Annotated in this window: 101 protein-coding genes and 1 tRNA gene (1 of these 102 cut by a window edge); 54 read left to right on the top strand and 48 right to left on the bottom strand. The window is 57.4% G+C overall.

What is annotated here, in order from left to right; all coding sequences use genetic code 11:
• The 8 genes from QOL67_RS01550 to QOL67_RS01515 form a co-directional block, all read left to right on the top strand.
• Positions 1-696, top strand: partial view of an FAD-linked oxidase C-terminal domain-containing protein gene (locus QOL67_RS01550; RefSeq protein WP_283424179.1) — the end only. Its footprint begins 744 nt before the window's first position; 696 of the gene's 1,440 nt are visible here — the last part of the coding sequence; its start codon lies beyond the left edge, outside the window; its stop codon occupies positions 694-696.
• Between the two features lie 11 nt (positions 697-707).
• Complete coding sequence (locus tag QOL67_RS01545) at positions 708-1,844, top strand: FAD-binding protein (RefSeq protein ID WP_283424756.1); 1,137 nt, start codon at positions 708-710, stop codon at positions 1,842-1,844.
• Positions 1,845-1,848: 4 nt separating this feature from the next.
• Positions 1,849-3,171 carry a glycolate oxidase subunit GlcF gene (glcF, locus tag QOL67_RS01540; RefSeq protein ID WP_283424178.1) on the top strand — a complete coding sequence of 441 codons (1,323 nt, stop codon included), beginning with the start codon at positions 1,849-1,851 and terminating at the stop codon, positions 3,169-3,171.
• A 105-nt stretch (positions 3,172-3,276) separates the two neighbouring features.
• Complete coding sequence (locus QOL67_RS01535) at positions 3,277-4,068, top strand: trypsin-like serine peptidase (protein ID WP_283424177.1); 792 nt, start codon at positions 3,277-3,279, stop codon at positions 4,066-4,068.
• Positions 4,069-4,088: 20 nt separating this feature from the next.
• Positions 4,089-4,907, top strand: a complete 819-nt coding sequence (locus QOL67_RS01530) for a trypsin-like serine peptidase (protein ID WP_283424176.1) — start codon at positions 4,089-4,091, stop codon at positions 4,905-4,907.
• 134 nt (positions 4,908-5,041) lie between these two features.
• The gene (locus QOL67_RS01525; protein WP_283424175.1) at positions 5,042-5,515 is read left to right on the top strand and encodes an Hsp20 family protein; all 474 of its coding nucleotides are present in this window, start codon (positions 5,042-5,044) and stop codon (positions 5,513-5,515) included.
• Positions 5,516-5,655: 140 nt separating this feature from the next.
• On the top strand, positions 5,656-6,858 hold the full coding sequence (locus QOL67_RS01520) for an MFS transporter (RefSeq protein WP_283424174.1): 1,203 nt from the start codon (positions 5,656-5,658) through the stop codon (positions 6,856-6,858).
• A gap of 80 nt (positions 6,859-6,938) precedes the next feature.
• Positions 6,939-7,718, top strand: a complete 780-nt coding sequence (locus QOL67_RS01515; protein WP_283424173.1) for an alpha/beta hydrolase — start codon at positions 6,939-6,941, stop codon at positions 7,716-7,718.
• Here the strand turns inward: QOL67_RS01515 and QOL67_RS01510 are convergent.
• Complete coding sequence (locus QOL67_RS01510) at positions 7,715-8,686, bottom strand: P1 family peptidase (protein ID WP_283424172.1); 972 nt, start codon at positions 8,684-8,686, stop codon at positions 7,715-7,717. The two genes, QOL67_RS01515 and QOL67_RS01510, sit on opposite strands and share 4 nt — an antisense overlap.
• Positions 8,687-8,896: 210 nt before the next feature.
• Here QOL67_RS01510 and QOL67_RS01505 point away from each other — a divergent pair, with 210 nt between their 5' ends.
• The 10 genes from QOL67_RS01505 to QOL67_RS01460 all read left to right on the top strand — a co-directional run bounded on the left by QOL67_RS01505 (position 8,897) and on the right by QOL67_RS01460 (position 19,075).
• Positions 8,897-10,105, top strand: coding sequence for an aminopeptidase P family protein (locus QOL67_RS01505; protein WP_283424171.1), 1,209 nt, complete (start codon positions 8,897-8,899; stop codon positions 10,103-10,105).
• Positions 10,106-10,302: 197 nt separating this feature from the next.
• Positions 10,303-11,379 carry a coiled-coil domain-containing protein gene (locus tag QOL67_RS01500; protein ID WP_283424170.1) on the top strand — a complete coding sequence of 359 codons (1,077 nt, stop codon included), beginning with the start codon at positions 10,303-10,305 and terminating at the stop codon, positions 11,377-11,379.
• Positions 11,380-11,877: 498 nt separating this feature from the next.
• A complete protein-coding gene (locus QOL67_RS01495; protein ID WP_283424169.1) occupies positions 11,878-12,999 on the top strand; it encodes a hypothetical protein in 1,122 nt (373 codons plus the stop codon).
• Entirely contained in the window at positions 12,996-13,475 is a 480-nt protein-coding gene (locus tag QOL67_RS01490) for a hypothetical protein (protein WP_283424168.1), read from the top strand. Before QOL67_RS01495 ends, QOL67_RS01490 begins: the two co-directional genes overlap by 4 nt.
• A 69-nt stretch (positions 13,476-13,544) precedes the next feature.
• Positions 13,545-15,482, top strand: a complete 1,938-nt coding sequence (locus QOL67_RS01485) for an AAA family ATPase (RefSeq protein WP_283424167.1) — start codon at positions 13,545-13,547, stop codon at positions 15,480-15,482.
• On the top strand, positions 15,482-15,862 hold the full coding sequence (locus QOL67_RS01480) for a hypothetical protein (protein WP_283424166.1): 381 nt from the start codon (positions 15,482-15,484) through the stop codon (positions 15,860-15,862). Before QOL67_RS01485 ends, QOL67_RS01480 begins: the two co-directional genes overlap by 1 nt.
• Entirely contained in the window at positions 15,862-16,785 is a 924-nt protein-coding gene (locus tag QOL67_RS01475; RefSeq protein WP_283424165.1) for a putative phage abortive infection protein, read from the top strand. The genes QOL67_RS01480 and QOL67_RS01475 overlap by 1 nt, the downstream gene beginning before the upstream one ends.
• Positions 16,778-18,133 carry a DUF6638 family protein gene (locus QOL67_RS01470; RefSeq protein ID WP_283424164.1) on the top strand — a complete coding sequence of 452 codons (1,356 nt, stop codon included), beginning with the start codon at positions 16,778-16,780 and terminating at the stop codon, positions 18,131-18,133. The genes QOL67_RS01475 and QOL67_RS01470 overlap by 8 nt, the downstream gene beginning before the upstream one ends.
• 11 nt (positions 18,134-18,144) lie before the next feature.
• Positions 18,145-18,411, top strand: coding sequence for a hypothetical protein (locus tag QOL67_RS01465; protein ID WP_283424163.1), 267 nt, complete (start codon positions 18,145-18,147; stop codon positions 18,409-18,411).
• 13 nt (positions 18,412-18,424) lie between these two features.
• Positions 18,425-19,075, top strand: a complete 651-nt coding sequence (locus QOL67_RS01460) for a DUF1523 family protein (RefSeq protein WP_283424162.1) — start codon at positions 18,425-18,427, stop codon at positions 19,073-19,075.
• Here the strand turns inward: QOL67_RS01460 and QOL67_RS01455 are convergent, their stop codons facing one another.
• From QOL67_RS01455 to QOL67_RS01435, 5 genes are all read right to left on the bottom strand, one after another.
• Positions 19,076-19,948: a dimethyl sulfoxide reductase anchor subunit family protein gene (locus QOL67_RS01455; RefSeq protein ID WP_283424161.1), complete on the bottom strand. Its 873-nt coding sequence runs from the start codon at positions 19,946-19,948 to the stop codon at positions 19,076-19,078.
• On the bottom strand, positions 19,948-20,709 hold the full coding sequence (locus QOL67_RS01450) for a 4Fe-4S dicluster domain-containing protein (protein WP_283424160.1): 762 nt from the start codon (positions 20,707-20,709) through the stop codon (positions 19,948-19,950). Before QOL67_RS01450 ends, QOL67_RS01455 begins: the two co-directional genes overlap by 1 nt.
• Before the next feature lie 70 nt (positions 20,710-20,779).
• The gene (locus QOL67_RS01445; protein WP_283424159.1) at positions 20,780-23,590 is read right to left on the bottom strand and encodes a molybdopterin oxidoreductase family protein; all 2,811 of its coding nucleotides are present in this window, start codon (positions 23,588-23,590) and stop codon (positions 20,780-20,782) included.
• 144 nt (positions 23,591-23,734) lie between these two features.
• Positions 23,735-24,490 (bottom strand): sulfite exporter TauE/SafE family protein, encoded by a 756-nt coding sequence (locus tag QOL67_RS01440; protein WP_283424158.1) that lies wholly within the window; start codon positions 24,488-24,490, stop codon positions 23,735-23,737.
• Positions 24,487-25,623: a citrate/2-methylcitrate synthase gene (locus QOL67_RS01435; protein ID WP_283424157.1), complete on the bottom strand. Its 1,137-nt coding sequence runs from the start codon at positions 25,621-25,623 to the stop codon at positions 24,487-24,489. Before QOL67_RS01435 ends, QOL67_RS01440 begins: the two co-directional genes overlap by 4 nt.
• Positions 25,624-25,655: 32 nt before the next feature.
• Between QOL67_RS01435 and QOL67_RS01430 the strand changes: the two genes are divergently transcribed.
• Positions 25,656-26,507, top strand: a complete 852-nt coding sequence (locus tag QOL67_RS01430; RefSeq protein WP_283424156.1) for a phosphate acyltransferase — start codon at positions 25,656-25,658, stop codon at positions 26,505-26,507.
• A 14-nt stretch (positions 26,508-26,521) separates the two neighbouring features.
• Here the strand turns inward: QOL67_RS01430 and pta are convergent, their stop codons facing one another.
• The 5 genes from pta to QOL67_RS01405 form a co-directional block, all read right to left on the bottom strand.
• The gene (pta, locus tag QOL67_RS01425) at positions 26,522-27,565 is read right to left on the bottom strand and encodes a phosphate acetyltransferase (protein WP_283424155.1); all 1,044 of its coding nucleotides are present in this window, start codon (positions 27,563-27,565) and stop codon (positions 26,522-26,524) included.
• A gap of 4 nt (positions 27,566-27,569) precedes the next feature.
• Positions 27,570-29,351 (bottom strand): sulfoacetaldehyde acetyltransferase, encoded by a 1,782-nt coding sequence (gene xsc, locus QOL67_RS01420; RefSeq protein WP_283424154.1) that lies wholly within the window; start codon positions 29,349-29,351, stop codon positions 27,570-27,572.
• A gap of 114 nt (positions 29,352-29,465) precedes the next feature.
• Positions 29,466-30,926 carry a MocR-like pyridoxine biosynthesis transcription factor PdxR gene (pdxR, locus tag QOL67_RS01415; RefSeq protein ID WP_283424153.1) on the bottom strand — a complete coding sequence of 487 codons (1,461 nt, stop codon included), beginning with the start codon at positions 30,924-30,926 and terminating at the stop codon, positions 29,466-29,468.
• Positions 30,927-30,970: 44 nt separating this feature from the next.
• Positions 30,971-31,555 (bottom strand): GNAT family N-acetyltransferase, encoded by a 585-nt coding sequence (locus QOL67_RS01410; protein ID WP_283424152.1) that lies wholly within the window; start codon positions 31,553-31,555, stop codon positions 30,971-30,973.
• A 72-nt stretch (positions 31,556-31,627) separates the two neighbouring features.
• Positions 31,628-33,028: an aminotransferase family protein gene (locus tag QOL67_RS01405; protein ID WP_283424151.1), complete on the bottom strand. Its 1,401-nt coding sequence runs from the start codon at positions 33,026-33,028 to the stop codon at positions 31,628-31,630.
• A 404-nt stretch (positions 33,029-33,432) separates the two neighbouring features.
• Between QOL67_RS01405 and QOL67_RS01400 the strand changes: the two genes are divergently transcribed.
• The 4 genes from QOL67_RS01400 to QOL67_RS01385 all read left to right on the top strand — a co-directional run bounded on the left by QOL67_RS01400 (position 33,433) and on the right by QOL67_RS01385 (position 38,372).
• Positions 33,433-34,428, top strand: a complete 996-nt coding sequence (locus QOL67_RS01400; protein ID WP_283424150.1) for a taurine ABC transporter substrate-binding protein — start codon at positions 33,433-33,435, stop codon at positions 34,426-34,428.
• A 122-nt stretch (positions 34,429-34,550) separates the two neighbouring features.
• Positions 34,551-35,357, top strand: coding sequence for an ABC transporter ATP-binding protein (locus QOL67_RS01395; RefSeq protein ID WP_283424149.1), 807 nt, complete (start codon positions 34,551-34,553; stop codon positions 35,355-35,357).
• A gap of 1 nt (position 35,358) precedes the next feature.
• Positions 35,359-36,696 carry an ABC transporter permease gene (locus tag QOL67_RS01390; protein ID WP_283424148.1) on the top strand — a complete coding sequence of 446 codons (1,338 nt, stop codon included), beginning with the start codon at positions 35,359-35,361 and terminating at the stop codon, positions 36,694-36,696.
• A 356-nt stretch (positions 36,697-37,052) separates the two neighbouring features.
• Entirely contained in the window at positions 37,053-38,372 is a 1,320-nt protein-coding gene (locus tag QOL67_RS01385; protein WP_283424755.1) for a DEAD/DEAH box helicase, read from the top strand.
• Positions 38,373-38,434: 62 nt separating this feature from the next.
• On the opposite strand, the gene QOL67_RS01380 is transcribed toward QOL67_RS01385, so the two are convergent.
• Positions 38,435-39,862, bottom strand: coding sequence for an aldehyde dehydrogenase family protein (locus QOL67_RS01380; protein WP_283424147.1), 1,428 nt, complete (start codon positions 39,860-39,862; stop codon positions 38,435-38,437).
• A 259-nt stretch (positions 39,863-40,121) separates the two neighbouring features.
• On the opposite strand from QOL67_RS01380, the gene QOL67_RS01375 reads away from it, so the two are divergent.
• The 3 genes from QOL67_RS01375 (at position 40,122) to QOL67_RS01365 (ending at position 42,846) form a co-directional block, all read left to right on the top strand.
• Positions 40,122-40,775 (top strand): peroxiredoxin, encoded by a 654-nt coding sequence (locus tag QOL67_RS01375; protein WP_283424146.1) that lies wholly within the window; start codon positions 40,122-40,124, stop codon positions 40,773-40,775.
• 173 nt (positions 40,776-40,948) lie between these two features.
• Positions 40,949-41,260: a hypothetical protein gene (locus QOL67_RS01370; protein WP_283424145.1), complete on the top strand. Its 312-nt coding sequence runs from the start codon at positions 40,949-40,951 to the stop codon at positions 41,258-41,260.
• A complete protein-coding gene (locus QOL67_RS01365) occupies positions 41,257-42,846 on the top strand; it encodes a methyl-accepting chemotaxis protein (protein ID WP_283424144.1) in 1,590 nt (529 codons plus the stop codon). The genes QOL67_RS01370 and QOL67_RS01365 overlap by 4 nt, the downstream gene beginning before the upstream one ends.
• A gap of 75 nt (positions 42,847-42,921) precedes the next feature.
• Here the strand turns inward: QOL67_RS01365 and QOL67_RS01360 are convergent, their stop codons facing one another.
• Genes QOL67_RS01360 through deoC form a run of 3 tightly spaced genes read right to left on the bottom strand, consistent with a single transcriptional unit; the run spans position 42,922 to position 46,575 of the window.
• Entirely contained in the window at positions 42,922-45,267 is a 2,346-nt protein-coding gene (locus tag QOL67_RS01360; protein ID WP_283424143.1) for an aldehyde dehydrogenase family protein, read from the bottom strand.
• Positions 45,268-45,278: 11 nt separating this feature from the next.
• Positions 45,279-45,572 (bottom strand): hypothetical protein, encoded by a 294-nt coding sequence (locus QOL67_RS01355; protein ID WP_283424142.1) that lies wholly within the window; start codon positions 45,570-45,572, stop codon positions 45,279-45,281.
• Positions 45,573-45,582: 10 nt separating this feature from the next.
• Complete coding sequence (deoC, locus tag QOL67_RS01350; protein WP_283424141.1) at positions 45,583-46,575, bottom strand: deoxyribose-phosphate aldolase; 993 nt, start codon at positions 46,573-46,575, stop codon at positions 45,583-45,585.
• A gap of 189 nt (positions 46,576-46,764) precedes the next feature.
• Between deoC and QOL67_RS01345 the strand changes: the two genes are divergently transcribed.
• Genes QOL67_RS01345 through QOL67_RS01330 form a run of 4 tightly spaced genes read left to right on the top strand, consistent with a single transcriptional unit; the run spans position 46,765 to position 50,674 of the window.
• On the top strand, positions 46,765-47,727 hold the full coding sequence (locus QOL67_RS01345) for a metal ABC transporter solute-binding protein, Zn/Mn family (protein WP_283424140.1): 963 nt from the start codon (positions 46,765-46,767) through the stop codon (positions 47,725-47,727).
• An 11-nt stretch (positions 47,728-47,738) separates the two neighbouring features.
• Positions 47,739-48,542: a metal ABC transporter ATP-binding protein gene (locus QOL67_RS01340; RefSeq protein ID WP_283424139.1), complete on the top strand. Its 804-nt coding sequence runs from the start codon at positions 47,739-47,741 to the stop codon at positions 48,540-48,542.
• A 3-nt stretch (positions 48,543-48,545) separates the two neighbouring features.
• Positions 48,546-49,751: a metal ABC transporter permease gene (locus QOL67_RS01335; protein ID WP_283424138.1), complete on the top strand. Its 1,206-nt coding sequence runs from the start codon at positions 48,546-48,548 to the stop codon at positions 49,749-49,751.
• Positions 49,748-50,674 carry a metal ABC transporter permease gene (locus QOL67_RS01330; protein ID WP_283424137.1) on the top strand — a complete coding sequence of 309 codons (927 nt, stop codon included), beginning with the start codon at positions 49,748-49,750 and terminating at the stop codon, positions 50,672-50,674. The genes QOL67_RS01335 and QOL67_RS01330 overlap by 4 nt, the downstream gene beginning before the upstream one ends.
• Here the strand turns inward: QOL67_RS01330 and QOL67_RS01325 are convergent.
• Positions 50,671-52,404: a SulP family inorganic anion transporter gene (locus QOL67_RS01325; protein ID WP_283424136.1), complete on the bottom strand. Its 1,734-nt coding sequence runs from the start codon at positions 52,402-52,404 to the stop codon at positions 50,671-50,673. The two genes, QOL67_RS01330 and QOL67_RS01325, sit on opposite strands and share 4 nt — an antisense overlap.
• A gap of 252 nt (positions 52,405-52,656) precedes the next feature.
• Positions 52,657-54,009 carry an aminotransferase class III-fold pyridoxal phosphate-dependent enzyme gene (locus QOL67_RS01320; protein WP_283424135.1) on the bottom strand — a complete coding sequence of 451 codons (1,353 nt, stop codon included), beginning with the start codon at positions 54,007-54,009 and terminating at the stop codon, positions 52,657-52,659.
• Between the two features lie 176 nt (positions 54,010-54,185).
• Here QOL67_RS01320 and mutL point away from each other — a divergent pair, with 176 nt between their 5' ends.
• From mutL to QOL67_RS01300, 4 genes are all read left to right on the top strand, one after another.
• Positions 54,186-56,078: a DNA mismatch repair endonuclease MutL gene (mutL, locus tag QOL67_RS01315; protein WP_283424134.1), complete on the top strand. Its 1,893-nt coding sequence runs from the start codon at positions 54,186-54,188 to the stop codon at positions 56,076-56,078.
• Complete coding sequence (locus tag QOL67_RS01310) at positions 56,078-57,397, top strand: DNA recombination protein RmuC (RefSeq protein ID WP_283424133.1); 1,320 nt, start codon at positions 56,078-56,080, stop codon at positions 57,395-57,397. Before mutL ends, QOL67_RS01310 begins: the two co-directional genes overlap by 1 nt.
• Positions 57,398-57,530: 133 nt before the next feature.
• A complete protein-coding gene (locus QOL67_RS01305; protein ID WP_283424132.1) occupies positions 57,531-57,857 on the top strand; it encodes a DUF3775 domain-containing protein in 327 nt (108 codons plus the stop codon).
• A 296-nt stretch (positions 57,858-58,153) separates the two neighbouring features.
• Entirely contained in the window at positions 58,154-59,197 is a 1,044-nt protein-coding gene (locus QOL67_RS01300; RefSeq protein WP_283424131.1) for a Hint domain-containing protein, read from the top strand.
• 2 nt (positions 59,198-59,199) lie between these two features.
• Here the strand turns inward: QOL67_RS01300 and QOL67_RS01295 are convergent, their stop codons facing one another.
• Positions 59,200-59,778 (bottom strand): TetR/AcrR family transcriptional regulator, encoded by a 579-nt coding sequence (locus QOL67_RS01295; RefSeq protein WP_283424130.1) that lies wholly within the window; start codon positions 59,776-59,778, stop codon positions 59,200-59,202.
• 103 nt (positions 59,779-59,881) lie between these two features.
• Between QOL67_RS01295 and QOL67_RS01290 the strand changes: the two genes are divergently transcribed.
• On the top strand, positions 59,882-60,475 hold the full coding sequence (locus tag QOL67_RS01290) for an NAD(P)H-dependent oxidoreductase (protein WP_283424129.1): 594 nt from the start codon (positions 59,882-59,884) through the stop codon (positions 60,473-60,475).
• A gap of 6 nt (positions 60,476-60,481) precedes the next feature.
• Here QOL67_RS01290 and QOL67_RS01285 read toward each other — a convergent pair whose 3' ends face one another.
• The 3 genes from QOL67_RS01285 to QOL67_RS01275 all read right to left on the bottom strand — a co-directional run bounded on the left by QOL67_RS01285 (position 60,482) and on the right by QOL67_RS01275 (position 63,428).
• Positions 60,482-61,105 carry a LysE family translocator gene (locus QOL67_RS01285; protein ID WP_283424128.1) on the bottom strand — a complete coding sequence of 208 codons (624 nt, stop codon included), beginning with the start codon at positions 61,103-61,105 and terminating at the stop codon, positions 60,482-60,484.
• Positions 61,106-61,216: 111 nt separating this feature from the next.
• The gene (locus QOL67_RS01280) at positions 61,217-62,359 is read right to left on the bottom strand and encodes a saccharopine dehydrogenase family protein (RefSeq protein WP_283424127.1); all 1,143 of its coding nucleotides are present in this window, start codon (positions 62,357-62,359) and stop codon (positions 61,217-61,219) included.
• Between the two features lie 13 nt (positions 62,360-62,372).
• Positions 62,373-63,428, bottom strand: a complete 1,056-nt coding sequence (locus QOL67_RS01275) for a saccharopine dehydrogenase (RefSeq protein ID WP_283424126.1) — start codon at positions 63,426-63,428, stop codon at positions 62,373-62,375.
• A gap of 206 nt (positions 63,429-63,634) precedes the next feature.
• On the opposite strand from QOL67_RS01275, the gene polA reads away from it, so the two are divergent.
• Positions 63,635-66,433, top strand: coding sequence for a DNA polymerase I (gene polA / locus QOL67_RS01270; RefSeq protein WP_283424125.1), 2,799 nt, complete (start codon positions 63,635-63,637; stop codon positions 66,431-66,433).
• 108 nt (positions 66,434-66,541) lie between these two features.
• Here polA and QOL67_RS01265 read toward each other — a convergent pair whose 3' ends face one another.
• Positions 66,542-67,294, bottom strand: coding sequence for a hydroxypyruvate isomerase family protein (locus QOL67_RS01265; RefSeq protein ID WP_283424124.1), 753 nt, complete (start codon positions 67,292-67,294; stop codon positions 66,542-66,544).
• A gap of 92 nt (positions 67,295-67,386) precedes the next feature.
• The gene (locus QOL67_RS01260; RefSeq protein WP_488153898.1) at positions 67,387-67,977 is read right to left on the bottom strand and encodes a DUF1285 domain-containing protein; all 591 of its coding nucleotides are present in this window, start codon (positions 67,975-67,977) and stop codon (positions 67,387-67,389) included.
• A 67-nt stretch (positions 67,978-68,044) separates the two neighbouring features.
• On the opposite strand from QOL67_RS01260, the gene QOL67_RS01255 reads away from it, so the two are divergent.
• The 9 genes from QOL67_RS01255 to QOL67_RS01215 all read left to right on the top strand — a co-directional run bounded on the left by QOL67_RS01255 (position 68,045) and on the right by QOL67_RS01215 (position 79,643).
• Positions 68,045-69,052, top strand: coding sequence for an AAA family ATPase (locus QOL67_RS01255; protein WP_283424122.1), 1,008 nt, complete (start codon positions 68,045-68,047; stop codon positions 69,050-69,052).
• Positions 69,049-69,933 carry a DUF58 domain-containing protein gene (locus QOL67_RS01250; protein ID WP_283424121.1) on the top strand — a complete coding sequence of 295 codons (885 nt, stop codon included), beginning with the start codon at positions 69,049-69,051 and terminating at the stop codon, positions 69,931-69,933. The genes QOL67_RS01255 and QOL67_RS01250 overlap by 4 nt, the downstream gene beginning before the upstream one ends.
• On the top strand, positions 69,930-72,680 hold the full coding sequence (locus tag QOL67_RS01245; RefSeq protein WP_283424120.1) for a DUF4159 domain-containing protein: 2,751 nt from the start codon (positions 69,930-69,932) through the stop codon (positions 72,678-72,680). The genes QOL67_RS01250 and QOL67_RS01245 overlap by 4 nt, the downstream gene beginning before the upstream one ends.
• Positions 72,677-74,716, top strand: coding sequence for a DUF7408 domain-containing protein (locus tag QOL67_RS01240; protein ID WP_283424119.1), 2,040 nt, complete (start codon positions 72,677-72,679; stop codon positions 74,714-74,716). Before QOL67_RS01245 ends, QOL67_RS01240 begins: the two co-directional genes overlap by 4 nt.
• Positions 74,717-74,825: 109 nt before the next feature.
• On the top strand, positions 74,826-76,346 hold the full coding sequence (gene gpmI, locus QOL67_RS01235) for a 2,3-bisphosphoglycerate-independent phosphoglycerate mutase (protein WP_283424754.1): 1,521 nt from the start codon (positions 74,826-74,828) through the stop codon (positions 76,344-76,346).
• A complete protein-coding gene (locus QOL67_RS01230) occupies positions 76,343-77,494 on the top strand; it encodes a murein hydrolase activator EnvC family protein (RefSeq protein ID WP_283424118.1) in 1,152 nt (383 codons plus the stop codon). Before gpmI ends, QOL67_RS01230 begins: the two co-directional genes overlap by 4 nt.
• 4 nt (positions 77,495-77,498) lie before the next feature.
• The gene (locus QOL67_RS01225; protein WP_283424117.1) at positions 77,499-78,836 is read left to right on the top strand and encodes a S41 family peptidase; all 1,338 of its coding nucleotides are present in this window, start codon (positions 77,499-77,501) and stop codon (positions 78,834-78,836) included.
• A gap of 171 nt (positions 78,837-79,007) precedes the next feature.
• A complete protein-coding gene (locus QOL67_RS01220) occupies positions 79,008-79,490 on the top strand; it encodes an RNA pyrophosphohydrolase (protein WP_283424116.1) in 483 nt (160 codons plus the stop codon).
• Positions 79,491-79,566: 76 nt separating this feature from the next.
• Positions 79,567-79,643: transfer RNA gene (locus tag QOL67_RS01215), tRNA-Arg, on the top strand.
• A 212-nt stretch (positions 79,644-79,855) separates the two neighbouring features.
• Here QOL67_RS01215 and QOL67_RS01210 read toward each other — a convergent pair.
• From QOL67_RS01210 to QOL67_RS01150, 13 genes are all read right to left on the bottom strand, one after another.
• Complete coding sequence (locus tag QOL67_RS01210) at positions 79,856-80,884, bottom strand: SIS domain-containing protein (RefSeq protein WP_283424115.1); 1,029 nt, start codon at positions 80,882-80,884, stop codon at positions 79,856-79,858.
• 2 nt (positions 80,885-80,886) lie between these two features.
• Positions 80,887-81,624, bottom strand: a complete 738-nt coding sequence (locus QOL67_RS01205) for an ATP-binding cassette domain-containing protein (RefSeq protein ID WP_283424114.1) — start codon at positions 81,622-81,624, stop codon at positions 80,887-80,889.
• On the bottom strand, positions 81,621-82,832 hold the full coding sequence (locus tag QOL67_RS01200; protein ID WP_283424113.1) for an alanine racemase: 1,212 nt from the start codon (positions 82,830-82,832) through the stop codon (positions 81,621-81,623). The genes QOL67_RS01205 and QOL67_RS01200 overlap by 4 nt, the downstream gene beginning before the upstream one ends.
• A gap of 14 nt (positions 82,833-82,846) precedes the next feature.
• Positions 82,847-83,800 carry an ABC transporter permease gene (locus tag QOL67_RS01195; protein WP_283424112.1) on the bottom strand — a complete coding sequence of 318 codons (954 nt, stop codon included), beginning with the start codon at positions 83,798-83,800 and terminating at the stop codon, positions 82,847-82,849.
• 67 nt (positions 83,801-83,867) lie between these two features.
• Positions 83,868-84,917, bottom strand: coding sequence for a substrate-binding domain-containing protein (locus QOL67_RS01190; RefSeq protein ID WP_283424111.1), 1,050 nt, complete (start codon positions 84,915-84,917; stop codon positions 83,868-83,870).
• 173 nt (positions 84,918-85,090) lie between these two features.
• The gene (locus QOL67_RS01185) at positions 85,091-86,140 is read right to left on the bottom strand and encodes a substrate-binding domain-containing protein (protein ID WP_283424110.1); all 1,050 of its coding nucleotides are present in this window, start codon (positions 86,138-86,140) and stop codon (positions 85,091-85,093) included.
• A gap of 21 nt (positions 86,141-86,161) precedes the next feature.
• Complete coding sequence (locus tag QOL67_RS01180; RefSeq protein ID WP_283424109.1) at positions 86,162-87,430, bottom strand: M20 family metallopeptidase; 1,269 nt, start codon at positions 87,428-87,430, stop codon at positions 86,162-86,164.
• Positions 87,427-88,638, bottom strand: a complete 1,212-nt coding sequence (locus QOL67_RS01175; RefSeq protein ID WP_283424108.1) for an ROK family transcriptional regulator — start codon at positions 88,636-88,638, stop codon at positions 87,427-87,429. Before QOL67_RS01175 ends, QOL67_RS01180 begins: the two co-directional genes overlap by 4 nt.
• A gap of 314 nt (positions 88,639-88,952) precedes the next feature.
• Complete coding sequence (locus QOL67_RS01170; RefSeq protein WP_283424107.1) at positions 88,953-90,104, bottom strand: Gfo/Idh/MocA family protein; 1,152 nt, start codon at positions 90,102-90,104, stop codon at positions 88,953-88,955.
• Positions 90,104-91,159 (bottom strand): sugar phosphate isomerase/epimerase family protein, encoded by a 1,056-nt coding sequence (locus QOL67_RS01165; protein WP_283424106.1) that lies wholly within the window; start codon positions 91,157-91,159, stop codon positions 90,104-90,106. The genes QOL67_RS01170 and QOL67_RS01165 overlap by 1 nt, the downstream gene beginning before the upstream one ends.
• 71 nt (positions 91,160-91,230) lie before the next feature.
• Entirely contained in the window at positions 91,231-92,184 is a 954-nt protein-coding gene (locus QOL67_RS01160; RefSeq protein ID WP_283424105.1) for a substrate-binding domain-containing protein, read from the bottom strand.
• 120 nt (positions 92,185-92,304) lie between these two features.
• On the bottom strand, positions 92,305-93,321 hold the full coding sequence (locus QOL67_RS01155) for an ABC transporter permease (RefSeq protein ID WP_430458928.1): 1,017 nt from the start codon (positions 93,319-93,321) through the stop codon (positions 92,305-92,307).
• Positions 93,318-94,823 (bottom strand): sugar ABC transporter ATP-binding protein, encoded by a 1,506-nt coding sequence (locus tag QOL67_RS01150; protein ID WP_283424752.1) that lies wholly within the window; start codon positions 94,821-94,823, stop codon positions 93,318-93,320. The genes QOL67_RS01155 and QOL67_RS01150 overlap by 4 nt, the downstream gene beginning before the upstream one ends.
• A gap of 206 nt (positions 94,824-95,029) precedes the next feature.
• Between QOL67_RS01150 and QOL67_RS01145 the strand changes: the two genes are divergently transcribed.
• Both QOL67_RS01145 and QOL67_RS01140 read left to right on the top strand, forming a co-directional pair.
• Positions 95,030-96,058, top strand: a complete 1,029-nt coding sequence (locus tag QOL67_RS01145) for a LacI family DNA-binding transcriptional regulator (RefSeq protein ID WP_283424104.1) — start codon at positions 95,030-95,032, stop codon at positions 96,056-96,058.
• A gap of 360 nt (positions 96,059-96,418) precedes the next feature.
• On the top strand, positions 96,419-96,907 hold the full coding sequence (locus QOL67_RS01140) for a hypothetical protein (RefSeq protein WP_283424103.1): 489 nt from the start codon (positions 96,419-96,421) through the stop codon (positions 96,905-96,907).
• 81 nt (positions 96,908-96,988) lie between these two features.
• Here the strand turns inward: QOL67_RS01140 and pnp are convergent, their stop codons facing one another.
• Positions 96,989-99,121 (bottom strand): polyribonucleotide nucleotidyltransferase, encoded by a 2,133-nt coding sequence (pnp, locus tag QOL67_RS01135; protein WP_283424102.1) that lies wholly within the window; start codon positions 99,119-99,121, stop codon positions 96,989-96,991.
• A gap of 370 nt (positions 99,122-99,491) precedes the next feature.
• Between pnp and QOL67_RS01130 the strand changes: the two genes are divergently transcribed.
• From QOL67_RS01130 to QOL67_RS01120, 3 genes are all read left to right on the top strand, one after another.
• The gene (locus QOL67_RS01130; protein WP_283424101.1) at positions 99,492-100,271 is read left to right on the top strand and encodes an SGNH/GDSL hydrolase family protein; all 780 of its coding nucleotides are present in this window, start codon (positions 99,492-99,494) and stop codon (positions 100,269-100,271) included.
• A 247-nt stretch (positions 100,272-100,518) separates the two neighbouring features.
• Positions 100,519-101,025 (top strand): hypothetical protein, encoded by a 507-nt coding sequence (locus QOL67_RS01125; RefSeq protein ID WP_283424100.1) that lies wholly within the window; start codon positions 100,519-100,521, stop codon positions 101,023-101,025.
• A gap of 111 nt (positions 101,026-101,136) precedes the next feature.
• On the top strand, positions 101,137-101,892 hold the full coding sequence (locus QOL67_RS01120) for an SDR family oxidoreductase (RefSeq protein WP_283424099.1): 756 nt from the start codon (positions 101,137-101,139) through the stop codon (positions 101,890-101,892).
• A gap of 37 nt (positions 101,893-101,929) precedes the next feature.
• Here QOL67_RS01120 and QOL67_RS01115 read toward each other — a convergent pair whose 3' ends face one another.
• From QOL67_RS01115 to QOL67_RS01100, 4 genes are all read right to left on the bottom strand, one after another.
• Positions 101,930-102,661, bottom strand: coding sequence for a sterol desaturase family protein (locus QOL67_RS01115; RefSeq protein ID WP_283424098.1), 732 nt, complete (start codon positions 102,659-102,661; stop codon positions 101,930-101,932).
• A 117-nt stretch (positions 102,662-102,778) separates the two neighbouring features.
• Positions 102,779-103,996 carry a GTP-binding protein gene (locus QOL67_RS01110; RefSeq protein ID WP_283424097.1) on the bottom strand — a complete coding sequence of 406 codons (1,218 nt, stop codon included), beginning with the start codon at positions 103,994-103,996 and terminating at the stop codon, positions 102,779-102,781.
• A 134-nt stretch (positions 103,997-104,130) separates the two neighbouring features.
• A complete protein-coding gene (gene rpsO / locus QOL67_RS01105) occupies positions 104,131-104,400 on the bottom strand; it encodes a 30S ribosomal protein S15 (protein ID WP_164644262.1) in 270 nt (89 codons plus the stop codon).
• Positions 104,401-104,559: 159 nt separating this feature from the next.
• Positions 104,560-105,069, bottom strand: coding sequence for a DUF1643 domain-containing protein (locus QOL67_RS01100; RefSeq protein ID WP_283424096.1), 510 nt, complete (start codon positions 105,067-105,069; stop codon positions 104,560-104,562).
• 124 nt (positions 105,070-105,193) lie between these two features.
• On the opposite strand from QOL67_RS01100, the gene QOL67_RS01095 reads away from it, so the two are divergent.
• Positions 105,194-106,597: a calcium-binding protein gene (locus tag QOL67_RS01095; RefSeq protein WP_283424095.1), complete on the top strand. Its 1,404-nt coding sequence runs from the start codon at positions 105,194-105,196 to the stop codon at positions 106,595-106,597.
• Here the strand turns inward: QOL67_RS01095 and truB are convergent, their stop codons facing one another.
• The 5 genes from truB to QOL67_RS01070 all read right to left on the bottom strand — a co-directional run bounded on the left by truB (position 106,598) and on the right by QOL67_RS01070 (position 110,974).
• Positions 106,598-107,512, bottom strand: a complete 915-nt coding sequence (gene truB, locus QOL67_RS01090; RefSeq protein WP_283424094.1) for a tRNA pseudouridine(55) synthase TruB — start codon at positions 107,510-107,512, stop codon at positions 106,598-106,600.
• A 175-nt stretch (positions 107,513-107,687) separates the two neighbouring features.
• Positions 107,688-109,202: a tripartite tricarboxylate transporter permease gene (locus tag QOL67_RS01085; protein ID WP_283424093.1), complete on the bottom strand. Its 1,515-nt coding sequence runs from the start codon at positions 109,200-109,202 to the stop codon at positions 107,688-107,690.
• Between the two features lies 1 nt (position 109,203).
• Positions 109,204-109,437, bottom strand: coding sequence for a hypothetical protein (locus tag QOL67_RS01080; protein WP_283424092.1), 234 nt, complete (start codon positions 109,435-109,437; stop codon positions 109,204-109,206).
• 1 nt (position 109,438) lies between these two features.
• Positions 109,439-109,921, bottom strand: a complete 483-nt coding sequence (locus QOL67_RS01075; protein ID WP_283424091.1) for a tripartite tricarboxylate transporter TctB family protein — start codon at positions 109,919-109,921, stop codon at positions 109,439-109,441.
• A 69-nt stretch (positions 109,922-109,990) separates the two neighbouring features.
• On the bottom strand, positions 109,991-110,974 hold the full coding sequence (locus QOL67_RS01070) for a tripartite tricarboxylate transporter substrate binding protein (protein WP_283424751.1): 984 nt from the start codon (positions 110,972-110,974) through the stop codon (positions 109,991-109,993).
• A 111-nt stretch (positions 110,975-111,085) separates the two neighbouring features.
• Between QOL67_RS01070 and QOL67_RS01065 the strand changes: the two genes are divergently transcribed.
• The 3 genes from QOL67_RS01065 to QOL67_RS01055 are packed head-to-tail and all read left to right on the top strand — an operon-like array spanning position 111,086 to position 114,097.
• Positions 111,086-111,751: a response regulator transcription factor gene (locus QOL67_RS01065; protein WP_283424090.1), complete on the top strand. Its 666-nt coding sequence runs from the start codon at positions 111,086-111,088 to the stop codon at positions 111,749-111,751.
• On the top strand, positions 111,744-113,111 hold the full coding sequence (locus QOL67_RS01060) for a sensor histidine kinase (protein WP_283424089.1): 1,368 nt from the start codon (positions 111,744-111,746) through the stop codon (positions 113,109-113,111). The genes QOL67_RS01065 and QOL67_RS01060 overlap by 8 nt, the downstream gene beginning before the upstream one ends.
• The gene (locus tag QOL67_RS01055) at positions 113,090-114,097 is read left to right on the top strand and encodes an ABC transporter substrate-binding protein (RefSeq protein ID WP_283424088.1); all 1,008 of its coding nucleotides are present in this window, start codon (positions 113,090-113,092) and stop codon (positions 114,095-114,097) included. The genes QOL67_RS01060 and QOL67_RS01055 overlap by 22 nt, the downstream gene beginning before the upstream one ends.
• Here the strand turns inward: QOL67_RS01055 and QOL67_RS01050 are convergent.
• Positions 114,087-114,830, bottom strand: a complete 744-nt coding sequence (locus tag QOL67_RS01050) for a phosphodiester glycosidase family protein (protein ID WP_430458933.1) — start codon at positions 114,828-114,830, stop codon at positions 114,087-114,089. The genes QOL67_RS01055 and QOL67_RS01050 overlap by 11 nt on opposite strands.
• Positions 114,830-115,252, bottom strand: coding sequence for a 30S ribosome-binding factor RbfA (gene rbfA / locus QOL67_RS01045; protein WP_164644274.1), 423 nt, complete (start codon positions 115,250-115,252; stop codon positions 114,830-114,832). The genes QOL67_RS01050 and rbfA overlap by 1 nt, the downstream gene beginning before the upstream one ends.
• Between the last annotated feature and the right edge of the window lie 91 nt (positions 115,253-115,343).

The raw sequence follows: 115,343 nt of genomic DNA, 5'->3' as shown, positions 1-115,343 counted from the left end.
GACATCATCAAATCTGGGATTATACCAGTAGCGATTGAGTTTATGGACCGACCCTGCATTCGCGCCACCGAAGCTTTTGCAGGCGCGGGCTATCCTGACTGTGAGGCGCTGTTGATTGTCGAGGTAGAAGGATCGGACGCAGAAATTGACGCGCAATTGGAGCGAATTTTGGCGATCGCGCGGACGCACAATCCGGTGGAATTGCGCGAAAGCACCAGTGCAGATGAGAGCGCGCGGATTTGGTTAGGGCGTAAATCTGCCTTTGGCGCGATGGGGCAGATCAATGACTACATGTGTCTGGATGGGACGATCCCGGTGAGCCAACTGCCGTACGTGCTGCGCCGTATTGGTGAGCTGAGCACAGACTATGGGCTAGATGTCGGCAATGTATTCCATGCGGGGGATGGCAATATGCATCCGTTGATCCTGTTTGACGCCAACAAGCCAGGTGACTTGGAGAAGTGTGAGGCTTTTGGGGCGGATATTCTGCGGCTCTGTGTGGAGGTGGGCGGCTGTTTGACCGGCGAGCATGGCGTTGGCATCGAAAAGCGTGATTTGATGGTGGATCAGTACCTGCCGGAGGATCTCGATATCCAGATGGCCGTGAAAGATGTGTTTGATCCCAAGTGGTTGCTGAATCCCGCCAAAGTATTTCCTTTGGCGGCGAGCGACGTGCGACGCATGGCGGCAGAGTGAGACAGCAAATGATGAGACCTTCCAACGAAGCTGAACTGGCAGAGTTTGTCGCGAGCGCCGATGGACCGCTGCGCATTGAAGGGGGCGGTACACGAGATATCGGGCGGCCGGTGGCGGGCACCAAACTGTCGACCGCAAACCTGTCAGGGATTTCTCTGTATGAGCCCGGCGCGCTCACGGTGGTTGCCGCAGCTGGCACACCTTTGGCGGAGATTGAGGGTAAGCTGGCAGCAGAAGGTCAAAGGCTTGCTTTTGAACCGATGGACCACCGAGAACTATTGGGCACCGCAGGGACGTCCACCATTGGCGGTGTGGTGGCTGCCAATGTCAGTGGCCCGCGCCGTATTCAGGTTGGCGCCTGTCGAGACAGTCTGTTGGGTGTGCGGTTTGTCGATGGCATGGGGCGTGTTCTGAAGAACGGCGGGCGAGTGATGAAAAATGTCACCGGCTACGATTTGGTGAAGCTGATGGCAGGGAGCTGGGGCACGCTTGGGGTGCTGACTGAGGTTAGTCTCAAGGTACAAGCGATTCCGGAGGCTGTTGGTTGCGTGCTTGTAAATGGGCTTTCGGATGTGGATGCAGTGGCAGCGATGAGCGCGGCGCTTGGGTCTCCTTATGATGTGACTGGTGCTGCCCATGCGCCGTCTGGTGTGGATGGTCATCCGGTGACCATGATCCGGATCGAAGGGCTGGAGGCGTCTGTGGCCTATCGGGCTGCGAAGATAACAGAATTATTGGAAAAACTTGGGGGTGAGGTGCTTGTCGAGCGTGATCCGACAAAAGTTGGGGCTGGATGGGCTTGGGTACGGGATGTGGCTTTGATGCAAGGGCAAGCTGGAGATGTGTGGCGGGTGTCTGTGAAGCCAAGTGATGGGCCAGAATTTGTTGCAAAGCTGAGAGCCAAGCACGCAGATGTAAGTGTGCTCTATGATTGGGGTGGCGGACTTGTTTGGATACAAGTGGCCGAGGGTACGGACGTACGGGCCGAGTTATTTGCGGGACATGCGACATTGATCCGTGGTTCAGAGCTAACTCGATCCACCATCCCGGTGTTTCAGCCGGAGCCTGCGCCGTTGGCAGCGTTATCAACTGGTCTGCGCGCAAAGTTTGATCCGCGCGGGATCCTGAACGCGGGATTGATGGGGTAATCCGATGCAGACAACTTTCACCGAGGACCAGCTCAAAGACCCCGGCATTCAACGGGCCAATGAGATTTTGCGTGCCTGTGTGCACTGCGGTTTTTGCACCGCCACTTGCCCCACCTATCAGGTCTTGGGCGATGAACTCGACAGCCCGCGCGGGCGGATTTATCAGATCAAGGACATGCTGGAAAACGAGCGCGTGCCAGATGCCAAAACGGTCAAACATATTGATCGGTGTCTGAGCTGTCTGGCGTGCATGACCACGTGCCCCAGTGGGGTTCATTACATGCATCTGGTGGATCATGCGCGGGAGTATATTGAAGACACCTACAAGCGGCCCTTCACTGATCGCTTGCTACGCTGGATTCTGGCGCAGATTTTGCCCTATCCGATGCGGTTTCGTTGGGCCCTGATTGGCGCTAAGCTGGGCAGGCCATTTCGCTTCTTGATGCCGGATGCGCGCCTGCGGGCCATGTTGGACATGGCGCCTAAGTCGATCCCGCCAGTGAGCCGTAATGACGATCCGCAGAGTTTTGCGCCTCAAGCAAAGCAGAAAATGCGCGTGGCCCTGATGACAGGCTGTGCGCAAAAGGCTCTCAATACCGATATCAATGACGCAACTATCCGTTTGCTCACACGCTTGGGATGCGAAGTTGTGGTGGCCGAGGGCGCTGGCTGTTGTGGGGCACTGACGCATCACATGGGCAAAACCGATGCCAGCCACGCGACAGCGGCCAAAAACATCACCGCTTGGTGTGCGGAGATGGACGACGCAGGACTGGACGCCATTGTGATCAACACATCGGGCTGCGGCACCACGGTGAAGGATTATGGCCATATGTTTCGCAATGAGGCCTTGGCTGAAGATGCGGCTCGGGTCAGCGGCATTGCGATGGATGTGTCTGAAGTGTTGATGAAACTTGATCTGCCAAACGGCGCGGATCGGGGCGCCGTCGTAGCCTATCATGCTGCCTGTTCCTTGCAGCATGGACAGCAGATCAAGACCTATCCCAAGGACCTGCTTAAGAAGGCCGGGTTTACTGTGGTGGAACCAGCGGACAGCCATTTGTGTTGCGGCTCTGCGGGGACGTATAATTTGATGCAGCCGGAGATATCCGCGCAGCTTAAGGCGCGAAAAGTGCGTACGCTGGAGGCCAAAAAGCCGGACATCATTGCGGCAGGAAACATTGGCTGCATGATGCAGATCGGCAGTGCCACCGACGTGCCTATCGTGCACACAGTTGAACTGTTGGATTGGGTCACCGGCGGGCCTCAGCCACGTGCGCTCACGGAACCAGGCAAGCGGGTTCCGGAAATTCCTATTTTGCGGTGACGCGCCCCTCACTTGTTCCTTTGATCAAAGCTGTGCCAAGGTCGCGCCCTATTTCCGCCGCAGGGGGGCGGTAGAGCAGAGGAAATCAGAGCGTGGAGGCCTGACGTGGTTCGGTTACTGACAATTCTAAGCGTGATCTTTTGGGGTGGGATGGCCACCGCACAAGACAGCGCACTTCAGCGACTGGACACCGGTGAGGACAGCCGCGATTGGGGGGCTGTCGGGCGACTTGAAATTGACGGCAGGGGGTTTTGCACTGGTGCGCTGATCGCGCCGGACTTGGTGCTGACCGCTGCGCATTGTCTCTACGAAAAGTCCAGTGGCGCGGCTTACGATGTGCGGCAAGTTGAATTCCGTGCGGGCTGGCGCAATGGCCGTGCGGAGGCCTACCGATCCGTGCGGCGGGCCGTTGTGCATCCCAAGTATGCCTATAGTTCCGAGGTTAAGATTGAGAATGTGCAAAATGACCTTGCGCTTCTGGAACTGCATCATCCCATTAAAAATACAACCGTTGCGCCGTTTGAAACCGCGGCTGGGCTGCGAAAAGGGTCCCAGATTGGGGTGGTGTCTTATGCTGTTGGCCGTGAAGAAGCGCCCTCCTTCCAAGAGGTGTGTCAGGTGATGGGGCGACAGCGCGGTGTCTACGTGTTGTCTTGCAACATTGATTTTGGCAGCAGTGGCGCGCCGGTTTTTGTTTTTGAAGATGGTAAGGTACGGATCGCTTCTGTGGTTGCCGCAAAAGCGGAAGTGAAAGGCACCAAAGTGGCATTGGGCGCGGCATTGGATCACGCACTGCTCGAGTTGTTTGCGGAAAGAGGCAAGTCATCCGTCAAATCTGGTGGCTTGATGTCGTTACAGAAGCGCAACAGCACAGGTGCCAAATTTGTACGTCCTTAGTTGACTTAGGAGTGGTGAGTATGCGGGTTTCGAAATTCTTAGGTGCGTTGATAGCATGTTTGTCTGCGTTGCCGGTGACCGCGGGCGAACGGCTTCAGCCGCTGACAAGTCGCGGTGATCTTCTGGGCTGGGAGGCTTTGGGAAGGTTGGATATGCGCGGCACCGGGTTTTGTTCGGCCGCGTTGATTGCACCGGACCAAGTGCTGACCGCGGCGCATTGTGTTTTTGACAACAACGGCACGCCAATTGCACCTGAACACATCACATTTCGAGCCGGATATGTCTCTGGTGATGCCTTGGCCGAACGAAAGGTCAACCGAGTGGTGGTTGATGCCAATTATAAAGATAACGCGGACGGAAAAATTAGTGGCAAGATGATCCCGCACGATGTGGCCCTGCTGCGCTTGAACTCTCCGATTTCCACTGGTGAAGCAGATCCGTTTTCCATTCACGTTGATCCTCAGGAAGGGGAGAAAGTGTCCGTTCTAAGCTATGGGCGTGGACGTAGCGAGCACCTGTCCTGGCAGCGAGATTGTTCGATATTGCAGCGTGGCTGGGGTGTGTTGACCTTCGACTGTAACGTAACGTTTGGCTCGTCCGGTGCACCGGTGTTTGTGCGGTATGGTAACCGGGTGCGAATCCTGTCGGTGGTTTCGGCGACGGGCGAAACCGGACAAGGACAACAAGTGTCCTACGGCATGGAGTTGCCGGACGTTGTCGCCGAGTTGAAAAGGCGCATGCGTGTTGGGGATCGACCGGCAGTTCAGGCGGCGACAGGGGTGACCCGCATACAGGTTGGCACCCGCAGCGGTGGTGGTGCTAAATTTGTGCGTCCCTAAATCGCGGGGTTGAAACTCCATTTCGATACCATACCTGAGTTTGAGTGAGGCGCCGATGATCGGGTCTTACACATTCATCGCCTGTCCAAATGGAAGGCACCTACATATCGTTGTCGCTCAATGGAGGATAAACCATGCGCACTTTTGATCTCGCTCCGCTGTACCGGTCGACCGTTGGTTTTGACCAATTGGCAAACATGATGGACCGCGTTTTGTCCAATGACGTCGCCCAGCCGAGCTACCCACCGTATAACATCGAAAAAACCGCTGATGACGCCTATCGCATCTCGCTGGCTGTGGCCGGTTTTTCGGCGGATGATCTGAACATCGAAGTCAAGCAAAACGCTTTGGTGGTGACCGCCAAAAAAGGCGACGAAGCCTCGGATAAAACCTATTTGCATCGTGGGATTGCCACCCGCGCGTTTGAACGCCGCTTCCATTTGGCGGACCATGTGCGTGTGACTGGCGCAAGCCATGAAGACGGCATGCTGCACATCAACTTGGAACGTGAAATCCCTGAGGCGCTAAAGCCACGCCGGATTGAGATTTCCAGTGGTTCATCCAAAGCTGTGGAGCAAGATGTGGTTGACGCTAAAGCAGTCAACTGACCTCCATCCCAAACTGACATAACAATTCTTCTCTTGTTGTCAGGCGCGCGTTCCCAACGGAGCGCGCGTTTTTGTTTTGTTGTGTTCTTAACCTGTGAAGGGCATGGTGTTGGCGTGTTTTCCAACATCGGGAGTGGCGCGTGAATCTGGGCGCTTTGAAGTCGGGTAATTTCCGCACCTATGTCTTTGGCTCTGCCTTTGGCCTGTTGGGGATCTGGATGCAGCGCATCACGATTGGCTGGTTGGCCTGGGACATGACCGACTCCGCTAGTTTTGTAGGTGCGGTGGCGTTCTTGTTGTTTGCGCCGTCTATTGTGTTGTCGCCATTGTTTGGCGTCTGGGTGGATCGGTGGCGTGTGAAGCAGACTATGCTGGTTCTGCAAAGCATCAATGCGACGCTGAGTGCTGTGCTTTGGGCGGTGGTCGCGTTGGGTTGGGCGACTCCGTTGGTTATTGCCCTGATCACCCTTTTGATTGGCATGGTGATTGCCGCCAATCATCCGGTGCGCATGGCACTGACACCCCGGCTTGTGCGGCGCCATCAAGTGGGCTCAGTGGTCACAATTGTGGCAATCAACTTCAACATCGCTCGGATGGTTGGACCGGCGTTGGGCGGGGTACTGATTGCGACAATTGGGGTGGCTGAAACTCTGTTTGTGCAGACAATGTTGTTTGCGCCCTATCTGTTTGTCATCACTCGGCTGTCGTTGCGACCCCGGCGCGATAGCGGGAGTGCGCAAGAGCCGTTTTTTCGCGCACTGGGGGCCGGCGTCAGATATGTTTGGCACTCTCAAACCGTGCGAGAGGCTATGCTTATAGCGGGCGTGTTGGCGTTGGTGGCGCGTGGGGCGCTTGAGGTGTTGCCGCCTTTGGCCGACGGGGTTTTTGAACGCGGCGCGGAGGGGCTTGGTGTTCTGATGAGTGTGACCGGGTTTGGGGCGATCCTGGGCGGGTTTTCACAAGCGATAATGCCGCCCCAAGAGCCGGGACGCCTGCCATTGACCACTCGGATGGCGATTGTTTTTGGGTTGATATTGGTCGCAATGCTGGGGCTATCACCAACGTGGGAGGTAGCGCTTGCTGTGGCTGCAGGCATGTCTTTTGTCACCACGATAACGGCCATTTCTACGCAAACAGCCATTCAGCTTGATCTTGAGGATGATATGCGTGGGCGAGTGATGAGTTTGTGGGCGGTGATTGCCGCTGGCGGTTCGGCGCTGGGCGCAGGCGCCATGGGGCTATTGGCGGATTGGCTGGGCTATCAGACCGCATTGATTTGGACCGGAAGTTTGGCGGCGTTGAGCGTCGCAGCCTACCTCTTGGCGGTGCGATTCAAAGCTTAAGCCCTGATATTGGTCACAAAAGATGTTTGAGGTTTGAAATAGTTTCGCCCAGAGTGCCTTAAAACGCCGGGGAGAGAGTTATGGATTGGGACGACGCATATTCCAACGGAGCCTATATTGAGGGCGCGGAGGCCTATCCGCCGCGCTGGGCAAGCGAAGCGGCGGCCTATCGAGCTTCGTCTAACGCCGAAGAAGATATTGCTTATGGGGATGGTGAGCGGCACAAATTTGACCTGATCCAGCCAAACGGCGACGCCAAGGGGCTGTTGGTGTTTGTGCACGGCGGTTATTGGATGGCGTTTGACAAATCATACTGGAGCCATTTTGCACGGGCAGCGATTTCACGAGGCTGGGCCGTTGTTTTGCCGTCGTATGATCTTGCGCCTTCGGCGCGGATTTCTGAGATCACAGAGCAGGTCGCGGCGGCAGTCACTAAGGCTGCTGAACATGTGGAGGGCCCGATAATGTTGGCCGGCCATTCCGCTGGTGGGCATCTGGTGGCGCGTATGGCGTGCGACGGGGTTTTGCCAGAGGATGTGGCGGCACGGATCTCACGTGTGGTGCCAATCTCACCAGTGGCAGACTTGCGCCCACTTATGAACACGTCGATGAACAACGACCTCAAACTTGATGAGACGGAGTGCGCAGCTGAAAGCCCGGTGTTGCAGACCCCGCGTGCGGGTGTGGATGTGACCGTGTTGGTCGGAGCCAAAGAACGACCCGTATTCTTGGATCAGGCGCGCTGGCTGTCAGAAGCTTGGAGCTGCGACATGGTTGTGGCAGGCGGCAAGCACCATTTTGATGTGATCGATGCGTTCTCTGATCCGGACAGCGACATGGCGCAGATGTTGTTCCCCTAAGGCCGGAAGCACGGCAACGTGTCCCCTTCTCTTGGGGTGGCGTGCCAGACACCTCGGGCAATGGCGCGGGCAAGGCAGGTGGCGGCGGCGTGACCAAGCCAGAGCGCGTCCGCGATTTCATCGGCAAGCGGCTTGGCACTTGTGCTGACACCAAAGATGAGATCGCCATCCATGGGGGTGTGTGACGGCACCAATGCGCGGGCCATACCGTCATGCGCAGCCGTCGCCATACGCGTACATTGAGCTTGCGTGAGATCTGCATCGGTGGCGACAATGGCAATGGTGGTGTTGTGGGTAGACAGTTTGGTTTTGGGCAATTCAGATGGGGCGGATGGCAGGAGGCCATTGCCGCCAAACTCATTGTCTACTTCCCATGGTGCAGCCCAGAAGTGTTCGCCATCCGGCGAGGCGTCACCAAGAGCATTTACGGCGACCAATGCACCAACGGTGTGGCCGGATGGGAGCACCATCGAGGCGGAGCCAAGCCCACCTTTGTGGGTGGCGAGTGTTCCGCCGGTGCCTGCGCCAATCGAGCCCAATTCAAAATCCGCACTGGCGTCAGCCAGCGCCATTGCACCAAGGGCCTTGTAGGGGTTTTCGGTCCAATTCTTGTCGCCACCATTCAAAAGATCGAACAGGATTGCGCCTGGCACAATTGGTACTGTTTGATCCCCGACGGGAAACCCCCGGCCTTGGGTGCGAAGGGTATCTGCGACGCCGGACGGGGCGTCTAAACCAAAGGCAGAACCGCCGGACAAGGTGAGGGCGTCCACTTGCTGCACGGTTTTGTCAGGCGCCAAAAGATCGGTTTCACGGGTGCCAGGGGCACCTCCCATCACAGAAACCCCACAGATGAACGGCGCATCGCCGATCAGCACAGTGGCGCCGGTTTTGATGCTGTCATCCTGTGCGTTGCCGACGCGCAGGCCAGCGACATCAGTGATCAGGTTTTTGGGTCCGGTCTGCATGGTCTGTCTCCTATTGCGGTCACAGTAGGCGCGGAAATCTGATGCGCAAGGTCGCGGTTGAAACATCTGTGTCGGATTCTGCTTGTCGCCGTGATGCTTGTTTTGGCAAAATGCCCGCAGCACTGGCGATGGCGTCGCCACATTCCTTTTGGGAATGCGCACAAATCTTTACAGTCCTGAACGCCGGGACCTCTTTTATCGGAGGTCAAAATGACTGCACGTCCAGAATTCTATCGTTTCCACAATGGCGAGAAAGCGCCGTTGCAATTTGCCGAGGCTGAATATGCCAGCCGCGTGGCCGGTCTGCGGGCCATTATGGTTGAGCAGGGTGTCGACGCGGCTGTGTTCACGTCCATGCATAATGTGTCCTACTATTCGGGCTTCACATACTGCGCCTTTGGGCGGCCCTATGCGGTGGTGGTGACGCCAACCGAATGCGTTACCATTTCAGCTGGCATCGACGCGGGACAGCCTTGGCGGCGGTGCTATGGCGACAACATCACCTACACCGATTGGCAGCGCGACAATTACTGGCGGGCGATCAAATCTATCACCGGTGGTGGCGCGGTGATCGGCATTGAAGGCGATCACCTAACTCTGATGCAGCAGGGCAAATTGGTGAGCTTCTTGTCTCCGTCCAAAGTTGTCGATCTGTATGAGGCCACGATGCGCCAGCGCATGCACAAGAGTGCGGCGGAGATCGAGATGATCCGCGCAGGGGCCGCTGTGGCAGATGTGGGCGGCTATGCCATTCGGGATGCCATCAAAGAAGGCGTGCGTGAAATCGATGTGGCCATGGCCGGTCGGGATGCGATGGAGTTGGAGATCGCAAAGCGGTTTCCAGATGCCGAATATCGTGACACCTGGGTGTGGTTCCAATCGGGCATCAACACAGATGGGGCCCACAATCCGGTGACATCCCGAAAATTGCAGCGCGGGGATATCCTGTCACTCAACACGTTCCCGATGATTTCCGGGTATTACACCGCGCTGGAGCGAACCCTGTTTGTAGGCGAGGTGGATGACGCCAGCCTGAAAATTTGGGAAGCGAATGTAGGCGCGCATGAGCTGGGGATTTCTCTGCTAAAACCCGGTGCGAGCTGTGCCGAGGTGACCGAGCAGATCAATGACTTCTTTGCGGAGCGGGATTTGCTGCAATATCGCACCTTTGGTTATGGCCACAGCTTTGGCGTGTTGAGCCACTATTATGGTCGCGAAGCAGGGTTGGAATTGCGTGAAGACATTCCGACAGTGTTAGAGCCCGGCATGGTGATTTCCATGGAGCCGATGTTGACCATTGCGAACGGTCAGCCCGGTGCGGGCGGCTATCGCGAACATGACATCCTGGTGATCAACGAGGATGGCAATGAGAATATCACCGGCTACCCCTATGGGCCGGACTTCAACGTCGTTGGTTAAGCCGGCATAAGACCAAACTTGGTTTTGGCCGCGTGAAAGAGCGGCCAAAACCTCGCGAAATGCGGGTGCGTGTCTACGACCCCTTTCTTTTGCCATGCACATTTGCAACACTCTGACCAAATTGAATTCGAGTCCGATGTAAATGGAAGTAACATTCCCCATATCAGGCTCAAGGTATTGGAAAGAGGGAGTGTTTTATGGCGAATTTTGAAACCCAAGTGCGTGAGTCTCAAGCGCAGGTGGCCGAAGCACAAAACAAGATTGCTGAGTTGACCGGTCGTATTGATGCGGCGCGGGCGAAGATGAAAACCGGCGACGACATTGCGATCGATATTGAAAACGCAACGCTGGACGATGTGCATGCACATACGGATGTGATGAACTCCAACATTGCTGAGCTGATCATGGGGCTGGACGATGTGACATCAGCTTTCTCCAAAGACTTTGACCAGATGCGGGACAAGACCGGCTGGGAGAGTTTTGTAGGTGTGTTCAGCCGCGGGAAGTCCGACTCCATGCGCGCGGAACGCATCAAGACTGCCAATATTGATGACAAACTGCAGGACCTGATTGCCAAATCCGATGTGATCACCAAGCTTTTGGAAAGCCAACTGGCTGTGCTCGAAGAGCAGAAGGTAAAGGTGGAGCAAAATCTGACCGAGACGCTGGATGAGCGTGAGTTCACCGTCGGCGAGCTGGAAAGCCTACGGGCGGAGATCATGGGCATGGACCCCAAGATCATCGAGGTTGAGAACAAGATTGCGGTGGAACAAGACGCGGCGGCGCGGACCAAACTGGAAACCGAATTGGCCGACTTGAACAAGTCTTACAACGATTTGGTGCAGCAGGAGCAGGTGAAGCTCGCGCAGAGCCAGACGCTTGAGCGTTATATCGAGAAAGGCAAGACCTGGGTTGACTCGCTGCAAAATCAGGCCGCAACGCAGATGGTGCTGATCAACAAGTTGCAGACAGACACCAAGCAGCGTGTTGTGCTGTATGATGCGCTGACCAAATCGTTGAAGACCGCGCAGCAGCAGGATGTGGCCCACCGGATCAACGAGATTGGTGTAGAGACCGACAAAGAAGCACAGGCCTCAATGGCGGCGATTGGAACGGCGACCAACCAGAAGATGGCCGACATGATGGAAGCGCATGAAGAGCACATGGTGTTTGCACGCGATGTGTTGGAGGCGAAGGCCAAGGCGGATGAACGCTTTGCGCGGCGGTTCCAGAAGATTGTCGAGAAGCACGATAAGAATCTGTATGGGGCGTGATGGCTCTTTGAAGTGATGAAACGGTCGCAGAGCTACATAGACAATTTTTTTCGTGCAGTGGGTTTGTCAATGCTGTGCGCAATGGATTCCTTTTTGGCGCTTTTTTTGGGGCGTGCGGACAGATTCTGGACAGCGAGTGCCACTGTTCTGTTTCTTGCCGGATTTCTGACTTGGCGGTTGGCCAAGCAAACACAGAACTTTCCGGCGCATGAGCATGATCTGCTCGGTTGGGGAGTTTTTGCGGCCGTAGCCGTTGCGATGATTTTTGCAAGCAGCCTTATGAGACGCAGGATCTTAAACCGAGGGAAACATTCTGGTGAAAACTAAGCTTCAGAATACCGCAGGATTGCGCCCGAACCCGAGGGCGGCTGTCGGTTTGGCGCAGCCTTTCCAGCAGTCTTCAACAGCACTGATTGTTACCAACGTTGCAAAATCGCGCCCGCCCTGGGGGGCGGGGTCGGGCGCGATCCGTGACACTGCGTGTCCCAGAGGAGTAAAATGAACGACACAACCAAAGACCACACAGCTCTGATGGAGACCCGCGCGTCGCGGCGGTATTTTCAGAAGTTTGAGCGCATCACCGAGCATCTGACTCAGGTTGCGGCGGCGCGGGCGGCTGAGGGGGCGATTGGGCAGAATGAGGTGGAAATCCTTACGCGTTATCTGGCCTCGATTGGCTACACTTTCAAAGCGCTGAGCATGAAATACCTGCTGGTGGGGCGCCAGACGGGTCAGTTCTTTGGCAGTCTCTCTATGGACGCTGTGGAGAGTGGATTTCCGGTGTTCAATGAGTTGTTGGTCATGGCCAATGACGCGCAGCAGGCCGAAAGCCATTTGCGCAATATGCCCAGTGCAGAGCAGCTCAAAGACGACATGCTGCGCGGCATTATTGGCGATCAGGAGATCCCGACCAAGCTGCAATTCGCGCTGAGCCAGCGGCTCTACTATGAAGAATTGCTTAAAGGCGAGCTGTTCTGGGCGCAGAACCATCCGGAGGTACGCTGGCAAGGCAATCTGTCGGAGCGGCGGCGCAAGTATTTGCTGCATTGGGCGGTTTACGACAGTCAGGTGAACCTGCCGACGATCTACCTCATGGGCCTTGAGGACACCGGGCGGCGGGCGTTGCCCAAGGATGAGCGGCGCTGGCCGGAGGTGCAAGCGCATCTTATGGGGCAAGCCGTGGGTGGCTTGAAACTGGTAACCATCGCCAAAGGCTTTGATGAAAGCTTTGACGATCTGCACCCGAAACGGCTGCGGCGCATTCATGTGGGGCCGATGTATTCAAGCGCGTTTACCAAGCAGAGCGGGCCAATCCGGGAGGTTTTAGACGCCGCGCGAGCGCCTGAGGGCGACGATTGGACGTTGGCCTGGACCACTGAAGATTTGGTCAGTGAGCGGGTGCAAGATGAGCGCTCTGGCTGGTTTGGCACGGTGGAGCGGGAGGTGTTTGCATTGGACCCGTTTTCCGGGCGCGGCGTGGACACCGGCGCGACCAGCTTGGAGCGTGCTGTCATTCTGCCGCAGAGGCCGTTTCAGGCGCTTGAAGAGCTTAACCCGCCGGGGTTTGGCAACGTAACGAAATATGTGGTGAGCCCGCAAGGGCGGGTGCTGCGGTATTGAGACGGTTCACTTGGATAATTGGTCTGTCTGTATTGGCAGTTGCTGTCGGTGGTATGGCTTTTTGGTCTGGTAAAAAAGTTCAAAGGCTGCGGCTGGATGTGGTTTTCGCTTTCGCCAACACATTCTCACTGACGGAGTTTGAGAGCTGGGCGGTGGAGAACGAATTTGAACCCGCAAATGAACTCTATGACCAAGCGCAAGCAGGTTGGCGTCTGCCCTGTTCGATGGAACCCATTGACTGGATGCTCGAAAAGCCTGACCGAGTTGATTGTTTCGAACGCGCTGTTGGTACTGGATCGCGCAACATGGGCGAGGTGCTTTTGGTCTGCCTGTCCCGTTCTGAGCAGCGATATGACAACCTCGCAATTGCGCATGTAGACAAAGACTGGCCCGCCGGAACGTGGGAAGGCGCTTTGTTGCCTGAAGACTATAATGAACAGAAGTGGTGCGTTTTTGATACCGCGAAGCAGAGTTAAATGAACGTGACGCGGCCACACCCGCGGCGCGAGTAATTTGGCAAGAAAGAAGTTTGGGTGGAGATTTAGATGAGCCTGACAAGTGATCAGATGGAGCTGCGCGAAGAGGATATTCGCAAGCATTATGATGCGGCTGTGGCGATGCTGGATGGCTTTGATCACACACCGCGGATTGCCAAAGGCAAAGACCCAGTGGCCACGCCGGAACGGTCCAGCGGGATTGGTGCAAGGCGGCGGTTTCGCAGCACCACGCCGGGGTTGGTGACCCGCTCAACCGCTCGGCCTGAAGGCGTGCATCTGGTGGAACGGATTGAGGGCGCAGGCGGGGAAGATCCGCTGGTGTCGCCCGTGCAAGCCAATGTGCTGCACGGGATGCGCCGAGCTTTGGCGATTGCTTTGGCCGTGGGCGAGAATTTTGCCGAAGGCTCCGGTCTGGCGGATTTGAAGCGGGACAATCTCGCAGGTGCGCTGGGCGCGGACAAGAAGACGGCGTTTTCGGAGCTTTTGGCGGCGGAGGCGCTGGCAGTCGGCTATGTCTTTGCCAATGCAACCTCGTTCCTTCTGGCGCCATTGTTGGGTGAGGCGCAGGTTGAAGTCGGCGAGGTTGAAGAAGTTCTGACTGACAATGCGCAGCTGGCGTTGCATGGCGCGTTGTGGGAGCTGGATCAGGATATTGCGGCGTTGGTCTCTGATGAGGATCGGTTGGTCGCCTGTATCTGTGCCTTTGCCGAGCAGTTGATGGAGAAGGTCGCGTTGCGGGCGCAGAATGCGCCACAGTTGGGGGCGTTTGTCGGGGCAAGTTGGAAGGTTGAGGCCGATGCGCTGACCATCAACGGGTTTACGCCAGCGCGGGCGGCGAAGGGCTCCACGCTGACCATGAGTTTCAAGAAGCCGAATGAAGTGGTCGGCAACCACATCGCCAAATATCAGGCGATGAAACTGGCCAAAATGCTGATGGCCTATGACTTTGATCGACGGCTCAACCCCTTTGCAGAGCTGGGCGGCTTTATCTTTACCTTTATGGGCGATGGCGCGCCGGGCACCGGGAAAACCACGCTGATCCAGATGATGGCGGGGTTGATCAACGACTACTGTCAGGTGGCGGGCTATGCCTTCCGGTATCAGAACTTTGGCATCGACAATATCGACAGCTATCAGGGTAAATCGGGGCAGAACGCCAAGGCGTTTGTGCAGAATGTGCTTGATCCGCAGGTGATTGGCTTTGGCACAATTGACGACATCGACCAGATTGCAGGCAAGCGTGGCGATCGACAATCATCGGCTGGCCAACAGGAAGTCACAGCGGTGTTTATGGAGGCCTTTGCGGGCGCCAATACCGTGGTGCGCGGTAACTGTACCTTTGGCATGTTCTCCAACTATCCGGAGAACGTGGACGACGCGCTGCGCCAACGGGCCGGGGCGCGGTTCCTGGTGGATGGGCCGCAAACGCAAGAAGACTACATCGATATTTTGGCGCTGCTGATGGGCAAGAACCACGACATCGCGCTGGGTGACCATACGTTGTTTGAAGCGCAGGCCATTCAGAAGGCCGTGGCCGCAAGCTTTGAGAGTCATTCCCGACCACATGAACCGGGACTTCTGAATGTGTTTGATAACGTGCACGGGCAGGTTGGCGAGTTGGATACCATTGCTAAGATGGGCACGTACCTGAAGGCCATTCAGGAGGCCGATCCGCGCTTCACCGGACGTGCGATCAAAAACATCACCGATGCGGTAAAAGTGCGCGCGATGGACTTTGAATTGCCGGATGTGTGGATGGAGCAGCCGGAGCTGTTTTTGCAGAAAGATTATGACACCAAGTCTGCGATGATCAGCGAGCTGCGGGTACCGATCACCACCGAGATGGTGGTGCAAGAAATCAACCGCTACGCCGATAGCGAGTTCCGCTATGCCGACAAATCCGACGAGGTTGCGATCTCCAATATGGTGCGCGACATGCAACGGTCCGAGGCGGCGAAGCGGCGGTATTTGGAGGGCAAAGCCTAGTGTTTGTGATCGACAGCGTTGGGTTTTGGAATACGGGTGCGCCGCTGGTGGTTCTGGCCATTTTGGCGATGCTGTTGCCGCGTATGCTGGTCGAACGGGAGACACGGTCGCATGGCAAGGTTGCAACGGGCATTTTGCTGTCCGCCTTGATTCTGTTTGCGGTTGCCTGCGGTCTGTCGCTTCTGCTTGTGTATTTGCGCGGGGCGCATGCCTTGGCGTTTGGCAGCGACGGGCGGACCGGTCCGCCGCTTCAGATGCACCTGAGATTGGCTGCGATGACAGCAATTGTCTGGGTGCCGATCTTGGGGTTGGTGTGGTTTGGTCATGCGCAGGGCGTGGAAGCGCGGCGCGGGCAGGACATTGCGGCGAGGGAGCGGTGATGGCTCAAGGCATTTTTCAGAAATCGTTTCTTTTATGCATGCAAGTGTTTGAATGGGTGAAGCGCCAAATTCGATTAGTGCGAGTTGGAGCAAGGCGTGGAAATCCCTTGTTTATTGGCATTGGGAGTACAAAGCTTTTCTTTGCTGGGATCGCGGTCTTTGCTCTTTTGCCCCAGAGAACGGATGCTGACTGGTCGTGGCGCATTTGGTCTTTTCTAACCGCGCCGCCAAATGAGATCGGCGATACCTTGGCAGGAGTCGCTGGGGCTCTAGCATTTCTTTGGATTATCGTGACGGTGATGTTGCAGAGCAAGGAACTTGCTGCGCAAAGGGAAGAACTTCGCCTTACTCGGATTGAGATGAGTGAGCAAAAAGAAGCTACACAGGAGTTGGCGAACACGGCTAATCGCCAGAATTTCGACAATTTCGTTTTTGAAATGATTGCAAGTTTGAATTCGATTGTGGGCAACCTAGACATTCAGGAAAGAGGTGAAAACAAACCGATACTTTATAAGGGGCGGGATTGCTTCGGTTTCTTTTATCGTCAAGTCAGAGAAAGGCCGACGGGTGATAGATTGTTCTCGCGCGCCGAAACGGTAGATGAGACGTTGGTGCGCTATGACTCGATGTTCAACAAGCATAGTTCCGGTCTAAGTCAATATTTTAGGTATGTATATAATATGTTGCGCGTTTTGGATGAAGCACCGGAAGTTCAACCTAAGCATCGAAAATTGGTGCGCTCTCTGTTTTCAGATGATGAGCTTTTGGTTCTTTTTTACAACGCGCTCACTGAACGTGGAAAAAACTTTGTCCCATATATTGAGAGCTTTGAGCTGTTTGACAACTTGCCGCTCAACAGATTGGCAAGTTCTGCGCATAGGGATTCGTTTACTTTGAAATGTTTTGGGGCTTCTGATGCATAGACTGATCCAACGCGGCCTGATGTTTGGCAACCTGATCGAAGTGGCCTCGCCGGTGTTGGTGGAGCGCTATAATCGGGCGCTGAAACATTTGACGGGTAAGACCACCAATCTCACCGATTTTCACATCGATATCTCGGGCTATTCGCCGGAAATTGGCGATGAGTTGGACGATCATCTCTACCTCAACCACGGGGGCTGCAACCGTCAGTTCATCCTGCTGACCACGGATCAGAAATCCGCGCCGCTTTTGAACATCAAGTTCTCCACCAGCCGAGATATTCTGCGACATTTCATTGAGGAAAACGAGCCGCAGCTCTTCGCCCTGACCGCGCGGGATGCGGTGGCGGGCGAGTTGGTGAATTCGGTGTTCTCAGTCAGCCAGCCCAGCAATCTGATGGACATTCGAAAGGTCACGATTGAGGCGGACACGACCGAAGGTACGCTGCGCGATGCAGAGAAGCTCGGCGCGCTGGCGGATCGGTTCAAACAGGAGGAAGATGGCTGGTTTGACGATGTGCTGATTGCCGACATGATCACGCTGGCCAAACGCACCGGCGATGTGACGCGCAATCCAGTGACACTCAAACATATGGCGTTTGATCAGCAGGATTATTGGACCGCGCATTTTGGCGGCGTCTACCTGTTCCGCGGCTTGGCGCATCCAGCCGTGATCACGGCGGGCGACAAGGCTGAGTTGGGCAAGCTTCCGATCAAATATACATTTGATTTCAAAGACCGAAATCAGATTGCGAAGTTTCTGGACTACAACGATCTGGCCGAGCCAATTGTGAAAGCGCGGGGTGTGGATGGCGCGGCCATTCTGCGTCAGAAGATGGATTTCATTGTTGTGGATGCGGCGCAGGAGGCGGGTGTGGACCTGACCGGGGCGACGCGCAGTGATATCCGTCGTCTGGCCCGCAATCATGCAGAGCAATTGCCCCCCGAATACCATGAGCTTCGCAAGATGGTGGATTGGGCGGAGAGTGATGGCAAGTGGCCCAAGATTACCAGCGATCATCCCGCCTATTTCTACACGCTGCGCGCAACCGCCACGGATCAGCGGGATTTGGTGAATATGCTTTTGGCCGAGCTGGCGCCCAAAGATATCCGGCAGCTGTTTATCTGCCACAAAGAGGTGTTTTACCGCCTGTATCAAGGCTGGTCAGACACCAAGAAAAGCTTTGTGGCAGATTTTCTGGAGCGAGAGTATCAGGTCGACAAGGCGGGGGCGCGTGAGGCGCTATTTGGCTTTGACGCGCCGTTGGAAATGCCCCGTGTGATGCGGCGGGCATCTGAGGATATGATATCGCGGGTTGGCCCGTGGGGCGCAGTCAAATCGGGACGGTGAGGAGGTAGGTCATGTTTGCATTGGCGAGATTGTCGGTTGTGGGCTTTGTTGTGCTCACCATTGTCTACATTTGTCTGTCGCTGTATTCGCGCTCTAAACGGCGCGACAAGCTGGAGGCGGAGTGGGACCGTGAGGGCATGAGCGGTGATCGGGATGCCTTCATCGAGCAAGGGTTGCAGGACTATGACGGCTCTTTGCGTCGCAAATTGATCTGGGGTGTCTATATAATCCCTGTGACCATCGTGATCGCGTTGATCTACTTTATGAATTTCCACTAGGGGGACCGACGACATGGTCTATGTGAAATGGGGTTTCTGGACACTGTTCTGGATTTTTGTGGCGGCGTTCTTTCACTACACGTTGCCGCAGCATGATGTGGTGCGGATCACGGACACCTATGAGAAGCGGATCGATTTTGGTGAGAACTCGATCTTTTGGGCCAAATCGGATGCAGGCAATGCCGAGACAACGGTCAATCGTGACGTGTTCTTTATCGAGACGAAGATGCCCAATGATCGCGTGATGGTCTATCGCAACGAGGACACCAGCGCTGGTTGGCCGCCGTATTTCAAGTTTGATACTGCCAACCTTCAGGCTGAAGCTGGCGACCTGAAATCGAGCTCGGATGCGCCGAATTGGGTGGCGGTGAAGCACTATGGCTGGCGCAACGAGTTTCTGTCGATCTATCCAAATGCGGTGGGGGTGAAAGCCGTTGAAAGCCCGGATGTGACGTTCATTCCCTGGCTTAACATCCTGATTTTGACGGTGTTTTTCGCAATTGTTTGGGCGATTTATGTGCGTTGGCGTCGGTTCCGGCAGGCGCGGATTGATCCTGTGCTGGAAGACATGGGGGACAGCTTTGAAGCGGCTGGTGACAATCTGGCAGAGAAGCGGGGGCGGTTCCGCGCCTGGCTGGACACCTGGCGCGGAAAAGCACGCTAATCAGCGAGCACCATAGTAGAGGCCGACGACGTGTTCGGCCTCTGCAAAGAACAGCCAGCGCGAGGTGGCGACACCGGCGACATGGCTGAGCACCGCGATGATCGCCAAAACGTGGCTGAACGGCAGCAGCAGGCAAATGATGGGCAGCACAAAAGTGAGGCCAAAGGCAATGCGGCGCAGCTTTTGAGCGTGTTTTCGACCGATTACGAAGATGAACTCTTTCACCAAATAGTTCGGAGCGGTGTGGGGATGTGCCATGGAGCGCACGGTGCCGCGTTCGCCTAGCCCCGTGGCTGTGCCAAGGTCGGTACCGCTGTCAGAGAGGGCAACGTCTCCGCGTTGCCACCAGATGAATTGGCATATTGCGGCGATCACCAGAAGCAGGATCGCCATGTTCACCCGACCAGAAAGCAGCGCCCCGCCAGCCAAAGAAAAGCTCAGGTAAAGCGCTGGTGTCAAAGGGGTTTTCCAACGCGGCACGGTGTCGAGCTGGGCGTAGATCATTGATGTTGTGAAGACCGTGAACAGCGACAGGGCTGCTCCGATCAGACCCAAGGCGGTGGCGTGGATCTGCAGGAAGATAAGATCAATTGCGTAGATTCCCATGCAAAGCAGGGCGAGGATGGCGCAGACGCCTTCGCGGGACAGCCAACTGCTGCGCCATTGGCTGAGTGCGCGCCAAGCGCGTTCGGGGTGGCCTAGGTGAAAGGTTGACGAAAGCAATCCACCCACTGCAAGCGCGAAAGCGATTGCAAAGAATATGAAAGCTGCAAGACCGGTTGGGGGATTTGCATCTATGCCTAGCCAGAACAGCAGACCGAAGCCGAGGCCGGAGAGGGTTGAGAAGACAATGACAGATGGGGCTGGATGCATCAGGCGGTCCCTCCGGGCAATTTATCGAGGGCTTTGTCGAGCCAGCCAAGGAAGCCTTGAGCTTCTTCCGCGACCGGTTCCAAAAGTGGGGCCAAAAGGCTCTGATCGTCCCAAGAATCTTTGAGACGCGGCGGGAGGTATTTGTTCACAGGAAGGGTGCCCATTTCTGGCATGAGGTCAAAACCACCTCTGGATTCAACAAGTTGGCTGACATCGGAATTTGGATCTGAGAGGTCTCCAAAGTGTCTTGCGCCGGCGGGGCAGGTGCGCACGCACGACGGGATTTGGTCCTCTTCAGGCAGGTTTTCATTGTAGATGCGGTCCACGCAGAGGGTGCATTTTTTCATTACGCCTTCCGCTTGATCCAACTCGCGCGCGCCATAGGGGCAGGCCCAGGCGCAGAGGCCGCAGCCGATGCAGTGGTCTTCGTTCACCAGGACAATGCCATCCTCAACCCGCTTGTAGCTTGCGCCAGTGGGGCAAACGGTGACGCAGGGGGCGTTTTCGCAATGTAAACAAGACTTTGGGAAATGTACGGTTTGCGCAGGGCCCGTCTCTGGCTGAACCTCGTAGCTGTGGACGCGGTTCAGGAATGTGCCCATGGGTTCGGTGCCATATGGGCGTTGATCACTCAGCGGTGCGCCGTAGTTTTCGGTGTTCCAGCCTTTGCAGGAGATCACACAAGCGTGGCAGCCGACGCAGGTGTCCAGGTCGATTACAAGGCCGAGGGTGCGGTCGGTTTTGGTGGGTAATTCGGTCATTTTGCCCCGTCGGTATTGCGTCTGTATTGCGACTGTATCGCGGAGGTGCGTATTTTGAGGTTTTGGTGTCTCATTTACCCACCTTCCATTCCAGATTATCCGGACCCTGAGGCACCGGTGACTTGATGGAATCAAAGGCCGGTTGGCTTTCAGATGGTGGATCTGCTTTCTCGAGTTTCACGCGCAAATCGAACCAAGCGGCTTGGCCGGTGATGGGGTCCGAATTGGCCCAGCGGAGGCCGTCACCTTTGGGCGGCAACAACTCATGGATCAGGTGATTGAGCAGGAAACCCTTGTTGCCCTCCGGTGCGTCTTCAGAGAGTGCCCAGGTGCCTTTGCGCTTGCCGATGGCGTTCCAGGTCCAGACTGTGTTTTCGTTGAGCGCCGCCTGATGGGCAACTGGCACGGTGATTTCGCCATGCACCGAGGTCACACGCGCCCAGTCGCCTTCGGAGAAGTTGTGTTTTTCCCAAAGTTTGGTTGGGAGGTAGAGCGGGTTCTCGCCATGCAATTGCCGCAGCCATGCGTTTTGCGTGCCCCAGCTGTGATACATTGCCATCGGGCGCTGGGTGAGGGCGTGCACGTCAAACTCATCAGGATCAACGCTGCTGTCTTCGAGCGGCGCATACCAGATGGGCAGCGGGTCCATGACCTCTTTCAATCGCTCGCGCAGGTGGTCTGGCGGTTGGATATCCCCGTGACCCTCGGCAGCGCGCTGGAATTTGCGCATGGGCTCGACATAAAGTTGGAACAAGAAAGGCTGCGGCGCATCAAACAGGCCGATTTTCACGGCCCAATCTTGATAGTCTTGGTTCCAAGGCTTCATGTAGCGCGCGGCGTCTGGCACATGCTCAATCGCAAAGCCGCCGTTCTCGATGTATTTGTCCAATTGTTCCGGGTTCACCGTGCCACGACCAAATTGGTCGCCATCTTCCCCGCGGAAGCCTGCGAGAGGACCAACGCCGGGGCGGCGTTCGTGGTTCACGATGTAATCAGCGTAGTCTTTCCACTTTGGCGTGCCGTCTTCGTTGAGGAAACCGGGCAGGCCGATGCGGGCGCCAAGTTCGATCAGCACGGATTGGAAGCCGCGCACGTCACGATCCGGCTCCACCACGGGCCAGCGGATGGCGTCCGCCGCGCCGTCTGCTTCGCAGATCGGACGGTCCAAGAGCGAGATACAGTCGTGGCGTTCCAAATAGGTGGTGTCCGGCAGGATCAGGTCGGCATAAGCGACCATTTCAGAGCTGTAGGCATCGGAATAGATGATGCGCGGGATGCGGTAACCACCGTCGTCATTGCGGTCGGTCAGCATCTTGATCACGCCGGAAGTGTTCATGCTTGAGTTCCACGACATATTGGCCATGTACATGAACAGAGTGTCGATGGGGTACGGGTCTTGGGCGTGGGCGTTGGAGATCACCATATGCATCAAACCATGTACAGACATGGGGTTTTGCCATGTGAAAGCTTTGTCGATGCGACAGGCGCTGCCGTCATCGGCAATTTGAAGGTCTTCAGGACCACGGGGGAAACCGAGGTGCGGACCTGCAAGCGGTTTGCCAGGGCGACCGATGCCGTGCGGCGTTGGATGCGCCTCGACCGGCTTGGGGTAGGGCGGTTTAAATCGGAACCCGCCGGGGACTTCGACGGTGCCCAAGAGGATTTGCAGCACGTGCAGCGCACGGCAGGTTTGGAAGCCATTGGAGTGGGCAGAGATACCGCGCATGGCATGGAAGCTGACCGGGCGGCCCGTCATGGTTTTGTGGGTTTCGCCGCGGAAGTCGGTCCATTCCTGGTCCAACTCGAAGGCTTCGTCAAAGGCCACACGCGCCAGTTCAGCGGCGATGGTTTTGATCTTTTGGGCGGAGATGCCGGTTTTCTCTGCGACGTTTTCTGGCGCATATTGTGGGTCGAGATATTTCTCGGCCATGAGGTGCATCACGGTGCGATGGGTTTGTCCGGCGCTGCGATAGGTGGCCGACAGGTCAGGGCGCACGCCTTTTTGGTCAAACGGCGCAGGCTTGCCGGTATTTCGATCGATCACCAGCTGTTTGCCGTCATCATCGCGCAGCAACAGACCGGTTTCGGCGTCCACCAGCACGGCGGCGTTGGTGTATTGCGCGAGGTAGTGAAGGTCGATTTTGCCCGCCTTCATCAGCTCATGCACCAGTGCGAGAATAAACAGCCCATCGGTGCCGGGTGTGATGCTGACCCATTCATCGGCCACAGCGTTGTAACCGGAGCGCACCGGGTTCACGCCAATGACCTTGGCGCCGTTGGCTTTGATCTTGCCAATGCCTGCTTTGATCGGGTTGCTGTCGTGATCTTCAGCGACACCAAAAATCATGAAAAGCTTGGTGTGATCCCAATCGGGCTGGCCAAACTCCCAAAAGGCACCGCCCATGGTGTAGATGCCTGCGGCGGCCATGTTGACCGAGCAGAAACCACCGTGTGCGGCATAGTTGGGAGTGCCAAAGTGTTGCGCCCAAAAGCTGGTGAAGCTTTGGGATTGGTCGCGACCGGTGAAAAAGGCCAGTTTATGGGGCGCCGTTTCGTGCAGCTCGGTGAGCCAACCCACCGCTGTGTTGATCGCTTCTTCCCAAGAAATTTCTTCGTATTCGCCGGAGCCACGGGGGCCGACCCGTTTGAGAGGCTTTTTGAGGCGTGAGGGGGCGTTGACCTGCATGATGCCAGCTGAGCCTTTGGCACAGAGCACACCCTTGTTGACCGGGTGGTCGCGGTTGCCTTCGATGTAGGCCACTTTGCCGTCTTTCATGTGCACATTGATGCCGCAGCGGCAGGCGCACATGTAGCAGGTGGTCTTGCGGACCTCGTCGGAGACTTTGGGGGAAAGATCGAGTTGCGGTTGTCCGTCAGCCATGAAGGGTGCCTTTCCAGCCAAAGTGCCGGGTGAGTGCCTCTAAGGAGGGGTGGGTGGTTTCTTTTGAATGCCGGCCCGAAGTTGGGAGGTCATTCTCAAATGTTGATTTACAGTAGAACATTGTTGTCATCCGTCAACGTCGGTTCACGCGCCCATGCCCTGGCGGAGGATGCCAAGGGTGGCGAGCCCAATCAGCAGGCACAGGCAGAACGGTTTGTAGTAGGGCTCCCAGTTGGGGCGGAAAAAGGCCTTCCCGGCAATCACGCCAATTGCGGAGGCCGGGGCAAGGGCAAGGCCGCGCAGGGCGGATTGGGTGTTCATCACACCAAAGTATGTCAGGGTTGCCAGCGAGATCACAGAGGAGGCAAAGAGGAACATCACCAGAGAGGCGCGCATTTCGCGGGCAGGCGCGTTGGAGGCCAGAACGTAAAGGGCGACCACCATGCCACCCACGCCAGCCAGGCCAGTGACAATGCCCGCCAAAATGCCGGAGCCCCAGAGGCCGGGTCGGGTCGCCAGGATCGGCAGGCGCAATTTGGCAAGCTGCGTGGCGGCCAGCACAACAATCACCGACAGCGCCACCAGTTTGGAGGTGTCCACTGGCAACTCTTGCGTCAGGCTGAGGCCCATGGGCAGGCCAAAAGCAGAGCCGAGAACAAGGCCGGTGACCACACGGCGGTTGGCCTCTTTCATGCCGCCGCGCACCATCAGCAGAGAGGCGGTCATTTCCTGAAACCAGAGGATTGGGATAAGGGTGATCGGAGCGAGAAACATCACCGCGATGGCCATAACAACTGCCGACAGGGCAAAGCCTGAGAAGCCGCGTACCACACCGGCGACGAAGCAAATCAGGGTGAGCCAGATAAAGTGGTCTGTTGGCAGGGCCAGGGCGTCGATCATGAACGCTCTTTCATCGGTGTATAGGCGCGCATGTCCGGCCCGTTATAGAGCGTCAGCGGACGGATCAGGATGTTGCTTTCCTGTTGATCGATACATTGGATGATCCAGCCGGGCATGCGGCCAATGGCAAAGATGGGCACGTAGAGGTCCATTGGGATGCCGTGCAGCTGGTAGATCACGCCGGAGTAGAAATCGACGTTCACGTTGAGGCCATGGCGGGCGTAGGGCTTCATCGCTTCCACAACGCCTTGCAGGATTTCGTACCACTCCGGTGCGCCCATTTCATCGCCGAGTTTCTTGACGCCGTCTCGCATGTGGCGGGCGCGGGGGTCTTCGGCGCGGTAGACGCGGTGGCCAAAGCCGGTGACAGCTTCGCGGTTTTTACGTTTGTTTTTTACATAGGCAGCGGCGTTGTCAGGCGTGCCGATTTCCTGCACCATTTTCATCACGTCTTCAGCTGCGCCGCCGTGGGCGGGGCCTGCGAGCGTGGAGAGCGCAGTCACGATGCCGCCGTGCAGGTTGGTGTCTGTACCAATTGTGACGCGGGCCGCAAAGGACGACGCGTTGGCACCGTGTTCGGCGTGCAGGATGAAATCCACATCGGCCAGTTTGGCGGCATCCTCAGACGGCTTTTCGCCTTTCAGCATCCAGAGCCAGTTGGCGGCGTGCGAAAGCGTTTTGTCGGCGGGAACAGGATCGCGACCGTTGCGGATGTGCTCATGCGCGGCGATGATCATCGGGACCTGAGAAGTCAGGCGTAGGCCGTTGGCGAGGAAGGCTTCCGGACCGGTTTTCTGGCTGTCGGCCTCCAGCGCAGCGAGGGCGGAGACGGCGGTGCGCAGTACGTCCATCGGGTGGCCGTCTTTGGTGGCGCGGATGATGTCATAGACTTGTTCGGGCAACTCACGGGCGGCCTTGAGAGCGGCGTCAAACGTGGCCAATTCTGCTTCGGAAGGCAGTTCACCGTGGATCAGCAGATAGCAGACTTCCTCAAAAGTGGATTGTGTGGCGAGGTCGTGAATGGAATAGCCACGATAAGACAGCTCGCCTTTGGCGCCATCGATGTGGGAGACGCCAGAACGTTCGAAATAAATGCCCTTGAGGCCGCGGTTGATCTTGACGTTTTCGGTCACGGATGGCTCCTGTTGCGTATACGGAGGTATACATGAAGTTTATGGATGCGCTGTCGACCAAGGTGGCGGCGAAAAACGCGCGGGTTGTGTTCCCCGAACACAAAGAGCCGCGCACAGCTGAGGCGATGCGGGCGTTGGATCGGGATGGCCTGTGCCGGCCTGTGACGCTTGGTGATAACACAGAACGCTATGTGCAGGCGCTGATGGATACGCGTGGCATGAAAGAGCGGATCGCCCGACGTCTTGTCGAGAAACCGCTCTATCGGGCGGCCGCCATGGTGGCGGCTGGCGAGGCAGACGCGATGACCGCAGGGGCGGAAGCTCCAACACGACGTGTGATCGAGGCGGCATCCATGGCGATTGGCTTGGCCGATGAGGTGAGCGTGCCGTCGAGTTTCTTCCTGATGAACTTCGCGGATGGCCGGTCGTTGATTTTTGCCGACTGCGGTTTGACAGTGGACCCTGATGCCGAAGGTTTGGCGGCAATTGCCACAGCTTCGGCGCGCAGTGGAGAAGCGTTGTTGGGCGAGGCGCGGGTGGCATTGCTGTCGTTTTCCACCGGCACCAGCGGTGCGGGCGCAAGTGTCGACAAAGTGCGTGAGGCGGCCGAGTTGAGCGGTTTCACAGGGCCGGTGCAAGGTGACGCCGCTCTGATCCCTGAAGTCGCCGCGCGAAAGGGTGCTGGAGCGGGGGACGCAAATATTCTGGTCTTCCCCAACTTGGATGCCGGCAATATTGCGTACAAATTGGCGGTTGCTTTGGGCGGGGCGCAAGCCTTGGGGCCGATCCTGCAGGGGTTCCGCAAACCGGTTTGTGATTTGAGCCGTGGAGCCAGTGCGCAGGATATCGTTGCTGCGACCATTGTGACACTGGCGCTGGATTGATGCAGGGGCGGCGGTCATGCGGCCCCCTCGGGTGCCTTTTCGGCCTTATCTAACGCGTCGGATTGGGCGACTGTGACAGCAACCATGTGCAGGATGTCTTCAGCGGAGCAACCGCGGGATAGGTCATTGGCGGGTTTTGCCAAGCCTTGCAGGACCGGGCCGATGGCGGTTGCCCCCCCAACACGTTGGGCGATTTTGTAGCCCAAGTTACCGGCGTTCAGGCTGGGGAAGACAAAGACGTTGGCTGCGCCGCCAAGTGCCGATTTTTCAGCTTTGGAGGCGGCAACCTCAGGCACAAAGGCGGCGTCGAACTGAAGCTCTCCGTCGATGATTAGATTGGGATCGGCCACTTTGGCCAGATGCGTTGCCGCCACAACCTTGGACACTTTGGGATGATCGGCGCTTCCGGCAGTGGAGAAAGACAGCATAGCGACGCGCGGTGTATCGCCGGTCAGCGCGCGGTACGACGCTGCGGACGCACGCGCGATTTCGGCCATTTCATTGGCGTCAGGATCCACCACCAAGCCGCAATCCGCAAAGATATGCGCGCCTTTCACAGTGTGATGTTCCTTGCAGTAGAGCATGAAAAAGAAAGAGGAGACCATCGCCGAATTTGGCGCTTTGCCGATGATCTGAAGCGCGGTGCGCACAGTGTCAGATGTGGTTTCAGCAGCGCCGCCGACGGTGCCGTGGGCGCGGCCCGTTTGCACCAAAAGCGACGCATAGGTCAGGCGGTGACGGACTTGCGCTGCGGCTTTTTCGGGCGTCATGCCTTTGTGGGCGCGTAAGGCCACCAATGTGTCGCGAAATTCGTCAATTAGGGGTGAGTTACTGGGATCGTGGATCTCAATTTCGCCAGCAACTTCCTCGGGGGTGGTGCCGTGGGATGCGAGATGCTCGGCGATGGTAATCGGGTTGCCCACCAAGAGGACGCGGGCCACCTTTTCCTTGCGGATCATAAGCGCAGCCTCTGCTACGCGGGGATCATCGCCCTCAGAAAGGGCGATGATTTTGTCAGAGCCGCTGGCGGCACCAAGTATTTGGCGGAGCGGCTTCAAGGGGTCAGCTTCCGGTCTGTTTGACCATGTCAGCCGCGTCGATACCGGCCACGGAAACAGGCTTTTTCATTGCGTCGCGACGGAAGGGTTCACCCAGTTCCTGGTTGATCATGGCTTCGATCAGGGTGGTTTTGCCGTGGTTCATCTGATCATCGATGGCTTTGTTCAGTGCGGCGGTCAGCTCGTCCATGGTGCGGGCGACAACGCCTTCCAGGCCACAGGCCTGAGCGATGCCAGCATAAGACACGGATGTGTCCAGCTCGGTGCCAACGAAGTTGTCATCAAACCACAGGGTGGAGTTCCGCTTTTCAGCGCCCCACTGGTAGTTGCGGAAGACGATCTGTGTCACGGCAGGCCATTCACCGCGGCCGATGGCGGTCAACTCGTTCACCGCGATGCCAAAGGCACCGTCGCCGGCGAAACCGCAGACTGGTACATCCGGTTGGCCAATTTTGGCGCCAACAATAGCTGGCAGGCCGTACCCGCAGGGACCAAACAGGCCAGGTGCCAGATATTTGCGACCTTCCTCAAAAGACGGGTAGGCGTTGCCGATGGCGCAGTTGTTGCCGATGTCGGAGCTGATGATGGCTTCGCGCGGCAGAGCAGATTGGATCGCACGCCAGGCCATACGTGGGGACATCCAGTCTGGCTTGTCAGCGCGGGCGCGTTCGTTCCAGCTGGTGCCGGGATCGTCGTCTTCGTGGTCCATGGAGGAGAGCTGCTGTGCCCAGGCGGATTTGGTTTTGGAAATGTGGGCTTTGCGATCCTCGCGTCCCGCGTCACCAGCGTTGTCCGCAAGCTGTTCCAGGATACCCGTGGCCACTTTGGCGGCGTCGCCCACGATACCCACTTCGACTTTCTTGGTCAGACCGATGCGGTTGGGGTTGATGTCCACCTGAATGATTTTGGCGTCCGCTGGCCAGTATTCCATGCCGTAGCCCGGCAGGGTGGAGAAGGGGTTCAGGCGGGTGCCAAGGGCCAGAATAACGTCAGCCTCTTTGATCAGTTCCATACCCGCTTTGGAGCCGTTGTAGCCGAGCGGTCCAGCAAACAGCGGGTGGTTGCCCGGGAAGGCATCGTTGTGCTGATAGCCAACGCACACCGGCGCATCGAGGCGTTCGGCCAGAGCGATGGAGGCGGGAATGCCGCCTTCGGACAACACAGTGCCCGCGCCGTTCAGAATCACCGGGTTCTTGGCGGAGGAAAGCAGGGCAGCGGCGTCTGTGACGGAGTTGCTGCCGCCAGAGGAGGCCTCAAACTCGATTGGATCCGGGATGTCGATGTCGACAACTTGAGTCCAGAAATCACGCGGGATGTTGAGTTGTGCCGGGCCACAAAGACGTTTGGCTTGGCTGATCACACGGGTGAGGACTTCGGCGACACGGGTCGGGTCACGCACCTCTTCCTGATAGGCCACCATGTCCTCAAACAGTTTCATCTGTTCAACTTCCTGGAAACCACCCTGACCAATGGTCTTGTTGGCGGCCTGTGGTGTGACCAACAGCAGCGGAGTGTGGTTCCAGTAAGCGGTTTTTACAGCGGTCACGAAGTTGGTGATGCCGGGGCCGTTTTGCGCGATCATCATCGACATTTTGCCGGTGGCGCGGGTGTAACCGTCGCTCATCATGCCGGCGGAGCCTTCGTGGGCGCAGTCCCAGAACATGATGCCCGCTTTGGGGAAGAGGTCCGAGATGGGCATCATCGCAGAGCCAATGATTCCAAAGGCATGTTCAATACCGTGGCGTTGAAGCACCTTCACAAAGGCTTCTTCGGTGGTCATTTTCATGAGGCAAACTCCATGCTGCGCCCGACTCCTGTGGTGGGGCGGTCATTTTGATTGAAACTACGAATTGCGGCAATCTGGCGTTAGGGCCAGAATGGGTGGCCGAATGTATCCAGATCAGCGCTGACCGAGGGCGCGGGCGATACGAGAAACACCCTCAGGGATTCGCTCGGAGGGAATGGAGGAATAGCCGAGCCGGTAGAAGTTTTGGGGCGGGGCTTCGTCTGTGAAAAACGGGTGGCCGGGCTCAATCAGAACGCCATCAGATTTTAGCGCCTGTGCCAGTATTTCCGTGTTCACTTCGGGGTTTGCCCGCATCCAAAAGGAGGAGCCGCCAAAAGCGCCTTGGCCCGCAACCGTCAAGCCATATTGCTCAATTGCGTCTTGCATAACTGCGCGACGGGCTTTGAGGGCTTCGCGAATGCGGCGGATCAGGGCGTCATAGTGGCCCAAAGATAGGAAGTAGGCGGCGGTGCGTTGGATGTGACCGGGCGGGTGGCGGATGACGGATGCCCGCAATGCGCGGGCCTCGCGAATAAAGGCTTCTGAACCGACCAGGTAGCCGAGGCGCAGGCCCGGAAAGAGTGATTTGGAGAAGCTGCCAACGTAGATCACGCGGCCTTCGGTATCGAGTGATTTCAAGGCTGGAGATGGCGCATCCAAGAAGGACATTTCAAATTCGTAGTCGTCTTCGACCACCAGCGCATCGATGTTGCGGGCGTGCTCCAAAAGCGCATGACGACGGTCCATCGGCATGGTGGCGGTGGTTGGGCATTGGTGGCTGGGGGTAGTGAAAATCACATCGGCTTCGTTTGAGATCAGCGCGGGATTGAGGCCGTCGCGATCCACGTTGATGGCGTCAACGTGGCAGCGCGATTGATTCAAGATGTCGCGCAGGGCGTGGTAGCAAGGGTTTTCGATGGCGGCCGTGCGGCGTTGCGTCAGTAAGATCTGCGCCGCGATCCAAAGGGCGTTCTGGGCGCCAAGGGTGATCAGGATTTCTTCGGGACGGGCAATGATGCCGCGACGGGGAAGGGTGTTGCGCGCGATGAATTCGACCAGTTCGGGGTCGTCTTGATCATAGTAGTCTGCGGTTAGTGCAGTGAAATCTTTTTGTCCCAAGGCCTGCAATGCGCAAAGACGCCAATTGGCATGGTCAAACAGGCTTGGATCGGTTTGACCGTAGACAAAGGGGAAGCGGTAATTGGCCCAGTCTTTGGGTTTGTCTGGCGTGTCGCCGCCTGTAAACCGACGGCCTAACGCGCGAGTCCAGTCGATGCGGTCTTCGCGTGGTTTGGGCGGGTCAAAGGACGGCGGAACAGGTGCATTTTCGCTGACGTAATAGCCGGAGCGGCCGCGAGAGGTCAGATAATCGTTGGCCAGAAGCTCTGTGTAGGCAAGCGTAACTGTGATGCGGGACACCCCGAGATGCGTGGCCAATTTACGCGACGACGGCAGTTTTTCTCCACGGCGAAAGCGTCCGGACAAGATGCCTTCGGCAATGAGTTGCTGGATTTGCGCTTGAAGCGTGCCCTGGAAACCGGGCGCGAGAAAGAATGTTTCGACAGATATGGCCATAAGGGGACGCTATACTGGACTTATCGTGCTGGCAAACTGGACGTTCACTGCTGGTCCATTTCCGTCAGCTTGTGTTCAAGATTTGCCCGCACCGCAGGCCATTCATGCTGGCAGATGGAATAGACCGCAGTGTCGCGCAGGGTGCCGTTGGCCATAATCATGTGGTTGCGCAAGACACCGTCAAATTTTGCGCCAAGACGCTCAATGGCATTGCGCGAGGCACGATTCATGAAATGCGTGCGAAATTCGACTGCGATGCAGTCGAGAGCGTCAAAGGCGTGGCTCAGCATCAAGAGTTTGCACTCGGTATTCATCGGGCTGCGTTGTACCGAAGCGCGATACCAGGTGGAGCCAATTTCCACACGCCGGTTTGTTTCGTCGGCGTTCATGTAAGTGGTCATACCCACGGCTTTGCCGGATGTGTCCAGAATGGCAAAAGGTGTCATGCCGGGAGTGGCAAGGCGGGCATCAATGTTGGCGGGCACGTCGTTGGGGGCGGGGACCATTGTGTACCAAAGTGCTGCCAAGTCACCGTCCGCTGAGGCCTCAGTCAAGTCATTGGCGTGGTCTTGAGACAGGTGCTCCAAAGACACATGGGTGCCGGTCAGTGTGATTGGGGCGGGCCACATGGGACGTCCTTTCAGAAAATACGCCCCCTGTTCTTGGTGGAGCAGGGGGCGCAAGAATGTGATATGATTTTGTTAGCCAAACACTTTGGTCAGCGCATTGTCGACAGCGTTTGTAATCGCGTCGATGTCATCTGCCGTCGCGATCAGTGCAGGAGAAAATGCAATCACATTGTTGCGACCGGGCACCGAGCGGTTGGCAGAGCCAATGATCACACCCTGAGCGCCGCAATCCCCGACGATGGCGGTGATGTCTGCTTCGTCCACTGGTTCTTTGGTGTCGCGGTCCTTGACCAGTTCGCAGCCAAGGAAGAGACCTTTGCCGCGCACGTCACCAATAACCTCATGCTTTTCCATCAGTGCCTGAAGGTTGCCCATCATACGCTCGCCCATGGCGGTGCAGTTTTCCAGCAAGCCTTCTTCTTCGATGATGGCCATGTTTTCCAGCGCGGCCGCGGGACCTGCGGTGCAGCCCCCAAAAGTGGAGATGTCGCGGAAATGGTCGAGCTTGTCAGATGCGTCAGCTTTGAACAGGTCAAAGATTTCTTCGGTGGTCACCATGCAGGCGATGGCGGCGTAGCCGGAAGCCACACCTTTGGCCATGGTCACAAAATCCGGTTTGATGCCGTAGTGTTGGTATCCAAACCAATGGGTGCCAGTGCGTCCAATGCCGCAAACCACTTCGTCGATGTGCAGCAGGATGTCATACTGCTTGCAGATTTCCTGCACGCGTTCCCAATAGCCTTCTGGCGGGGTAATCACGCCGCCACCTGCGGTTACAGGTTCCAGGCACAGTGCGCCGACGGTGTCTGGACCTTCTTTGAGGATGACGTCTTCGATTTGGTTGGCGGCAGCAATGCCAAAGTCGCGGCCGGAAAGGTGGCCGAGGCCGAGCTCGTCTTTGCGATATTCCATACAATGTGGCACGCGCACAAAACCGGGCGCAAAGGGGCCATATTGCATATTGCGCTCATCCTGGCCGCCGGCCGACATCGCCGCCAGGGTGCTGCCGTGATAGTCACGGTCGCGGTAGAGGATTTTGTGTTTTTTGCCGCCATACTTTTTATGCGCAATCTGCCGTATCATCTTGAAGGCTTTTTCATTGGCCTCTGATCCGGAGTTGGTGAAATAGACGCGGCTCATGCCGGGCATTTTGTCGATCAGCTTTTCCGCATAGAGCGCGCCAGGCACGTTGCCGGCGGCATTGGCGAAGTAGCACATCTTCATCAGGTTGGCGTGTACCGCATTGGCAATGCGTTCGCGGCCGTAGCCAACGTTGACCGTCCAGACCGCGCCGGACACCGCATCGATGTATTCTTTACCATTTTGATCCCACACGCGCATACCTTTGCCTTCGATAATGATGCGAGGATCGTTGGTTTCGAATGGCTTGTGCTGCACGAGATGGTGCCAAACGTGCGCTTTGTCGGCATTTACGACGTGGCTGAGGTCGTTATCTTTCAGTGTGCCATCCATGGCGCGAGTCCTCCTGGTAAAGAATCTACTTTAGGTTGTGAGTTGAGCGCGAAATCGGTCCGCTGCGTTAGACTTCACGCCATCCTCGCGACTTTTTCAAGCAAGATTATAGGGCCAAAAATTATAGCCGTGTAAGGCCAGAAAAGTATCTGGGCGTCTCAAAAAAACCGACAATATGGCACCAAGCCCCTAGTTTTTAAGGTTTTCAACCAAATGGTCAAATATGTCCAAACACCCAAAGACGCGGGTTCGAGAGGTTGAATTGCTGAAAAAAACATTGATCGGTGCCGGAATTTCCGCTCCCCTCAAGGAGGACGCGCAGTGTCGGTGATCAAAAAAGAGGCCCAAGGCCCAATGATCCTGGCAGGAAGTTCGCGCCAGAATCGACAACGGGAGAGATGATAATGAGCTTGAAAACGATGCTGATGGGCGCAGCGGCCTCCACTGCCATGCTGGTAGGTGCGCAAGCGGCGACCGCCGAAATTACCGTGGCCTATTTCTTGGAATGGCCAATGCCATTCCAATACGCCAAGCAGACCGGCATGTATGAAGAAGCCATGGGCACCACGATCAATTGGGTGAGCTTTGACACCGGCACCGCGATGAGCGCGGCCATGGCCTCTGGCGATGTGCAGATTTCCGTGAGCCAGGGTGTGCCGCCGTTTGTGGTTGCAGCTTCTGCGGGTCAGGATATCCAAATCGTGGATGTGGCGGTGAGCTACTCCGACAATGACAACTGTGTTGTCGCCTCGGGACTGGAAATTGACAAAGACAGCGCTGGTGAATTGGCGGGCAAGAAAGTGGCTGTGCCGCTGGGCACCGCTGCGCACTATGGTTTCCTGAGCCAGATGAACCACTTCGGTGTGGATGTGGCCTCGATGGAAGTGGTGGATATGGCACCGGCCGAGGGCGCTGCGGCATTGGCGCAAGGGTCGCTGGACATGGCTTGTGGTTGGGGTGGTGCGCTGCGCCGCATGACCGAGCACGGCAACGTGTTGCTGACAGGAGCTGAAAAAGAAGAGCTGGGCATTCTGGTGTTTGATGCCACCACGGCGCCTGCGTCTTATATCGCCGAAGATGGCGAGATGCTGGCGAAGTTCCTTGGTGTGACCGCAGCCGCTAACGCGATGTGGGCGGATGAGGCTAATCAGGCCAAGATGTTGCCTGTGATCGCCAAAGATGCGGGCATGACCGAAGAGGACACTGCCTCCACACTTGCGACCTTCAAGTTCCCAACTGTGGATGAGCAACTGGGCGGCGCCTGGTTGGGTGGCACGGCGCAGGACTTCATGAAAGGTGTTGCGGGCGTGTTTGTTGGTGCCGGCTCAATCCCAAGTGCATTGGACAGCTATGATGGCGCGGTGAACACCGGGCCACTGGAAACTGCCAAAGGCATGTAACTGCTGAGAAAAACAAAGCCCGCATCCATCGAGGTGTGGGCTTTGTCTTCAATATTTCCCAAAGAACAGGCGGGCCAACCGCCGTGCGTCGCCAAAGCGATGCCCAATGTCAGATAGGGACCATGACCGGATTAACCATACAGAACCTGTCCATGCGTTTTGACTTGCCCAACGGCAGTCATGTGCAAGCGCTGAAGGACGTAAGCCTTGATCTCAAACAGGGTGAGTTGCTGAGCGTGCTGGGGCCATCTGGCTGTGGCAAAACCACGCTGCTGAATATTGTGGCGGGATTTTTAGCGCCCACGGAAGGGCGGATTGTGTTGAACGGGCACCGAGTGTTTGGGCCAGATGCCGAGCGTGGCATGGTGTTTCAACAAGGTGCGCTGTTTGAGTGGATGTCGGTGCGCGACAACGTCAGATTTGGCCCGGATATGAAGGGTATGCCTAAGTCTGAGAGTGCCGAGATTGTAGACCACTTGCTGGATGTGGTGGGCTTGCAGGACTTCAAAGAAAAGATGGTCTATGAGCTGTCCGGCGGGATGCAGCAACGTGTTGCTTTGGCCCGGTGTTTGGCCAATGACCCGGATGTGATCCTCATGGATGAGCCCCTCGGTGCCTTGGATGCGCTGACCCGCGAGAGAATGCAGAGCCTTGTGCTCAAGCTTTGGAAAGAGACCGGCAAAACCATCATCTTGATCACCCACTCGGTGGATGAGGCGCTGTTGCTGGGCGAAAGGCTGTTGGTGATGGCACCGCGGCCAGGACGTATCCACAAAGAATATCGCCTGCCGTTTGCAGATATGGGTGTGGGCGCGGATTTGCGGGAGGTGAAGAAACATCCCGACTATGCCCCAACACGCGAAGAGATCCTCAACATGATCTGGAACATGGAAGAAGAGATCATGGGCCGCACTGAGGAGAGCGCATAAAATGGGACAGATTTTTGCAGACCTTGGTGGCGAGCTGATCACGCTGTTGATTTCGGTGGTTGGCGCACTGCCCTATGTCATCCTCTACGTGGGCCTGATTCTATTGGCTTCTTTCCTGTTCACGCAGGTGAAACAGCGCCTTTCATCCAGACGAGACTACACATCACTCAAGACGGTGACGTTTGGGGACGAAAGTGCGGTGATCTCCAACAAAGCGGCCTCGGTGATATCGATTGTGCTGATCTTTGTGATCTGGGGGGCGTTCACCGGCTCATCGTTGCTTCCAAAATTCCTACATGCGCCGGGACCATTTGTGGGGGAGGCGTCATTCACCTACACGGTGGAAGCCGCAGGTGGCGCGACAGCTGATGCAACAGTCGATGTGTTGGTGCATGAGGCTGGTGAAAAACCCGAGGCACCGGTTGCAGCCGACAATGAAGGTATCGCCAAAAACGATTCTCTGGTTGTGCAAGCCTACCGTTCAAAACTGCTGCGCTGGGATGCCAATGATGAGGTGACCCGCAAGGATGGCGCCAAGATCATTGCTGTTGATGGGCAAGCGATTGATCGGGATTCGGATGTGCAAGTGGGTTTTGGCCGTGTGGCATTGACCGACAAAGGCACATTGAACTTTGAACCCTCCAAGGGCTGGCAGATGGAAGATATCTGGTTGCCTGCGCCGGAAAGCGTGTGGAAACGGCTGATTTCGGTGAGTCAGGACGGGTATCAGAACGTCACATTGGCAGAACACCTGAGCTATTCGTTGTTCCGGGTGATCGTCGGTTTTGCGTTGGGTGCGGCGGTTGGCATTCCGCTTGGCTATGCCATGGGCCTGTCCAATTGGTTCCGTGGCTGGTTTGATCCAATTGTGGAATTTATGCGCCCGGTGCCGCCATTGGCACTGATTCCGCTGGTGATTATCTGGGCCGGGATTGGCGAGCAGGGCAAAATTATCCTGCTGTTCCTCGCAGCGCTGTGGATCATGGCGATTGGTGCACGGTCAGGCGTGTCCGGGGTGAATATCACCAAGGTACATGCGGCTTACTCGCTTGGAGCCAACAAGCGTCAGATTCTGCGCCATGTGATCATTCCCAACTCTTTGCCAGAGATTTTCACCGCAGCGCGGGTTGCGATGGGGGTTTGCTGGGGCACGGTTGTGGCGGCGGAACTTGTCGCGGCGGAAAAAGGTGTTGGTAAGATGATTGTGGCGGCGTCCAAGTTTCAGGACACCGACATTGTGTTGATGGGTATCATCCTGATCGGGATCATTGGCTTTGGCATCGATATGATGATGCGCTGGGCCGAGAAATATCTGGTGCCGTGGAAGGGCAAAGCCTGATCGCACAGAGTGGGGCACTCCACGGATGCTTTGAGAAAAACCAAAAGGACCGATGCAAAAGCGTCGGTCCTTTTTTGCTGTGAGGTTGACTTTGGCGGCGGGACCTATATGTGGAGCGGGTCGTTGCGCAGCCGCGTGAGCATGCCGCGCCGGGGTTTGTCTTATCCAAAGAGACCTGACTGGCGCATCAGCGACATCTCTCGTTCCCATCACGCAGGGTTCCAACGGACAGGCCGGGCGTGTGCAAAATGATTTGTGCCGTGGCGGTGCTGCCGAACCCGATTGCGGCCCCAAGCGGGGTCGATGACGTTTTGCTGCGTGGCGCTGAGGGCGCGCGCGGCGTGAAAGGACATTTTGTGTCAACATTCGAGCAGCTGGGCCTGTCGCCCACTATTCTAAAAGGCTTGGAAAAAGCCGGTTTTGACAAACCAACTCCGATTCAGGAGAAAGCCATTCCGTTGGCGCTGGATGGGCACGACATCATGGGGCTGGCACAGACCGGCACCGGCAAATCGCTGGCCTTTGGTCTGCCAATGATGGATCGCCTTTTGGCGACGCCTGGGCGTCCGATGCCCAAATCTGTCAAGGCGCTGGTATTGGCGCCAACACGTGAACTGGTCAATCAGATTGCTGAAAACCTGCGCCCGATGGTGCAGGGTACGCCGATGAAGGTCATGACCGTGGTGGGTGGGCAATCCATCAACCGCCAAATTGGCATGCTGAAGCGCGGGTGCGATATTCTGGTGGCCACGCCGGGTCGGTTGATTGACCTGTTGGATCGCCGTGAAATTGACCTGTCTACGGTTGGCTATCTGGTGCTGGATGAAGCAGACCAGATGCTCGACATGGGCTTCATTCACAGCTTGCGCAAAATTGCGCCGCATCTGGGAACACCACGTCAAACCATGCTGTTTTCGGCCACCATGCCCAAGCAGATGAACGAGCTGAGCGGAAGCTACCTGACCAACCCGAAACGGGTGGAATGTGCCCCTCCCGGCAAAACTGCGGATAAGATCACCCAGTCGGTTGAGTTCCATGAAAAAGGCGAGAAGCGCGTGCGTTTGCGCGAAATTCTGACGGAAAACAAAGATGCCACCACGCTGATTTTCTCCCGTACCAAACATGGTGCGGAGCGGATGATGAAGCAGCTGGTTGCGGAAGGCTTCAATGCGGCCTCGATCCACGGCAATAAAAGCCAGGGGCAGCGGGATCGCGCTATCAAGGCATTCCGTGATGGCGACATATCTATTCTTGTGGCCACCGACGTGGCGGCACGGGGTATTGATATTCCGGCGATTTCACTGGTGATCAACTTTGACCTGCCCAATGTGGCTGAGTCTTACGTTCACCGCATCGGCCGCACCGCGAGGGCCGGGCGTGATGGGCAGGCGATTTCCTTCTGTGCATCGGATGAGCGGGATTACCTGAAAGATATCGAAAAGCTGATTGGACGTAAGTTTGATCGGCCGGATTGGGAGCCGTCTGAAGGCAGCAAGCAATATGCGCGGGACGCGCGGGCTGCGGCTGGTCAAGGGCAGAAATCCCGTGGCCGTGGAGGTGCAAACGCAGGTGGCAAACCAGGCGGGAAGCCGGGTGGCAAGCCGGGCGGGAACGCCGGTGGCAAGCCAGGCGCGGGTCGTCGCCGGCGCAGCCGGCCGCGGAAGTCTGCTGCTTAAGGCAATAAAAAACAGCCGCGGACGAGAGTCTGCGGCTGTTTCTATTTTGATGGGGCCGTCAATTACGCCATTGGTACGCCACTGATGGATTTGGTTTCGCAGAACTCTTCCAGACCCCAAGTGCCGCCCTCGCGACCGTTGCCGGATTGGCCATAGCCTCCAAACGGTGAGCCATTGATGCGGGACACACCGTTGGTTTCCACCATGCCGGAGCGGACCTGACGCGCCATGCGTAGGCGTTTGTCATCGTCCTGTGTCTGGATGTAGTTGGTCAGACCATAGACCGTGTCATTGGCCATTTGCACCGCTTGCTCTTCGCTTTCGAACGGCGAGATTGCCAGCACCGGGCCAAAGATTTCCTCGCGGTAGATGGTCATGTCCGGAGTCACATCCGCAAAGACGGTTGGACGGACAAAGAAGCCTTTGTTCATGCCTTCCGGACGGCCCAATCCGCCAGACACCAAGGTCGCACCTTCTTTGATGCCGGTCTCTATCAGGCCCTGGATCTTGTTGAATTGCAGCTCGGAAACCACCGGACCGATGTGGCGGCCGGTTTCCGTTGTGGCGCCAACTTGGGTGGCGTCTGCCGCGGCTTTGGCTTGGTCCACAGCTTCGGCATAGCGGCTGCTTTCAACCATCATACGGGTTGGGGCGTTACAGGATTGGCCGGTGTTTTGCATGCAGTGGATCACGCCACGTTTGACGGCTTTTTCGTCGGCGTCGGCAAAGATGATGTTGGCGCCTTTGCCACCCAGCTCTAGGCTCACGCGTTTGAGCGTGTCGGCCGCGGCTTTGGAGATGGCAATGCCTGCGCGGGTGGAACCGGTGAAGCTGACCATGTCCACATCCGGGTGCGCGGACAGCTGGGAACCGACGCCAACGCCATCACCGTTGACCATGTTGAAGACGCCCGCCGGGAAACCTGCTTCGTCCATCATTTCGGTGAAGACGATGGAGGACAGCGGGGCGATTTCGGATGGTTTAAGCACCATGGTGCAGCCCACCAGAAGCGCTGGGATGGCCTTCAGGAATACTTGGTTCATTGGCCAGTTCCACGGGGTGATCATGGCGCAGACGCCAATCGGCTCCTTGCGCATGCGGTCTGCGCCCATGGCATATTCGAATTCGAAGTCTTCCAGCGCCTCAAGGAAGCCATCAAGGTGCCAGACACCGGCGCCCCATTGGTTGTTCTTGGCGAGATCGGTTGGCGCACCCATTTCCAAGCGCATGGCCTCGGCCATGTCGTCGCGGCGGGCCATGTAAATCTCACGGAGCTTTTTGACCAAGGCCACACGCTCTTCCAGAGGCGTATCTGCCCACGCTGGGAAGGCCGCGCGCGCGGCGGCAACGGCGGCGTCTGTGTCGGCTTGATCGCCGATCGAAATCACAGCACAGGTGTCTTCGGTGGCGGGGTCAATGACAGGCAGGTCATTGGCGGCAATTGGGTTGACCCATTGTCCGTTGATGTAGAATTGGCGTTTCTCGATCATGGTATTCACTCCCTCTCGATCTTGGCATCACTGTGCGCGGCAAAACTGGGGGCCGCAAGTGGGCGCGACGCGCGGTCACGAGTAATTTGATCAAATTATTTCTTCCGGTAAAGGGGTGGCGTTCAAAAAAGACAGATGTAGTCTGTCCCTCAGTCGTTTTGCGACTGAAAACCGTTTTTACATCCGGCCCTACCCGCGAGAATTGTCTCGCCAGATGTTGGCAAGGCGGGATGTGCGACCCACAGAGAGGGAGATACCCATGGGCTTGCGAATCAATGATGTTGTGCCAAATTTCACCGCCGAGACGGATCAGGGCACGATCACTTTTCACGACTGGATTGGTGACAGCTGGGCCATTCTGTTCTCTCACCCCAAAGATTTCACACCGGTTTGCACCACGGAGTTTGGTGCAGTCGCGCAGCTCGCAGAAGAGTGGCAGGCGCGCGGCACCAAAGTGATTGGTGTGTCCGTGGATGGCGTGGAAGACCACAAGGGCTGGAAGAAAGACATCGAATCTTATGCGGGCACTGGTGCCGGTTTCCCGATCATTGCCGACGATGGTCTGGCTGTGTCCAAAGCCTTCGACATGCTGCCGGCGGAAGCCTATCTGCCGGATGGTCGCACGCCTGCGGACAGCGCCACTGTGCGCTCCGTTTTCATCATTGGTCCGGACAAACAGCTGAAGCTGTCGATGACTTACCCAATGAACGTTGGTCGTAACTTTGCTGAGGTTTTGCGGGCGCTGGATGGCTTGCAGACCGCTTCCAAAGAAAACGTGGCCACCCCGGCGAACTGGACTCCAGGTGGCGATGTGGTGATCCCGGTTGCGGTAAGTGATGCGGATGCAAAAGCCAAATATGGGGAGTTCACCACCCACTTCCCATACCTGCGCACCACCAAGCTGCCAGGTTAAACTGGGCAGTTTAACCCTCTAAGACATGTCGAAAGCGCGTTGGTCCGACCAGCGCGCTTTTTTTTGTTGGCGTGTGCCCTGCGCCAATCCGACTTCGAGTAATTTTGATGTGCAAACTAATTTGCCTCCGGCAATTAAGCGGCTGGAAACTGTTTTGTCGCAAGAAGGGCGGGATGACCCAACGCGCGCAATATCTTCCGGCGATTCTCGCTGTTGTCTTTTGCCTGACCGTGACCCCGGTTTTGGCAATTGTCAGCGCCCCCGTGAAAACAGGTGGGCCGGTTTTGGTTGTCGCGCGTCCTGGGACAGATCTGACGGGTCTGATTGAAACCTCTGGCGGCCAAGTGGTGGGCGTAACACGCGCCCCGCTTGCGGTCATGGGATGGTCAGAAGACGACGCATTTGAACAGAGACTGAAACGGAACGGAGCATGGGCCATTTTGGACGGCGAAGCGCTGGCCTGGCTGTGTGGTGAGACAACATGACTGATGATCTGAAATTAACAAAGGCCCGTCAGACGGGCGTGAAAGTTTTGGCCATTGTGGCAGCCGTATTGGGCGCTACCGCGGCGGCGATTGCCTTTATGCGGGGCGGTCAAGTTGTGATGATTGGTATGTCCGCAGGCGTTTTTGCGGCGCTGGCGTTCTACGCGTTCCGGCTGGGCGGCAATCTGGCGGCGCGATTGAGTGTGACCGTGGCGGTGATCGGGCAGATCGCTGTGATCTTGGCAGCAATGGCCGGACATGCGTGGCAGTTGGATGTGCACATGGTGTTCTTTGCTGCGCTGGCGATGCTGACTCTGATGACCTGTCCTGCATCGCTTTTGGTGGGCGCTGGCGTGACCGCTGTGCACCATTTGGTGCTGACTTTCTTTTGGCCAGCGATGGTGTACCCGTCTGTGGATCTGATGGAAAACATTGGACGCACCGTGCTGCATGCGGTTGTTGTGATTGCCGAAACTGGCATTTTGCTGACCTCAGTCATGACCACGCTGCGCCAGATGAACGAGCGCAACAAAGAGCAAGCGGTGTTGTCTGAAACCATGGAAGCACTGAAGGCCGAAAAGACCCGCATCGAGGGGCGTCAACAGGCGCAGGCTGAGGTGGTGAGCACGCTGCATGAGCGTCTCACTCGCATTGCGGGCGGCAATTTGGATGCCACTATCAACCATACGTTTGACAAGAGCTATGAAGCACTGCGCAAGAGCTTCAATGATGCGGTGTCTTCACTGAGCGGGATCATCACGTCCGTGACTTCTGTGTCCAGTCAGATTGAGGTGGACAGCCGAGAGTTGGCTGAAGTGTCCAACAGTGTGGCACATAGCACCGAGAAACAGGCGAGTGCGTTGCAAGGTGTGACCGATGCGGTGGAGCAGATTGCCGATGCCATGAACGGCGCGGTGGAGAAAGCAAAATCCACACAGGAGCGGTTTGACAACACCCGCAGCATGACCAGCAACGGTGCGGAAGTGGTGCGTCAGGCCGTGAGCACTATGGATGAGATCGAGGCGTCTTCGTCGCAGATTGATCATGTTGTGACTTTGATTGAGGATATTGCCTTTCAAACCAACTTGTTGGCGTTGAACGCTGGTGTGGAAGCGGCACGGGCCGGTGAAGCGGGCGCTGGGTTTGCGATTGTGGCCTCTGAGGTGCGGGAACTGGCGCATCGTTCAGCGGAAGCGGCTCAGAATATCAACGCACTAATTTCCGAGAGCAACGGGCATGTGACCAATGGGGTGGCGCTGGTGCGTCAGGTTGGTGATGCGCTTGAGGCGATCCTTGGCGATGTGAACCAAGTGTCGGGTAATGTGGCTGAAATCTCGGATGTGTCCAGCGTGCAGGCGCAGTCGGTTGAGCAGATCCGAGGCAGCATGCAGACCATTGGCGGTGCAACGCAGGCCAATGCCGCGCGGGCGGAAGAGGCCTCGGCTGCCACTTCTAGCCTCGATCGAGCTGTCGACCGGCTGGTAGATGTGCTTGGCGGATTTAGTGTCGCGGCCACAACCGCGGAAACTGGCGACGTAGAGATGTTTGATGAAGACGGTGACGATGATCGGTGGGCTGCCGCCTAACGAATTGACTGAGCCCAAATGAAAAGCGCCGGTGAGAGTTCACCGGCGCTTTTGTTTTGTTTGAGTGTTTGTGGCTTACTCGCCGTAAGGCACCCAGATGTTTTTGACTTCAGTGGCCGCCTGCAAGAACGTTCGGCCCTCGCCCTCTGCTCCCATCCAGTCGCGCGCCAAACCGTTGTTGACCCAAGTGCGCTTGAGGTTGCCCGCGCTCGCGCGTTCGATCTCGGCTGAGACATCTGTTGACGAGAAAGACCAGACCGCGTCCACATCCAAGTGGCTGGCCAACGGTCCTGCGAGCTCGGCGTGGGAGCCAGTGAGGATGTTGACCACGCCACCAGGCACGTCGGAGGTGTCCAGCACCTGATAGAAATCGGTGGCGGCCAACGGGAAGGCTTCTGAGGCCACCAGAACCGTGCGGTTGCCCATGGCAATTGCCGGCGCCATCGCGGAGATCAGGCCCAGGAGCGGCGCATCGTCCGTACAAAGCGCACCAATCACACCCACTGGTTCTTTCATGGCCAGCGCGACGCCACGAATGGGCACGCCATGCGCCTGACCATCGTATTTGTCGGCCCAGGCAGCGTAGGTGAAGAGGCGGCGGATTGAGATTTCGACCTCTGCCGCGCCGGTCTTCCCGCCGGTCAGAAGATTCACGCGTGTGGCAAGTTCGTCTTTGCGGGCAGAGAGATTTTCCGCAATGTAGTAGAGAATTTGCGCGCGTAGGTGACCTGTGGTTCCAGACCAGCCTTTGGCGGCATGAGCGGCCTCAACCGCGTTGCGCACGTCTTTGCGGTTGGCAATCGGGGCTTGGCCCAGAAGTGCACCGGATTTGCCGTAGATGTTTTGGCTGTAGCCGCCATCCGGGCGGGCCTGCTTTCCACCCACGTAGAGTTTTGGTGTGCGGTCCAGCGGATCGGTCGGGCCTTTTCCACCAGCGAAGGCTTCGACAAGCTTTAGCGCCTTGGGGGAGCCTTTGGGTTTGGTGTAGGCCGCCAGACCTTCCCAACCGCCTTCGCGGCCATAACCGCTTTCGCGTACGCCACCAAAGCCGGCGGCCGCGTCAAACAAGTTGGTGGCGTTGACCCAGACCACGCCGGCCACAAGCTTGGGCGCGATGTCGAGCGCGAGGTTTACGTTTTCGGTCCAGAGCGTCGCAGCCAGGCCGTAGCGGGTGTTGTTGGCCAGCGCGACGGCCTCGGAAGGCGTGCGGAAGGTGGTGGAGACCAGTACCGGGCCAAAGATCTCTTCCTGCATCAATTTGGAAGACGGCGCGAGGCCGGTGATCAATGTGGGCGGGTAGAAACAGCCCTCGACGGGCATGTCGATGGGCGCATGGTAGGTTTCGCCGTCGGTGTTGTCTGCGACCATGTCGGTGATGGTTTGCAACTGAACCGGGTCGACAATCGCGCCAACGTCGATGCATTTGTCCAGTGGGTTGCCAATACGCAGACCGTCCATGCGGGCTTTGAGCTTGCGATAGAAAGTTTCGGCAATCCCTTCCTGCACCAGGAGACGAGATCCAGCACAGCAGACCTGGCCCTGGTTGAACCAGATGGCGTCAACCAGACCTTCGATGGCAGAGTCGATGTCGGCATCTTCAAAGACGATGTAGGGCGATTTGCCGCCCAGTTCCAACGTGAGAGACTTGCCGGAGCCTGCGGTGGCCTCGCGGATGCGTTTGCCGACGTCTGTGGAGCCGGTGAAGGCGACCTTGTTGATGTCCTCATGCGTGGTGATCATCTCACCCACGGCTCCGTTGCCGGTGACGATGTTCACCACACCGGCAGGCAGTCCCGCTTGCTGACAGATGTCAGCAAAAGCCATCGCGGTCAGGGAGGTATACTCGGCGGGCTTCAATACCACGGTGTTGCCCATTGCCAGCGCGGGCGCAACTTTCCAGGCCAGCATCAGCAGCGGGAAGTTCCATGGGATGATTTGGCCACAGACACCCAGCGCTTGCGCGTTGGGCAGTTCCGCGTCCATGAGCTGTGCCATGCCCGCGTGATAGTAGAAGTGGCGCTGCACCAGCGGGATGTCGATGTCGCGGCTTTCACGGATCGGTTTGCCGTTGTCCAGCGTTTCCAGCACCGCAAACAGGCGGCTGTGTTTTTGCAGCAGGCGCGCAATGGCGTAGAGGTATTTGGCACGGCCGTGACCGCCGAGACCTTCCCATTTGGCTTGGGCCTTACGCGCGGCTTTCACAGCGGTATTGATTTCGTCTTGTGACGCCTGGGTCAGGTCGGCCAGGGTCTCGCCATTGGCGGGGTTCTTGGACTGGAAGTCCTTGCGCGGTGTGGTCCAGTCGCCGTCGATGAAATGGCCAAAGGCTGCGCCTTGATCGACAATCCAGGCCAGCGCATCTGCGGCGCTTTCGGGGGCGGGGCCGTAGTCCATGGTGTCAAAAATCTCTTTAACGGTCATTTGTCTTCCCCTTACGAGGTTATCTTGTGAAGCGCGGCCTGAAGGTCTTCGGCTGGCACTGTTTCGCTGTGCAAAATGCCGGCCATGACAGCTTCGGCAATTTGGGCGGTGGTTTTGTCGAGAAGGTCCGGCTGTGTATGCGCGTATTCGAAGGCCTCTTGCAGGAAATCCGCAAGCCGTGCCTCCAAATGGCCGCCAGACAGGTGCTCGTCGCAACGGGCGACCCACGTCCTTTGGGACCAGACCTTCATACGCAGAAGGTGCTGATCCGGGATGGGGGCGGCGGTGTCTGGGGCTGCGATCACGGCTCTGTCCTTACGCCATCGCGTGGCGGTGGTTGGCCGAATACTGGCCGGTAACATGATGTTCGAGCTGGCGTTCGATGTCGCCCAGCAGCGAGGACGCGCCAAAGCGGAAGAGATCCGGTTGCAGCCAGCGGTCGCCCAGCTCGTCTTTGATGAGTGAGAGATAGACCAGAGAATCTTTGGCTTTGGAGATGCCGCCTGCGGGTTTGTAGCCCACCCGGAAACCGGTGCGGTCATAATAGTCGCGGATGGCGCGGATCATCACGAGGCTCACGGGCAATGTGGCGTTCACGCTTTCCTTGCCGGTGGAGGTCTTGATGAAGTCAGCACCGGCCATCATACAGACCAGTGAGGCGCGCGCGACGTTGCGAAGAGTGCCGAGTTCGCCGGTGGCCAAGATGGCTTTCACATGCGCGTCGCCGCAGGCTTCGCGCATCTCTTTCATCTCATCATAGAGCGCCTGCCAATTGCCTTGCAGCACGTGGCGGCGGGTGATGACGATGTCGATTTCTTCGGCACCGGCTTTCACGCTTTCACCAATCTCGGCGATGCGCAGGTGGTACGGCGACAGGCCAGCAGGGAAGCCGGTGGACACAGCCGCCACGGGAATGCCTGTGCCCTTCAAAGACGACACAGCAGTATCGATCATGTCGTGATAGACGCAGACCGCGCCGGTGGTCAGGCCTTGCATGCCCAAAGCGTCCAGGATGTCAGCGCGCACCGGCTGTTTGGCCTTGGCGCAGAGGCGCGCGACACGGCCTTCGCTGTCATCGCCGGACAGGGTGGTCAGGTCGATCAGGGAGATCGCTTTACACAGCCAGGCGGCCTGATAGTCCTTCTTAACTGAGCGGCGACCCGGCAAGGTCTTGGCGCGGCGTTCGATGGCCGACGTGTTGGCCTGCGCGGTGCGAACCCAATCAAGGTCCAGCGCCATGCCGGGATTGCGCGGTTCCAGCGCGGTGGGCAGTTGATGCCCTTCGGCGGTAATGGTGGGCGTTTGCATCGGTCCATCCTGTTGCGGAAAACAGGGATCAAAATGCCTCAGAAACTAGGGCTTTGGCAAGTCGCAGAACGACATCAGTTGTTCTTTTTTGATCATTTGGTCAACAAAAAGATGAGAATAAGTCGCAATTGCGTTGACACTCTTGAGAATGGTTCTCATAATCAACTGAAACCAATGGACGGATGCACTATGCGATTCTCTCGTCGAGATTTTATTGTGGCAACGACCGCTGCCAGTTTGGCTAGCGCAACACCTGCTTTTGCAGGTGGGAAAATGCAGGTAGTCGCCACCACCGGCATGATCGCAGACACAGCGCGCCGCATTGGCGGTGATGCGGTTGAGGTGAAGGGCTTGATGGGGCCGGGTGTTGATCCACACGCCTATCGCCAGACGCGTACGGATATTGTGGCGCTGACCAAGGCGGATCTGGTTTTGTGGCATGGGCTTTATCTCGAAGCGCAGATGGAAGACTTTATGCACAAGCTGGAGAAGCGCGGCACCGTGGTTGCGGTGACGGATACATTGCCAGTCGAGTTGCTGAATGGGCATGATCAATACGCCGACAAATTTGACCCACATGTGTGGATGGATCCCCGGTTGTGGGTGTTTGTGACCGAGCGCATTCGTGATGCGTTGATCGATGCGCAGCCAGAGGGTGAAGCGCGGTTTGTGGCCAATGCTGAGACGTTTCTGGCGGAGCTGTCTGACTTGTCAGACTACGCGGAGACCGCGCTGACCTCGGTACCCGATGGGGCACGAACTTTGCTCACTGCGCATGATGCGTTTGGGTATTTTGGCGCGGCGTATGGCTTCTCCGTATTGGGCGTACAGGGCATTTCCACCAACAGTGAGGCAGGCCTCAACCGGATCAGCGAATTGGTCGACACATTGATCGAGCGCGACATCAAGGCGGTGTTTGTCGAAAGCTCCGTGTCAGATCGCACCGTGCGGGCACTGGTTGAGGGCGCGGCGGCAAAAGGCCACGATGTGTCTATTGGTGGCGAGCTGTACTCTGATGCGATGGGGCCGGATGGCACTTATGAAGGCACCTATGTCGGTATGATTGATCACAACATCACAGTCATTGCTGACGCGCTGGGCGGGAATGTGCCCGCGCGTGGCATGAACAGCCGCCTGTCTGCGGGATCGTAAGGATTAAAGCTATGAGCCTAGAACTGGCAGCAAATATGGGCGCAGCGCCCAAGGCGGAGATCCCAACCGAAAGCCCGTTGGCGATCCGAGGCTTGACGGTGTCTTATGGGCAGAAACCGGTGGTGTTCTCGGTGGACATGACGGTTGAAGAAGGCTCGATGACCGCGATTATTGGCCCAAACGGCGCCGGTAAATCGACGCTGTTGAAAGCCGCGCTGGGCATTGTTTCGCCATTGGCTGGCCAGGCTCTGGTTTTTGGTAAGCCATTGAAAGCTGCGCGGCACCGCATTGCTTATGTACCGCAGCGCGCCAGCGTGGATTGGGATTTCCCAACCCGGGTGATTGATGTGGTGCTGATGGGTCTATATCGCGAACTGGGCCTGCTGCGCCGCATTCGTCCGCAGCATATGGAAAAAGCCCGCGCCTGTTTGGAACGTGTGGGCATGACCGATTTTGCCGATCGTCAGATTGGGCAACTGTCCGGAGGCCAGCAGCAACGTGTGTTCCTTGCACGGGCGTTGGCGCAGGAGGCGGATCTCTATTTGTTGGATGAACCGTTTGCCGGTGTGGATGCCGCAACCGAAAAAGCCATCATTGATGTGCTGAAATCCTTGCGTTCAGAAGGCAAAACCGTTGTTGCTGTGCACCACGACCTGACCACCGTGCGCAGCTATTTTGATCGGGTATTCCTGATCAACACACGCAAGGTAGCCGAAGGCGCGGTGGACGAGGCGTTTACGCCAGACATGTTGAACCAGACTTACGGCGGGCGGTTGGCAACAGGCCAGATCGACCAGCTGGAGCTGGCGGGCTAACAGATGTTTTGGACTGCGTTGACTTTGCAGCTTGGCTATAACGCCACGCTGGTAACTATTGGTGCGACCTTGCTGGGCATTGCGGCAGGTGTGACCGGGACGTTTCTGTACCTGCGCAAACGCGCATTGGTGAGCGATGCCATCAGCCATGCGACCCTGCCCGGTGTTGGCATTGCCTTTATGTTGATGGTCATGCTTGGCGGCGATGGGCGAGCGCTGCCCGGATTGCTGCTTGGCGCTGCGGTCTCGTCCTGGATTGGGCTGCTTTGCGTGAGCTGGCTGACGCGGTTTACGCGCCTGTCTGAGGACGCGGCGATTGGGGCGGTTTTGTCGGTGTTCTTTGGCTTTGGCATTGTGTTGCTGACGGTGATCCAAACCATGGGGGCGGGACGTGCGGCGGGCCTAGAGGGCTTCTTGCTGGGCTCTACGGCAGGTATGTTGTTCAATGACGCGCTGGTGATTGCCGGTGGTGGGGCGTTGACCTTACTGGCGGTTTTGATCCTGCGGCGACCGATGACATTGCTGGCTTTTGATCCGGAATACGCTGCGTCGCGGGGCGTGAATGTGGGCCGGATGGACCTTGCGATTATGGCACTGGCGCTGGCGGTCACCGTGATTGGCCTGAAAGTTGTAGGGCTGATCCTGATTGTCGCCATGTTGATCATTCCGCCTGTCACCGCCCGGTTCTGGACTGAGCGCACCGATCATATGGTTTTGATTTCAGGGCTTTGTGGCGGCTTGGCAGCTTGGGTTGGCGCCTCTCTGTCCGCTGTGGCGCCCGCGATGCCCACCGGACCAATCATTGTATTGTCGAGTTTTGGTTTGTTTATTTTGTCGCTGTTGCTGGCGCCTAATCGTGGTGTGCTGGCAGTTTACCTGCGACATGTGCGGTTTCAGCGGCGGGTGCATATGCGTCAGGGATTGCTGGCTTTGGCACAAGGACAGCCGATTTATGAAGCCTTCACGGTGCGGTTGTTGAAGCGCGCAGGTTTGGCGCATGCAGATGGCGTGCCAACAGACGATGGGCGCGCACGGGCGGCCAAAGCGTTGCGGGACGAGAAGCGCTGGGAGTTGGTGCGGGCGGATCAGGCGTTTGAGAGCGCGGCGGCGCTCTATGACGGGCTGCGTGATATCGAGACTGTTCTGACTGGTGATCAGATTTCCGAGATTGATCAACGCATTGGCGGGCCGCAGGGGGTGACATCATGAGCGGTGAAGAATTTGTCCCTCTGTCGTTGACACCGATGCTGATTGGCGTCTTGGCGGCCGTGGCTTGCGCTTTGCCGGGCAACTTCCTTGTGTTGCGCAAACAGGCCCTGATTGGCGACGCAATTTCTCACGTGGTGTTGCCAGGCATTGTTGTGGCGTTTTTGATCACCGGCGTGGTGGCAGCTGCGCCAATGATGTTGGGCGCAGCGGGGGCCGCGTTGGTGTCCGTGGTAATGATCGAAGCCATTCGACGGCTGGGCAATATCGAGCCGGGTGCGGCGATGGGCCTGACGTTTACCACGTTGTTTGCAGCCGGTGTTTTGCTTTTGGAACAAAGTGATACCTCGTCTGTGCACCTGGATGTGGAGCACGCGCTTTATGGCAATCTGGAAAGCCTGATCTGGCTTGACGCGGTGGGCTGGTCAAGTTTGCTTGATCCATTGGCATTGGCTGGGCTGCCACCTGAATTGGGACGTGTTGTCATCGCTTTGATTGGGGTGATCGGCTTCTTGTCGTTGTTCTGGCGGCCTTTGGTGGTGTCGACGTTTGACGAGAGCTTTGCGCAAGCTGTGGGGATTGCAACCAATCGTTTGGGGGTGGCGCTGGTGATGGTGGCTGCTTTGGCGGCGGTGGCGGCGTTTGATGCGGTCGGCTCGATCATTGTGATTGCGATGTTCATTTGCCCGCCAGCCGCCGCGCGGTTGATGACCAATCGATTGGAGCATCAAGTGGCGTGGAGCGTTGTTTTTGCGGTGCTTTCCGCGGTTCTGGGTTATGTCTTTGCGGGCTACGGGCCGTTGTGGTTGGGCTTTGATAATGCGGTCAGCGCGGCGGGCATGATCGCCACGGTGTCCGGACTTATCCTTGCGTTGGCAGCGTGTTTTGCTCCCCACAGGCATCGCAGCGGGGCGCCAGCGGTTTAGGCCGCTTGGCTGGTGTCTGAATTGCTGAGCTTCGTCCACGCATCGTATTGCGCGAGGAAGATTTCACCGTTCAGGTCATCCAGGAAATGGCTACGTTTGAGGCGGTCCATGACAGGGCCTTTGACTTCGGAAAAATGCAGACGAATGTTGAGCTCTTTGAGGCGGCTGTTGATCGCCTCAAGGCTCTCCAACGCACTCATGTCGATCTCGTTCACAGCCGAGGCCATGAGCACCACATCGGTGATTGGTTGGTCACAGACCACGCGGTCATAAACGTAGTCTTCCAAAAAACGTGCGTTGGCGAAATACAGGCTTTCGTCAATGCGTAGTGTCACCAAGTGTGGGGCAGTTTTTACCTTGTGTCGTAGGATGTTACGGAAGTGCTGTGTACCGGGCACAAGGCCGACCTCGGCCACATGGGGACGGCTGGTTTTGTAGAGATGCAACGCGATGGAAAGGATCACACCGGCGCTGACACCGACCTCCACACCGAGGCCCAAGGTGAGTGCAATGGTGGTGGCGACAGCGGCAAAATCAACGCGGGAATAGCCCCAAGCGTGACGCAGGATTGAGAGGTCCACGAGACTCAACACGGCAACGATGATGGTGGCAGCCAGCGTGGCTTTGGGCAGGAAGAACAGCAGGGGCGTGAGGAAGAGCGCGGCACCGGCGATGCCAATGGCAGTGAAGGCACCGGCGGCGGGGGTTTGCGCGCCTGCGTCAAAGTTCACAACCGAGCGGGCGAAACCGCCGGTGACTGGGTAACCCCCTGAAATAGCAGAGGCAATGTTGGAGGTGCCAAGGCCGATAAGCTCCTGATCTGGGTCGATGCGTTGGCGGCGTTTGGCGGCGAGGGTCTGCGCCACAGAGACGCTTTCGACAAAGCCGATGATGGAAATCAGGAGCGCGGCGAGGAAGAGTTGGGACCAGAGATCTGGCGAGAAACTGGGTGCCGAAAGTGGGGGCAGACCAGTGGGGACGGTGCCCACAATTGCCACACCTTTCTCAGCAAGATCAAAGGTATAGGCAGACAGTGTGGTGGCGGCGACAGCGGCGACGGGACCAGCTTTGGTGATCACGTCAGCAAGGCGTGGGGTGACGCCGAGTTTGAGCAGGAACGGTTTGAGACCTTTGCGGGTCCAGAACAAGAAGGCCAAGGCGGTGGCGCCGAGGGTCACTGTGTAGAGGTTGGTTTCGGGCAAATGGGCCATCAAAGAGGTGAGCAATTCGGGCAGTGTGTGGCCGTGTGCGGTGATGCCGAGGATGTGTTTCAATTGGCTTGTGGCGATCAGAATTCCGGAGGCGGTGATGAAGCCTGCGATCACCGGATGGGACAGGAAATTGGCAAGGAATCCAAGGCGTAAGAGGCCCATCAGGGTGAGCATAACACCGGACATGAAGGCCAATGTAATCGCCGCAATCAGGTACTCTGTGGTGCCTTGCAAAGCGAGGTTTCCGAGGGCGGCGGCGGTCATGAGGGAAACCACGGCGACGGGGCCGACGGCGAGCACACGGGAGGTGCCGAAGATGGCGTAGGCGACCAGAGGCAGGATGGAGGCATAAAGGCCAACTTCGGGGGGCAGACCGGCAAGCAGGGCGTAGGCCAAGGACTGCGGAATCAGCATGATTGTCACGATCACGGCGGCCATAAGATCGGCTCCAAGTATCTGACGGTCATAGGTTTTTGCCCATTGAAGGATGGGGAAGTAACGCTTGAGCGGTTGCGGCATTGGGGCCTCATGAGAGTCGCGGGTGCGCTCTATATATTCCAAAAATGGAATAAGAAAACCCTTACAGGAAAACTTGTTGGAAATTTGGTGCGGCCTCAAAGGTTAACGCAGCCCAGTGTGCCGAATTGGGGCATCGGTATGACGTCGGTATCGCGACTGTTTTGCGGAGGTGCAAAAATTGACGCCCCCGTCAGGTTAACGCACATTCTTTGCAGACGGCCCGGAGCGATGTGCCCCGAGCCGCAGAAGGTTTTAAGCGGCCGCGAAACCGGTGTCCAAAGCGGAGAGGATGGTGTTGACCTCACCCTCGGAAATGGTCAGCGGTGGGGACATCAGCACGTTGTGCGCGCCAAGGCGGACCATGGAGCCTGCCTGATAGGTGGCCTCGTGGATCTTTTTCATGGTGGCCATGTCCATCGGGGTTTTGGCGGCTTTGTCAGAGACCAGTTCAATGCCAGTCATCAGGCCGTGGCCGCCACGCACGTCACCGATGATGTCGTATTTCTCAGCGAGCTTCTGCACACCTTCAAACAACTGCGTGCCACGGGCGGCGGCGTTGGTTTTCAGGTCCAGACGGGTGGTCTCGGCCAGCGTAGCGATCACGGCGGCGGAGCCTACCGGATGGGCGGAGTAGGTGTAGCCGTGGTAGATGGCCGCTTCGCCGGTTTGATCGTTTTCAAACACGTCGGCCACTTTGTCGCCAACCATGCAGGCACCCACCGGGAAATAGCCGGAGGTGATGCCTTTGGCGGTGGTCATCATGTCGGGCTGCACGCCCCAGTGCCGCGCGCCGGACCAGTCGCCGGTGCGGCCAAAGCCGGTGATGACTTCATCTGAAATCAGCAAGATGCCGTGGCGGTCACAAATTTCGCGCATCAGCTTCATGAAGGAGGCGTCCGGCACAATCACGCCGCCCGCGCCCTGGATCGGCTCCATGATGAAGGCCGCGATGGTCTTGGGGTCCTGGAAGGCAATCTCGTCCTCAAAAGCGGCGGCGATGTTTTGCGCCAACTGGGCCGGGTCGCTTTCGTTGAACGGGTTGCGATAAGGGTAAGGCGACGGCAGGTGGAAACAACCGGGCAGCAGCGGTTCGTAGTTGATGCGGAAGCGGTTGTTGCCGTTCACGCTTGCACCGCCAAAGTGGGTGCCGTGGTAGCCTTTTTTGAGGCTGATGAATTTGGTGCGGGTCGGCTCGCCGCGCAGACGGTGGTACTGGCGGGACAGACGCAGGGCGGTTTCCACGGAGTCGGAGCCACCGGAGGTGAAGAACACACGCGACATGCCGTCCTCGGCGAAGAATTCGCGCACCGCATAGGAGGCTTCGATCGCCGGTGGGTTCGAGGTGCCGGCAAAAGCGGAGTAATACGGCAGATCGTAGAGCTGTTTGGCGATGGCCTCTTTCACCACGTCGTTGGAATAGCCGAGGTTCACGCACCACAAGCCGCCCACGGCGTCCACGGTGGCATGGCCGTCGATGTCAGTGATGTTCACCCCTTCGGCGCCCTTGATGATCTTGGGCGGGGTGCTGTGGCTGTCCGCTGGTGCGCCCATTGGGTGCCAGAGGTGGCGGGCGTTGTTTTCCGTCAGGAAGTTGTCGTCTTTCATGGCTGTGCTCCCTTGGGTGCAGGGGTGATTCCTGCACGCTGAAAAATTTGATCAAATTATGAGGTGGCCTTGGTGCTCTGTCCAGAGAAAGAGCGACACGGGGATGGCAAAAAGCGACTGCTGATCCCTGCAAACTTGGTGGTAGAATCAAACGAGAACATGCTAGATTTGGCACTATGCCTGTGGATAACCCCAACATAAGCCAAGAATTGCCGGTTATTCGGCAACTTGATGATGCCGCTATCAACCGGATTGCTGCCGGTGAGGTGGTCGAACGTCCTGCCTCTGCGGTGAAAGAACTGGTGGAAAACGCCATTGATGCGGGCAGTCGGCGGATCGAGATTGCCTATGGTGATGGCGGCAAGACGTTGATCCGGATCACGGATGATGGCTGTGGCATCACCGAGGAACAATTGCCGCTGGCCTTGTCGCGCCATGCGACGTCCAAGATTGACGGCAGTGATCTGCTCGACATCCACACCTTTGGCTTTCGTGGCGAGGCCCTGCCCTCGTTGGGCGCGGTGGGGCGGTTGAGCATCACCAGCCGGGTGGGCAAAGCCTCTGCGGCTCAGATCTCCGTTGAAGGCGGCGCGATGAGCGCGGTGAAGCCTGCGGCGCTGTCTGGTGGTACCATCGTGGAATTGCGCGATCTGTTTTATGCCACACCCGCGCGGTTGAAGTTCATGCGCTCGGATCGGGCGGAGGCGCAGGCGATCACCGATGTGGTCAAGCGCCTGGCGATGGCGGAGCCGTTTGTTGGATTTACCCTGCGCGATGTGACCGGAGGGGGCGAAGGCCGCGTGACCTTCCGCGTGGAAGCGGAAAATGGCGATCTGTTTGATGCGCTGCATGGTCGTTTGGCGCGAATTTTGGGCAAGGAATTTGCCGAAAACGCGCTGAAGATTGATGCGGAGCGGGAAGGGCTGCGGCTGATTGGTTATGCGGCGCTGCCAACCTATTCGCGCGGCTCGTCGGTGGCGCAGTACCTGTTTGTGAACGGGCGTCCGGTGAAGGACAAATTGCTCGTCGGCGCGCTGCGTGGGGCGTATTTTGATTATCTGAGCCGAGACCGCCATCCGGCGGCGGCGCTGTTCATTGATTGTGATCCGCATCTGGTGGATGTGAACGTACACCCGGCCAAGTCCGAGGTGCGGTTTCGTGATCCGGGATTGGCGCGGGGGCTGATAGTCTCCAGCCTACGCCATGCGCTGGCTGAAGCGGGGCATCGGGCGTCGACCACGGTGGCCGGAGCCACATTGGACTCTTTCAGGCCAGAGCCGATGGGCGCTTTGGGGGCCAGGCCACAAGGGCCGTCAGGGCAGGCGCGGGTCTATCAGATGGACCGGCCAAGCCTTGGGGCGCGCACAGCGGCCTACCAAGCCCAGGCGCCGATGCCGTCCTCGCCAGGGTTTGATGAGCTCACAGAAGCCTATTCCGCACGGGTTGAGCCGTTTGAATCGGAAATGGCCCAAGAGCAGCCTGCCGAAGGCCTGCCTTTGGGCGCGGCGCGGGCGCAGGTGCATGAGAATTACATCGTGGCGCAGACAGAAACCGGCATGGTGATTGTCGATCAACACGCCGCGCATGAGCGGTTGGTCTATGAGAAACTGAAACATCAAATGGCGGAAAATGGCGTGGCGGCGCAGGCCTTGTTGATCCCAGAAATTGTCGAGCTGTCCGAGGGCGACTGTGCGCGGATCATGACCGTGGCGGACGCACTCTCCAAGCTGGGGCTGACAATTGAGGCCTTTGGTGGCGGTGCAGTGGCGGTGCGCGAAACCCCCGCGCTCTTGGGCGAGGTCAATGCGCGGGCCATGGTGCTTGATATTCTCGATGAGCTGGATGATGCGGGGGAAAGCATGTTGGTGCAGGCCAAGCTGGAGGCGATCCTCAGTCGGGTGGCCTGTCACGGCTCGATCCGCTCGGGGCGGCGCATGCGCGGCGAAGAGATGAACGCGCTGCTGCGCGAGATGGAGGCGACGCCACATTCGGGGCAATGCAACCACGGGCGGCCAACTTATGTAGAACTCAAGCTGGCCGACATCGAGCGGCTGTTCGGACGGACGTGATGGAAGGTATGGACGAGGCAATTGCCAATATGGAGGCAATGGCGCTGTATGCTGTGGCTGGAATTGGTTTTGCGGTGTTGGTGCTGTTTTTGCTGCTGCGCGGAGCGGGGCAAAAGCGGTCTGATCGGACTGAAGCGGTGATTGCCCAGCACATGGGGCACATGGCGCAGCGGGTGGATCAGCTGGCCACCGGGCAGGCGCATCTGGACGGAAACCTGCAGGCGCAGGCGCAGTCTCAGGGACAGATTGCCACGTTGATGGAACAGCGGCTGGGCGAGGTGCAGGTCAATATGCACGAGAACCTCGCCAAGGTGCAGCGCAGCACCGGTGAGAACCTCGCCAGCATGCAGCAGAAGATGGCGGATACATTGGCAACGCAGCAGCTGCAGATGCAGGAAAGCTTGGCCAATATGCAGCTGCGCACCGGTGGCGCACTCAACGACATGCAAGAGAAGTTGAATCTGTCGATGACGGGCAATGCCAAGCAGACTGCGACCTCTCTCACTCAATTGCAGGAGCGGTTGGCTACAATCGATAAGGCGCAGGAAAACATCACCCGGCTGTCGGGGGATGTGCTGAGCCTGCAAGACATTCTGAGCAACAAACAAACCCGCGGCGCTTTTGGCGAAATCCAGCTCAATGATATTGTGTCCAAAGCGCTGCCCACTGACAGCTACGCATTGCAGCACACGCTCTCAAACGGCAAACGGGCGGACTGTTTGATCCATCTGCCCAATCCTCCCGGCCCAATTGTGATCGACAGCAAGTTCCCGCTGGAAGCCTATGAAATGCTGCGCAATGCGGAAACGCAGGCGCAATTGAACGAGGCGGCGCGGATGTTGCGCACCTCGGTGAAGAAACACATCAAGGATATCTCTGAGAAATACATCATCGAAGGCGAGACCGCCGATGGGGCGCTGATGTTCCTGCCAAGTGAAGCCGTCTACGCCGAGCTGCACGCAAATTTCCCGGAGCTGGTGCGCGAAGGCTTTGCGGCGCGGGTGTGGATTGTGTCACCGACCACTTGCATGGCGACGCTCAACACCATGCGGGCGATTTTGAAAGATGCACGTATGCAAGAGCAGGCGGGCGCAATTCGCAAAGAACTGGGGCTGCTCTATTCCGATGTCGAGCGGCTGGGCACGCGGGTGGAAAACCTCGATCGCCACTTTGGGCAAGCGGCGAAAGACATCAGCGAGATCAAGATCAGCGCTGACAAAGCTGGGCGCCGAGCGCGACGGTTGGACAACTTTGATTTCGAAGAATTGGCGCAGACTGGGGATGACAAAGTGGTGCCGCTGACCAAACCGGACAGCTGATCCCTATTCATATTCTTCAAATGTCCCGGGGGTCCGGGACGACACCCCGATGCACCAGAAACAGTTTGCGCCATGTCAAAGACGTGGGGCATGCTGGTGGGGACACTGGGCCAAACCAAATTGGAGGCACAAAATGCTTGAGATTTCTGCATGGAAGGTGGCGCAGGTTGTGCTGATGTCCCGTGAACTGGATCGGGCCGAAGGTGAGCTGCGCGGATTTATTGACCGTTTAAACGAAGATGAGCAGGCCAGTCTGGTCGCGGTGATGTGGGTCGGGCGTGACAGCTTTGCCGCAGAAGATTTGGCCGAGGCGATCATGACCGCCAAGACCGAAAACACTGTGCCCACCGCAGATTACCTGCTGGGCTCCCCTCATTTGTCGGATCACTTGGAAAACGGCATGGAAGCTTTGGGCATGTCGCTGACCGACGAAGAGGATGATTTGGTCCGCGGCGGCTAATACCCTCGGCAAAAATTGGCTTGTTGGCCCGCAGAATATGCGAATTTGCGCCAACAGATTTGGGATCCGTGCCAAGCTTTGGCGCGGGTCTTTACGTTTTAAACACCTCTTCTTATGTGCGTTTCAGAGGGAGGGATGACGCTTTGGTGCGTCACCCAAGCCACTGACTTCGCGCCTGTTTTTTGAACAAAACACTCGCACCTGCGTTTTGCGGGCGATGCCCTCTTGTCTTGTGTCTAAGCCTTGCAACCCATGGGGCGGCGTTGGGAGGTCTGTTGTGCAGAAGGAGGTCGCCCATGTCCAGTTTCTGGGGTCGTTTTGACGACAATCACGGCAATCAAAAACAGTTTGAACCCACCGATGACCCGGCCAAAGAGATCACCTTTGTGCCTAAAGGCGAGGATGGCGATCTTGTGCTTGAGGACAACAACAATAAGCCGGACCCAGACACGCAAGTTTTGATGGACGGTCAGGCGCATGATTTTGTGTTTGAGCTGACCGGGACAGTGCCGCAGGATGATGATATCCCGGAGCAATTCTGGGGACAGGAAATCGCGGTGATCTCGATTCAGGACTACCCCGAGCCGGGCGAGGAGACCCGCATGTTTTTCTTTCCGGAAATGAACCCGGACGAGGAGGACATGAATGAGTTTGAGGATGAAGAGTTTGTTGTGAAACATCCGGATCGTCATCCTGACGACATGCCGGTGTGTTTTCTGCCAGGCACGATGATTGCAACGCCGGATGGTCTTCGCGCGGTGGAGAGTTTGCAGCCGGGAGATTTTGTCTGTGTGGCCAAAGGCAAGCCTGCCAAAGTGTTCTGGGTGGCCAGCAGCCATTTTTCCTATGCAGAGTTGTTGCGAGATGCTGCTCTGCGCCCTGTCTGTATCGATGCGGATAGCCTTGCGCCGGGGGTGCCTGCGCAGGATTTGTGGGTGTCCCAACAGCACCGGATTGCGCTGCGCGGCTGGCAGGTGGAGATGTTGGCGGCAACCGAGGCGGCTTTTGCGCATGCTAAACATTTGGCGCCGCAACCAGGTATTCCCGGGCGGGAATGGCGGGATGGGGTGGACTACGTGCATTTGATGTTTGATCGCCACCATGTTGTCGAGGCCAATGGTGCCGAAGCCGAAAGCCTGTTTCTGGGTGATCAAGCGTTGGAGAGCCTGGGGGCGAACGCGCGGGCGGAGTTGGATCAGCTGCTTGAGGCCAAAACTTGGTTGAAGCCGCGTTTCGCGCAGGCTGCCTTACCTACTATGAAAGCGCATGAGGCGCAAACTTGGCGCAAGATGGTTGATGGAAAACCGGTGTTCCGCGATTTGGTACAAGTGGCGGCCTGAGGTCAGGCCGCCGGCATCAGCCAGGCATTGAGGTAGGTTTCCAACCTTTCGTGTGGGGCAACCGAGTTGTGCAAACTGCAAAACATCAGGGAAATGGCTTGCACCATAAAGGCTTGCACACCTTCGGCTTGTAACTCGGCAGAGATGTCTTTGCGAAAGGGTTTGTCCCAGAGCCATTTGGTGACCACTTCGGCATGGCGGCCGAAGGTCATCGCAATGGGGCCGATGTCCGCATTTGCCGCCGCCCCGGAATGGCGCAGAATCACGTCAAAGACATAGCGTTCGCAGGTCATGAATGCGATCAGGGGCATCATTGCCTCGGCCATCTCAGAGATGGATTTTGGCGTAGAAAGCGCCTCGATGATGTCCAAGTTGCGGTCAATTTCTGCGCCGATGAGTTGATCCATCAGCGCGTCTTTGTCCTTGAAATGCGCAAAAAACGTGCCTTTGGCCACACCGGCGCGCAGTACCACTTCCTCCACGCGCATGGCCTCATAACCACCTTCTGAAATCACGGTTTTGGCCGCGTCCAAAAGCTTGGCGCGGGTTTTGAGGGTGCGTTGTTGAACGGCGCGAGTCATGCCCTCTGTTTGGCATGGTTTGTGACCGTGGTCAAATTTGTTATTGACCGTGGTCACTTTTTGCATCATCTAATTTGACCGTGGTCAATATTGGAGAATCGCAATGGCACAGAAACGGATTTACATTTTGAACGGACACCCGGCAGCGGAGTCGTTGACTGGCTCGGTTGCCAAAAGTTATGCGGATGCGGCGCGCAAGGCCGGGCATCAGGTGCGCCTGACCAACCTGCATGATTTGACGTTTGATCCGGATTATGGCTTTGGCGGTTATGTGAACCAAAAGCCGCTTGAACCGGAGTTGGAGCAGGTCTTGGCCGATATTGAATGGTCCGAGCATGTGGTGGTGGCAACACCGATGTGGTGGGGCGGATTACCAGCCAAACTCAAAGGGTTGTTTGACCGGGCGTTGTTGCCGGGTCGCACGTTTGACACGCGTACCACCACCAAATTGGGATTGCCTGCGCCGTTGCTTACGGGGCGCACGGGGCGGGTGCTGTTGTTGTCAGATACGCCGGGCTGGTTCTTCCGGCTGATGTATCGCAATGCCATGATTGTGCAGATCCAGCGACAGATCCTGGAGTTTGTCGGCATCAAGCCGGTAAAGGTCACACAGTTCAATGGCACCAGTGATCCCAAAGCGGGGTCTGTGGAGAAGTGGCTCAAGCAAGCAGCCAAAATTGGCGCGCAGGCGGCTTAAATTGAGCTAGGTGTGGCGTGAGATCCGTGTGGTCAACACGCCCGCCGCCATCAGACAGCCGCCACCAACTCGGTTGAGGCCCCGCATGGCGCGGGGGTGTTGGAACAGCCCGCGCAGCCCGTTGGCGCAGAGCAGCCAGAACACGGTGTTGAGCGTGGCCACACCCACAAAAGTTGCGATCAGGATGGTGAACTGCGGCAGGACTGGCTGCGACAGGGTCACAAACTGCGGCACAAAGGCAATGTAAAACGCCGGTCCTTTGGGATTGAGTGCGCTGATCAGGAACGACTGCCAGAACAGCGGCTTGAGGGGTTTTTGATCCACTGTGTTTGAGCCAATGCCTTCAGCTGGCGCGCGCCATAGGCTGATGCCGAGCCAGATCAGATACACTGCGCCAATGAGCTTCATCAGCGTAAAAAGCGTGGTGGAGGCAGAGAGGATCGCACCTGCGCCCATCAGCGACACAGACATGCCGACAAAGGCCCCAGCAGAAATGCCGGGAATGGTCGCGAGGCCCGAGCGCTTGCCGGAACGCACCGCGTGGTTGATGGTCAGAACAATGTTGGGGCCGGGGATCAGCACAACCAGGGCGCTGGCCAGCACAAAGGCAATCCAGGTTTCCAATGACATGTTGTGGTCCTCTCCCAAAAGTTGTGGGGCAGGATTTCGCAGTCTGTCGGGAATGGCAAGGGGGAGTGGGGCGCAGCCCTTTTATGTGAGGCTGCGCCAAAAGTTACGCGATCAGGCGGTGTGATCAATAATTTGCATGTGCTGCGCCAGCGCGTCGATGTGGGTGAGCCACTCGGAAAACAGCGCTTCCTCAGACGGCGCCGCGTGCACACCGGGGGCAATCTTGTCGTCCAGAACCGCTTCAATGGCCAAGGAGACCGGGATTGACACGAGGCGGGCCATGGCGGTGCCGTTCTCGTCGCCCCAAGCGTCCATGGCGTAGGTCTTGTGATAGACGTCCGCGCCGTCTTTTTCGGCTTTGAAACCAACGCAGAGCACAACGCGGTCCGGCTCGCCTTCGTCATAGGAGTTTTCATCCCAGAACTGATCGGACATCTCTTTCAGCCGTGCGTCACCTTCGGGGCCGGAGAGCGTTTCGATCTCGCGGAAAACATCAGACCACGCCTCGGTCCAGCCGTTCAGGCGCAGGGTGCCGCGCACAAAGGTGTCGACTTTCCAGTCCGGGTCAAATTTGTAGTCTTCCATAAACGGGATGCTGTCGCGGTTTGGGTAGACCTCGAAGGTCTCGGCCGTGGCTAGCGGGGCCTCATAGCTGCTGATTGCGTCCCAGGGGCGGTTCACGTCCAGCGGTTTGCCATCGCGGATCGAGCGGGACGGGGAGCGCAGGGCTTTGAGCACGCCGAGGGGGGACCAGCTGAATTTGTAGCGGAACGGGTTGGCGATTTTCGGGATGCCGCCGCAGTAGCTGATGAAGCTGATGGCGTTGTCCGCATCGTAAGCGTCAGAGGCGCGGTAGTCTGCCACCAAAGCATGGGCCATCAGGTGGTCGATGCCCGGGTCCAGGCCCACTTCGTTCACGCAAGCCACACCGGCCTCTTTGGCTTTGGCGTTGAGTGCTTTCATTTCCGGCGCGATGTAAGACGAGCTGACAAAATTCGCGCCTTTCTCGATGCAAAGCTCCGCCAGTGGCACGTGCCAGTCGCCGGGCAGCATAGAAACCACCACGTCGCCAGACTCTAGCACGGCCCCTAGGGCGTCGATGTCAAAGGCGCGGATGTCTTTCGTCAGATCCCCTACGGCCTCTTGTGCTTTCTCAACGGTTCGGTTCCAGACGGTGACCGCGCGGTCACCTTCGATCAGGCGACGCAGGCCGGGAATGGCCGAGAGGCCGGTGCCACACCAGTGGATTGTCATGTTGTCTCTCCCCTCAGAGGTCTTTGGAATGGGTGATAAAATCAGCCTCGGCGCGGGTCCAGACACCGTCGCTGAGGTCATCGAGTTTCAACAGTGTTTCGAGCAATTGCGCGGCGTAGTCCTCGGAACTTTCCACCGGCAGCATGGATGGCAGGTTGTCGATCGCCATGACGTCCAGCACGGGCGCGTCAGCCACGCGTAGAGCGGGTGCGTCCCATGTGGTGGCGCGGTCATAAACCGGCACCGGGTTGTAATCGCTGTCCGGGTCGCAAGCCACGTCACCAATGGCGGTGAGCTTGCGGTCTGCATTGAGCGCTTCCTGCGGCACAAACACGGGGGTTCCGGGGCGGGCAAAGATGCAGTTTAAGAACAGGTTGTGGTCGAGGATTTCCGGAAATGGCCCGCCGGAGGCAGTTTCGGCCATGTCCCATTTGGTGACCGAACAGCCCATCGCTTCGAGCAGATCAGCTGCACCGGTGCCAACCCGGCCAAGCGCCCCAATCACCATGGCAGTTGGGCGGTCTTTGGACAGGGCGTCCAGTTCTGCGCCAAGCTCGGCCAACAAGGCGTCTTTGCCTGCGTAAACACCAACAGGACCACAGATTTCGCCGCGTTGTTGGGCTGCCCAGGATTTGAGGGTCACAGCAGAACCAGCATACCCCGCCCAATAGCCAAAGGCGGCGACGCGGCGGCCATTTTCAGCAACCAGATATTCGAGATCATAAAGTGTGCCGCCGCCCGCCTTGAAACGTTTCAGCAGGGCCACACCGGAGTGCTGCCCCTTGAAGGCGTGGCCAAACATGATGTGGCGGTGTGGCAGGGGGGTGCCATCTTCGGGCAGTTCTTTGAGACCAAAGATAATTGCGTCGCGGGGCGCGTCAGGCCAGCTGTTTTCTGCTGCGATGTCACAGCCTGCCGCCTTGTAGCCGTCAATTGGGATCGCCCGCACAGAGCTTTCCTCCACGGTCACTCGGATGCCTTTGTCCAGAAGCGCCTTGGCGCCGTCGGGAGTCAGACCCACCCGCTCTTCATTTTGCCGTTGCTCGGCCCGTACCCAAAGATGAGTCATCTCTGTTCCCCTCATATTCGCATTTCCATAGATCAGCCTGCCGCGACGAAAGCAAGGCCCGCTCCGTCGCGTCGTTGGCCTGTCTGACGGCTGCTTCTTTGGCGTAGGTTTGGCCGGATCGTACCGCTCGTTTAGGCGCACTTTCCGGGTGGCGGTGCGGGCACGTGCATGGCACAACAGGTGCCAAACCAAACGGGGAGCGCGTCATGAGTTTTGGCAAGGGATGTCATCTGCATCTGATCGATGGGTCGGCCTTTATTTTTCGGGCCTATCACGCGCTGCCGCCGCTGACGCGGAAGTCAGACGGGCTGCCTATTGGCGCTGTGGCTGGGTTCAGCAACATGTTGCAGCGTTATATCGAGGACAATTCCGGACCAGATGCGCCCACCCATGTGGCGGTGATCTTTGATTATTCCGGAAAGTCGTTTCGCAACGAGATGTATGACCAATACAAAGCCAACCGGCCGCCTGCGCCGGAAGATTTGGTGCCGCAATTCCCGCTGACCCGCACGGCCACCAAGGCGTTCAATATTGCCTGCAAAGAGGTCGAGGGCTTTGAGGCGGATGACATCATTGCCACGCTGGCCTGTCAGGCGCGTGAGGCCGGGGGGCGCTGTACCATCATCAGCTCGGACAAAGACCTGATGCAATTGGTTGGCGGCGGCGTTGAGATGCTCGATGCGATGAAGAACAAGCGCATTGATCGTGACGGCGTACATGAGAAGTTTGGCGTGGGGCCGGAGCGGGTTGTGGATGTGCAAGCGCTTGCGGGTGACAGCGTGGACAACGTGCCCGGCGCTCCGGGCATTGGCATCAAGACAGCGGCGTTGCTGATCAACGAATATGGTGATCTGGAAAGCCTGCTGGATCGCGCAGAAGAGATCAAACAACCCAAACGCCGCCAGTCGTTGATTGAGAATCGCGATCAGATTGAGCTGTCCAAACGGTTGGTACAGCTGGATTGTGAGATGGATCTTGATTTCACAATTGATGATCTGGAGGTGCGCGATCCAGAGCCAGAGGTGCTGTTGGGCTTCCTCACGGAGATGGAGTTCCGCACGCAGATCAAACGGGCGGCGGATAAGCTGGGTGTCGAAGCGCCAAGCATTCCGGAGCCGGTGGCTGGGACAGCCGACAACGTGCCTGCCGAAGACGACGTGCCGTTTGATGCGTCCAAGTACGAGTGGGTCAAAGATCGTGCGGCGCTGGACCGTTGGATCGCGGCCATTATGAAACGTGGCTATGTGGCGGTGGACACGGAGACCAACTCGCTCAACGAAATGGTGGCGGAACTGGCGGGGATTTGCCTGTCGGTGGAGCCGGGGGAGGCGTGTTACATCCCTGTTGGCCATAAAAAAGGCGCGAGCGATGACTTGTTCGGCGGCGATGAGCTGCAAGAAGGGCAGATGCCGCTCAATGAGGTTTTGGACGCCTTGAAGCCGATGCTGGAAGACCCAGCGGTGCTGAAGATTTTCCAGAACGCCAAATATGACTGCAAGGTGTTTGCCAATTACAACATCACCGTGGCGCCGATTGATGACACCATGTTGCTGTCGTACGCGCTGCACGCGGGGGAGCACAATCATGGCATGGACGCGCTGTCCGAGCGCTATCTGAGCCACCAACCCGTGCCGATCAAAACGCTGATTGGCAGCGGCAAAAGCATGATCACCTTTGACAAGGTGCCAATCGAGGATGCGCTGCCTTATGCGGCGGAAGATGCGGATGTCACGCTGCGCCTGTGGAAGCAGTTCAAGCCAAAACTGCACCGGCGGCAGGTGACCTCGGTCTATGAAACGCTGGAACGTCCATTGGTGCCGGTGCTGGCACAGATGGAGCGGCACGGGGTTAAAGTGGACCGGGATACGTTGAGCCGGATGTCCAATGCTTTTGCGCAGAAAATGGCGGCGCTGGAGGCGGAAATTCATGAGTTGGCGGGGGGCACGTTTAATGTGGGTTCCCCCAAGCAGCTGGGTGAAATCCTGTTTGATAAGCTGGAACTGCCGGGTGGCAAGAAAGGCAAGACCGGGGCTTATGCCACCGGTGTGGATATCCTCGAAGACCTTGCCACTGAGCACGCCCTGCCGGGGTTGGTGCTGGATTGGCGGCAGTTGAGCAAGTTGAAGTCGACCTATACCGACGCGTTGCAGACCCATATAAATGCGGACACGGGGCGGGTGCATACCTCTTATGTACAGACCGGCGCCAACACCGGGCGTTTGGCCTCCACTGATCCAAACCTGCAGAATATTCCGGTGCGTTCTGAGGAAGGGCGCCGCATTCGCGCAGCCTTTGTGGCGGAGGAAGGCAAGACGCTGATCTCGCTCGATTACTCTCAAGTCGAACTGCGCATTCTGGCGCATGTGGCGGGGATTGATGCCCTGAAGGCGGCGTTCCGGGATGGACACGATATTCACGCGATGACCGCGTCTGAGGTGTTTGGCGTTCCGATGGAGGAGATGACCAGCGAGGTGCGCAGCCGCGCCAAGGCGATCAACTTTGGTGTGATTTACGGCATCTCCGGTTTTGGTCTGGCGCGCAACCTGCGCATTCCGCGCGGCGAGGCGCAGGACTTTATCAACCGCTACTTTGAGCGCTTTCCGGGCATTCGCACCTATATGGATGACACCAAAGCTTTTGCCAAAGAACACGGCTATGTGCAGACGCTGTTTGGCCGCAAAATCCACACGCCGGAGATCAACGCCAAAGGGCCGCGGGCGAGCTTTGCCTACCGCGCAGCCATAAATGCGCCGATCCAGGGCACGGCGGCGGATATCATTCGCCGCGCGATGATCCGCATGCCGGAGGCGATTAAGGACCTGCCCGCCAAGATGCTGTTGCAGGTGCACGATGAATTGATCTTTGAGGTCGAGGATTCCGCGGTGGACGAGACCATCGAAGCGGCGCGGGATGTGATGCAGCGGGCCACTGAGCCTGCCATCAAGCTGGATGTGCCGTTGATTGTGGATGCGGGACGTGGGGCTAATTGGGCGGAGGCGCACTGAGCTTGAATGTGACGCTGAGGGGCGCCTGACCCTGGGTGGGTGCTAAAAGCGCCCTCCCGTGGGGAGGGTCGGGCGCGGCTCGAGGCTTTGCCTCGTGCCAATTCGGGTTCAACCTAGCCAGCCCAAACCCTGTTCGGTGCGCTTGGCCGGGTTGTATTCGGCGCTGACGGCGCCGGTGTAGCCGCTGTCATCCAGCATCTCGAAGAAGGCCGGATAGTCGAAGTGTTTCGACTTCACCGGCTCGTTGCGATCTGGCAGCCCGCCGATCTGGATATGGCGCACACGGGATTTGTGCTTGGCCCAGCAATCCAGCACATCACCGTGGATTTTATGGGCGTGATAGGTGTCAAACTGCAGCGCCAGATTGGGCGCGTTGACCTCGTCCAGTATCTCGGCGGCAAGGTCAAAGTTGTTCAGGAAGTAGCCCGGCATATCAACATCGTTGATCGGCTCGATGGTGAGCTGCTGTTTGGGCGCAAAGTCGCAGGCCCATTTCAGGTTGTCCACAAAGGTGGCGCGGGCGTCGCCGCCCGAGGCAGCCCCAGCCATGATGTGCACAATGCGGGCACGCAGCATGTCGGCGTAGCGTAGCGTGCGGCGGAAATCGCGTTGGAAGCGGCCCTCGAGACCGGGCACAGCGGCAAAGCCACGATCGCCGCCGGTGTAGTTGGGCGGCGGGCAGTTGATCAGCTCCAGCGACAGGCCGTTGCGCAGCAAAGCCCGCTGGGTTTCCGGTGCGGGTGTCTCATAAGGAAAGAGGATTTCCACCGCCTCAAAACCTGCCTCGGCGGCGGCTTCATAGCGGTCCAACTCCGGAAATTCGGCAAACAGCATGGTCAGGTTGGCGGCAAATTTGGGCATGGGGCTCTCCTCTGATGAAGGTTATTCCAGCTTTGAGGAGCCAAAAACAGTCAGAAATTCCGCAAGTTTGAATGGTTCGGCGGAAGCTTGCCTTAGCCCAGAGCTTCGGACGGCAGAAATGGGAAGAACACGCCGGCAGACATCACGCCAAACATGCTTTGGCCGCTGAACTCTTGATGTGTGCCCAATTCTACAAGGCGGTAAAACGCTTTGCGGGTGATGCGCGCTTCGAGGTTGGCACGCACGGTCACATAGGGGGCGGGTTCATCTGTGTTCGGGTCGATTTCAACGCGAATGGGTGTGTCTGGTCCTGCGGTGGCAAAGTCGCCGACATGGGTTTCAAAGGTCAGGACTTGCGTGTCACCTGCGCCTGTCACCTCAAAGTCTTCCGTGATGAACGGCGCGTCTTCAACGGTGATGCCAACTTTTTCAACAGGCGTGACCAGCACGTAATTGTCGCCGTCTTTGCGCAGGATGTTGGAGAACATCTTCACCATGGCAAGGCGATTGATGGGGCTGCCTTCATAAAACCACGTGCCGTCACGGGCGATGCGCATGTCCAGATCGCCACAATGCGGCGGGTTCCACAGGTGCACAGGCGCCGGGCCGCGCGATTTCACGGCGGCAGTGGCGGAGGCGGCGATGGTGTCTGCGTCAACTTTCACAGGAAATTGTTCCCTCATTGCTTTTGCCATTTCATCTGAGCGCGTTACTGTCAACGTAAGCAGGTAGAGTAACGGGAGACCACGTATGGCAGACGCAGAGAACCTTGTCGCAGAGATTGAAGAGCTGGGCGGCAAATTGGCGGAGGCCAAAGCGGCGATCACCAAACGCTTTATCGGGCAGGAACAGGTTGTCGATCTGACGCTTTCGGCCTTGCTCTGCGGGGGGCACGCGCTGCTGATTGGCCTGCCGGGCTTGGGCAAAACCCGGTTGGTGGACACGCTGTCGACTGTGATGGGGCTCAATGGCAACCGGGTGCAGTTTACGCCGGATTTGATGCCGGCGGATATTTTGGGCTCTGAGGTTTTGGAGACCGGTGAGAGCGGTGCGCGGGAATTTCGATTCGTGCCCGGGCCGATTTTTTGCCAACTGTTGATGGCGGATGAGATCAACCGCGCCAGCCCACGCACACAATCCGCTTTGTTGCAGGCGATGCAGGAGAAGCAGGTCACGGTGGCAGGGGCGGATCGTGTGCTGGATGCGCCGTTCCATGTTTTGGCGACACAGAACCCAATTGAACAGGAAGGCACCTATCCGCTGCCGGAGGCGCAGTTGGACCGGTTCCTTGTGCAAATTGATGTGCCCTATCCGGATCGTGACACGGAGCGTGACATTCTGCTGGCCACCACAGGTGTGGTTGAGGAAGAGGCACATGCGGTGTTTTCGGCTGAGGAGCTGATTGCGGCGCAGACCTTGTTGCGGCGGATGCCGGTGGGCGAAAGCGTGATGGAGCTGATTTTGGATCTGGTGCGGGCCTGTCGCCCGGATGATGAGACGGCCTCCGAGGCGGTGCGGGAAAACGTGGTCTGGGGGCCGGGGCCACGCGCGGCACAGGCTTTGATGATGACGGTGCGGGCGCAGGCGTTGCTGCACGGGCGGCTCGCGCCCAATGCGCAGGATGTGATGGACATGGCGGGGCCGGTATTGAGCCACCGCATGGCGCTGACCTTTGCGGCGCGGGCGCGCGGCGAAAGCCTTGCGGGGCTGATTGCCGAGACGGTTGCGCGCTACGACAATGTGGGAGCTGCCGCGTGAGTGCAGCCCCCCATCTGCGCAGTCAGGCTGAGGCGGAGGCGGCGCGCCTACCGCCGTTGTTGGCACATGCGGAGCATTTGGCGGGCACGGTTTTGTTGGGGGAACACGGGCGGCGACGCGCGGGCATGGGGGATGATTTCTGGCAATACCGGCCGGTGCAGCCCGGTGACAGTCTGCGGCATATTGATTGGCGGCGCTCAGCCAAATCGGACGCGCAGTTTGTGCGCCAGCGGGAATGGCAGGTGGCGCAGTCGGTGATGATGTGGGTCGATACGGCCCCGTCGATGTTGTTTGCCAGTGATAAAGAGACGCCGCAGAAAGCGGATCGGGCGCGGCTGTTGGCCTTGGCGCTGGCGATCCTGCTCATTCGCAACGGCGAACGGGTTGGGTTGACCGGGACCGATCTGCCGCCACGGCGGGGTGAGTTGCAAATCATGCGATTGGCCGAGGTGTTTTTGCGCGATGATGCGGACGGCGAGAGACCAGATTATGGCACGCCTGAATCGCGGGCGATGTTGCCGCATGCGCGAGCGGTGTTTATTTCTGACTTCATGGGCGATTTTGACGCGGTGCAGGTGGCGCTGACCAAAGCGGCGGATCGCGGGGTCGTGGGCGCATGTTTGCAGGTGCTGGACCCGGCGGAGGAGGAATTTCCCTACAAGGGCCGGGCGGTGTTTGAGAGCATGGGCGGCACTGTGAGCCATGACACCAAGAAGGCGGACGACTTGAAAGTGCGCTATTTGGAGCGATTGGCGGAGCGGCAGGCCGCGTTGCAAGACCTGTGTCGTACAACTGGGTGGCTCTATGGTCACCATAGCACTGGGCAGTCGGCACAAACCGCGCTGTTGTGGTTGCATCAGGCATTGGAGCGGCGGGCATGATCTTTGGCCTTCCCATTGGATTTACCGCCCCTTGGGTGCTGGTGACGCTGATTGCCTTGCCGGTTTTGTGGCTGATTTTGCGGGCGATCCCGCCTGCGCCAATCCGGCGGCGGTTTCCGGGTGTCGTTCTGCTGTTGGGCCTCACCGACGAGGACACGGTCACCGATCGCACGCCGTGGTGGCTGTTGCTGCTGCGCATGCTGGCGGTGGCGGCGGTGATTGTCGGGCTGGCCGGGCCGGTTTTGAACCCGCAGACCCGTGAGGCGGGCAGCGGGCCTTTGCTGATCCTGATGGATGGCAGCTGGGCCTCGGCACCCGATTGGGAGGCTCGGCGCGATATGGTTGCGGCGCTGCTGGATGAAGCGGCAAGAGATGGCCGCGTGGCGGCGGTGCAGCGGTTGAGTGCGCCGGAGCCATTGTTGTTTTTGCAGGCGGATGCGTGGAAGGCGCGTATGGCGGGCGTGGTGCCGATGGCCTGGGGGGCGGACGAGACGTCGATGGCGGCGTTTGCCGAGATGCTGGAAGCGGCAGATGGGTTTGACACGGTTTGGTTGTCCGATGGTGTGGCGCGCGACGGGCGCGAGGATGTGCTATCGGCGCTTCAGGACAAAGGGGCCGTGCGGGTCGTGCAGACCGGACGTGGGGCCATGGCCTTGATGCCGCCGAGATATGACGATGGCAAGCTGGTGATGCGGGCGCAACGCAGTGAAGTTGTGCTGGCGCAGGAGGTTACGGCACTGGCGATTGGCACCGATCCGGGGGGGACGGAGCAGGTTTTGGCAAGCTTGCCATTGGTGTTTGAAGAAGGCGCGCAGTCGAGTGAAAACGCGCTTGTTTTGCCAAGTGAGCTGCGCGCGCGGCTGACGCGGTTTGAGATTGCCGGTGTGCGCTCCGCAGGCGCGGTGGCTCTGAGTGATGACAGTCTGCGGCGGCGTGAAGTGGCCTTGATTGCCGGTCGGGAAGATCGTGAAGGGCTGCAGCTGTTGTCGCCACTTCATTATTTGCGGCAGGCTTTGGTGCCGACGGCGGATGTCATAGAAGGCGCGTTGAGTGATATCCTGCCCGCCAACCCGGATGTGATAGTTTTGGCGGATGTGGCGGTGTTGTCCGAAGGCGAGACCGGGGCGATGATTGACTGGTTGGAGAACGGCGGCTTGCTGTTGCGCTTTGCCGGGCCGCGTCTGGCGGCGAGTGAGATCAGCCGCACCGAAGAGGACCCGCTGTTGCCGGTGCGTTTGCGTGCCGGTGGCCGAAGTGTGGGTGGCGCGATGAGCTGGGGCGAGCCAAAATCGCTGGCACCGTTTGATGTGGAGAGTCCGTTTTATGGCCTTCCGGTGCCCGATGAGGTGACGGTGACCGCGCAGGTGATGGCGCAGCCAGACCCAACCTTGGCAGACCGTGTGATTGCCAGCCTGAGCGATGGCACGCCGCTGGTGACCCGCAAGTCTGTGGGCCAAGGGCAGGTGGTGCTGGTACATGTGACCGCCAATGCCGAGTGGTCGGGTTTGCCGCTGTCAGGCCTGTTTGTGCAGATGTTGGATCGCTTGGCGGTGTTAAGCGCAGTGGGTGAAGAAGCTGAGGCGCGACTGGCTGGTACAACGTGGCAGCCATTGAAGGTGCTCGATGGATTTGGCCGGTTGGAAGATGCGCAGACCTTGCCGGGTGTGGCTGGGGAAGCTTTGGCCGAAGGGCGTGTGGGGCCGGACCTACGGCCCGGGCTGTACCGTGACGGGGAGAAGGTTTTGGCGTTGCATGCGGTGGACCCAGAGACACAGTTGGCGCCTGCGACATGGCCGGTGACAGTGCCGGTGGAAGGGCTGCGTGGGGCGGTTACTACGGATTTGTCGGGCTATTTCTTGGCGGCGGCCTTGGTGATTTTGGCGCTGGATGTGGTGGCCTCACTGTTTGTGTCCGGTCGGCTTTGGGGCGCTCGGGTGGCGGCTGTGGTCTTGGCGCTGATGCTGCCCGCCACAGACGGCTTTGCGCAGGAGGCCTCAGTTACGGCAAGCCATGCGCAGGAGGTGGTGCTGGGCCACGTGCGCACCGGCAATCGCGAGGTGGATGACATTGCGTTGGCGGGGCTGCGTGGGTTGAGCAATGTGCTGCATTTCCGCACATCGGTGGAACCAGAAGACCCGGTGAGTGTGGATTTGGAAACAGATGAGCTGGCGTTTTATCCGTTCCTCTATTGGCCGATCACCCCGGATCAGCCAAGCCCGTCAAGGGAGGCGTACGGGAAGCTTAACGCCTACTTGCGCAGTGGCGGCATGATCTTATTTGACACGCGCGACAGTGACGTGGCGCGGTTTGGGGCAAGTAGCCCGACGGGGCGGAAGTTGCAGAAACTGGCCGCAGGACTGGATATTCCGCCGCTGGACCCGTTGCCAGAGGACCACGTGCTGACACGCACGTTTTACCTGTTGCAGGATTTTCCGGGGCGCTACATGAGCCGGGATGTCTGGGTTGAGGCGGCACCCGCGGATGCAGAGAAGATCGAAGGCATGCCGTTTCGCAATCTGAATGATGGTGTCACGCCGGTGGTGATTGGCGGCAATGACTGGGGCGCGGCCTGGGCGGTGGACACACGTGGCAACACGTTGTTCCCGGTGGGACGCGGACGGGCCGGAGAGCGGCAGCGCGAATTGGCCTATCGGTTTGGGGTGAACCTGATCATGCATGTGCTGACCGGAAATTATAAAAGCGATCAGGTGCATGTGCCTGCGTTGCTGGATCGGTTGGGCCAATGACAGGCGTGGTGTTTGATCCGATTGTGCCACTGTGGTTGTTGGCGGCTTTGGCGGTGCTGAGCGGTTTGGCGATTTCGGTGGCGTTGTTGCGAGGTTTGGCCGGATGGGCCTGGCGCGGGGCGGCGGGACTGGTGATTTTGGCAGCTTTGGCGGGGCCAGTGTTGCAAACCGAGAACCGGGCGCCGCTGAGTGACATTGTGCTGATGCTGGTGGATGGCTCGGCCAGCCAGCGGTTGAGTGATCGCGAGACACAGACCGAAGAGGCGGCGGCGGTTTTGGAAGCGCGGTTGGCGGCGCGGGAGAACACCGAAGTGCGCCGGATTGAGGTTGGTGACGCGGATGGAGATGGCGGCACTGAGATGATGGCGGCGCTGTCTGAGGCTTTGGCTCAGGAGCCGCGCGGGCGGATTGCGGGCATTGTTGCGCTGAGCGACGGGCAGGTGCATGACATGGAGCGCGCACCGGATTTGCCTGCGCCGTTTCATTTGTTGCAGTCTGGGCGAGAGGGTGATTGGGATCGGCGGTTGAGCATCAAAAATGCGCCGGCGTTTGCCATCCTGGGCGAGCCGGTGACGTTGACCCTGCGGATTGAGGACAGCGGCGCGGCACCAACGGATGTGGACCGTGTGGAGGTGGATGTTGCCGTGGATGGCGCTGAACCTCAGCGGTTTTCGGTGCCTTTGGATCGCGACATTGAATTGCCCGTGACCCTGCCGCACAGCGGACGCAATGTGATCCAGTTTTCCGTGCCGATGGCAGAGGGTGAGTTGACGGAACGCAACAATGCCGCGTTGGTGCAGATCAACGGTGTGCGGGATCGGTTGCGGGTGCTGTTGGTGTCCGGCGAACCACATCCGGGCGGACGCACCTGGCGCAATTTGTTGAAGTCCGATGCCAGTGTGGATCTTGTGCATTTCACCATTTTGCGGCCACCGGAGAAGCAGGACGGCGTGCCTGTGAGTGAGCTCTCGTTGATTGCGTTTCCGACGCGGGAGCTGTTTCTGGAGAAGGTTGAGGATTTTGACCTGATCATTTTTGACCGATATCAGCGGCGTGGAATTCTGCCATCTCTCTATCTGGAAAGCGTGGCGGACTATGTGCGCAAAGGCGGCGCTGTGCTGGTTGCGGCGGGGCCGGATTATGCCTCGGCAGACAGTATTTACCGCTCGCCCTTGGCAGAAGTGTTGCCAGCCAGCCCAACCGCGCGGGTGATTGAAGAGGCTTATGCGCCAGCGGTCTCAGAACTTGGGGCCCGCCATCCGGTGACGGCTGGGTTGCCGGACCAAGACACATGGGGGCGGTGGTTGCGTCAGATTGAGGTGACGCCGGAGGCCGGGGATGTGCTGATGACCGGCAGTGACGATCGCCCGCTCTTGGTGCTCAATCGGGTGGAAGAGGGGCGCGTGGCGTTGCTTGCGTCGGATCATGCGTGGTTGTGGGCACGAGGCTATGAGGGTGGCGGTCCGCAGTTGGAGCTGTTGCGGCGCTTGGCGCATTGGATGATGGGGGAACCGGAGCTGGAAGAAGAGGCACTTTCGGCGGAACCCACCGGACAGACCTTGCGTATTGTGCGGCGCAGTTTGGAAGAAGCTGTTGGGCCGCTGACCATCACGACGCCAAGTGGGGATGCCGTGACGCTTGAGATGTTTGAGAGCACGCCGGGGCAGTTTGAGACCGTGTTTGAGGGGCCAGAGATGGGCCTGTACCGTCTCGTCCAAGATGACTTGGAAACGGTTGTGGGGCTTGGTCCGGCCGCGCCGCGAGAGTTTGAGGCCACCATTGCCAGTGCAGAGGCTTTGACGCCCCTGTTGAAGACCACGCGCGGCGGGGTTCTGGCGTTGGAAGATGGTGTGCCGGGCGTGCGTAATGTGCGCGAAGGTCGGCCTGCGGCCGGGCGCAACTGGATTGGCCTGACAGCCAGAGAGGCGTTTGAGACACTGGACGTGGCGCGCGCGCCATTGTTGCCGGGATGGCTGGTGCTGCTTCTGGCGTCTGGGTTTATCCTAATGGGCTGGCTGCGCGAGGGGCGGCGGTGAGTGTGTTGGCGTGCGTAAGCGCCCATTGCTCACAAAAACCGGTTCCTTCGCGGCAGCCTGCGCGGTAGAACGCCTGTAATTGAGGCCGACTTACCTATTGGAGCAAGTGATCATGGCGCCAAAGCCCGTTGTATTGTGCATTCTGGACGGCTGGGGGCTGTCTGATCAAACCGAGGCAAACGCGCCCTATCTTGCTCAAACCCCAAACTTTGATGCGATGATGGTGGATGGACCGTCTGCGACGCTGATCACCCATGGCCCAGACGTGGGTCTGCCAAGTGGGCAAATGGGCAACTCCGAAGTGGGCCACACCAACATCGGCGCGGGGCGTGTGGTGGCGATGGATCTGGGGCAGATTGATCTGGCCATCGAGGACGGCTCGTTTTTTGAGAACGCCGCCTTGCAGGCGTTTGTTGCCAAACTCAAAGAGACTGGTGGCACGGCGCATTTGATGGGTGTGGTCTCGGACGGCGGTGTGCATGGGCATATCACCCATGTGTTGGCGGCGGTGAAGGCGGTTGCGGATGCGGGCGTGCCGGTGGTGTTGCATGCGGTGACCGACGGGCGTGATGTGGCGCCGAAGTCTGCGTTGCAGTTTTTTGAGACTTTGAAGGCGCAGATCCCGGATGGTGCCAGAGTTGGGACCGTGACCGGGCGCTACTATGCCATGGATCGCGACAACCGTTGGGAGCGGGTGTCTCAGGCGTTTGGCGCTTGGGTGACCGGCGAAGCCGCACATCGTGCGGCTGACGGGATTGCGGCGGTGGAAGAGGCCTATGCCCGTGATGAGAGCGACGAGTTCATCGTGGCCACCAGCATTGGCGATTATGCCGGAGCCAAGGATGGCGACGGGTTCTTCTGTTTGAACTTCCGTGCTGACCGGGCGCGTGAGATTTTGGCGGCGCTGGCGCAGCCGGATTTTGACGCTTTTGATACGTCCGCGCGTCCCGCATGGGCGGCTGTCTTGGGCATGGTAAATTATTCGGATCAGCACAATACCTACATGACCACGGCATATCCCAAGCAAGAAATCAAAAACACGCTGGGCGAATGGGTGGCCAAACAAGGTAAGACACAGTTCCGTTTGGCGGAGACTGAGAAATATCCCCATGTGACCTTCTTCCTGAATGGTGGGGCAGAGACGCCTGCTGAGGGTGAAGACCGGTTTATGCCGCTGTCGCCGAAGGTGGCGACCTATGATCTGCAGCCAGAAATGAGCGCGGATGAGGTGACGGACCAGTTTGTTGCTGCGATTGAGCATGGCTACGATCTGATTGTGACCAATTTTGCCAACCCCGATATGGTGGGGCATACCGGCAGCCTTGAGGCGGCGATGGCGGCTTGTGAAGCGGTGGATCGTGGTTTGGGCAAGGTGCGCGCAGCGCTTGAGAAGGTTGGCGGGGCGATGATTGTCACGGCGGACCACGGCAACTGCGAAGTGATGGTGGACCCGGACACCGGCGGACCACACACGGCGCACACCACCAATCTGGTGCCCGTGGTGCTGGTGAATGGTCCAGATGGGGCTGGTTTGCGTGCCGGGCGGTTGGCCGATTTGGCACCCAGCCTGTTGCAGCTTATGGGCATTGAGAAGCCAGAAGAGATGACCGGGGAGAGCCTGATCGTTTGAGGGGACTTCGCGGGCATATTATTGCGGCGTCCCTGGCGCTGGCATGTGCAAGTGGCACAGCTTTGGCGGAACCTGATCCCGGTGCTGCGGCACGTGAAGCTGTGGCGCAGTTGGAAGCGGCGTCGGTGGCTTTGGCGCAGGCCAAAGGTGGGCGCGATCGGGTGAAATCCTTAACCGGTGTGGTGCAGGCTTATGAAACCGGATTGACTGCGCTGCGGGCAGGGTTGCGACGAGCGGCGATCCGCGAGGCGCAGCTGTCTAAACAGCTCAAGGCGCAAGAGGCTGAAATTGCCCGTCTGCTGGGCGTGTTGCAAAGCATGGGCAAGGGGCCGCCTGAGGTCATTCTTGTACATCCCGGCGGGCCAATGGGCACGGCACGGTCTGGCATGATTCTTGCGGATGTGACGCCAGCGCTGGAGAAGAGCGCGGCGGACCTGCGCCGTGATCTGGAAGAAGTGACCATTCTGCGCAGCCTGCAAGAAGGCGCAGCAGAAACGTTGCAAGGCGGGTTGGAAGGGGCGCAGGATGCGCGCACAGAGCTGTCCAAAGCCATTGCGGATCGCACCGATTTGCCTAAGCGCTTTATAGAGGACCCGGTTCAAACCGCTCTGATGATTGCCTCCACCGAAACGCTGGAAGGCTTTGCCAGCGCCTTGGTGGATTTGCAGGTGGACGGCATGCAAGAGATTGACTTGCCGGATGTGATGGACCGAAAAGGCAACTTGCGCTTACCGGTGGAGGCCAGCGTGCTACGCCGTGCAGGCGAAGCGGATGCGGCGGGCATTCGCCGCCCCGGGTTGGTACTGGCCACGCGGCCAAGTGCGTTGGTGGTCACCCCCTCCGCAGCAACAATTCGCTTTCGTGGGCCGCTCTTGGACTACGGCAATGTGATGATCCTGGAGCCGCAACCGGGCGTGCTCTTTGTGTTAGGAGGTTTGGCGCAGGTTTACGGGGACGCTGGTGAAGTGATTCCCGAAGGGGCGCCAATTGGGCTGATGGGAGGAAATGGGCTGGAAAGTGGCGCTATTCTCTCACAGTCTGGTGATGCCTCTGGCAATGCGCGCTCAGAAACGCTCTATATAGAGGTCAGAGAAGGCAAAGCGCCTGTGGACCCGGAATTGTGGTTCCAAACGAATGAGGATGGATAAGTCTATGAAGAAATTCGTCGCCGCCGCTGCGGGAGGCATTGTGGCTGGATTGTTGGTCACCACACAGGTGGCCGGGCCACTGTTGGCAGAGGAGAGTGCTCGCAAGTCCAATGTCTATGAACAGCTTGACCTGTTTGGCGACATTTTTGAGCGCATCCGCATTCAATATGTGGAAGAGGTGGATGACGCCGATCTGATCGAAGCGGCCATCAATGGCATGTTGACGTCACTTGATCCGCATTCCAGCTATCTCAGCCCGGATGACGCAGATGACATGCGTGTGCAGACACGCGGCGAGTTTGGCGGCCTGGGTATTGAGGTGACACAGGAAGAGGGCTTCGTGAAAGTTGTCTCTCCGATTGATGACACGCCTGCGGATGCGGCTGGCATGGAAGCGGGTGATTTTATCACCCATGTAGACGGCGAAAGCGTGCTTGGCCTGACCTTGGACGAAGCGGTTGAGAAGATGCGCGGGCCTGTGGGCAGCGAGATTGTGATCACCGTGGTGCGTGAAGGTGAACCAGAGCCGTTTGACGTGACCATTGTGCGTGACACCATCAAGCTGACCGCGGTGCGGACACGCACTGTGGGGGACAGCGTGGTCTTGCGTGTCACGACGTTTAACGACCAGACCACGCCAAACTTGATCGACGGTTTCCAGAAGCAAGTTGAAGAGCTGGGCGGCATGGAAAATGTAAACGGGATTGTGCTTGATCTGCGCAACAACCCGGGTGGCTTGCTGACACAGGCGATCAAAGTGTCTGACGAGTTCCTTGAAAAAGGCGAGATTGTTTCGACTCGCGGTCGGAATCCTGAAGATGGGGAGCGGTACAACGCACAGCCGGGGGATTTGGCTGATGGCAAGCCGATTGTGGTTTTGATCAACGGCGGGTCTGCGTCGGCGTCCGAGATTGTGGCCGGCGCGCTGCAAGATCACCGCCGTGCGATTGTTGTGGGCACCAAAAGCTTTGGCAAAGGTTCGGTTCAAACGGTGATGCCGCTGCGCGGTGATGGCGCGATGCGTCTGACCACAGCGCGGTACTACACCCCGTCTGGCCGCTCCATTCAGGCGCTGGGTGTGAGCCCGGACATCGTGGTGGAACAGCCGCGCCGTGTGGATGCGACACCTGAAGACGAGGAAGACACCGCTCGCCGCACCCGCTCTGAGGCGGATCTGCGTGGCAGTCTGAACAACGACAGTCTGACCGAAGATGAAATCCGCCAGATCGAAGAAGATCGTGCCAAGGCGGATGAAGCGGCCAAGCTACGCGAAGAGGATTATCAGCTGGCGTATGCGCTGGATATCCTGACCGGCCTGTCAGCGCTGGGTCCAAAAGAGTAAGTCATTTGAGATGACCTGAATTGCGGGCGTCCCGATTGGGGCGCCCGTTTTTTTGTTTGAGGGCGCTGCCCTCGCGGCGTTGCCGCTCCCCCGGGATATTTGCGGAATGAGAATTGCGCCGCAGCGGGAGCTTGGGTAGGACAGTTGCGTAAGTCTGTCTGGAGTGTGCGCATGACCCCTGAAGAGCTGGAAAAGCTTCCGTATCGCAAAAATGTTGGCGTGATGTTGGTGAACGCCGAAGGTGGCGTGTTTGTGGGCCAGCGCCTCGACAGCCAGGAACCCGCTTGGCAGATGCCGCAGGGTGGGATCGATAAAGGGGAAGAGCCCCGCGCGGCCGCGCTGCGCGAGCTGGAAGAAGAGACCGGCGTGTCGCAAGACTTGGTCACGATTGAGGCTGAAACAGATAGCTGGATTGCGTATGATCTGCCGCCCGAGATTGCATCACGCATCTGGAAAGGCAAATACCGCGGCCAGAAGCAGAAGTGGTATTTGATGCGGTTTCATGGGCAAGACGATCAGGTTGATATCGCTCTGGACCATCAGGAGTTTTCTGAGTGGCGGTGGCTGCCTGCGGATCAGCTGGTGGCCAATATCGTGCCGTTCAAGCGCGCGGTTTATGAGCAGGTGATTGCGGCGTTTGAAAACCAGATCTGAACGTATTTGTTTGGGCTGCAGATCGGCCAATTACCGAGATGACAAACACGCCGGGCGGCGCTAAAACGCCCTGAGTGGCCTCGTGGCTCAACTGGATAGAGCAGCCCCCTCCTAAGGGGCAGGTTGCAGGTTCGAATCCTGCCGGGGTCGCCACATTACTATGTGTTAAGTTGTTCTCCCACCGGGAAAATCCGTTGAGCCAAAAGTTGGTTTTTGAAACCGCGGAAGGGAAAATCCAGTATGGATCCAGATATACCCTAAGCCGTCCGCAGCCTGGGCATTTTGGAAAAAAGCCCCAACCAGTAAACTGGCTGGGGCAAAGGTTTGGGCCAACCGTTCAAAGCCCAAACAACGGGAAGTTTCTGTCAAAGTGTTATGGTGACTTTGTTCAGACCTTCTGGTGCGTCCGCATTTTCGCCAAGCTTTCGAGCAAGCTCTTCGACAAACACGTAAAACCCAATGATCTGTAGAAGTGGGATCAATAAGGGATGTTGCGATGCTGGAACGGGCAAACAGTGCGCTCCATTGGCTTGTGAGGTGACAAGATAGGCATCCGCTTGCTTGTCGGCCAATGCGTCGTTGACGTCCAACACCGATTGGCGCGCTTTGTCTTCAGGATCAAACAACAAGGCCGCAAATTGACGTTGCGCGATCACCACTGGGCCATGCAAGACTTCTGCGGCCGAATAGACCTCGGCATGAATGCGGCATGTTTCTTTGAGCTTGAGGGCTGCCTCGGCCGCAACCGCCATGCCTGGACCTCGTCCAACCGTGAACAGGGATGCGGCTCGCGCTAAGGAAAACTGAGCTTTTGTCCAGTTTTGTGACAGAGCCAGTCGCGCTTGATCCGGAAAACCACGTAGGGCTTTTTCCAACACTTTATCTTCACAGAATCCAGCAGCAAACCCAAGAATGGCAAAGAGGGTTGCGACGTAGGATTTTGTGGCTGCAACTGCCACTTCCGGTCCTGCCAGGAGTGGCAAAACAAAATCGGCGCCGTGACCAACCGGGCTTTCTGTGACGTTCAGAAAAGCGTAGGTCGTGGCGCCGCCAGCATTCGCAGCAGCCTGAAGAGCAGCCAAATCCGGGCTGCCTCCGGATTGCGAAAAGGTCAGACACGCAAAACCATCCAACTTGAGCGGCGTGTCATAGACGGAGGCTACAGAAGGGCCAATTGAGGCCACCGGCAAGCCGGTTTTGAGTTCCATCACGTATTTGAAAAACGTTGCAGCATGATCTGACGTGCCGCGCGCACAAGTGACAAACCCATGCGGACGACCGGCGGCGGCAGCGCGCCCAGCGGCAATGTATTGCTCCAATCCCTTGGCGATTTGGGCATTCAGAACAGAAGGAATCTCATGGATTTCCGAGGCCATGACGGTTGCGTGTTTCATCTTCATGCCACCCCGGTGATCATGGAAACAATTTCGTTCTTGTCAGTTTTCGCAGTCTCACGCACGCCAATCTGTTCTCCCCGGCGCAGCACGCAAATACGATCTGAAAGCCGGAAGACCTGATCGAGGCTGTGGCTGATAATCAGAATGGCGAGATCTTTGGCCTTGAGTTGCTCAATAAGCGCCTCGACCCGTGCGGTCTCCGCGACACCAAGGGCTGCGGTGGGCTCATCCAGAAGCACAAGTTTGCTCGCCCAATGGGTGGCACGGGCAATGGCGACACCCTGGCGCTGTCCGCCTGACAGGTTGCTGATGGTTGAGCTGGCTGAAGGGATGCGCACATCCAGCTCATCAACCAGCTCCTGCGTTTCACGTCGCATGCGCTTTTTGTCCAGCAGATTGAGGGGGCCTTTGGTCAGTTCTCTGCCCAAAAACATGTTCATGTAGACCGGTTGCTGGTCGGCAAGCGCAAGGTCCTGATAGACCACTTCGATCCCTTTTTCCCGCGCCGCCGAGGCGTCACGAAAGCCAGCTTTTTCGCCGTCGAGCTCGATGTCGCCGGAGGTTGGGCTATAAACACCTGAGATGATTTTGATCAGCGTCGATTTGCCGGCGCCGTTGTCTCCAACCAAAGCCACCACTTCCCCCGCCTTGAGGTTGAGGGAAAAGTCTTGAATGGCGACAACGCCACCAAAAGCCTTGTGGATATTGTTAAGGGCAAGAACTTCCGCGCCGCTCATGATGTGGATCCTTTGTGGCGTTCAATTGGTTGGCCAAAGATGTTTTCGACGGTGGTGACACGGGGGCTGTCTGTGCCTGCCCCGAGAATACCCACGCAATTGGCACGGGTGACGAAGCTCTGTCCGCGAAAGCCAAAAACAACCGTGTCACCGGTTTTGGGCAAAGGGCGTCCTGTGGTGTCAATCATGCCGTAATAATCGATCGCCTTGTACTCAGGGATGTCGACCGGATGCAGGGCTGAGCTGTCTGATGTGGGCGTGCCTGACACCAGCGCTTGAACCTCATATTCTGGGAATACCGGATCGATGTAGAGTCCGCCGCCAAAGCAATATGCCTCATCCTTGTGTTGATGAGACACCTCAGAAAGATACAGAACCGCCGGGAGTTCCGGCAAATCTTGCACCGCGTGCAACGGGGTTGTGCCATGTAGCGCATTGCCCGGTTCAACTTGCGTCGCGCCGGCCTTGGCCAAAGCAGGCAGCAGATTAACCGAATTGGTACCCGGCGCGTTGACCTCGATATCCGTACGACCTGCGTTGGACAACTCTCGTAGCGCTTTGGACAAGGTGGCGAGATTTTGTGTCGGCTTTACTTGACCACTGTCCTGATCAAACAGCAGCGCGGGGAAAGTGGTGATGCCGGCAAATCGCGCGCCATTCAAGGCGTCGATCTCATCGGCAATCTGGGTGATGTTGTCTGCGTCAAACCCACCTTCATGGCCCCGATAAAACGTATCACCACTGGTTTGAATACGCACAAGGATGTTTTGCACCCGGCCAGATTTGGCTGCGGCTTGTGCCGCTTCGCGAGCCTTATCCATGCTGAACACGGTCCAGTAGTCCGGCTGTATCTGAGCGGCTGCAAAGTCCGCATCGCTCTGCGGCACCTGCACCAGATGTCCCAAATGGCCGGTTTTCAAACCGGCACGATCACAGGCGACAGCACAGTCCATATCAACTGCGACATTGCGATCTATCCCGCCGCGCATCACCGCCTGGCAAAACCCAGAGTGCCGCGACACTTGTTTGGTCATGGCGAAGGTTTTGAGGCCCAGACGCCTTGCAACGTTGCTGAAAGTGCGCGCGTTCTGTTCAACTGTGTCGAGGTCGAGTACATAAGAATTTGGTGGAATTTCGCCGGCTTGATGAAGCGCCATTGCGGCTTCGATAAAGCGGGGATTGCGGCGCATCAGTGTGTTGAGAAACATATCTATCGCCTTTCTTAGCGCGAACTGTCGCGGAGTGAGACCGCCACTGCGATCAGAATAATGAGGCCACGAACGATCATTTGATCTGACACTTTGAGGTTCATCAGGATCAAACCGTTGTTGAGCATGCCCATCAAAAGGGAGCCAAGCAGGGCTCCGACCACCGACCCCTTGCCACCATTTAAGGCTGTGCCGCCAACAATGACGGCGGCAATCACTGTCATCAGATCGCTTTCACCGAGTGTGTATTTTGCGGCTTGCAACCGGCCAGCGTAAAGCAGGCCAGCAAGACCCGCGCAACCGCCACAGATCATCAAAACATAGAGGCGGACACGTGGAACTTTGATGCCTGACACCTGTGCCGCGCGCGGATTGTCTCCGGTGGCCAAAACATGTGCGCCAAACCGGGTGTGACGATACAGCAGATGACCAACACCAACACCCAAAACAGTCCAGATCACCAATGATGGAACAGAGAACAACTTTCCGGAACCGAAAATTCCCGTGAACGTCTCATTCATCACCGGAATGGATCGCAAGTTGGTCATGGAGCGCGCGATCCCAGCAAACAACCCCATCGTTGCCAGGGTTACCAAGAAGGACGGCAATTTCAGATAGGCCACCAAAACACCGTTAAAGGCACCAATGGCAACGCCAACTCCCAAGCCCACAAGAACCCCAACCGGCAAAGGGAAGCTTTGCAGCGCCACAGCGCAGGACAACGCGGATACCGCTACAATGGAGCCAAAACTCAGGTCAATTTCGCCAGCGGACAGAGCAAAGACCAGACCAATTGCCATGATTGTGGCGGGCGCGGTTTGCAACACGATGTTGGTTAGATTGCGTTGAGTTAGGAAGCCATCGTCATAGAGGGTGATGGCAAAGAATAGGAAAATGGCGAGGAAGCCAAAATAGACAACCGCTTGTTGGAAATCCAATCCACGCAGGCGAGATGAGAGGCGGGTCATGTCAATCTTTCAGATATGAGAGTTCAGAAGCATTGGGGGCAGCTGCACTGCCCCCAACAATGATGGATTAGCGCAGGCTGGCAGGGGCTTCGCTATGCAGTGACTTCATCCAGCCGTCGGCAACGGAGTCTGGGCCAATGGTCAGCGCATCAACCACAAGGAAAGGTTCAACCGGTTTGTCGAGCAGGCTGGCAGCGGCAGCGCGCGCGGCAAAAACCCCGATGTTGTAAGCTTCATCCGCAACAATGGCCGCGATGTTACCGCCGCCCACCATGTCCAGAGCAGCTGGTTCATTGAGATCAATGGTCACGACTTTGGCATCGGTGTTGCCTTGTTGGCGCAGTACCGAAAGAACACCAAGCGCGGGTTCCGCCCAAGGTGTGTAAATGCCGTCCAACTCAGGATTTCGCATCAACATACCGCGGGCAATATCCTCGGCGTTTGCTGGGTCGGTCATGCCGCTTTCGGTGACAATTTTGATGTCAGGATATTTGTTTTCAATGGTCCACTTGAAAGCCCCGTCACGTTGGTTGGTCACCGGGAAATCAGCGTCGTGGTACATGTAGCCAACTTCGCCTTTACCGCCCATGGCATCGGCCAGTGCGACGGCGGCTTTGTTCCCGATTTGGAACAGGTCCGCTGATACAACCGTGACGTAGTCGGTCCCGTGCGTGAACCCATTCACCGCGTTGTCGACAAACACCAGCTTCACACCTGCGTCACGCGCAATGCCATACACGCCGGCTGCGGTGGGCGGATCAATTGGCAAGGACACAATGATCGACGGATCTTTGGCCATCACGGTTTCAACATCGGACTTCTGGCGGCTGGGGTCAAAATTGGCGTCTGTTTCGGCGACCACTTCGATACCGAGTCGGGCAAATTCATCTTTGGCGCCGCGTGCCACTGAGTTAGACCAGTCATATAGCTCATGCCAAACAAGTGCTGCAGTATGATTGCCGGCGGCGATTTTTGCAGTCTCGTCCGCGCTCAGAGACAAATTGGAAACTGGCGTTGGTGCTTCGCCGTTGGGGCCAACTGTGGCGGGCTGTTCCGCATATGCTAGCGTTGCGCTAAACGCGAGCGCCGCGCCAAATATTTTTGAAAAATGGGTCATGATCTCTCTCCCAAGAGGTTTGTTTAACAACCTGCACGTTTCAGAAAAATTGGAAGTAACTGCAGGTCACAGCACGCGCGGAAACAAGGCCCGCACGGCAACTCATGAACGGTTTGTATTGTGGGGCAGGTCTAATTTTTGTCCGGCAACCTGCCCCGCAAATTCACAGGGTCTTATTGGCTCAAGCTGGCCGGGGCTTCGATGCGTAAAGACTGCATCCACCCTTCTTTGACATTGTCCGCTGTCACGGTCACGGCCGGGGCGACGACAAATGCAGGCACGTCTTCTTTCAGCAAATCCAAAGCAGCGGAAGCGGCCATCGCGCGGCCCAGTTCATAGGCTTCGTCCGCAACAATCGCGACAACATTGCCGCCACGAACCATGTCCAAAGCAATCGGCTCAGACAGATCCAGGGTCACAATCTTGGTGGTTTTGTTGCCATTGGCGCGCAGTGCAGCCAGGACACCTTCAGCAGGGCCGGCCCACGTCACATATACGCCGCCAAGATCGGGGTTGCGCAGCAGCATTGCATTGGCAATTTCTTCGGCGCGGGCTGGGTCACTGATGCCCTGTTCAGCGACAATTTCGATATCCGGGTAATCGGCTTCGATTGTGGCTTTGAAAGCGTTGTCGCGCTGGTTGGTCACATAGTAGCTGGCGTCATGATAGATCCAGCCCACGCTTCCCTTGCCGCCCATGGAGCTGGCCAGCGCATCGGCCGCTTGTTTGCCCATCTGGAACAGGTCGTCTGTGACAATTGCGGCATAATCGGCAGGGTGTTCATACCCAGCTGGCAAGTTGGACAGGAATGACAAGGCAATGCCATTCTCTTTGGCTTCTTCAAATGCGGCCGCCGATGTCACGGGATCAAGTGGCAAAGACAAGATGATGCTGGGTTGTTTTGCTAGAGCGGTTTCAATGTCGCTGCGTTGCTTGGCGGCATCAAATCCAGCGGATGTCGTGGCAACAACCTTGATGCCAAGTCGGGCGAATTCGTCGCTGGCGCCGGCTGTCACGGCATTCACAAAATCAGATTGATCGTGCCACAGCAAAGCAGCGGAATGGTCCCCTGCTTTCAGGGTTTCCGCCTGAGCATCGCTGACGGTCACTAGGCTTGAGGCCGTGGCTGTTTCACCGTTGGGGCCCGTTGTCTCAGCCCAAGCAGGCGTTGACATTGCTCCAAGTAGCGCCCCGCAAAAAGCAAGCGTATTTAGGTGTTTCATGTTGTTCCTCCCAGTGGTGTATTAAGTCATCGCAACGCCGCAATGGCGGGCCATGAACAGGGCGTAAGCCCTTATTGAATCGAGGTAATCTTGAACCCCAATGCGTTCCTCAAAGGTGTGGGCGACGGATATGTCGCCTGGTGCGCAATAGACAGTTGGACAGCCAATTTGGGTGACCCAAAATGGCGATTCAGACCAATAGGGTGCGCCATTAATTTTTGGTTCCTTAACGCCGGTTTCCTTCAGGCAAGTCACTAAGGAAAGAGCGGCAGGATGGGCTGGATCAATCTCAATCGGTGATCCACCATGCGGGTGATCGCGCCCAGCCGGATAGGCAATTTCAACCCGGATCTGGGGATCAACCGGTGCGTTTCGAACTGCGCTTTCAAAGGCCTCCACAGCCGTATCCAAATCCTCTCCGGGGCGCAGTTTGCGGATCACGGAAAGTGTGCAGTCGCCTGGCACAGCGATGTATCCGCCGCCGTTCAAGCTGGTCACTAGGATATCGGAGGGCCCTACCAAGGCATGCTCAGGAAGGGCTCGCAATTGATCGGCATGAGACCAGATTTCTGACAAGATTGAGTGGGTGGCTTTAAGTGCATCCACACCAGCCTCAGGTGTTCCAAAATAGGCGGACTTTCCGGTTACCGTGATGTCAGCAATGAAAAATCCGATTTGTGCCGTGTAGACGTCCAGTTTGGTTGGCTCAACATAGACTGTAAAATCCGGCACTGCGATCTGACCAGCCTTGACCCGATCAACGAAGTCTTTCGCCCCTGCGCTAATCCCGGTTCCTGGCTCGCCACTTTCCTCATCCCCGATGAAAGCAAAACTCAGATCATTGGCAAGGGTGATCCCGGCGCGATCGAGCAGACGTAAGGCGGCCAAAGATGCGCAAATTCCGCCCTTGAGATCACAGGCACCGCGCCCCCAGATATGGCCGTCAATCTCAGGAGCGGCAAAAGGGGATTGGCGTGGGTCGTTGGGCCAGTTGTCCTCCCAACCACGGACATGCACGGTATCGGTATGGCCGGCAAACATAAGGCTTTGACCCTGTGTGCCGGTCTGTCCATTGCCTGCACGTTTACCCCAGATGTTGGGGCGTCCAGGCAAGAAATCGGCGCGGTCAGGGTTCAAACCCAACGCTTGCATCTCGGCGTGCAGGAAATCCACAAAATTGGCTTCCTTGCCGGTTACGCTGTCGCAGCCTATGCCGCCTTGTAAAAGAGCAATATCAGCCTGCGGATCCTGCAAGGTACGAAGCTTGGAAATTAAGACGTCTGGAGTCATGCGGCACCTTCTTGAAAGGTGCCGAGTTCCGGTGGAGGCACATTGATTTCAGCGCCTTTTAACCCGCCGGTAAACAAGGCAATGTGCAATCGGGACAGTGCAATAGATGTCGCCCCTGCCAAGGCTGCGTGATTGCCCAGCAAAGTGTTTTCGATCGGAATGCTGCGTGGGAAGCAAGAGGCCAGAGCCGGACGAATGAGCTCTCGGAGCTCTTTGCGGGCGCCGATTGATCCGCCAATTACAATACAGGAGGGGTCAATCACAGCTGTGATCGCGCCAATGGCCAAGGCGATGTTTTTTGCAGCCCTCTCCAAACTTTCTTGTGCAGCGGTATCCCCTGTCAGAGCCGCTTCAAAAATGCCGGGTACATCCAGATTTTTGCCCGTTCTGTCGCGATAGTAGTCGATCAGCGCAAGAGTGGCCGACACACGTTCCAATGCGCCAACTCTGAGGCTTTCGGGGTCAAATGGATCGGCTCCAAAAGGCAGATACCCCACCTCACCAGCGGCGCCTGTAGAGCCGCGTACCAGATTGCCGCCAATCACCAGCCCTGCGCCAATGCCGGTTCCAATCGACAGGTAGACGATGTCATCACTGTCGCCGCGCTTGGTCATCCAGTGCTCGCCCAGCGCTGCGAGGTTCACATCGTTTTCAACAACAACTTCAACACCGGTCTTTGTCGATAGGGTTTCCGGGAAATTTAACGTTTCGATCCCAGGAACATTGGGCGCATAGGCAATTGTGCCGTCTGCTTGCGGGACGCCGGGGACTCCAACGACGATGCTGCGAACCTTACTCCGGTCTATATTATGGTCTGTGGTTAACCGGTGGATCATCGATGCGATTTGATCTGTAACCGCGTCACCACCTGTCATCACCGTCGGAGCGACGGTTTCGGCGACAACTGCCCCGGTCAAATTACACAATGCCACGCGGACTTTGGTGCCCCCGAGGTCAACCGATGCGACCAGTGCCGCGTCTGGCACAACCTCATAGACCACCGCGCGTCGGCCAACATGGCCTTCAGTTTGGCCAACAGTGCCAACCCAGCCGTCTGCTTCCAGTTGGCCGACAATTTCTGAAACGGTTTGCTTGGACAATCCAGTCATCTTCGACACCGAGGCGCGCGAAATCGGACCATAGGTGGTGATCGCTTGCACGATGGTGCTCATGGAGAGCTGACGAGAAACATTGCCGGGGTTGGTCACGGGCACTTCCTAATAATTCGTTCTGTTACCGAACTATTAGAATTGACGTGCCTTCTGTCAACGGAAATTTGCGGCAAACGCACTCAAGATCAGCCGGAATTAGATGGGATGGCATTTTTAAGTAAGTAATTTCAGATCGTTACGCGCACTCTGTCGCGAAGCTAGAAAGTCGTGTGTGACTTTCATAGACCTTGCAGTCTAACCAAATTCCACGAATTTGATTAGACCGCGCATGGCAGCTCGTCGGATTGATGTAGAATTATCAGTTGTGAGCGACGAGTGCATTTCGTTGGGGAATCATCGTGCCTGCAGCGCTATTTCAATGAAATCCATGCCGCGTTTCGTGCAGAACTGCGCACGCAAGCGTCAATAAACTTCATTCCCATGGCCCCCTCTTTCAACCCCGGAAGCGTCTTCTGCTCTTGCATGACATGTCCAGAGCGTTTGGCTCGGATACAAGCTGCGGTTTCCAGATAGATATTGGCAAATCCCTCAAGATACCCTTCCGGATGGCCACCGGGTGTGCGTGTCAAATGGCTCGGCTGCCCAGCAGCGCCCGCCCCGGCCCGTGTGAGTAGCCGTGTGGGTTCCCCAAAAGGCGTGTACCGCATCACATTTGGGGTTTCTTGCTCCCACTCAATGCCACCGTTTGATCCGTAAACCCGAAGTTTCAGCGCATTTTCATTGCCCGGGGCCACTTGGGAACACCACAACATGCCCCGCGCGCCCTCCTCAAATCGCAGCATGACGTGGGCGTTGTCGTCGACTTGCCGACCTTCTACAAAGCTCTGAATGTCTGCGCACAGGCTCTCTGGGGTTAATCCCGTCACGAAACAAGCCAGGTTGAAGGCATGCGTGCCAATGTCACCGGTCGAGCCACCGGCACCGGAGCGCGCCGGATCAGTGCGCCAGCCCGCTTGCTTATTGTCTTCCGGTTGGGCTTCCGTCAGCCAGTCTTGCGGATACTCGACCTGCACAACCCGAATATCGCCAAGAACCCCATTGGCCACCATCTCCCGTGCTTGGCGGATGAGCGGATAACCTGTGTAGTTGTGGGTCAAAACAAAAAGCGCATCCGATTTCTCGACCGCCTGCGCCATCTTGCGAGCATCTGCCAAGGTTGAGGTCAGAGGCTTGTCGCAAATGACGTGAATGCCCCGTTTCAAAAACTCCCGAGCCGCCGCCATATGTACATGGTTTGGTGTGACAATTGCCACGGCTTCAATGCCTTCTTTCAGGCGGGCCTCACGGATGGCCATGGCTCTAAAATCGTCATAAGTCCGGTCTGGTGCCAATCCCAATGCCTGTCCAGACGCTTGCGCCTTGTCTGAGGTTGAGGACAGCGCACCTGCAATCAGCTCAAATTGGCCATCAATCCGGGCGGCAATACGGTGCACTGCGCCAATAAAAGCGTCGTTACCGCCGCCCACCATACCAAGCCGGATTGGTCTTTGATACTCACTCATCACGCGATCCCCAGCATACGTCTGTTGGCGTCGTCATCGGTGCCGCCATCGGCAAAATCGTCAAAAGCGGTTTCGGTCACGCGGATGATGTGATCGCGTACAAAGGCGGCGCCCTCGCGCGCACCGTCCTCGGGGTGCTTCAAACAGCATTCCCATTCTACCACGGCCCATCCGTCAAAATCATTGGCCGCCATTTTGCTGAAGACTTTGCCAAAATCGACCTGACCGTCCCCCAAGCTGCGGAACCGCCCTGCGCGATCGACCCAGCTTTGGTAACCGCCATAGACACCCTGTTTGCTGGTGGGATTAAACTCCGCATCTTTGACGTGGAACATCTTGATGCGCTCTGCGTAGTCATCGATATGGCCGACGTAATCCAAACATTGCAGCACAAAATGGCTGGGATCGTAGAGCATGTTACAGCGCGCATGGTTGTCGACCCGCTCCAGGAACATCTCAAACGTCACACCATCGTGCAGGTCTTCGCCTGGGTGGATTTCATAACAAATGTCCACACCCATCTGATCCGCATGGTCCAGGATTGGCCGCCAGCGTTTTGCCAATTCATCAAAAGCTGTGTCAATCAGCCCTGGAGGCCGTTGTGGCCACGGGTAGATATATGGCCATGCCAAAGCGCCAGAGAACGTCGCATGTGATGCGATGCCCAGGTTGTAACTCGCGGTAATCGCAAGCTTCACTTGCTCCACGGCCCAGGCCTGACGCGCCTTGGGATTGCCACGCACCTCTGGTGCGGCAAAGCCATCAAAAGCCTCGTCATACGCCGGATGCACCGCGACCAACTGGCCTTGTAAATGCGTGGATAATTCTGTGATTTCAACACCATTCTCGCGCGCTACGCCAACCAGCTCTTCGCAATAACTCTGCGAACTGGCCGCACGGGCAAGATCAAATAGGCGTCCGTCCCAGCTCGGAACCTGCACCCCTTTGTAGCCACAATCAGCGGCCCATTTGGTGATGCTGTTCCAGGAATTGAACGGGGCGTCGTCGCCAGCAAACTGAGCCAGAAACAGCGCGGGACCTTTGATTGTCTGCATGATTTTTCTCCTGTCTGAAGAAGAGGCCCCCTTGGGAGAAGGGGCCTCTTCTCGGGTACCCGAATGGCGCTTTAGAACGGCGAGTCGGGGAAGTAGAACGACGCGGCATTCTCAGGTGTGATCAGTGTCGCACCGAGGATGTAGCGCCCAGCTACTGGACCATTGGATTTGAACGCGGACACGGTCACATCCATTGCGGTGGCAATCATCGCTGGCGGATAGAGCACATCCACTGGCACCAGTTCATTGCCATCCATGATGCCTTTGATGGTTTCTTTCATGCCGGCACCGCCAACAACAAACATGCCATCTCCATCACGGCCCGCCTGTTTCAGAGCGGCCACAACACCAATGGCGATATCGTCATCCTGCGCCCAAACCGCGTCGATGTCCGGGAAGCGCGACAGGAAATCCTGCATCACTTCAAAGCCGTCGTCGCGGTTCCAATTGGCGTGCTTGTGATCCAGAACGTTGATGCCTGACCCTTCGATTTCCGCCATGAAGGCATCAAAACGCTCATTGTCGATCAACGTCGGGATGCCGCGCAGAACAACAATGTTGTCGCCATCTTTGAGGCGGGTTTTCATGTATTCCGCAGACACACGACCAAGCTCGGGGTTGTTGCCCGCAACATAGATGTCCTCAATGCCCGGCTGGCTCAAACCGCGATCCACAACGGTGATCAATGCACCGGATTTTTTCACGTTTAGCACCGGATCTGTGAGCGGTTCACTTTCAAACGGCAGCACCACAAGCGCGTCAATGCCATGCACAGACACAAGGTCTTCCAGCGCGCTGGCTTGCGCGGATGGATCTGGCGAGTTCACCAGGATCAGATCCACGTCTGGATAAAGTGCTTCCAGCCGTTCCTCAGCCTTCTCGGCGTGCCAGTTCATGCCAGCGGCCCAGGCGTGGGTCGGTGTTGGGTAGCTCACGCCGATCTTGATTGTCTCGGCACTTGCCCAGCCGGTGAGGGCGATGGTGGCCACCGTGGCCAAGGCTCCAATTTTGGTAAAGGTCTTCATGTTATCCTCCCTAAAAGTTCTTTGACTTCCCTGTGATTTGGACGCACCTCTCCTCTCCGGTGACGCCCGGTTCTTCCGCGCAATGCTCTGCGAGAAACTCTTCGTGTGGTGTATCGGCGTTTAGTCTGCCGACTTACTGCGGCCCCAATCTCCGCGTTGCAGCCAGACGGCTACGATGATGATGAGGCCCTGCATGGTCCCGTTCAGATAGTTGGAGATCATGTCAGTGAAATTTAGAATGTTACCAATGGTCGTCAGGATCAGTGCGCCCAGAATGGTGCCGCCGATCCGGCCATAGCCGCCTTTCAATACCGTGCCGCCGATGATCACCGCTGCAATGGCTTCCAATTCCCAGAGCACGCCGGTGGATGAGGACGCGGAGCCAAGCCGTGGCACGTAGATGATGGTGGCAAGTGACACGCACAGCCCCTGGATCACATAGGTTAGCGTTTTTACACGGTCGACTTTGATCGCGGAGTATTTTGCGACGCTTTCGTTGGATCCAATGGCGGTGCAGTAGCGGCCAAAGGCGGTGCGGTTCATCAGGAACCAGCCTGCGATAGAGACAATGATGAATACCCAAACGGGGATCGGCAGTCCAAAGAAGCTGTCGTAGTAGACCGGGCGATACACGCCGCGAATGTCATAGTTGAGCGACAACGTGCCGCCATCGGCAAAATAGGTCACCAGAGAGCGATAGATGCCCATGGTCCCCAGGGTCACAATGAAAGCTTCGATCTTGCCTTTGGTGGTCAAAAAACCATTCACCAATCCTGCGCCAAGCCCAAGGATGATAGAGCATCCACAGCCAATGAGCACCGTGGTGACTCCTGTGCCAAAGGTGTCCACTGCGCTGTTCATTACGATGATCATCACTCCGGCGATCACGGCGGCCATCGAGCCAACAGACAAGTCTATGCCGCCCGCGGTGATCACAAAAGTTGCGCCAACCGCGATGATGCCAATGAACGCTGACCGCGTGAGCAAGTTGGTGATATTGCCCTCGCTTAGGAACGCTGGATTGAGCAGAAATCCAATCACACACAGGATCAGGAGTGCAATGGCTGGACCCGCTGTTTTGAGGTCGAAGCCGCGCAATATGGAAGGTTTGGCTGTACTCATAGTGGTCTCGGTCATTGCTGGTGCTCCCGCTTCAGTCCTGCGGCGTAGCGCACGATTTCTGTTTCGTTGATATGATCGCCGGTTACGACGCCGGTGATTTCGCCTTCTCGCATCACAACCACACGGTGACAGAGGCCAATGATTTCCGGCATTTCAGAAGACACCACGATCACAGACACCCCTTCGGCTGCGATCGCCGCGATGAAGTGATATATCTGCTGTTTAGTGCCCACATCGATGCCCCGGGTTGGCTCATCGATGATCAAAACGCGTGGATCACATTCCATCACCTTGGCCAGCAAAAGCTTTTGCTGATTGCCGCCGGACAGATCGCCAACCTTCACGCTGGGGTCGCGGGCCCGAATGTCAAACCGGCGGATGGCCCGTTCCAAAGCGGCATCTTCCGCCTTACGATCCACGCTCAACCCTTTGACAAATTTTGGCAATGCAAAGAGGGACAGGTTGGGTCGCATTTTTTGCCCCAGCAAAAGACCTTTCTCTTTCCGGTCCTTGGTCAAGTAGACAACGCCTGCGTCTCGCGCCTCTGCCACAGATCCAAATTGAGCGGGCGATCCATCAAAGTTGATGATGCCGTGTGCGCGTGGTGTCAGGCCGCAGATCGCCTCAAAAACTGCTGTGCGCCCGGCGCCGATCAACCCTGAAAACCCGAGGATTTCCCCTCTCCTAAGGTCAAAGCTGACGTTGTGTACGCCGGGCGCCACCAGATCGCGCACCTCAAGTACGTGATCTGCATCCACATCCACTTCGTTCATCGGTGGATAGAAGTCACTCAATTCGCGGCCAACCATCATTTGCGCCATACTATCTGGCGTCACATCTTTGGCGGCATGGGTGCCAATCCACTGGCCGTCTCGTAGAACCGTGACTTGGTCGGAAATCGCGCTGACCTCGGTGAGCTTGTGGGAGACAAATACAATTGCTGTGCCGCGTGCTTTCAGTCGACGCACTTGGGCAAAAAACAATTCGGTTTCTGCCTCGGTCAAAACTGCTGTCGGCTCGTCCATGATCAGAACCCGCGCATCCCGGCTCATCGCTTTGACAATTTCCACCATCTGTTTTTGTGCAATGGAAAGATCTGAAATGCGGTCGTCTGGCGAAATATCCAACCCAATGTCGTTCAGATATCCTGCCACCATTGCGCGCATCGTTGTGCGGTCCAGTATGCCACGGCTTAGAAGTTCCCGCCCGAGAAACACGTTTTCTTCGACGGTCATTTGCTCCGCGAGGTTGAGCTCTTGGTGAATGAGGACAATGCCGAGACCTTCGGATTGGCCGTTGCCGGGAAGCTCTGTGGTTGTGCCATCCACGCGAATGTGTCCGGAGGTTGGCTGCAAAAAACCTGACAGGATCTTCATCAGTGTAGACTTACCTGCGCCATTCTCCCCAATGAGCGCGTGCACCTCTCCGGCGCGAATGTTCATGCTAACGCTGAACAAAACCGGGACAGAGCCAAACGACTTGCTGATCCCGTCAGCCGATAAAATCGGCGCACTTATTGGCTGGCCATCCGGCACGGTGTCTCCTCCCTAAACTTCTGCCTCATTTTTTGAGGTCGTGGATCGATTATGTAAACGTTTTCATGTTTCATGTAAACCTTTACATTGGGCGATGTAAACCTTTTCACAATGCCGCATTGCGGCTATAACGCCTCTAAACGCCTTGTGCGTATAAACAAAAATCCTCACCAACAGGCGCTCCATTCGTGTCACTACATTCGAAGAAATCGGCCACTATTGAAGACGTCGCAAAGCTTGCAGGCGTGTCCATTGCCACGGTCAGTCGGGCGATTCGTAACCCTGAAAAAGTTGCGGAAAGCACCCGCAAAAAAGTGACCAACGCGATTGCGCGTACAGGATACACCGCCAATGTGATGGCGCAGAACCTTCGTATGAAGCGGTCAAAAATGGTCATGGTGCTGACACCGTCTATCGCCGACCCGAACTTCCCCGGAGTGCTCATCGGTCTTGAGAAAGAAGCTCATGCGCGCGGGTATGGTATCTTGATTGGCAACACTGAGGGCGCCATTTCTCTGGAAGAAAACCATATGCGCTTTCTGGCCACGGGGGTGGCGGACGGCCTTGTACTGCTCACAGGCCATCTGCCCGTTGCAGGAGCGCCGCAAGACCCCGCGACGCAACTTCCACCTTTGGTGGCGGTTGGCCGCCCGTTGGAGGCAACCGAGGCCAGTTTTGTCGGGGTGGACGATGTGGCGGCCTCCAAGATGGCCACAGAATACCTCGTTTCCTTAGGCCATCGCCGTATTGTTTTTGTGGGAGGTGGCACCGGCGACGTGCTGTCCGATCTGCGCCAAGAAGGCTATCGTAAAGGCCTTGCGGAATGTGCTGAGGAGCTGGCCGATTGGCGGGTTGAAGGCGACGGCACCAGTGAGGGCGGCCGTGCGGCAGTTGAGCGTTTGTTCATCAAAGATACGCTGCCCACTGCGTTCTTCTGCTTCAATGACAACACTGCAATTGGGGTCATCGCGGCCTTGCGGCTGCGGGGCTTTGACGTTCCTGGCGATTTTTCGGTGATTGGTTTTGATGACATCCCCTTTGCCAGCAACATTACTCCTGCCCTAACCACAATCCGCCAACCGCGAAACAAGATTGGAGAGCGCGCCATGGCAATATTGCTTGATGGCCTCGAAGGTCAAAATGGCGAGAAGGAAAGTGAACGCCTGCACGGTGATCTTGTAGTGCGAGAAAGCTGCGGACCGGCTAGCCGCGGGTAAGTCGGCGATTTTCAACCGAGGCAAGGGAGTCTTCGATCCAATGACTCCCGTGAAAACTTTATACTTTTTCCCGAGACGAAATTGTGGTGGACCCGTTCAAAGGCGCTGCATGTTCTGCTTGTGTGCTTTCCCATGCGATCACTGGTTACAGTATGACGTTTGCGCGGGGGCTCAGGGGGGGGGGGGGCACGCGAATAAGATCTGAAAGGCCTGGTGGCGCGGCAAGAGGCGCAATAAGCCCCTGAACTCCGTAGCCGCGGTGTTTTGGCAACAGTGTTTTAGGCATGTTTGATTGTTCCGGTTGATGATTTTCCAGTTGCCACTACCAAGGCCGGTAGTATTTCAACTTTAGGAATCAAGATGACTATTTATAAACTACTTTTAGGCGTTGTTCTCTCTCTGAGCGTTGCAGCCTGCACCACTGTGGAAGGCCCTTCTGACAAAGCGATCTCCGTCAGCTATAAAAATGAGGCCGGTAACAGCTATTTGGCCGGATATAACCCCGTTCCGGTGCGGGCGGCCGTTGGCAAAAAGAGTGTGCCAGCCGTTTGCCAAATCACATCGGCAAATTTCGAAAGCCCCTCTTTCCAATCGCCTGCCAAAGTGAATCTGCCGGCGTATAGCCGCGGGGCACAGAAAATCACACTTAGCTGTACCCACGAAGAAGAGACAAAAGCCGTCACTGTTTCGCCGGAAAACCTGTCGGCCAAAGCGCGTGCTGGATCCGCCATTGGTGTTGCGCTCTTGTGCCCAATTTGTGGGGTTGGCGTGGCAGCTGCCGGTGCGGCCAAAAACAAGGACAGTGATATCTATGGGTTTGTCAATTTGGACCTGTCATTTGACGACTAATGTAGGGCGCTGCTTAGCCCGGTCCGCAAAAAAGCCCCGGTGTTTCCACCGGGGCTTTCGTTTTCTCAGAGAGAGGAGACCTTAGTCTTCTTTTTTCTCAGCAACGATCTCTTCGCCGGTTTCCTGATCCACAATCTTCATGGACAGGCGAACCTTGCCGCGGTCGTCAAAGCCAAGCAGTTTGACTTTTACTTCCTGGCCTTCTTTCAGAACGTCAGACGGGTGGTTCAGGCGGCGGTTCTCGATCTGAGACACGTGCACCAGACCGTCGCGCTTGCCGAAGAAGTTCACAAATGCGCCGAAGTCGACGATTTTCACAACTTTACCGGTGTAGACTGCGCCTTCTTCAGGCTCTGCCACGATCGAGTGGATCATGTCGTAAGCCTTCTTGATGGCTTCGCCGTTTGGCGAGGCAATCTTGATCACGCCTTCGTCGTTGATGTCGACTTTGGCGCCGGACACTTCAACGATTTCACGGATGACCTTACCACCGGAACCGATCACTTCACGGATCTTGTCGGTTGGGATGTTCATGGTCTCGATGCGAGGCGCGTGGACGGAGAATTCCGCAGCACCTGTGATCGATTTGTTCATCTCACCGAGGATGTGCATGCGGCCGTCCTTGGCTTGGGCCAAAGCTTTTTCCATGATTTCCGGTGTGATGCCCGCAACCTTGATGTCCATCTGCAGCGAGGTGATGCCGTTTTCGGTACCCGCCACTTTGAAGTCCATGTCGCCGAGGTGATCTTCGTCACCCAGGATGTCAGACAGGATCGCGTAGGAGCCGTCGTCCTCGAGGATCAGGCCCATGGCCACACCTGCAACTGCGGATTTCAGAGGCACACCTGCGTCCATCATGGACAGAGAGCCACCACATACGGACGCCATGGAGGACGAGCCGTTGGATTCGGTGATCTCAGAGACGATGCGCACTGTGTATGGGAAATCGGTTGCGGCTGGCAGAACGGCCTGAAGGGCGCGCCATGCAAGTTTACCGTGACCAATTTCGCGACGGCCGGGAGGGCCCACGCGACCAGCTTCACCCACAGAGTAGGGAGGGAAGTTGTAGTGCAGCAGGAAGTTGGACTTGAAGTTGCCGTGCAGCGCGTCGATGAATTGCTCATCATCACCGGTGCCCAAAGTGGTCACAACCAGACCCTGTGTTTCACCACGGGTGAACAGGGCGGAACCGTGGGTCCGTGGCAGCAGGCCAGTTTGGCATACGATGTCGCGGATCTCGTCAGTCTTACGACCGTCAATACGCTTGCCGGTTTTGACAACGTCACCGCGCAGGATGCCGCCTTCGAGTTTCTTCAGAGCGGACCCGAGGTTCGCATCGTCAAGCTGCTCTTCCGTCAGTGCGGCTTTGATCGCGTCACGCGCAGCGGCAACAGCGGAGGTGCGCTCTTGCTTGTCGGTGAGAGCGAAGGCGGCGCGCATCTGCTCTTCGCCAGCCGCTTTCACAGCTTCGTAGAGGTCTGCATAGTCAGGCGCCTGGAAGTCAAACGGCTCTTTGGCGGCGTCTTCGGCCAGATCAACGATCAGGTCGATCACAGGCTGGATTGCGTCGTGGGCAAATTTCACCGCACCCAGCATCTCTGCTTCGGACAGTTCGTATGCTTCAGACTCAACCATCATCACGGCGTCTTTGGTGCCGGCCACAACCAGGTCCAGACGCTGGTCAGGGTTCTGACGCAGGTCCTGCATGTCGTCTACGGTTGGGTTCAGGATGTACTCGCCATCTTCAAAACCAACACGTGCAGCAGCCACTGGGCCCATGAATGGCGCGCCAGAGATAGTCAGAGCCGCGGAGGCTGCGATCATCGCAACCATGTCTGGGTCGTTGACCAGATCGTGGGACAGCACGGTGCACATCACCAGAACTTCGTTTTTGAAGCCAGGGACAAACAGCGGGCGGATCGGACGGTCGATCAGACGCGCGGTCAGGGTTTCTTTTTCTGTTGGGCGCGCTTCGCGCTTGAAGAAGCCACCCGGTACTTTACCGGCGGCGTAGTATTTCTCTTGGTAGTGCACGGTCAGAGGGAAAAAGTCCTGACCGGGCTTTGGTGCCTTTGCAAAGGTCACCGCGGCCATCACGGAGGTTTCGCCCAGAGTGGCGATCACACAACCGTCGGCCTGACGGGCTACTTTGCCCGTTTCCAGTGTGAGCGTTTCTTCGCCCCACTGCATGGATTTTGTTGTTACATCGAACATCATCGTATCCTAGCTGGGAGATCGACCGGGCGTATCCCAGGTCTCCCGTATGAAAATAGCGGCCCCATTGCCGCCGACCTCTTCTATCTTTCTTTGATGCGCCGAGGTCAGACGCAACGTCTCAGATGGTCGGCCCATATCGGAAAACAAGGGGTTTGGAAACCAAATTCTCGGTCTGTGGCGCTCCGTATGGGACGTTACAGAGGCGCAGTGAATTCAGCGTCACCGTGTTGGCAACACATTGTTTACGGCACAAATGTGGCATTTTATGCAAATTTGGGTGATAATGTGGCTGACAGAATCGCGGCTAGGGGGCTTGCTGCGGTGGACTTGTAATGCGCAGGTTGTGCGCCAAAGTGAGAAATGTGCCATGAGAGCCCCGTTTACCCTAATCTTGACCCTGTTTATGGCGGCGACGTTTTTTGTTGCGGGCTGTGCGGAAACCACAAGTGGTGCCAACCCTGTGGGCGCTGCAAAGGCACCGCAAGAAGAGGTTGTCACCAAAAACGTAGTGGAAGAGGTCGAGCCGCAGGGCACGCGCATTCTAGCGATGGGCGACAGTATGATGGCCTGGCACACGTTTACGGGGCAGTCGATCCCGCATACGATTGAAGCGGTTCTGGGGGAACCGGTGTATAACACGGCGATCAGCGGCGCCAAAATCACCTATAAGCTGCCATTGTCCGGTGCGATGGGCATGCGGATTGAAAACCAGTACCGCAAAGGGGAGTGGGACTGGGTTGTGCTCAACGGCGGCGGCAATGATCTTTGGCTTGGCTGCGGTTGTGGCAAATGTGCCGGCAAGATGAACAAGATGATTTCCGAAGATGGTAAGCGTGGTGTGATCCCGATGATGGTGCAGAAGTACCGCCACGCGGGCGCTCAGGTCGCATGGGTGGGATATCTGCGCAGCCCTGGTGCCTGGTCGCCTGTGGAGGGATGTCGCGATACCGGCAATGAGTTGGAGCAGCGGATCAACAAGCTCGCGGCGATCGATCCGGGTGTGCACTACGTGTCGCTGGCGGATCTGGTACCAAACGGGGATCGCAGCTTTCACACGTTTGATATGATTCATCCGTCGATCAAAGGCAGTCGCGAGATTGGCAAGCGGGTGGCCTCGGTGATCGCAGCACACGACGCGGCCCGATAAGAAACTTAATAATTCAAGTGTTTAACCCCATCGCGTTGCGGTGGGGTTTTGTCGTTCATGGCGCGGCAAAAAGGGCAGTTACGTATTCTGACAAAATTTGTCAGATAAAGACTACCCAGCCAGACATCCTCCAGATCAGCCCGGGTATTTCAGACATGGCACGTGATTGGATTGCGTGATGAGGCCTCTGACAAGGTGCAAAAGCGCAGCGATACGCGGCACTGGGCCTCCAGACGGAGAACGAGATATGAGCATTCAAACCAAACATCCCCCACATCGTTGCCGAGACGTGTTGGAGACTATCGGGTGCGACGACTTTGAAATCGGGTTGCTGCCGGTGTTGCGCCACCTTTGCGTGAGCGCACAGAAAGGGGATCCCAAAAGCTGGAGCCGCGCCTTTGACATTGCCGTGGAGCGCTATGGTGAGACCACAGGACTGCCTGCGGCGCATGGGTTGTACAAGATTGTGTTGAGCGTGTTTGCCTGTCGCGCTGGAGGGCTGGAGGTGAAAGACCCGCTGGACACACACGCGCGCAAAGACATCACGGACGATGAGGTACAGACGTTGTCGATGGTGCATCATATGCGGCGGGACAATTCGGCGGCGGCGCGGTCGGCCGTTGCGTTTGTGACCCGTGGGCGCATGGATCCGGTGCTGATCCGCGCGGGGCTTACGTTTGCCAACCGGTTTCCAGCGGGCATCGGACGGCAGGCACGTAGGGTGGTGCGGCCCAAACTGTCGGTGGTGGCCTGACCCGTTTCTTGCGCTTTGGGCGGAGAGCGCATTCTAGGCGCAGGATACGGGTCGCTTCACAATCCGCTGCTTCGCTAGATCTTCTCTTGTTCCAAAACAGGAGAAGACCAGATGGAATTTGCAAATAAGACATTTATTGTGACTGGCGCGAGCAGTGGCATTGGCGCAGCTGCGGCGCTTCTTTTGGCTGCGCGTGGGGCCAATGTTGTGCTGGGGGCCCGTCGCGAAACGGAACTTGCGCAGATTGCAGGGCAGATCGAGCAAAGCAATGGGCGTGCGGTTTGGCAAAGGTCTGACGTGACCAACAAAGACGACATGACCGCGCTTGTTGCGTTGGCTGAATCCGAGTTTGGTGGATTGGATGGTGCGTTTAACAATGCGGGGCTGGTTGGAGAGATGGGGCCTTGTGAAGAGCAGACTACTGAGAACTGGGATGCGGTGATTGCCACAAATCTGACCAGCGCGTTTTTCTGTGCACAGGCCCAAATCCCGGCGCTTAAAAAGCGGGGCGGCGGGGCAATGGTCATGACGTCGTCGTTTGTTGGGGTGAGCAATGGCGGGATGGCTGGCATGTCGCCTTATGCGGCCGCCAAGGCTGGTGTTGTCGGGCTGGTGCAGAACCTCGCTGTGGAACTGGCGGGGGAAGCCATTCGGGTCAATGCGGTGCTGCCTGGCGGTACAGATACAGCCATGGCGCCACAGGATGACGAGACCCGAGACTTTATTGCCGGGCTGCATCCGATGGGGCGTATTGCCGACCCAAAAGAGGTTGCTGAAATGGCGGCGTTCTTGTTGTCAGATCGCGCCAGCTTTGTGACCGGGCAGGCCCATTCTGTGGATGGCGGTGTTGCGGCGCGCTTTGTTTAAAATGCGTAGGATTGCCCGTTTGACCGGGCAATCCTTATCAAGCTTCTTTGGCCCGCGCGGTTTTCGCGCCTGGTGTCTCTGTGATGCCAAAAGCCTTGCGCGCGGTCACAAGGCGCAGGTCTTCCGGGTCCATCCCCATCGACAACATGGTTTTGCGGTCGAAGCGCTCTTTGGCGGTGGCTTTGTCATGGGCGGTGCCAAACAGGCGGTCAATCCAGTCAAAGCCAAAGCTGACCTGAAAGGTTGCGTGATGGTCTTGGAAATGATGTGCCAGATGCTTGCGGGTGATGTATTGGCCAAGCCGCCCCTTGGGCACATTTAGATGTGCAATGGTGTGGCAGTATTCATAGAAGGCAAAGGCCGAGACTGAGCCAACAAAAAGCCCAATATAGGCAAGCGTGAGGGCCGGGACCAAACCCAGAAATGGCCACAAAATTGCGGTGTGGATGGCCACGGAGAGTAGGCCAAAGCGCACGGGATACCAATGATCGTCACCGGTGAAGAACTCCGGGTCGGTGGGGTATTCGTGATGGCCGATGTGGGTGCGGTAAAGCTCGTTGAAGGTGCCTTGGTCTTTGGGTGGCTCGCGGTGCATCAGAAAGCGATGCATGCCGTATTCAACAAAGAGCTGCGCGATGTAGCCGTAGATCAGCGCGACGGGGATCCACCAGGACAGGTTCTGGGAAATCAGGAAGACACCCAACAGCCAGAACGGAAACAGGCGGTGCAAACTGCCCATGCGGATCAAGACGGATAGTGTTTCTTTCATGATGACCTCCCCTGTCGTGGGGAAGTCTGCGCCCGTAATGTGGAGCGTGTCAAATTTGACTTGGCGTCAAGGAAAAGAGCCCCGCGCCTCCAAGAAAGCGCGGGGCAGCTGGCGCGCTTAGGCGCGACGCCAGCCGGGGAACGGGTCGGGCATGCCTTTAACAGCTGCGAGAGCTGCAACGGACTCGGCGCGCAGCAAGCAGGCGTCCAGTTTGGCTTTCAGTTTTGGCCAATCGATGTCGGTGCCGATGAACACCAGCTCCTGGCGGCGATCCCCAAAGGGGTCGGCCCAGTGGGCCGCCATATAGTCTTGCGCTTGCGGATGTGTCGGGCGGCGCTCTTCCGGCACGCTGGCCCACCAGGTGCCAAGAGGGGCGACAGAGGATAGGGAGCCGGCAAGCGAGAATTCCGCCACCCACTCCGGGCGTGTGGCGATCCAGAAGTGACCCTTGGCGCGGATCACACCCGGCATGTCGCCGTTGAGAAAGTCATGGATCTTTTGCGGATCAAACGGCAGACGCTCGCGATAGACAAAAGAGGCAATGCCGTATTCTTCACTTTCCGGCGTGTGGTCGGCGAAACCATACAGCTCCTTAGCCCACATTGGGTGTTCATGCGCTTTGTCGAAGTCAAACAGGCCGGTGTTGAGCACGTCCAATGCCGGCACCTTGCTGCGGTCAGTTTCGATGATGCGGGCATCCGCGTTTAGGCTGCGGATGATTTTGCGGGCTGCGTCGGTTTTGACCGGGCCTGCATCCGTGACTTTGTTGAGAACCACCACATCGGCAATTTCAAGCTGGTCGGTCAGCAGGTGCACCAGTGCCCGTTCGTCTTCTTCCCCCAGAGTCTCGCCGCGATCGGCCAAAAGGTCGTGGCTGCCAAAGTCATTGAGCAGGTTCACAGCGTCGGCCACTGTCACCATGGTATCCAACCGCGCCACATCGGTGAGGCTCTCGCCCTCTTCGTCGCGGAACTCAAAAGTTGCGGCCACGGGCAGGGGTTCAGAAATACCGGTGGATTCGATCAACAGGTAGTCAAAGCGGCCTTCAGCGGCGAGGCGGCGCACTTCGGTCAGCAGGTCGTCGCGCAGGGTGCAGCAGATGCAGCCGTTGGACATTTCCACAAGGGTTTCTTCGGTCTGACTCAGCTCGGCGCCGCCTTCGCGCACGAGGTCTGCGTCGATGTTCACCTCGGACATGTCGTTGACAATCACCGCCACGCGCAAGCCGTCGCGGTTGTTGAGGACACCGTTGAGCAGCGTGGTTTTGCCCGCTCCTAGGAATCCTGAAAGCACAGTGACGGGGAGGCGGGTGTCTTGGCGTTGGGAAACTGGCATATGGCGCTCCATCGATAATGTTATAACATAACAACATGATGTGGCGAGAACTGCAAGACACTGTTTGTGCGGGACACAACGAAAAACCGCGCCTCAATAGAGACGCGGTTTCGAAATCAAACTGTGGCGGCGTCTTAGCGACGGATGCCCAGACGCTTGATCAGGTCCTGATAGCGTGCTTCGTCTTTGCCTTTGGTGTAGTCCAGAAGCTTACGACGCAGAGCAACCATTTTCAGAAGGCCACGACGACCGTGGTTGTCCTTCTTGTGGGTTTTGAAGTGCTCGGTCAGGGTATTGATGCGGGATGTCAGGATCGCAACCTGGACTTCCGGAGAACCGGTGTCACCTTCTTTGGTTGCAAATTCTTTCATCAGGCGGTTTTTTTCTTCAACAGTGATCGACATCGGGGTCTCCTATTCAAAAGGGTTTCGGGCACAAGCCGGGATGTCGTCCAGCAAGGTCCATAGAGATACTCCCAAGAGAATCCCTTGGAAGATGGGCGTATGTAGTCGCAAACGGCCCAAAAGAAAAGAGCCAAGGCGTTAACGTGGTATTTGATGCGCTCAGAGTGGCCAGATTTCGGGCTGTGTGGCGTAGGAGATGTAAAGCGGGTGGCGCGGATGGCCAGCTTTGGTCACGCCCAGACATTTGATGGTTTCGCCTGTTGTCTTCAGCACGTCTCTCATTTCAAGGCCGCGCATCAAGTGATCGCCGTGGGCGCCCCAGGCGGCGATGATGTCATCTGCCCAGAGACAACTTTCCGCAACAACGGTGTCATTGTCCGGACCCGCGGGGGCCTTGTGTTGGCGCATTTTCTTGGGGTCGGTTTCGCGCAGGGCAAAGATATTTACCGCGCGAAAGCCGCCATAGCCCAGTGCACGGGCGCGGCGTTCGCAGCGCTCAATCGTGGGGTCGTTTTGGCGTTCGGTGGCTTTGGAGGGGTTCAGCATGATGAACAGCACTTTGGTTGCGTTGGTGTCCCAGACACGGGTCAGCGCATAGCGATAGGTTTCGCAATCGGAGTAGAGTGCGGAGCTGGTGGCGTCATCTTTTTGGAAGTGGCGTTCGATCATTCTGTCTACTTAGGATTAACCAACGCAGAGTCAAACGTTTGATTTAGAAGCCTCTCCTTCGTATGCCTTTGACTTGGGATTACAGCCGTCTGGGGTTTATTCGGCTGATTGGTGAGGTGGTGAGATGCCGTTTCTATTCTTTTTAGGCCTGCTTGCGGCAGGCGCAGCTGTTGGCACGATGGTTGGTGTGACTGATGACACCGAGGCTGAGGATGACAGTACACCGTCTGACGACGAGCGTGATGACAGTGCGGATGCGCAAGGTGAGCAACCGTCAACCGAAGAGGAACCAGAAGACGAGGAGGAGCCGGAAGGTGATCCGATCTCGCAGTTCCTGTTTGGTGAAGTGGATGTTGATGACAACCTGATTGGCGGGGCGGGCGATGACACGATTGTCGGCAATGCCTGGGATGATGATTACTTGGAAGGCGATGAGGGGGACGACGACCTCTTTGTCTCTCGCGACAACTTGGCGAGCGGTGGTGCCGGATCGGACACGTTTTTCCTTGAGGCAGACAATGAAGTGGTTGGCCGCATAGAGGATTTTGATGCCTCAGAAGACATGCTGGTGCTGCGCAATTACGAGAGTCCGGTGGATGGCTCCTCTGGCAACTTTGTCCTCACGCAAGAGGACAATCGGCTTGCGTTGCGGGATGCGGACACCGGGGATGTGCGGATAGACCTACCGGGGGCGTCGCTGGCGGATGGCGAAAGCCTGTCGGTGGTGTTCCAGCACACAGATGGCGAGGCCCATGACAGCGAGGTTCAAGCTGAGTGGAGCCGCGAGTACACCATTCAGGACAAGCCCTATGTGGCGGATGCACTGCGAGGTGGCGCGGGTGACAACACGTTGATTGGCGATGACAGCGATGACCGCATTTTTGGCGAGGCAGGCGCGGATGATCTGCAAGGCGGTGCTGGTGATGATCACATCTTTAGTGGCAGCGGCAGTGTCTTCTACGGTGCCGAGTGGAACCACGAGCCGGGACATCTAAACCGACTTGGTGCAGGTGACACCCTGTCAGGTGGCGCCGGTGAGGATGTGCTTTGGCTTGGCTCCGGCAATGTGGCAACCGGCGGCGCGGATGTGGATACGTTTGAGGCCTTTGCCGGGGCGTATGATACCGTCAGCGAGATTACCGATTTTGCGCCGGGTGAGGATAAGCTGGTCATCAGCTTTGGTTTGGATGGGCCGTTTGGTGCGGGCTTCCAGAATGCGGACAACGAGTATTTCACCGTTTCGGAAGCGGCAAATGGATTTGGCAGCAGCTATGATGCTGATGCGGATGAGACCACGCTGACGTTGGGCGGGCATCCATTGCTGGTCCTCAATGGCGATCAGACCGGGGCAACCGTGGCGTTCAGCAATCAGGATGCGGCGGACACCTATGATCTTCCGGAAGTCTGGATGGATGCCAATGGCGATCCGATCACTGCGGAGCAAGGCCAAGATGCTGACATTTTGTTCAACGGCATGACCCCGCAGGATATGTATGACGCCAATGGCAATGGCGGCATGGTCGCCTGATCAGCTTGCAGGTTTCACAAACACTCGGCTGGGGTGCAATTCCCCAGCTTTGAACCGGCCAACCGCTACGGCTTCGCCTTCAAAGCTGGCCCAGCATTCCTCGCCGTATTCCACATCTGACGCCAGCACCATTCCGGGGTTGCCGTTGCGCAGGCGCACGGTGCCTTCGGCGGTGGCTTTCACTTCGGGCAGGTCTTCGAGGCCTTGCTCAAGTGGGCGCAGGAAGGTGTCGAGTTCGGGTTGTTTGGCCATCTCGTCGATTTGCGCAAGGGTCAGACCGTCACCCGCATCAAACGGACCGGACCAGATGCGGCGCAGTTCGCGCACGTGACCAAAGCAGCCAAGCGCCTCACCCAGATCGCGGGCGATGGAGCGCACATAGCCGCCCTTGCCGCAGGTCATTTCTAGGGTGACGTGATCTTCGTCCTCGCGATCGGTCATGACCAGCTCTTCGACCCAGAGCGGGCGGGCGGCAATCTCAATCTCTTCACCGGCGCGGGCCAGTTTGTACGCGCGTTCGCCATCAATTTTCACCGCGGAGAACTTTGGTGGCACCTGCATGACGTCGCCAACAAACTGCCCCAAGGCTTCTTTGATGTCTTCATCTGTTGGGCGTGTGTCTGACTGCGCGATGACTTCGCCTTCGGCGTCGTCTGTGTTGGTGGCCTGTCCCAATCGCACGGTGAAGGTGTAAGCCTTCAAGGCGTCAGTGATGTAAGGCACGGTTTTGGTGGCCTCGCCTAGCGCAACAGCCAAAACGCCAGTGGCATCCGGATCGAGCGTGCCTGCGTGGCCGGCTTTTTTGGCATCAAAAGCCCAACGCACTTTGTTCACCACAGAGGTCGATGTGATGCCTGCGGGTTTGTCGACCACAAGCCAGCCTGAAATATCGCGTCCCTTGCGTTTGCGTCCCATGCCTTTGACCTCTCATTTAGGGGTGAGGGCGGCGACCTATCGGATTGCCATCACACTGTCAATTTAGCCGAAGAGAAAAACGGCTCAAAATAAAAAGGCCACCAGACCCACGCGATCTGATGGCCTTCCTGAACGCGGGGGTGGAGGAGCCGTCCCGCGTGTTCTTGTGCTGGTTTTAGTCGCCGTCAGCGACGCCAGCAGCGCGGAGTTTCGCCCGACGTGCCCGATAGCTTGGCAGCGCCACAAGGATCAGTGCGATCACCAGAAGGCCGAGGGTCATCGGACGCTCCCAAATGAATGCAATGCCATCATAAAGCTGCATGGAGCGGGAGAAGTTGTCTTCCAGCATGCCGCCCAAGATGAAGCCGATCAGCAAAGGTGCCAGCGGATAATCCGCAAAGCGCAGAGCGGTGGCACAGACCCCAAACCCAACCAGCAAAAGCAGCTCGGTGGCGTTGTTCTGACCGATGTAGGCCCCCATCAGGGTGAAGAACAGAATGAACGGGATCAGATAGTTGCGCGGCACGGCCAGCACTTTGGCGATGTATGGGATCAGCGGCAGGTTCAGGATCAGCAACACAAGGTTGCCGATGAACATGGACATGATCACCGCCCAGAACACCTGAGGCTCGTCGATCATCAGGCGTGGGCCTGGGGTCACGTTCAGAGCGATCAGTGCGCCAAGCAAAATTGCGGTGGTCCCGGAACCAGGGATGCCCAACGTCAGCAGCGGCACAAAGGAGCCAGTGCAAGCTGCGTTGTTGGCTGTTTCCGGGGCCGCCAGGCCCTTGATAGAGCCTTTCCCAAACTGTTCTTGTTCTTCTTTTGGGGCGATGTTGCGTTCAACCGCATAGCCTAGGAAGGAGGCGATGGTTGCGCCTGCACCAGGGAGAACGCCAATGAAGAAGCCTTGGATGGACTGACGTCCGATCACCGGTGCGATGGATTTGGCTTCTGCTTTTGTGATGCGTAGATCTTTGATTTCACCGCTGTTGGCGTCTTCGGTTGTCCGGGGCTTCAGAACAAGGAACAGTGCCTCTGGCAGGGCGAACATCGCCATGGCCAAGGTGATGAAGCCAAAACCGGACTGCAGGTCCATGATGCCCATTGTGAAACGTGGCATATTGAACAAGGCGCCTTCGCCGACGGTGGCCATCATCAGGCCCAGAAGGGTCATCATCAACGCTTTGGCAACTTGGCCGGTGCCTGCAAACGCCGCAATGGCGGAGAGGCCGACAACCATCAGCGCGAAGTATTCGGCTGAATGGAACAGCAGTGCGACAGAGGACAGCGCCGGTGCAAAGATCATCAGAAGCAGTGCACCAACGGTGCCGCCTGCAAAAGAGGCAATCGCGGCGATGGTCAGCGCTTTGCCTGCTTTGCCCTGTTTGGCCATTGGATAGCCATCAAAGCTCGAGGCAACAGTGCCCGCGACCCCCGGCGCGTTCAGCAGGATTGAGGAGGTGGAGCCGCCAAAGATGGCGCCGTAATACACACCAGCCAACAGGATCAGTGCGGCAGATGGGTCGCCCATGGAAATGGCCACGGGGATCATAATTGCGATGATCGACATCGGGCCCAAGCCCGGCAACATGCCGATAAAGGTACCAATCAAACAGCCGCCAATGACCATCAGAAGGTTTTGTAGGGAAAAGGCCGTTTGCAGGCCGATCAGAAGTCCTTCGAGCATGTCAGCCTCCAAAGTTGGCGCCAAAGGGGCGCAGATTGATATTCAGCGTGTGCTGAACAAGAGTCCAAAGAATGAGGATAGCAAGGAGCATCACAAAGGCAGTGATGTGCCATTTGCCAGCGCCCATCAGAAACGAGCCGATGATCACAAAAGCTGCTGTGGAAAAGAGCACGAAACAGCCACCGATCAGCATTAGGATGAATTGCCAAGATGCAAGTGTGGGGTCGCTAAACATATCAGCCTCCCAGAAAGCCAGGCATCGGTCGTAGGTAGATGCCAAGGACTTCTTGCACGAGGTACCAGACCACGAAGGTCGCTGCGAGTGAGACAGGCACCATGATGTGGAATTTGCGTTCCCCGAGAATGAACGATCCAAAGATCAAGAAGCCTGATGTCGAGAAAATGAAACCAGCCGGACGCAACAGCAGCGCGTATGCCACCATAAGGCCGAGCAAAAGAATGGCTTGGCCGAGTTTGTACTCTGTCAGGCGGCGATAGTCGATTTCGGCTTCTTTGGCTTCGCTCTTTTCCAACCCTAGGAGGATGATGAGTGAGGCCACCATGCCCATCAAGGACAACACCTTTGGGAAGGTACTTGGCCAAATTGGATTGCGTTTCATGAACGGGGCAAGGCTGCCATCCATCGTGAACCAAGCGGCGTAGCCATAGGCCATACAAATGCCCAGCAGTATCAGAGCGATCCAGCGATCCAGTGCCATGAAGCTCCCCTCCCTTTTAAAAGTGGGCAGAGCGGGAGCCCGCTCTGCCCAGTTGAATGTTAACTGACTTTAGAGAAAGCCGAGTTTCTTCATCAAGTCGCCGATAACTTTTTCTTGGCCTTCGAGGAAGGCTTTGAAGTCGTCGCCGTTGTTGTGGATGTTGACCCAGCCGTTGCGCTCGCGCACAGCTTCCCACTCTGGGGTGTCATACATCTTGGTCAGCGCTTCCTGGTACATCGCCAGCTTGTCTTCTGGCAGGCCTGGTGCGCCGAAGAAGCCACGCCAGTTCACGAAGGAGGTGTCGATGCCCTGTTCCTTCATGGTCATGGCATCTGGAGCTGCGGACACACGCTCATCAGCGGTTACACCGATGATTTTCACTTCGCCAGCATTGGCCAGATCAACCGCTTCGGAGAAGCCGGTGGACAGCGCTGCGATTTCGCCGGACAGCAGAGCTGCCATGGCTTTACCGCCTGCGTCGTAAGGGATGTACTTCACGCCCAGTGCGTCTTTGCCAGCAGCTTCCATCACCATGGCTGCTACCAGGTGGTCCATGCCGCCTGGAACCGAACCACCACCGATGGCGGTTTTGGATGGGTCCGCGTCATAGGCGGCCATCAGGTCGTCCATGTTGTTGAGCGGGCTGTCTTTGTGCACAACCAAAGCGGCATAGTCACCAATGGTGCCGGCCACGAGGGTCAGGTCACGGAAGTTGTGTGGGAAGACGCCTGTCAGCGAGCGGATCACGATTGGGGTGGAGTTCACCATCAATGTGCCGTGGTTGCTGTCTGCGTTTTCGATCAGGTAACCAATGGCTTTACCGCCACCGCCACCGGACATGTTTTCATAAGAGGCGTTGCCTGCGATGCCTGCTTTGGTCAGCGCTTCACCGGTGCCGCGCGCGGTACCGTCCCAGCCACCACCGGCGCCGCCGGGGATCAGGAAGTGGATGCTGTCTACAGTTTTGTGACCGTCAGCAATAGCTTGACCTGCGAATGCGAAAGCGGCCATTGCACTGGCCATCAGAGCGCGGCGGCCCATGTTCAATTTCATCATTTTTCTCCTCCAAATTGACAACTGTCCGAAAGACGGCTCAGTTGAGGGCAGTCAAACATCGCAACCTGTCACAAACCTGTCATGCCGTCAGAAAGGTGCCCAACCCGCATGAAATTTCTTCTTGTCGAAGACAATATCGAACTTGCCAATGCGGTGAGCGCACGTCTGCAAATTGATGGGCATGTCATTGATCATGCTGATAAAATTGAGGATGCGATGGCATTCATGCAGACAGGCGAATATGATCTCATATTATTGGATATTATGTTGCCAGACGGCGACGGGCGCACTTTTCTCAAACACCACCGGAGCGGGAAAAATGATACGCCGGTCATCGTTCTGACGGCACGATCTCAGGTCAGCGACAGAATCAGCCTTCTGGATTTGGGGGCTGATGACTACATGACAAAACCGTTTGACCACGAAGAGTTACAGGCCCGCTGTCGGGCGGTGTTGCGGCGCAACGCGGGGCATGCACAGTCCATCACGGAGCTGGGTGGGGTGTCGCTTGACCCTGTGGCCGGGAGATTGTCTATCGGGGCGCGGGCCGTAACCCTGCGCAATCGAGAGTTGCGGCTGCTGGAATTATTGATCAACGCGCCTGGTCAGATTTTCTCCAAAGCGAAGCTGGCCGACCGGCTGTTTTCTTATGATGAGGATGTCTCGGAAAACGCCATTGAGGTCTATATCGGGCGTCTGCGCAAACATCTGGAACCTTCAGAATTGCGCATCACCACCCTTCGCGGACTTGGCTATAGGCTTGATCATGAGTGACACGGTCAATGTGTCCGGCTCGCTGCGGGCCCGTCTGTCGTTGACCCTGATCGGCAGCGCGGCGGCGATTGCTGTGCTGCTGTTTTTTGTGGTTCGGACTTATGCGGCGCAGATCGCGCAAAGTGGGCAAGACAATATTCTGGAGGCCTCGGTCACATCTATTCTGGATGCGGCGACGTTGCGCGATAGCGGTGTGGAGGTAGATTTCCCTTATGTCGCCTTTTCAATGTTGAACACGGAAGCAGATGACCGTGTTTTCTATGCCATTTGGCAAGATGAAACCCTTCTGTCCGGTTACGAACTGTTGCCGGTCGCCGATGCGCCGGACGGGGGGGACATTGTGCATGTCTCCGCGCAGTTTGATGGTGCCGCGGTGCGGGTGGCCACGGCGGCGCGTATTTTGGTCGGTGCAAATGCTCGAAACCGGGTGACAGTGTCCGTTGCTCAAACTCAGGATGCTTTGGCGGGGACGTTGAACAAGATTTCCCGGAATGTCGGGCTGATCGGGGCGGGCTTTTTTGCTCTGTCGGTGCTGGTGGCAAGTTGGGCAACAAATACGGCTATTCGACCACTGGAACGGCTGACACATTCGATCACCCGGCGAGGGCCCAAGGATCTCAGCCCGGTTGCCCGGCCTGTGCCTTCGGAAATGGCGCCATTGGTGACCTCGCTCAATAGTTTTATGGCGCGGCTCGATACATCGCTGAAACAGTCGGAGGATTTTATCGCTGAAGCGGCGCACCGGGTACGCACGCCACTGGCAACCGTGCGCAGCCATGCGGAAGCAACGTTGCAGCGGGTTGAGCGGGAGGACAACCGGCAGGCTTTGCGCTCCATGGTGCGGGCGATTGATGAAAGTTCGCGGGCGGCGGGGCAGTTGCTGGATCATGCGATGATCACGTTCCGGGCAGATCACTTGGAAACAGAGCCGCTGGATTTGGTGGACTTGGTCGAAGATTTGGTGACGCGTTTGACCCCGGTGGCTGAGATGAAAGACATTGCCCTCACGGTGATCAGCGGCGGCAAAGTCAGCATTGAGGCGGATTCCATCCTGTTGCAAAACGCGCTGAGTAATTTGGTGGAGAATGCGCTGAAATATGCGCCAGAGGAGAGTGAGATCACCCTAGAAGTTTTTGATGTGCCGCGGCCGCGTGTTGAGGTGCGGGATGAGGGGCCGGGTTTCCCGCCAGATCAGATGCATGAATTGGCGGCACGCTTCTCTCGCGGCGAAAATGCAAAGGACACAATTGGATCAGGATTGGGGCTGACCATTGCACAGGATGTGGCCACGGCCCATGGGGGAGAATTGACGTTGACCAATCTTTCGGAGGGCGGCGCATGCGTTACATTTTTGCTTTAATCGCTTGGCTCTGTCCCCTTGTCGGGCTGGCCCAAGAATGGGAAGATCAGAACGCCTTTGGTCCGGCCTCGGCAACCAGCACGTTGCGGGTTTTGTCCAGCACGGACACCGCGCTATTTGCACCCATTATCGAGGATTTTTTGCGGGGCCGACCCGACGTTTCTGTGGAATATTTTGTCACAGGCACAGCGCAGATTGATCAGGTTTTTCGGGCTGCTCCGGATGACTTTGATGTGGTGATCTCAAGCGCCATGGATCTGCAACTGAAGCTGGTAAATGACGGGTATTCGGTGCCGGTGGCAAACCTATCGCAACCTGACTGGGCGCAATGGCGCAACAGCCTGTTTGCGTTCACCACGGAGCCGGCTACCATTGTGATCAATCGTGCTGCTTTTGCGCCGGGCACGGTGCCGCAAACCCGACAGGAGCTGATCGCAGCCATGCGGGCTCGGCCCGAAGTGTTCCGAGGCAAAGTGGGCACTTATGACGTTCGTGCGTCTGGCCTTGGGTATCTTTTTGCCACGCAAGATGCACGGGCGTCGGAGACTTTTTGGCGGTTGATGGAGGTTATGGGCGGGTTGGATGCGCGCCTGTATTGCTGTTCTGGCGCAATGATTGATGACTTGGCCGCAGGCAAGCTGATGGTCGCTTACAACGTGCTGGGCAGCTATGTGGCAGCGCGGGACGACGTGGCCGACACTTTGGAAATTGTGCTGCCCTCGGACTTTCCGACAATCATGATGCGGACGGCATTTGTCAGCAGTCGCACCGGGGAAGAAGAAAGCGCGGCGGCGTTTGTGCGCCATTTGGTGGAGGTTCAAACAGGCCCGCGCAATCGAGATGTGTTTCCTTTACCACCATTGAGCGCAACTTTGGACAGTTCGGGGCAAGCCGTGATTTCGTTGGAACCGGCGTTGATGACCTATCTTGATCCGCTCAAGCGTAGGACCTTTATCAAAGAATGGAGCAGCGCGGTTATTCAGTGACCGATGATTTGGGTGCAATCACCCCAATGATTGGCCCCATCCAAAAGCCGCCATCAGAGCGGTCAAGTTGGGGGGCGTGCAGGCGGCTGATCTTGCCGTCAAAATAGAGTGCGTTGGGGGTTTTGAGCACATCGCGGAAGAAGCGGCCAAACTCGTGAAAGGTCACAGGTTGGTTTGAGATCACAAAATGCGCTGTCTTGCCGTCTGGGCTGGTGCCCACGCCGTTGCGCAAAAAACGGGAGCTGCTGTCAGGTAGGAAGCGCGGGTGCAAATCTCCGTCGATCACCAGCATCGGGCCGGATTGGGTGGCGTCGCGGCAGGTTGGCGCTTGTTTTTGAAAGTCCAGGGTCTCGTAGACGCGGATGGAACCGTCGTTCAGACACAGCACACCGTTGGGAAGCAGACCGAAGTTGCCTTTGCTGCCGCTTGTGAGAAGACGCATTTCTTCGGTGCCGCCTTCTACGTAGTGCCCAACCGGGCTACGGTCTGCGTGGTACATGCCCGCATTCATGCCAAATGCGAGCGTTTTGCCGTCCTCAAGAGTGCGTTCAATGTCCCGAAACTGGCCCAAAATCGCGCCATCGCTGCCACGTAGGAACAAACGCAGGTTTTCTTGTGTCGCATCAGCTGTGCAAACGGTGAGACTACGCCCTTCGTGGGTTTGATCTGAACAGGTCACCGCCTGCGCCCATTGGGGCAGGGAAAACAGGATCAAACAGAGCGCAGCTCGGATCACGTAGGGTCGCCATCCTCTGTGTCTGATTTGGCCACGTCGGATTGCACACGTTCGTCAGACAACATGGCGCGGGTGGCATCCATCTGATCGAATGTTGTGTCCACGCGAAAGCGTAAATCCGGTGCGTGCTTCAATCCAGCCTTGCGGCCAATGATCTTGCGCAATTCCCATTTGTGACGAGCAAGCAATGCTACTGCGTCTTCTTTGTTCTTGCCACCAAGGGGCAGAACAAAGCAGGTCGCAATCGACAGGTCCGGCGTGATGCGCACTTCGCCAACGGTGATTGACATGCGGGTAACGTCTGGATCGTGCAATTCGTCACGCACCAAGACTTCCGACAAGGTGCGTCGGATGAGTTCACCCACGCGCAATTGGCGCTGGGACGGGCCGCGGCCCTCAGAGGAAGAGTTCTTTGCCATATGTCTCACTTAGGGCTTCTGTCTGCCTTTGCCAAGCTGGATTGCATTGGGTAAGCAGGGCGCACCGCCATATGGGTGGTTTGTCAGAGTG

Source organism: Shimia sagamensis (assembly GCF_900182745.1).
Lineage (GTDB): Bacteria > Pseudomonadota > Alphaproteobacteria > Rhodobacterales > Rhodobacteraceae > Shimia > Shimia sagamensis.
This window is presented reverse-complemented; position numbering and strand designations above follow the sequence as displayed.

Excerpts from the sequence above, each read along its gene's own strand:
- QOL67_RS01265 (WP_283424124.1), bottom strand. The coding sequence starts at position 67,294 with ATGCCCAAATTTGCCGCCAACCTGACCATGCTGTTTGCCGAATTTCCG.
- QOL67_RS01500 (WP_283424170.1), top strand. The coding sequence starts at position 10,303 with ATGGCGAATTTTGAAACCCAAGTGCGTGAGTCTCAAGCGCAGGTGGCC.
- QOL67_RS01155 (WP_430458928.1), bottom strand. The coding sequence starts at position 93,321 with ATGACCGAGACCACTATGAGTACAGCCAAACCTTCCATATTGCGCGGC.
- QOL67_RS01345 (WP_283424140.1), top strand. The coding sequence starts at position 46,765 with ATGCGATTCTCTCGTCGAGATTTTATTGTGGCAACGACCGCTGCCAGT.
- pdxR (WP_283424153.1), bottom strand. The coding sequence starts at position 30,926 with ATGGCCATATCTGTCGAAACATTCTTTCTCGCGCCCGGTTTCCAGGGC.
- QOL67_RS01195 (WP_283424112.1), bottom strand. The coding sequence starts at position 83,800 with ATGACCCGCCTCTCATCTCGCCTGCGTGGATTGGATTTCCAACAAGCG.
- QOL67_RS01460 (WP_283424162.1), top strand. The coding sequence starts at position 18,425 with ATGGTCTATGTGAAATGGGGTTTCTGGACACTGTTCTGGATTTTTGTG.
- QOL67_RS01125 (WP_283424100.1), top strand. The coding sequence starts at position 100,519 with ATGAGCATTCAAACCAAACATCCCCCACATCGTTGCCGAGACGTGTTG.
- QOL67_RS01295 (WP_283424130.1), bottom strand. The coding sequence starts at position 59,778 with ATGACTCGCGCCGTTCAACAACGCACCCTCAAAACCCGCGCCAAGCTT.
- mutL (WP_283424134.1), top strand. The coding sequence starts at position 54,186 with ATGCCTGTGGATAACCCCAACATAAGCCAAGAATTGCCGGTTATTCGG.
- QOL67_RS01160 (WP_283424105.1), bottom strand. The coding sequence starts at position 92,184 with ATGAAGACCTTTACCAAAATTGGAGCCTTGGCCACGGTGGCCACCATC.
- QOL67_RS01055 (WP_283424088.1), top strand. The coding sequence starts at position 113,090 with ATGCGTTACATTTTTGCTTTAATCGCTTGGCTCTGTCCCCTTGTCGGG.
- QOL67_RS01470 (WP_283424164.1), top strand. The coding sequence starts at position 16,778 with ATGCATAGACTGATCCAACGCGGCCTGATGTTTGGCAACCTGATCGAA.
- QOL67_RS01325 (WP_283424136.1), bottom strand. The coding sequence starts at position 52,404 with ATGCCGCAACCGCTCAAGCGTTACTTCCCCATCCTTCAATGGGCAAAA.
- QOL67_RS01220 (WP_283424116.1), top strand. The coding sequence starts at position 79,008 with ATGACCCCTGAAGAGCTGGAAAAGCTTCCGTATCGCAAAAATGTTGGC.
- deoC (WP_283424141.1), bottom strand. The coding sequence starts at position 46,575 with ATGCAAACGCCCACCATTACCGCCGAAGGGCATCAACTGCCCACCGCG.
- QOL67_RS01290 (WP_283424129.1), top strand. The coding sequence starts at position 59,882 with ATGGCACAGAAACGGATTTACATTTTGAACGGACACCCGGCAGCGGAG.
- QOL67_RS01320 (WP_283424135.1), bottom strand. The coding sequence starts at position 54,009 with ATGAAAGACGACAACTTCCTGACGGAAAACAACGCCCGCCACCTCTGG.
- QOL67_RS01475 (WP_283424165.1), top strand. The coding sequence starts at position 15,862 with ATGGCTCAAGGCATTTTTCAGAAATCGTTTCTTTTATGCATGCAAGTG.
- QOL67_RS01255 (WP_283424122.1), top strand. The coding sequence starts at position 68,045 with ATGGCAGACGCAGAGAACCTTGTCGCAGAGATTGAAGAGCTGGGCGGC.
- QOL67_RS01070 (WP_283424751.1), bottom strand. The coding sequence starts at position 110,974 with ATGAAATTGAACATGGGCCGCCGCGCTCTGATGGCCAGTGCAATGGCC.
- QOL67_RS01200 (WP_283424113.1), bottom strand. The coding sequence starts at position 82,832 with ATGTTTCTCAACACACTGATGCGCCGCAATCCCCGCTTTATCGAAGCC.
- QOL67_RS01305 (WP_283424132.1), top strand. The coding sequence starts at position 57,531 with ATGCTTGAGATTTCTGCATGGAAGGTGGCGCAGGTTGTGCTGATGTCC.
- QOL67_RS01410 (WP_283424152.1), bottom strand. The coding sequence starts at position 31,555 with ATGTGGCCCGCCCCAATCACACTGACCGGCACCCATGTGTCTTTGGAG.
- QOL67_RS01440 (WP_283424158.1), bottom strand. The coding sequence starts at position 24,490 with ATGATCGACGCCCTGGCCCTGCCAACAGACCACTTTATCTGGCTCACC.
- rbfA (WP_164644274.1), bottom strand. The coding sequence starts at position 115,252 with ATGGCAAAGAACTCTTCCTCTGAGGGCCGCGGCCCGTCCCAGCGCCAA.
- truB (WP_283424094.1), bottom strand. The coding sequence starts at position 107,512 with ATGGGACGCAAACGCAAGGGACGCGATATTTCAGGCTGGCTTGTGGTC.
- QOL67_RS01545 (WP_283424756.1), top strand. The coding sequence starts at position 708 with ATGAGACCTTCCAACGAAGCTGAACTGGCAGAGTTTGTCGCGAGCGCC.
- QOL67_RS01170 (WP_283424107.1), bottom strand. The coding sequence starts at position 90,104 with ATGAGTGAGTATCAAAGACCAATCCGGCTTGGTATGGTGGGCGGCGGT.
- QOL67_RS01110 (WP_283424097.1), bottom strand. The coding sequence starts at position 103,996 with ATGCCAGTTTCCCAACGCCAAGACACCCGCCTCCCCGTCACTGTGCTT.
- QOL67_RS01280 (WP_283424127.1), bottom strand. The coding sequence starts at position 62,359 with ATGACAATCCACTGGTGTGGCACCGGCCTCTCGGCCATTCCCGGCCTG.
- QOL67_RS01275 (WP_283424126.1), bottom strand. The coding sequence starts at position 63,428 with ATGACTCATCTTTGGGTACGGGCCGAGCAACGGCAAAATGAAGAGCGG.
- QOL67_RS01335 (WP_283424138.1), top strand. The coding sequence starts at position 48,546 with ATGTTTTGGACTGCGTTGACTTTGCAGCTTGGCTATAACGCCACGCTG.
- QOL67_RS01080 (WP_283424092.1), bottom strand. The coding sequence starts at position 109,437 with ATGTTTAGCGACCCCACACTTGCATCTTGGCAATTCATCCTAATGCTG.
- glcF (WP_283424178.1), top strand. The coding sequence starts at position 1,849 with ATGCAGACAACTTTCACCGAGGACCAGCTCAAAGACCCCGGCATTCAA.
- QOL67_RS01075 (WP_283424091.1), bottom strand. The coding sequence starts at position 109,921 with ATGGCACTGGATCGCTGGATCGCTCTGATACTGCTGGGCATTTGTATG.
- QOL67_RS01390 (WP_283424148.1), top strand. The coding sequence starts at position 35,359 with ATGGGACAGATTTTTGCAGACCTTGGTGGCGAGCTGATCACGCTGTTG.
- QOL67_RS01190 (WP_283424111.1), bottom strand. The coding sequence starts at position 84,917 with ATGACCCATTTTTCAAAAATATTTGGCGCGGCGCTCGCGTTTAGCGCA.
- QOL67_RS01210 (WP_283424115.1), bottom strand. The coding sequence starts at position 80,884 with ATGAAACACGCAACCGTCATGGCCTCGGAAATCCATGAGATTCCTTCT.
- QOL67_RS01180 (WP_283424109.1), bottom strand. The coding sequence starts at position 87,430 with ATGACTCCAGACGTCTTAATTTCCAAGCTTCGTACCTTGCAGGATCCG.
- QOL67_RS01300 (WP_283424131.1), top strand. The coding sequence starts at position 58,154 with ATGTCCAGTTTCTGGGGTCGTTTTGACGACAATCACGGCAATCAAAAA.
- QOL67_RS01455 (WP_283424161.1), bottom strand. The coding sequence starts at position 19,948 with ATGCATCCAGCCCCATCTGTCATTGTCTTCTCAACCCTCTCCGGCCTC.
- QOL67_RS01310 (WP_283424133.1), top strand. The coding sequence starts at position 56,078 with ATGGAAGGTATGGACGAGGCAATTGCCAATATGGAGGCAATGGCGCTG.
- QOL67_RS01445 (WP_283424159.1), bottom strand. The coding sequence starts at position 23,590 with ATGGCTGACGGACAACCGCAACTCGATCTTTCCCCCAAAGTCTCCGAC.
- QOL67_RS01205 (WP_283424114.1), bottom strand. The coding sequence starts at position 81,624 with ATGAGCGGCGCGGAAGTTCTTGCCCTTAACAATATCCACAAGGCTTTT.
- xsc (WP_283424154.1), bottom strand. The coding sequence starts at position 29,351 with ATGAAAATGACCACCGAAGAAGCCTTTGTGAAGGTGCTTCAACGCCAC.
- QOL67_RS01510 (WP_283424172.1), bottom strand. The coding sequence starts at position 8,686 with ATGCAGACCGGACCCAAAAACCTGATCACTGATGTCGCTGGCCTGCGC.
- QOL67_RS01515 (WP_283424173.1), top strand. The coding sequence starts at position 6,939 with ATGGATTGGGACGACGCATATTCCAACGGAGCCTATATTGAGGGCGCG.
- QOL67_RS01240 (WP_283424119.1), top strand. The coding sequence starts at position 72,677 with ATGACAGGCGTGGTGTTTGATCCGATTGTGCCACTGTGGTTGTTGGCG.
- QOL67_RS01225 (WP_283424117.1), top strand. The coding sequence starts at position 77,499 with ATGAAGAAATTCGTCGCCGCCGCTGCGGGAGGCATTGTGGCTGGATTG.
- QOL67_RS01060 (WP_283424089.1), top strand. The coding sequence starts at position 111,744 with ATGAGTGACACGGTCAATGTGTCCGGCTCGCTGCGGGCCCGTCTGTCG.
- QOL67_RS01165 (WP_283424106.1), bottom strand. The coding sequence starts at position 91,159 with ATGCAGACAATCAAAGGTCCCGCGCTGTTTCTGGCTCAGTTTGCTGGC.
- QOL67_RS01400 (WP_283424150.1), top strand. The coding sequence starts at position 33,433 with ATGAGCTTGAAAACGATGCTGATGGGCGCAGCGGCCTCCACTGCCATG.
- QOL67_RS01095 (WP_283424095.1), top strand. The coding sequence starts at position 105,194 with ATGCCGTTTCTATTCTTTTTAGGCCTGCTTGCGGCAGGCGCAGCTGTT.
- QOL67_RS01430 (WP_283424156.1), top strand. The coding sequence starts at position 25,656 with ATGAAGTTTATGGATGCGCTGTCGACCAAGGTGGCGGCGAAAAACGCG.
- QOL67_RS01260 (WP_488153898.1), bottom strand. The coding sequence starts at position 67,977 with ATGAGGGAACAATTTCCTGTGAAAGTTGACGCAGACACCATCGCCGCC.
- QOL67_RS01085 (WP_283424093.1), bottom strand. The coding sequence starts at position 109,202 with ATGCTCGAAGGACTTCTGATCGGCCTGCAAACGGCCTTTTCCCTACAA.
- QOL67_RS01130 (WP_283424101.1), top strand. The coding sequence starts at position 99,492 with ATGAGAGCCCCGTTTACCCTAATCTTGACCCTGTTTATGGCGGCGACG.
- QOL67_RS01140 (WP_283424103.1), top strand. The coding sequence starts at position 96,419 with ATGACTATTTATAAACTACTTTTAGGCGTTGTTCTCTCTCTGAGCGTT.
- pnp (WP_283424102.1), bottom strand. The coding sequence starts at position 99,121 with ATGTTCGATGTAACAACAAAATCCATGCAGTGGGGCGAAGAAACGCTC.
- QOL67_RS01370 (WP_283424145.1), top strand. The coding sequence starts at position 40,949 with ATGACCCAACGCGCGCAATATCTTCCGGCGATTCTCGCTGTTGTCTTT.
- QOL67_RS01285 (WP_283424128.1), bottom strand. The coding sequence starts at position 61,105 with ATGTCATTGGAAACCTGGATTGCCTTTGTGCTGGCCAGCGCCCTGGTT.
- QOL67_RS01395 (WP_283424149.1), top strand. The coding sequence starts at position 34,551 with ATGACCGGATTAACCATACAGAACCTGTCCATGCGTTTTGACTTGCCC.
- QOL67_RS01120 (WP_283424099.1), top strand. The coding sequence starts at position 101,137 with ATGGAATTTGCAAATAAGACATTTATTGTGACTGGCGCGAGCAGTGGC.
- QOL67_RS01485 (WP_283424167.1), top strand. The coding sequence starts at position 13,545 with ATGAGCCTGACAAGTGATCAGATGGAGCTGCGCGAAGAGGATATTCGC.
- QOL67_RS01365 (WP_283424144.1), top strand. The coding sequence starts at position 41,257 with ATGACTGATGATCTGAAATTAACAAAGGCCCGTCAGACGGGCGTGAAA.
- QOL67_RS01100 (WP_283424096.1), bottom strand. The coding sequence starts at position 105,069 with ATGATCGAACGCCACTTCCAAAAAGATGACGCCACCAGCTCCGCACTC.
- QOL67_RS01245 (WP_283424120.1), top strand. The coding sequence starts at position 69,930 with ATGATCTTTGGCCTTCCCATTGGATTTACCGCCCCTTGGGTGCTGGTG.
- QOL67_RS01505 (WP_283424171.1), top strand. The coding sequence starts at position 8,897 with ATGACTGCACGTCCAGAATTCTATCGTTTCCACAATGGCGAGAAAGCG.
- QOL67_RS01495 (WP_283424169.1), top strand. The coding sequence starts at position 11,878 with ATGAACGACACAACCAAAGACCACACAGCTCTGATGGAGACCCGCGCG.
- QOL67_RS01525 (WP_283424175.1), top strand. The coding sequence starts at position 5,042 with ATGCGCACTTTTGATCTCGCTCCGCTGTACCGGTCGACCGTTGGTTTT.
- QOL67_RS01115 (WP_283424098.1), bottom strand. The coding sequence starts at position 102,661 with ATGAAAGAAACACTATCCGTCTTGATCCGCATGGGCAGTTTGCACCGC.
- QOL67_RS01375 (WP_283424146.1), top strand. The coding sequence starts at position 40,122 with ATGGGCTTGCGAATCAATGATGTTGTGCCAAATTTCACCGCCGAGACG.
- rpsO (WP_164644262.1), bottom strand. The coding sequence starts at position 104,400 with ATGTCGATCACTGTTGAAGAAAAAAACCGCCTGATGAAAGAATTTGCA.
- QOL67_RS01380 (WP_283424147.1), bottom strand. The coding sequence starts at position 39,862 with ATGATCGAGAAACGCCAATTCTACATCAACGGACAATGGGTCAACCCA.
- QOL67_RS01405 (WP_283424151.1), bottom strand. The coding sequence starts at position 33,028 with ATGGATGGCACACTGAAAGATAACGACCTCAGCCACGTCGTAAATGCC.
- QOL67_RS01340 (WP_283424139.1), top strand. The coding sequence starts at position 47,739 with ATGAGCCTAGAACTGGCAGCAAATATGGGCGCAGCGCCCAAGGCGGAG.
- QOL67_RS01530 (WP_283424176.1), top strand. The coding sequence starts at position 4,089 with ATGCGGGTTTCGAAATTCTTAGGTGCGTTGATAGCATGTTTGTCTGCG.
- QOL67_RS01065 (WP_283424090.1), top strand. The coding sequence starts at position 111,086 with ATGAAATTTCTTCTTGTCGAAGACAATATCGAACTTGCCAATGCGGTG.
- QOL67_RS01185 (WP_283424110.1), bottom strand. The coding sequence starts at position 86,140 with ATGAAACACCTAAATACGCTTGCTTTTTGCGGGGCGCTACTTGGAGCA.
- QOL67_RS01465 (WP_283424163.1), top strand. The coding sequence starts at position 18,145 with ATGTTTGCATTGGCGAGATTGTCGGTTGTGGGCTTTGTTGTGCTCACC.
- polA (WP_283424125.1), top strand. The coding sequence starts at position 63,635 with ATGAGTTTTGGCAAGGGATGTCATCTGCATCTGATCGATGGGTCGGCC.
- QOL67_RS01330 (WP_283424137.1), top strand. The coding sequence starts at position 49,748 with ATGAGCGGTGAAGAATTTGTCCCTCTGTCGTTGACACCGATGCTGATT.
- QOL67_RS01450 (WP_283424160.1), bottom strand. The coding sequence starts at position 20,709 with ATGACCGAATTACCCACCAAAACCGACCGCACCCTCGGCCTTGTAATC.
- QOL67_RS01360 (WP_283424143.1), bottom strand. The coding sequence starts at position 45,267 with ATGACCGTTAAAGAGATTTTTGACACCATGGACTACGGCCCCGCCCCC.